General features: G+C 66.2%; 102 protein-coding genes and 4 tRNA genes (2 of these 106 running past the window's edge). 61 read left to right on the forward strand and 45 right to left on the reverse strand.

The genetic code is table 11. From position 1 onward, the window contains the following. The 3 genes from VWP12_RS02865 to VWP12_RS02875 all read right to left on the reverse strand — a co-directional run. Positions 1 to 227: the 5' portion of a DUF692 domain-containing protein gene (locus VWP12_RS02865; protein WP_410474526.1), read on the reverse strand. Its footprint begins 619 nt before the window's first position; the window shows 227 of its 846 coding nt (coding positions 1-227); the start codon lies at positions 225 to 227; the stop codon falls past the left edge of the window. A gap of 136 nt (positions 228 to 363) precedes the next feature. Then, positions 364 to 594 (reverse strand): hypothetical protein, encoded by a 231-nt coding sequence (locus tag VWP12_RS02870; protein WP_410474527.1) that lies wholly within the window; start codon positions 592 to 594, stop codon positions 364 to 366. A 150-nt stretch (positions 595 to 744) separates the two neighbouring features. Continuing rightward, entirely contained in the window at positions 745 to 1356 is a 612-nt protein-coding gene (locus tag VWP12_RS02875; protein ID WP_410474528.1) for a thioredoxin family protein, read from the reverse strand. A gap of 220 nt (positions 1357 to 1576) precedes the next feature. Between VWP12_RS02875 and hemC the strand changes: the two genes are divergently transcribed. Genes hemC through ubiD form a run of 5 tightly spaced genes read left to right on the forward strand, consistent with a single transcriptional unit; the run spans position 1577 to position 7751 of the window. Further along, complete coding sequence (gene hemC, locus VWP12_RS02880) at positions 1577 to 2545, forward strand: hydroxymethylbilane synthase (protein ID WP_410474529.1); 969 nt, start codon at positions 1577 to 1579, stop codon at positions 2543 to 2545. 4 nt (positions 2546 to 2549) lie between these two features. Beyond that, positions 2550 to 3356, forward strand: coding sequence for a uroporphyrinogen-III synthase (locus VWP12_RS02885; protein ID WP_410474530.1), 807 nt, complete (start codon positions 2550 to 2552; stop codon positions 3354 to 3356). Between the two features lie 57 nt (positions 3357 to 3413). Further along, positions 3414 to 4889 carry a uroporphyrinogen-III C-methyltransferase gene (locus VWP12_RS02890; protein WP_410474531.1) on the forward strand — a complete coding sequence of 492 codons (1476 nt, stop codon included), beginning with the start codon at positions 3414 to 3416 and terminating at the stop codon, positions 4887 to 4889. Continuing rightward, positions 4886 to 6208 carry a heme biosynthesis HemY N-terminal domain-containing protein gene (locus VWP12_RS02895; protein WP_410474532.1) on the forward strand — a complete coding sequence of 441 codons (1323 nt, stop codon included), beginning with the start codon at positions 4886 to 4888 and terminating at the stop codon, positions 6206 to 6208. Before VWP12_RS02890 ends, VWP12_RS02895 begins: the two co-directional genes overlap by 4 nt. Continuing rightward, positions 6198 to 7751, forward strand: coding sequence for a 4-hydroxy-3-polyprenylbenzoate decarboxylase (gene ubiD / locus VWP12_RS02900; protein ID WP_410474533.1), 1554 nt, complete (start codon positions 6198 to 6200; stop codon positions 7749 to 7751). Before VWP12_RS02895 ends, ubiD begins: the two co-directional genes overlap by 11 nt. 28 nt (positions 7752 to 7779) lie before the next feature. Here the strand turns inward: ubiD and VWP12_RS02905 are convergent, their stop codons facing one another. From VWP12_RS02905 to VWP12_RS02935, 7 genes are all read right to left on the reverse strand, one after another. After that, positions 7780 to 9192, reverse strand: coding sequence for a diguanylate cyclase (locus VWP12_RS02905; protein WP_410474534.1), 1413 nt, complete (start codon positions 9190 to 9192; stop codon positions 7780 to 7782). Between the two features lie 34 nt (positions 9193 to 9226). Beyond that, the gene (locus tag VWP12_RS02910; protein WP_410474535.1) at positions 9227 to 10066 is read right to left on the reverse strand and encodes an endonuclease/exonuclease/phosphatase family protein; all 840 of its coding nucleotides are present in this window, start codon (positions 10064 to 10066) and stop codon (positions 9227 to 9229) included. Continuing rightward, positions 10063 to 11730, reverse strand: coding sequence for an acetolactate synthase large subunit (locus VWP12_RS02915; RefSeq protein WP_410474536.1), 1668 nt, complete (start codon positions 11728 to 11730; stop codon positions 10063 to 10065). The genes VWP12_RS02910 and VWP12_RS02915 overlap by 4 nt, the downstream gene beginning before the upstream one ends. After that, positions 11714 to 12346, reverse strand: coding sequence for a thiol:disulfide interchange protein DsbA/DsbL (locus tag VWP12_RS02920; RefSeq protein WP_410474537.1), 633 nt, complete (start codon positions 12344 to 12346; stop codon positions 11714 to 11716). The genes VWP12_RS02915 and VWP12_RS02920 overlap by 17 nt, the downstream gene beginning before the upstream one ends. A gap of 136 nt (positions 12347 to 12482) precedes the next feature. Beyond that, complete coding sequence (gene ccsB / locus VWP12_RS02925; protein ID WP_410474538.1) at positions 12483 to 13691, reverse strand: c-type cytochrome biogenesis protein CcsB; 1209 nt, start codon at positions 13689 to 13691, stop codon at positions 12483 to 12485. Positions 13692 to 13726: 35 nt separating this feature from the next. Next, complete coding sequence (locus VWP12_RS02930) at positions 13727 to 15796, reverse strand: cytochrome c biogenesis protein ResB (RefSeq protein ID WP_410474539.1); 2070 nt, start codon at positions 15794 to 15796, stop codon at positions 13727 to 13729. Between the two features lie 139 nt (positions 15797 to 15935). Next, on the reverse strand, positions 15936 to 16571 hold the full coding sequence (locus VWP12_RS02935; RefSeq protein WP_410474540.1) for a c-type cytochrome: 636 nt from the start codon (positions 16569 to 16571) through the stop codon (positions 15936 to 15938). Between the two features lie 342 nt (positions 16572 to 16913). On the opposite strand from VWP12_RS02935, the gene yihA reads away from it, so the two are divergent. Beyond that, positions 16914 to 17552 carry a ribosome biogenesis GTP-binding protein YihA/YsxC gene (gene yihA / locus VWP12_RS02940; RefSeq protein ID WP_125199068.1) on the forward strand — a complete coding sequence of 213 codons (639 nt, stop codon included), beginning with the start codon at positions 16914 to 16916 and terminating at the stop codon, positions 17550 to 17552. A gap of 42 nt (positions 17553 to 17594) precedes the next feature. On the opposite strand, the gene VWP12_RS02945 is transcribed toward yihA, so the two are convergent. The 4 genes from VWP12_RS02945 to VWP12_RS02960 all read right to left on the reverse strand — a co-directional run bounded on the left by VWP12_RS02945 (position 17595) and on the right by VWP12_RS02960 (position 22113). After that, positions 17595 to 18329, reverse strand: a complete 735-nt coding sequence (locus VWP12_RS02945) for an endonuclease/exonuclease/phosphatase family protein (RefSeq protein ID WP_410474541.1) — start codon at positions 18327 to 18329, stop codon at positions 17595 to 17597. Beyond that, the gene (locus tag VWP12_RS02950) at positions 18326 to 20476 is read right to left on the reverse strand and encodes a VTT domain-containing protein (protein ID WP_410474542.1); all 2151 of its coding nucleotides are present in this window, start codon (positions 20474 to 20476) and stop codon (positions 18326 to 18328) included. The genes VWP12_RS02945 and VWP12_RS02950 overlap by 4 nt, the downstream gene beginning before the upstream one ends. Positions 20477 to 20558: 82 nt before the next feature. Then, positions 20559 to 21173: a DUF6064 family protein gene (locus tag VWP12_RS02955; protein ID WP_410474543.1), complete on the reverse strand. Its 615-nt coding sequence runs from the start codon at positions 21171 to 21173 to the stop codon at positions 20559 to 20561. 7 nt (positions 21174 to 21180) lie between these two features. Beyond that, a complete protein-coding gene (locus tag VWP12_RS02960; protein WP_410474544.1) occupies positions 21181 to 22113 on the reverse strand; it encodes an aldo/keto reductase in 933 nt (310 codons plus the stop codon). 418 nt (positions 22114 to 22531) lie between these two features. Between VWP12_RS02960 and VWP12_RS02965 the strand changes: the two genes are divergently transcribed. After that, entirely contained in the window at positions 22532 to 25111 is a 2580-nt protein-coding gene (locus VWP12_RS02965) for a diguanylate cyclase (RefSeq protein WP_410474545.1), read from the forward strand. Here the strand turns inward: VWP12_RS02965 and VWP12_RS02970 are convergent. From VWP12_RS02970 to VWP12_RS02995, 6 genes are all read right to left on the reverse strand, one after another. Beyond that, a complete protein-coding gene (locus tag VWP12_RS02970) occupies positions 25086 to 26012 on the reverse strand; it encodes a LysR family transcriptional regulator (protein ID WP_410474546.1) in 927 nt (308 codons plus the stop codon). The two genes, VWP12_RS02965 and VWP12_RS02970, sit on opposite strands and share 26 nt — an antisense overlap. 84 nt (positions 26013 to 26096) lie before the next feature. Then, positions 26097 to 27464, reverse strand: a complete 1368-nt coding sequence (gene gorA, locus VWP12_RS02975) for a glutathione-disulfide reductase (protein ID WP_410474547.1) — start codon at positions 27462 to 27464, stop codon at positions 26097 to 26099. A gap of 163 nt (positions 27465 to 27627) precedes the next feature. Continuing rightward, positions 27628 to 28368 carry a glutathione peroxidase gene (locus VWP12_RS02980; protein ID WP_410474548.1) on the reverse strand — a complete coding sequence of 247 codons (741 nt, stop codon included), beginning with the start codon at positions 28366 to 28368 and terminating at the stop codon, positions 27628 to 27630. 307 nt (positions 28369 to 28675) lie between these two features. Then, complete coding sequence (gene lysA / locus VWP12_RS02985; RefSeq protein ID WP_410474549.1) at positions 28676 to 29965, reverse strand: diaminopimelate decarboxylase; 1290 nt, start codon at positions 29963 to 29965, stop codon at positions 28676 to 28678. Between the two features lie 15 nt (positions 29966 to 29980). Beyond that, complete coding sequence (lptM, locus tag VWP12_RS02990; protein WP_410474550.1) at positions 29981 to 30160, reverse strand: LPS translocon maturation chaperone LptM; 180 nt, start codon at positions 30158 to 30160, stop codon at positions 29981 to 29983. Between the two features lie 84 nt (positions 30161 to 30244). Beyond that, positions 30245 to 31588, reverse strand: coding sequence for an RsmB/NOP family class I SAM-dependent RNA methyltransferase (locus VWP12_RS02995; RefSeq protein ID WP_410474551.1), 1344 nt, complete (start codon positions 31586 to 31588; stop codon positions 30245 to 30247). Positions 31589 to 31689: 101 nt separating this feature from the next. Here VWP12_RS02995 and VWP12_RS03000 point away from each other — a divergent pair, with 101 nt between their 5' ends. From VWP12_RS03000 to secF, 6 genes are all read left to right on the forward strand, one after another. Next, positions 31690 to 32532, forward strand: a complete 843-nt coding sequence (locus VWP12_RS03000; RefSeq protein WP_410474552.1) for an alpha/beta fold hydrolase — start codon at positions 31690 to 31692, stop codon at positions 32530 to 32532. An 898-nt stretch (positions 32533 to 33430) separates the two neighbouring features. Continuing rightward, positions 33431 to 34510 carry a tRNA preQ1(34) S-adenosylmethionine ribosyltransferase-isomerase QueA gene (gene queA, locus VWP12_RS03005; RefSeq protein ID WP_410474553.1) on the forward strand — a complete coding sequence of 360 codons (1080 nt, stop codon included), beginning with the start codon at positions 33431 to 33433 and terminating at the stop codon, positions 34508 to 34510. Then, positions 34507 to 35652 carry a tRNA guanosine(34) transglycosylase Tgt gene (gene tgt, locus VWP12_RS03010; protein ID WP_410474554.1) on the forward strand — a complete coding sequence of 382 codons (1146 nt, stop codon included), beginning with the start codon at positions 34507 to 34509 and terminating at the stop codon, positions 35650 to 35652. The genes queA and tgt overlap by 4 nt, the downstream gene beginning before the upstream one ends. A 99-nt stretch (positions 35653 to 35751) precedes the next feature. Beyond that, complete coding sequence (yajC, locus tag VWP12_RS03015; RefSeq protein ID WP_125199082.1) at positions 35752 to 36087, forward strand: preprotein translocase subunit YajC; 336 nt, start codon at positions 35752 to 35754, stop codon at positions 36085 to 36087. A 125-nt stretch (positions 36088 to 36212) separates the two neighbouring features. Beyond that, positions 36213 to 38078 carry a protein translocase subunit SecD gene (gene secD, locus VWP12_RS03020; RefSeq protein WP_410474555.1) on the forward strand — a complete coding sequence of 622 codons (1866 nt, stop codon included), beginning with the start codon at positions 36213 to 36215 and terminating at the stop codon, positions 38076 to 38078. Positions 38079 to 38118: 40 nt separating this feature from the next. Next, positions 38119 to 39060 carry a protein translocase subunit SecF gene (gene secF, locus VWP12_RS03025; RefSeq protein WP_125199084.1) on the forward strand — a complete coding sequence of 314 codons (942 nt, stop codon included), beginning with the start codon at positions 38119 to 38121 and terminating at the stop codon, positions 39058 to 39060. Between the two features lie 114 nt (positions 39061 to 39174). On the opposite strand, the gene VWP12_RS03030 is transcribed toward secF, so the two are convergent. Next, positions 39175 to 39993 carry an inositol monophosphatase family protein gene (locus VWP12_RS03030; protein ID WP_240031451.1) on the reverse strand — a complete coding sequence of 273 codons (819 nt, stop codon included), beginning with the start codon at positions 39991 to 39993 and terminating at the stop codon, positions 39175 to 39177. A 165-nt stretch (positions 39994 to 40158) separates the two neighbouring features. Between VWP12_RS03030 and VWP12_RS03035 the strand changes: the two genes are divergently transcribed. The 12 genes from VWP12_RS03035 to der all read left to right on the forward strand — a co-directional run bounded on the left by VWP12_RS03035 (position 40159) and on the right by der (position 51984). Beyond that, positions 40159 to 40998: an RNA methyltransferase gene (locus VWP12_RS03035; protein WP_410474556.1), complete on the forward strand. Its 840-nt coding sequence runs from the start codon at positions 40159 to 40161 to the stop codon at positions 40996 to 40998. Positions 40999 to 41021: 23 nt separating this feature from the next. Then, a complete protein-coding gene (gene cysE / locus VWP12_RS03040; RefSeq protein WP_410474557.1) occupies positions 41022 to 41834 on the forward strand; it encodes a serine O-acetyltransferase in 813 nt (270 codons plus the stop codon). Between the two features lie 126 nt (positions 41835 to 41960). Beyond that, entirely contained in the window at positions 41961 to 42461 is a 501-nt protein-coding gene (locus VWP12_RS03045) for a Fe-S cluster assembly transcription factor (RefSeq protein WP_396580558.1), read from the forward strand. Between the two features lie 447 nt (positions 42462 to 42908). Continuing rightward, positions 42909 to 43334, forward strand: a complete 426-nt coding sequence (ndk, locus tag VWP12_RS03050) for a nucleoside-diphosphate kinase (RefSeq protein ID WP_125199087.1) — start codon at positions 42909 to 42911, stop codon at positions 43332 to 43334. A 41-nt stretch (positions 43335 to 43375) separates the two neighbouring features. Then, positions 43376 to 44506 carry a 23S rRNA (adenine(2503)-C(2))-methyltransferase RlmN gene (gene rlmN / locus VWP12_RS03055; protein WP_125199088.1) on the forward strand — a complete coding sequence of 377 codons (1131 nt, stop codon included), beginning with the start codon at positions 43376 to 43378 and terminating at the stop codon, positions 44504 to 44506. Then, positions 44503 to 45282 carry a type IV pilus biogenesis/stability protein PilW gene (gene pilW, locus VWP12_RS03060; protein WP_410474558.1) on the forward strand — a complete coding sequence of 260 codons (780 nt, stop codon included), beginning with the start codon at positions 44503 to 44505 and terminating at the stop codon, positions 45280 to 45282. Before rlmN ends, pilW begins: the two co-directional genes overlap by 4 nt. Continuing rightward, positions 45279 to 46358, forward strand: a complete 1080-nt coding sequence (locus VWP12_RS03065; RefSeq protein ID WP_410474559.1) for a helix-turn-helix domain-containing protein — start codon at positions 45279 to 45281, stop codon at positions 46356 to 46358. Before pilW ends, VWP12_RS03065 begins: the two co-directional genes overlap by 4 nt. Continuing rightward, entirely contained in the window at positions 46355 to 47476 is a 1122-nt protein-coding gene (ispG, locus tag VWP12_RS03070; RefSeq protein WP_410474560.1) for a flavodoxin-dependent (E)-4-hydroxy-3-methylbut-2-enyl-diphosphate synthase, read from the forward strand. The genes VWP12_RS03065 and ispG overlap by 4 nt, the downstream gene beginning before the upstream one ends. A 12-nt stretch (positions 47477 to 47488) precedes the next feature. Continuing rightward, entirely contained in the window at positions 47489 to 48739 is a 1251-nt protein-coding gene (hisS, locus tag VWP12_RS03075) for a histidine--tRNA ligase (RefSeq protein WP_410474561.1), read from the forward strand. A gap of 18 nt (positions 48740 to 48757) precedes the next feature. Next, positions 48758 to 49381: a YfgM family protein gene (locus tag VWP12_RS03080; RefSeq protein ID WP_410474562.1), complete on the forward strand. Its 624-nt coding sequence runs from the start codon at positions 48758 to 48760 to the stop codon at positions 49379 to 49381. Beyond that, positions 49378 to 50529, forward strand: coding sequence for an outer membrane protein assembly factor BamB (bamB, locus tag VWP12_RS03085; protein ID WP_410474563.1), 1152 nt, complete (start codon positions 49378 to 49380; stop codon positions 50527 to 50529). The genes VWP12_RS03080 and bamB overlap by 4 nt, the downstream gene beginning before the upstream one ends. A gap of 36 nt (positions 50530 to 50565) precedes the next feature. Then, positions 50566 to 51984: a ribosome biogenesis GTPase Der gene (der, locus tag VWP12_RS03090; protein WP_410474564.1), complete on the forward strand. Its 1419-nt coding sequence runs from the start codon at positions 50566 to 50568 to the stop codon at positions 51982 to 51984. Positions 51985 to 52213: 229 nt separating this feature from the next. On the opposite strand, the gene cysZ is transcribed toward der, so the two are convergent. Genes cysZ through queF form a run of 3 tightly spaced genes read right to left on the reverse strand, consistent with a single transcriptional unit; the run spans position 52214 to position 54622 of the window. After that, complete coding sequence (cysZ, locus tag VWP12_RS03095) at positions 52214 to 52969, reverse strand: sulfate transporter CysZ (protein WP_410474565.1); 756 nt, start codon at positions 52967 to 52969, stop codon at positions 52214 to 52216. After that, complete coding sequence (locus tag VWP12_RS03100) at positions 52966 to 54228, reverse strand: FGGY-family carbohydrate kinase (protein ID WP_410474566.1); 1263 nt, start codon at positions 54226 to 54228, stop codon at positions 52966 to 52968. Before VWP12_RS03100 ends, cysZ begins: the two co-directional genes overlap by 4 nt. Before the next feature lie 4 nt (positions 54229 to 54232). Beyond that, positions 54233 to 54622, reverse strand: a complete 390-nt coding sequence (queF, locus tag VWP12_RS03105; RefSeq protein WP_410474567.1) for a preQ(1) synthase — start codon at positions 54620 to 54622, stop codon at positions 54233 to 54235. A 188-nt stretch (positions 54623 to 54810) separates the two neighbouring features. Between queF and VWP12_RS03110 the strand changes: the two genes are divergently transcribed. From VWP12_RS03110 to VWP12_RS03140, 7 genes are all read left to right on the forward strand, one after another. Further along, on the forward strand, positions 54811 to 58284 hold the full coding sequence (locus VWP12_RS03110) for an AAA family ATPase (protein ID WP_410474568.1): 3474 nt from the start codon (positions 54811 to 54813) through the stop codon (positions 58282 to 58284). Positions 58285 to 58408: 124 nt separating this feature from the next. Then, complete coding sequence (locus VWP12_RS03115; RefSeq protein ID WP_410474569.1) at positions 58409 to 59476, forward strand: cell division protein ZipA C-terminal FtsZ-binding domain-containing protein; 1068 nt, start codon at positions 58409 to 58411, stop codon at positions 59474 to 59476. A gap of 7 nt (positions 59477 to 59483) precedes the next feature. Continuing rightward, positions 59484 to 61745 (forward strand): NAD-dependent DNA ligase LigA, encoded by a 2262-nt coding sequence (gene ligA, locus VWP12_RS03120; protein WP_410474570.1) that lies wholly within the window; start codon positions 59484 to 59486, stop codon positions 61743 to 61745. A 129-nt stretch (positions 61746 to 61874) separates the two neighbouring features. After that, positions 61875 to 63005: a glycosyltransferase family 4 protein gene (locus VWP12_RS03125; protein ID WP_410474571.1), complete on the forward strand. Its 1131-nt coding sequence runs from the start codon at positions 61875 to 61877 to the stop codon at positions 63003 to 63005. Continuing rightward, complete coding sequence (locus VWP12_RS03130; protein WP_410474572.1) at positions 63002 to 63565, forward strand: phosphatase PAP2 family protein; 564 nt, start codon at positions 63002 to 63004, stop codon at positions 63563 to 63565. Before VWP12_RS03125 ends, VWP12_RS03130 begins: the two co-directional genes overlap by 4 nt. A gap of 315 nt (positions 63566 to 63880) precedes the next feature. Then, on the forward strand, positions 63881 to 64234 hold the full coding sequence (locus VWP12_RS03135) for a c-type cytochrome (protein ID WP_158611804.1): 354 nt from the start codon (positions 63881 to 63883) through the stop codon (positions 64232 to 64234). Between the two features lie 41 nt (positions 64235 to 64275). Next, positions 64276 to 65562 carry an FCSD flavin-binding domain-containing protein gene (locus tag VWP12_RS03140; RefSeq protein WP_410474573.1) on the forward strand — a complete coding sequence of 429 codons (1287 nt, stop codon included), beginning with the start codon at positions 64276 to 64278 and terminating at the stop codon, positions 65560 to 65562. A 401-nt stretch (positions 65563 to 65963) separates the two neighbouring features. On the opposite strand, the gene VWP12_RS03145 is transcribed toward VWP12_RS03140, so the two are convergent. Beyond that, complete coding sequence (locus VWP12_RS03145) at positions 65964 to 66785, reverse strand: inositol monophosphatase family protein (RefSeq protein WP_410474574.1); 822 nt, start codon at positions 66783 to 66785, stop codon at positions 65964 to 65966. Positions 66786 to 67002: 217 nt separating this feature from the next. Here VWP12_RS03145 and VWP12_RS03150 point away from each other — a divergent pair, with 217 nt between their 5' ends. From VWP12_RS03150 to ispH, 11 genes are all read left to right on the forward strand, one after another. After that, entirely contained in the window at positions 67003 to 67554 is a 552-nt protein-coding gene (locus VWP12_RS03150; RefSeq protein ID WP_410474575.1) for a GspH/FimT family pseudopilin, read from the forward strand. 2 nt (positions 67555 to 67556) lie between these two features. Continuing rightward, positions 67557 to 68030, forward strand: a complete 474-nt coding sequence (pilV, locus tag VWP12_RS03155) for a type IV pilus modification protein PilV (RefSeq protein ID WP_410474576.1) — start codon at positions 67557 to 67559, stop codon at positions 68028 to 68030. Positions 68031 to 68065: 35 nt separating this feature from the next. Continuing rightward, on the forward strand, positions 68066 to 69067 hold the full coding sequence (locus VWP12_RS03160) for a PilW family protein (RefSeq protein WP_410474577.1): 1002 nt from the start codon (positions 68066 to 68068) through the stop codon (positions 69065 to 69067). Next, positions 69064 to 69621 (forward strand): PilX N-terminal domain-containing pilus assembly protein, encoded by a 558-nt coding sequence (locus VWP12_RS03165; protein WP_410474578.1) that lies wholly within the window; start codon positions 69064 to 69066, stop codon positions 69619 to 69621. The genes VWP12_RS03160 and VWP12_RS03165 overlap by 4 nt, the downstream gene beginning before the upstream one ends. 11 nt (positions 69622 to 69632) lie before the next feature. Next, on the forward strand, positions 69633 to 73346 hold the full coding sequence (locus VWP12_RS03170; protein ID WP_410474579.1) for a pilus assembly protein: 3714 nt from the start codon (positions 69633 to 69635) through the stop codon (positions 73344 to 73346). 15 nt (positions 73347 to 73361) lie between these two features. Next, positions 73362 to 73838, forward strand: a complete 477-nt coding sequence (locus tag VWP12_RS03175; protein WP_410474580.1) for a type IV pilin protein — start codon at positions 73362 to 73364, stop codon at positions 73836 to 73838. Between the two features lie 158 nt (positions 73839 to 73996). Further along, a complete protein-coding gene (locus VWP12_RS03180) occupies positions 73997 to 74554 on the forward strand; it encodes a GspH/FimT family pseudopilin (protein ID WP_410474581.1) in 558 nt (185 codons plus the stop codon). Positions 74555 to 74669: 115 nt separating this feature from the next. Continuing rightward, positions 74670 to 77501 carry an isoleucine--tRNA ligase gene (gene ileS, locus VWP12_RS03185; RefSeq protein ID WP_410474582.1) on the forward strand — a complete coding sequence of 944 codons (2832 nt, stop codon included), beginning with the start codon at positions 74670 to 74672 and terminating at the stop codon, positions 77499 to 77501. Between the two features lie 237 nt (positions 77502 to 77738). Beyond that, the gene (gene lspA / locus VWP12_RS03190) at positions 77739 to 78236 is read left to right on the forward strand and encodes a signal peptidase II (protein ID WP_410474583.1); all 498 of its coding nucleotides are present in this window, start codon (positions 77739 to 77741) and stop codon (positions 78234 to 78236) included. Continuing rightward, positions 78229 to 78729, forward strand: a complete 501-nt coding sequence (locus tag VWP12_RS03195; RefSeq protein ID WP_125199113.1) for a peptidylprolyl isomerase — start codon at positions 78229 to 78231, stop codon at positions 78727 to 78729. Before lspA ends, VWP12_RS03195 begins: the two co-directional genes overlap by 8 nt. Continuing rightward, positions 78726 to 79664, forward strand: a complete 939-nt coding sequence (gene ispH, locus VWP12_RS03200; RefSeq protein WP_410474584.1) for a 4-hydroxy-3-methylbut-2-enyl diphosphate reductase — start codon at positions 78726 to 78728, stop codon at positions 79662 to 79664. Before VWP12_RS03195 ends, ispH begins: the two co-directional genes overlap by 4 nt. Positions 79665 to 79720: 56 nt before the next feature. Here ispH and VWP12_RS03205 read toward each other — a convergent pair whose 3' ends face one another. Both VWP12_RS03205 and VWP12_RS03210 read right to left on the reverse strand, forming a co-directional pair. Beyond that, positions 79721 to 80032 (reverse strand): DUF3817 domain-containing protein, encoded by a 312-nt coding sequence (locus tag VWP12_RS03205; protein WP_410474585.1) that lies wholly within the window; start codon positions 80030 to 80032, stop codon positions 79721 to 79723. Between the two features lie 157 nt (positions 80033 to 80189). Continuing rightward, positions 80190 to 80528 (reverse strand): metalloregulator ArsR/SmtB family transcription factor, encoded by a 339-nt coding sequence (locus VWP12_RS03210; protein ID WP_410474586.1) that lies wholly within the window; start codon positions 80526 to 80528, stop codon positions 80190 to 80192. A 152-nt stretch (positions 80529 to 80680) separates the two neighbouring features. On the opposite strand from VWP12_RS03210, the gene VWP12_RS03215 reads away from it, so the two are divergent. Beyond that, positions 80681 to 80914, forward strand: coding sequence for a CsbD family protein (locus VWP12_RS03215; RefSeq protein WP_158611836.1), 234 nt, complete (start codon positions 80681 to 80683; stop codon positions 80912 to 80914). A 115-nt stretch (positions 80915 to 81029) separates the two neighbouring features. Here VWP12_RS03215 and glnA read toward each other — a convergent pair whose 3' ends face one another. The 15 genes from glnA to hisB form a co-directional block, all read right to left on the reverse strand. Beyond that, a complete protein-coding gene (glnA, locus tag VWP12_RS03220) occupies positions 81030 to 82421 on the reverse strand; it encodes a glutamate--ammonia ligase (RefSeq protein WP_410474934.1) in 1392 nt (463 codons plus the stop codon). Positions 82422 to 82779: 358 nt separating this feature from the next. Next, positions 82780 to 83103: a hypothetical protein gene (locus VWP12_RS03225; protein WP_410474587.1), complete on the reverse strand. Its 324-nt coding sequence runs from the start codon at positions 83101 to 83103 to the stop codon at positions 82780 to 82782. A gap of 192 nt (positions 83104 to 83295) precedes the next feature. Then, positions 83296 to 83994, reverse strand: coding sequence for an SDR family oxidoreductase (locus VWP12_RS03230; protein WP_410474588.1), 699 nt, complete (start codon positions 83992 to 83994; stop codon positions 83296 to 83298). Between the two features lie 37 nt (positions 83995 to 84031). Beyond that, positions 84032 to 84790 (reverse strand): hypothetical protein, encoded by a 759-nt coding sequence (locus VWP12_RS03235; RefSeq protein WP_410474589.1) that lies wholly within the window; start codon positions 84788 to 84790, stop codon positions 84032 to 84034. A gap of 74 nt (positions 84791 to 84864) precedes the next feature. After that, positions 84865 to 86154: a porin gene (locus VWP12_RS03240; protein WP_410474590.1), complete on the reverse strand. Its 1290-nt coding sequence runs from the start codon at positions 86152 to 86154 to the stop codon at positions 84865 to 84867. Positions 86155 to 86359: 205 nt separating this feature from the next. Further along, the gene (gpmI, locus tag VWP12_RS03245) at positions 86360 to 87895 is read right to left on the reverse strand and encodes a 2,3-bisphosphoglycerate-independent phosphoglycerate mutase (RefSeq protein ID WP_410474591.1); all 1536 of its coding nucleotides are present in this window, start codon (positions 87893 to 87895) and stop codon (positions 86360 to 86362) included. Between the two features lie 157 nt (positions 87896 to 88052). Next, positions 88053 to 89174 (reverse strand): twin-arginine translocase subunit TatC, encoded by a 1122-nt coding sequence (tatC, locus tag VWP12_RS03250; RefSeq protein WP_410474592.1) that lies wholly within the window; start codon positions 89172 to 89174, stop codon positions 88053 to 88055. Further along, positions 89143 to 89739, reverse strand: a complete 597-nt coding sequence (gene tatB / locus VWP12_RS03255) for a Sec-independent protein translocase protein TatB (protein ID WP_410474593.1) — start codon at positions 89737 to 89739, stop codon at positions 89143 to 89145. The genes tatC and tatB overlap by 32 nt, the downstream gene beginning before the upstream one ends. Positions 89740 to 89765: 26 nt before the next feature. Continuing rightward, a complete protein-coding gene (gene tatA / locus VWP12_RS03260) occupies positions 89766 to 90056 on the reverse strand; it encodes a Sec-independent protein translocase subunit TatA (RefSeq protein ID WP_125199481.1) in 291 nt (96 codons plus the stop codon). Between the two features lie 26 nt (positions 90057 to 90082). Beyond that, positions 90083 to 90424 (reverse strand): phosphoribosyl-ATP diphosphatase, encoded by a 342-nt coding sequence (locus VWP12_RS03265; RefSeq protein ID WP_410474594.1) that lies wholly within the window; start codon positions 90422 to 90424, stop codon positions 90083 to 90085. Next, complete coding sequence (gene hisI, locus VWP12_RS03270) at positions 90411 to 90839, reverse strand: phosphoribosyl-AMP cyclohydrolase (protein ID WP_410474595.1); 429 nt, start codon at positions 90837 to 90839, stop codon at positions 90411 to 90413. The genes VWP12_RS03265 and hisI overlap by 14 nt, the downstream gene beginning before the upstream one ends. A 98-nt stretch (positions 90840 to 90937) precedes the next feature. Then, the gene (gene hisF, locus VWP12_RS03275; protein WP_410474596.1) at positions 90938 to 91711 is read right to left on the reverse strand and encodes an imidazole glycerol phosphate synthase subunit HisF; all 774 of its coding nucleotides are present in this window, start codon (positions 91709 to 91711) and stop codon (positions 90938 to 90940) included. Positions 91712 to 91714: 3 nt separating this feature from the next. Next, complete coding sequence (gene hisA / locus VWP12_RS03280) at positions 91715 to 92470, reverse strand: 1-(5-phosphoribosyl)-5-[(5-phosphoribosylamino)methylideneamino]imidazole-4-carboxamide isomerase (protein ID WP_410474597.1); 756 nt, start codon at positions 92468 to 92470, stop codon at positions 91715 to 91717. Positions 92471 to 92513: 43 nt separating this feature from the next. After that, positions 92514 to 93146 (reverse strand): imidazole glycerol phosphate synthase subunit HisH, encoded by a 633-nt coding sequence (hisH, locus tag VWP12_RS03285; protein ID WP_125199476.1) that lies wholly within the window; start codon positions 93144 to 93146, stop codon positions 92514 to 92516. A 166-nt stretch (positions 93147 to 93312) separates the two neighbouring features. Then, complete coding sequence (gene hisB, locus VWP12_RS03290; protein ID WP_410474598.1) at positions 93313 to 93906, reverse strand: imidazoleglycerol-phosphate dehydratase HisB; 594 nt, start codon at positions 93904 to 93906, stop codon at positions 93313 to 93315. A gap of 242 nt (positions 93907 to 94148) precedes the next feature. Between hisB and VWP12_RS03295 the strand changes: the two genes are divergently transcribed. The 5 genes from VWP12_RS03295 (at position 94149) to VWP12_RS03315 (ending at position 98850) form a co-directional block, all read left to right on the forward strand. Beyond that, positions 94149 to 94224: transfer RNA gene (locus VWP12_RS03295), tRNA-Phe, on the forward strand. Between the two features lie 134 nt (positions 94225 to 94358). After that, a complete protein-coding gene (locus VWP12_RS03300) occupies positions 94359 to 95996 on the forward strand; it encodes a PAS domain S-box protein (RefSeq protein ID WP_410474599.1) in 1638 nt (545 codons plus the stop codon). Positions 95997 to 96010: 14 nt separating this feature from the next. Then, positions 96011 to 97090 (forward strand): DNA polymerase IV, encoded by a 1080-nt coding sequence (dinB, locus tag VWP12_RS03305; protein ID WP_410474600.1) that lies wholly within the window; start codon positions 96011 to 96013, stop codon positions 97088 to 97090. A 268-nt stretch (positions 97091 to 97358) separates the two neighbouring features. Then, positions 97359 to 97889, forward strand: coding sequence for a ZIP family metal transporter (locus VWP12_RS03310; RefSeq protein WP_410474935.1), 531 nt, complete (start codon positions 97359 to 97361; stop codon positions 97887 to 97889). A gap of 202 nt (positions 97890 to 98091) precedes the next feature. Then, positions 98092 to 98850, forward strand: a complete 759-nt coding sequence (locus tag VWP12_RS03315; protein WP_125199471.1) for a tetratricopeptide repeat protein — start codon at positions 98092 to 98094, stop codon at positions 98848 to 98850. A 106-nt stretch (positions 98851 to 98956) separates the two neighbouring features. Here the strand turns inward: VWP12_RS03315 and cls are convergent, their stop codons facing one another. Continuing rightward, positions 98957 to 100387, reverse strand: a complete 1431-nt coding sequence (gene cls / locus VWP12_RS03320) for a cardiolipin synthase (protein ID WP_410474601.1) — start codon at positions 100385 to 100387, stop codon at positions 98957 to 98959. After that, a complete protein-coding gene (locus VWP12_RS03325; RefSeq protein ID WP_410474602.1) occupies positions 100387 to 101247 on the reverse strand; it encodes an SDR family NAD(P)-dependent oxidoreductase in 861 nt (286 codons plus the stop codon). The genes cls and VWP12_RS03325 overlap by 1 nt, the downstream gene beginning before the upstream one ends. A 109-nt stretch (positions 101248 to 101356) precedes the next feature. Here VWP12_RS03325 and VWP12_RS03330 point away from each other — a divergent pair, with 109 nt between their 5' ends. From VWP12_RS03330 to VWP12_RS03385, 12 genes are all read left to right on the forward strand, one after another. Continuing rightward, positions 101357 to 102025 (forward strand): Bax inhibitor-1/YccA family protein, encoded by a 669-nt coding sequence (locus VWP12_RS03330; RefSeq protein ID WP_410474603.1) that lies wholly within the window; start codon positions 101357 to 101359, stop codon positions 102023 to 102025. Between the two features lie 140 nt (positions 102026 to 102165). Continuing rightward, positions 102166 to 102354: a hypothetical protein gene (locus VWP12_RS03335; RefSeq protein ID WP_125199467.1), complete on the forward strand. Its 189-nt coding sequence runs from the start codon at positions 102166 to 102168 to the stop codon at positions 102352 to 102354. A 148-nt stretch (positions 102355 to 102502) separates the two neighbouring features. Beyond that, the gene (locus VWP12_RS03340) at positions 102503 to 104512 is read left to right on the forward strand and encodes a methyl-accepting chemotaxis protein (RefSeq protein WP_410474604.1); all 2010 of its coding nucleotides are present in this window, start codon (positions 102503 to 102505) and stop codon (positions 104510 to 104512) included. Between the two features lie 153 nt (positions 104513 to 104665). Next, positions 104666 to 105154 carry a DUF3429 domain-containing protein gene (locus tag VWP12_RS03345; protein ID WP_410474605.1) on the forward strand — a complete coding sequence of 163 codons (489 nt, stop codon included), beginning with the start codon at positions 104666 to 104668 and terminating at the stop codon, positions 105152 to 105154. A 14-nt stretch (positions 105155 to 105168) separates the two neighbouring features. Next, positions 105169 to 105885 carry a DUF502 domain-containing protein gene (locus VWP12_RS03350; protein ID WP_410474936.1) on the forward strand — a complete coding sequence of 239 codons (717 nt, stop codon included), beginning with the start codon at positions 105169 to 105171 and terminating at the stop codon, positions 105883 to 105885. 83 nt (positions 105886 to 105968) lie between these two features. Further along, positions 105969 to 107762, forward strand: a complete 1794-nt coding sequence (aspS, locus tag VWP12_RS03355; RefSeq protein WP_410474937.1) for an aspartate--tRNA ligase — start codon at positions 105969 to 105971, stop codon at positions 107760 to 107762. A gap of 111 nt (positions 107763 to 107873) precedes the next feature. Then, complete coding sequence (nadA, locus tag VWP12_RS03360) at positions 107874 to 108980, forward strand: quinolinate synthase NadA (RefSeq protein ID WP_410474606.1); 1107 nt, start codon at positions 107874 to 107876, stop codon at positions 108978 to 108980. Positions 108981 to 109224: 244 nt separating this feature from the next. Next, on the forward strand, positions 109225 to 109671 hold the full coding sequence (locus VWP12_RS03365) for a DsrE family protein (RefSeq protein WP_410474607.1): 447 nt from the start codon (positions 109225 to 109227) through the stop codon (positions 109669 to 109671). 499 nt (positions 109672 to 110170) lie between these two features. Continuing rightward, entirely contained in the window at positions 110171 to 112042 is a 1872-nt protein-coding gene (locus VWP12_RS03370; protein ID WP_410474608.1) for a cation:proton antiporter, read from the forward strand. Between the two features lie 197 nt (positions 112043 to 112239). Then, positions 112240 to 112315, forward strand: a tRNA-Gly gene (locus tag VWP12_RS03375). 2 nt (positions 112316 to 112317) lie between these two features. Then, positions 112318 to 112393, forward strand: a tRNA-Val gene (locus tag VWP12_RS03380). A gap of 12 nt (positions 112394 to 112405) precedes the next feature. Continuing rightward, positions 112406 to 112482: transfer RNA gene (locus tag VWP12_RS03385), tRNA-Asp, on the forward strand. 121 nt (positions 112483 to 112603) lie between these two features. Here VWP12_RS03385 and VWP12_RS03390 read toward each other — a convergent pair. Then, positions 112604 to 112708, reverse strand: partial view of a hypothetical protein gene (locus VWP12_RS03390; protein WP_410474609.1) — the final stretch only. Its footprint extends 654 nt past the window's final position; the window shows 105 of its 759 coding nt (coding positions 655-759); the start codon falls outside the window, past its right edge — the gene reads right to left on this strand; it ends in the stop codon at positions 112604 to 112606.

Consider the following 112708-nt stretch of genomic DNA (forward strand, 5'->3'; position numbering starts at 1 on the left):
GGCGCGGGGCCGCCGATCGAGAGCGACAGGCCGTGCGTGTAGAGCGGATAGTCTTCGAGCAGGGCCTGGAAGCGCTCCTTGACCGGCCCGCCGAAGCGCAACCAGTTCTCGGGCGCGACCTCGAGGAAATCCACGTTCGGCCGCTGCTCCTCGATTTCGCGCATGAGCGGACCACGGCGCAGGCCGATGCCGACGGGGACGGGCTGGCTGGCGGATTGGGGGCTCATGGCAGGCCTCCCGGAGCGCTGGATGGTCGACGGCGGGGAGCCCGCCGGCCGGGATTGTTTGTGGGCCGACGGCAGCGTGCCGGCGACCTTCAGTCGAGGCGACGGCCCAAGTGGGCCGGTGCCGTCAGGGCGCGGTTCAGGACTTGTCCTTGTCGTCACCCTTGTCATCGTCGCCCTTCTCTTCATCCATGCTGCTGCCGCACTGGCCGGCGCCGCAGGCCATTTCGGCCGTCTGGAAGGTGCCTGCGTGGGTGGACTCGGAGGCGAACGGATTGCCGTTGCCCGCGGCCAGGGCCGAGGAGCCGGCGATGGCAGTGGCAAGGGCGGTCGAGCCGATCAGCAGGTGCTTCTTGGATTGGGCTTTCATCTCGTCAGAACCTCTCGTTGGGGATTCACGCGGGTGAACCGCGTTGAGTTTCGACAGCCATCGAGGCTACCGGTTTCCTGATGATGCCCAAGGGTAGTCGGCAATACCAGAGTTAGTCGCTGGGATTTGTTAGCCCAGTCAACTAGTTGGTCAGTCCGTGCGGGTCAGGTCGCGTCGTGGCTGATCGATGCCGTCGGTACAGACATCGAGTGTCGGGTCTTCGATGCAGCGTTCGGCGGCGCGCAGGCGCTGGTCGAGGTACTGCGGGTAGAAGTCCGGCACGGTCACGCCCTTGAGCTCGTCGACCACCTGCTTGCCGTCTGGGGCGAAGTAGATCACCTCGGGGACCAGCTGCACGCCTTGCAGGCGGGCGAACTCGACCGGCGTGTAGGAGGTGCCCTGCCATTCGATTTCCGGCAGATCGGAGTCGATTTCCACCCGTCGGATGATCAGTCGGCCCTCGTAGTCCGGGTCATTGGCCATGGTCTGCAGGAATTCGTCGTCGACCGTCTGGCAATAAGTGCAGTAGGTGGCGTGGAAGAACATCAGCATCGGGATCTGGTGTTCCTGCATGTGGTCGAGGTCGGCCTGGACGTTCTCCAGGTCGCTCATCAAGGGCACCTTGTCGCGCTCCGTGCTGGCGGCCGACTCGTCGGCCTGACCGGGCGGGGTCGCCATGCCCATGAGCATGAGGCCGGCCAGGGGTGCCAGCGCGGCCAGGGCGAGACGGGTGACGGGGCGCGTTGGGATGATTGCAGGCAAGGTTTGTCTCCCGAAAGGTGTGGCTGCCGGGCTGACCCGAGGTCTGGCCGAGGTTCTCGCCAGTGTCGTTGCCCGGATTGTATTCGGTTTGGACTATGTCGGGGTGGCCGGGTTCCCCGGACCTCGTGTCCCAGTGCGGCATCCGGGTTACCATGACGGCTATTTCGCGACGGTCCCGGCCGGGACCCGGACCGTCCGGTTGCCAGAATGAGGATGACAGATGAGCAAGGCATTTTCCGAGGGCCGCGTGCTGCGGATCGCCACCCGAGCCAGCCTGCTGGCGCTTTGGCAGGCGGAGTTCGTCGCCGCGGAGCTGAAAAAGCGCAACCCGGGCCTCGAGGTCGAGCTGGTCAAGATGACCACCCGGGGTGACCAACTGCTCGACAGCCCACTGTCGAAGATCGGCGGCAAGGCCCTGTTCGTCAAGGAGCTGGAGGTCGCCATGCTCGAGGATCGTGCCGACATCGCGGTGCACTCGATGAAGGACGTGCCGATGCAGTTCCCGGACGGCCTGGAGCTGATCGCCATCCTCGAGGGCGACGACCCGCACGACGCCTTCGTCTCCAACAAGTACGGCAACCTCGACGAGATGCCGGCCGGCAGTGTGGTGGGTACCTCCAGCCTGCGTCGCGAGACCCAGGTGCGCGAGCGTTTCCCGGACCTCGAGGTCAAGACCCTGCGCGGCAACATCCACACCCGCCTGCGCAAGCTCGACGACGGCGAGTACGACGCCATCATCCTGGCCGCCTCGGGGCTCAAGCGCGCCGAGCTGGCCGACCGCATCACGCACCGCCTGTCGGCCGAGGAGTCCCTGCCGGCGATGGGCCAGGGGGCGCTGGGTATCGAGGCGCGCAGTGACGATGCCGACGTGCATGCGCTGATCGATCCGCTGATCGATCGTGACACCACCACCCGGGTGACCGCCGAGCGGGCCTTCAACACGCGTCTGAACGGCGGCTGCCAGGTGCCGATCGGCGGGTACGCCCTGCTGGTCGAGGACGACCAGCTGTGGCTGCGCGGCCTGGTGGGGCGCCCGGACGGCTCCGAGACCCTGCGTGACGAGATCACCGGGCCGCGCTCCGAAGCCGAGGCACTGGGCATCGAGCTGGCCGAGCGCGTGCTGCGTGCGGGTGCCGACAAGATCCTCGCCGAGGTGGGCATCGAGACCGAGGCCCCCGGTCAGGGCTGATCCCGTGACCGACCACCGCTTGCCGCCGATCCGCGAGGTCGTGCTGACGCGACCGGCCGGGAGCAATGCCGGCCTGCGCGAGGCGCTGGTGGCCGCCCGGCCCGCCGGGATGCCCGAGCCAGTCCTGATCACGCAGCCGCTGCTGGCCATCCAGCCGCTGGCCGATGGTGGCGACCTGCCCGACGCGCTGGCGGCTATGACCGCCGCGGATCTCGTGGTCTTCGTCAGCCCGCGCGCCGTGGAGGTTGCCGACGCCGTGCGTTCGCTGGTCGACTGGCCGGCGCGCGAGTTTGCCGCGGTGGGGGCGGCCACCGGCCGGGCCCTGGCGCACGTCGGTCGACCCGCCACCTTCCTGCCCGATTCGTCCGAGGACAGCGAGGGGTTGCTTGAGTGTCTGCGCGATGTGCCCATGAGCGGCCGGCGCGTGTGGATCATCCGGGGCGAGACCGGGCGTGAACTGCTGGCCGACTCCCTGGCCGCACGGGGTGCCGAGCCCCGTTTCGTCGCTGTCTACCGGCGCGAATGCCCAGCGTCGAAGCCACCCGTGCCGGTGGGTCCCGCCTGCCTCTGGATCATCACCGCCCCGCAGGCCCTCGACTGTTTCGCCCAGCTGGCCGGCGAGACGGATGGGAGCGAGCCCGGGCTGCTAGACTCCAACTTGCTGGTCATCAATGAGCGCGCGCGTGAGCGGGCGCGGGCACTGGGAATTCGCGGCCCGATTCTCCTGGCCGGCGGGCCGGGCGCCGAGACACTGGCCCGCGCGGCGTGGGAGTTGATCGCCGAGCGGCAATCATCGCCGCCGAGGCACTGACCGGGCGGTCGCGCGCCCGACCGCTTTTATCCGATCGCATCCATACTGGGGATGAGCATGGACAAGAAAGACAACGACAAGCAGGCCGAGGAGACCAAGGCCGGGGCATCTGCCCAGACGGACAAGGCCTCCGAGTCGTCTGCCGCTTCGCCATCGGCCGACAATGCCCAGACTGACAAGGGTCAGGCCAACATGGGCGGTGCAGGCAAGCCCAGCACCAAGGCCGGGCAGAAGACGAGCGGCAAGCCCGCCGCCTCGGGCGCGAAGGTCACGGGCGGAAAGCCATCGGACGACCCGGATGCCAAATCTGCCGGGTCGAGTGCCGAGGATTCGTCCGCCGATGCCAAGGCAGCGAACCCCAAGGGGGGGGATGACAAGATCGCCGGTGCCAAGACGACCGCCTCGGCATCGTCTGCGCGCCCGCCCCGTCGGTCGGCCACGCCCTGGCTGGTCATCGGCGTCCTGATCCTGTTCGCGTTGGCCGCGGTGGGCGGCTGGCAGTTGTGGCAGCTCCAGCAGGCCCAGCAGCAGGCGTTGGCCTCTCAGGCCGGCGAGCGTGAGGCGCTGGATGAGAAGTTGAACCAGGAAATCGAGCGCCTCGATGAGCAGCTGGGCTCGACGCGCTCGAGCGTGTCGGCGCTGGAAGATCGTGGTGAGGCGATCCGCGAGGAGGTCGAATCCGGCCTGCAGGCCCAGCAGGACGAACTGGCCGAGCGACAGAATCATCTCGATGAACGCATGGCCCGCATCGACGACCGGCTTTCGCGCGGCGAGATCGCCTGGAAGACCGCGGAGATCGGCTTCTTGCTGACGCGCGCCCAGGAACGCCTGACCATTTCGCGTGATCCCGACGGCGCGATGCTGGCCCTGCAGCTGGCCGATCAGCGGGTTGCCGCCCTGTCGCGGCCGCACTGGCTGCCGCTGCGCTCGGCGATCAGTGATGCCATCGCCGAAATCGAGGCGGCCGGCGAGGGTGACCGGGTCGGCCAGGCGCTGGCACTGCGTCGGCTGACTGACCGTGTCGAGGACTGGCCGCTGGCCGACGCGGGCGACGGCGGCAAAGGCGACCAGACCGAGGCGCCCGCCGATACAGCCGATACCGACGAATCGCTGCCGGACGATGCCGCCTGGTACGAGAAGGCCTGGGCGGCTACCAGCGGCTGGGTCGCCGGGCAGGTCACCGTGACCCGGTCGGATACACCCACTCGACTGCGCGAGCGCGTGGCCACGGATCGCGAGATGCGTCTGTGGCTGATCGCCGTGCGGGAATCCCTGCTCTCGCGGGACCACGACGCGCTCTCGACCACGGTCGACGAGGCGCGCGACTGGCTCGAGTCGCATTACGCTACCGACGCCGACGGACCGGACAAGGCCCTCGAGGCGCTCGAGCGTACGCAAGAGCGTTTCGCCAGCCGCGAATTCCCGTCGATCGACGCGGTGCTCGATGCCTGGGAGCGGGCCAATGCCCGCGAAAAGGCGCGTGCCGAGCCGGCCGAAGCGCCCGCTGAGACCGTCAAGGGGGACCCGTCATGAAGCGCCTGATCGTCTGGATCGTCCTGCTGGCGGCGGCCGTGGCCGCGGCCATCTATTTCCTGCCGGGGGCCGGCGTGGCGATGATCGAATTCGCCGGATGGCGGCTCGAAACCACCGCGGTCGGCCTGGTGCTGATCGTGCTGGCCGTGCTGATTGGCCTGCAACTGATCGGGCGGTTGATCGCCGGGGTGGTGCACTTGCCGGCTCGCTTCGGTCGCCGCTCGGCCGAACAGCGCCGCCGGGCGGCCGACGAGAAGCTCCTGCGCGCCTGGGCCGAGCGCCAGCGTCGCCAGACTGATCTGGCCCAGCGCTACGCCCTGGCCGGGGTGGAGGACGGCAGCCTGCCGCCCATGCACTTCCAGGTGGCGATTGACGCCCTGCTCGATGGGCTCGATCCGTCCCGTCAGGGGGTGGCGATGCATGGCCGGGACGAGACCCGCCAGGAGATCAGTGACCTGTTCGAGACGGTCGGGCGCCGCTTTCCCAAGTTCGCCGAGTTCCTGCGCCTGCATATCGTCCAGCGGCTGATCGCGCTGAACGAGATCGAGTGGGCGCAGACGATGGTTGAGCCGCTGGTCGAGACCCACCCGCGCGACGAGGCCATTCTGCTGATCCGGGCGCAATTGCTCGAACTGGCCGGCGAGTTCGACGCGCTGGCGCGACTGCTGCCGACCCTGCGTCGCATCAAGGACAAGCGCCTGACCGCCGACGAGCTGCTGCGCATCGAACGCGTGGTGCTGCTCGGCCGAATCGAGGCCGCCTCCCGGGCGCGTGATCTGGATCTCCTGTCGCGGCTCTGGTCGGAGGCCGGGCGCAACGTGGTCGACAGTCCGGCCGTGACGATCGCCTACGCCGAGGCACTGGCCCGTGGTGGCGCGGAAACGGGCGCCGCCCGCGTGCTGGAAAAGCGCCTCGGCCGCTCGTTGGAGGCCCAGACGCTGCATGCCTGGGCCGAACTGCGCCACGAGGACCCGGCCGATGCGCGCAAGCGCCTGCTCAAGCTGGTGCCGGACGACTGGAGCGAGCCGGCCAATGCCCCCGACGTCGGGCGTGCCCGCGAGCGCGCCGCATTCGCCTACGCGATGGCACGCCTCGCGCTGGCCGAATCCGACCCCAGCTCGGCACAGATGTGGGTGGGGCGTCTGGGTCCGCTCGACCAAGAACTGCGTTATCTGGCGGTCGCCGCGCGCGTGCACGCCCGCCTGCGCGACAGCAGCGAGGCGGCCCTGCTCTACGAGCGTGCCCTGGCACGGGCCGGCCTGGAAACGGCCGCCGCCCCGCAACCGGTGAAACCGTCCGCGACCGACGATGGCCGCTGATCGGGCGGCGTTGGCCGACCTGCGGCGCTTTCTCGACCAGCTCGAGCGACAGGGTGAGCTGGTGCGGGTGACCGAGCCGGTCGACCCCAAGCAGGAGATGACCGTGCTGGCCGACCGCGTGCTGCGCGCCGGTGGGCCGGCGCTGCTGATCGAGAACCCGGTCGGCTTCGACACCCCCGTGCTGCTCAACCTGTTCGGCACGCCCGAGCGCGTGGCGCAGGGCATGGGCGGGCAGACGCTTGCCGACCTGCGCGAGATCGGTCGGTTGCTGGCCTTCCTCAAGGAGCCCGACCCGCCGGCGGGCCTCAAGGAGGCCTGGCGGAGCCTGCCGATCTTCAAGAAGGTGCTCGACATGGCGCCGCGGCGGGTGAAGAAGGCGCCGGTGCAGGAGGTGGTGATCGAGGGCGAGGAGGTGGATCTCGCCAAGTGGCCGATCCAGACCTGCTGGCCGGAAGACGCCGCGCCGCTGATCACTTGGGGGCTGACCACCACGCGCGGCCGACCGCGCAAGGGCGGCGGGCTCGAGTCCAACCCCGAGGATGCCGCGGCCGCCGGCCGCGAGCGCCTGAACATGGGTATCTATCGCCAGCAGGTGATCGGCCGCAACCGGGTCATCATGCGCTGGCTGGCCCATCGCGGCGGGGCGCTGGATTTCGCGAACTGGCAGGAGACCCACCCCGGCGAGCCGTTTCCCATCGCCGTGACGCTGGGCGCCGACCCGGCCACCATCCTGGGCGCGGTCACGCCGGTGCCGGATACCCTCTCCGAGTACGCCTTTGCCGGCCTGCTCCGCGGTGAGCGCACCCGGCTGGTCGAATGCCGGTCGCACGACCTGCTGGTGCCGGCGAATGCCGAGATGGTGCTCGAGGGCTTCATCTACCCCAACGACACGGCCGTCGAGGGCCCGTACGGGGATCACACCGGCTACTACAACGAGACCGAGACCTTCCCGGTGATGACCATCGAGCGCATCACCCATCGCAAGAATCCGATCTACCACAGCACCCATACCGGCCGACCGCCGGACGAGCCCGCCATCCTCGGTGTGGCCCTGAACGAGGTGTTCGTGCCGCTGATCCAGAAGCCGTTCCCGGAGATTGTCGACTTCTACCTGCCGCCGGAGGGCTGCTCCTACCGCATGGCGGTGGTGTCGATGAAAAAGCAGTACCCGGGCCACGCCAAGCGCGTGATGATGGGGGTGTGGAGCTTTCTGCGGCAGTTCATGTACACAAAGTTCGTCATCGTGGTGGACGACGACGTCGACCCGCGTTCCTGGGAGGACGTGATCTGGGCGATGACCACGCGCATGGACCCGGTGCGCGACACGCACCTGGTCGAGAATACCCCGATCGACTACCTCGACTTCGCCTCGCCGGTTTCCGGGCTGGGCGGCAAGATGGGGCTGGATGCGACCACGAAGTGGCCGGGCGAGACCGACCGCGAATGGGGCCGGCCGATCCGCGCCGACCGCCAGGCCGAGCAGGCGATGGCCTCGGTCTTCGAGTCGGTGATGGCGCGCGCCGAGGCCGCGCAGAAGGACTGAATTCTCGGTTCAGCCCGGGCCCGCGCGGTCAGTCGACCGTGTCGGCCGAGAGCACGCAGCGATTGCGGCCCTGCTCCTTGGCCTGGTAAAGCGCGTCGTCGGCGCGCGCGAAGACCGTTTCCATCTCCTCGCCGGGCGTGAATTCGGCCAGTCCACAGGAGGCGGTGACGCCGATTTCGCGGCCGCGGTAGCGCAGCTTGGTACGTGCCAGCTTCTCGCGGATGCGCTCGACTACCTTCAGGGCGTCCTCGCCGGCGGCGGCCGGCAGCAACATCACGAACTCCTCGCCGCCAAATCGCGCGATCATGTCGACGTCGCGGATCAGGTTCATGAAGGTCTTGGCGACGATGATCAGGGTCTTGTCGCCGGCCTGGTGACCGAGTTGGTCGTTGATCTCCTTGAAGCGGTCGAGATCCCAGATCGCCAGAGTAAGCGGCGTCTCGTCGCGGCGCATGCGCGCCATTTCCAGGCGCACGCGGTGATCGAAGGCCAGCCGGTTGGGCAGCCCGGTGAGGTTGTCGCGGAACAGCTTCGCCTCGCTCTGCTTGAGCTGCTCCTCGAGCATGCGGGTCTGGTCCTCGAGGCGTGCCAGTCGTTGCCGCAACTGTTCGTTGTCCGCCTCGACGTCTTCCTGGCGGCGCTCCTCGCCTTGTTGGAAGGCCTGCACCTGCTGGCGGATGCGGTTGATCCGTTCGCGGACCACGAGCTTGAGGCCATCGAGATCGTCGGCCGATTCCACCTGCGCGTCGATGTCGTCGACCTGCTGACGCAGCGAGTCGTCGAGCTTGAGGCGGGCGTCTCGCTGCACGAGCAGGTCGTCGCTCTGTGCCTGGCTGAACTGGTCGATGTCGGCCAGTGCGTCGGTGACCTGCTCGAGAAAGCGGGTGAGCTCGCCCTTCTCCTTCTCGATCGCCTGGCGCATGTCATTGATCAACGTGGCGCTGCGGTCGATCAGGATGCTGGGCAAGGTGCGGTCGTTGGGGTCGTCGATGGCCGCGATCAGTCGCGCGCGGCGACCTTCCATCGCATCGACGAACGCGATGCGGTCGAGCAGCAGGGGCAGCACTTCACGGACATGTGAGGCCGAGCCGTTGTGCGTGCCATGGCTGGCCGGGGCGGACTCCGGCCGGGGTGTGTCGTCGGGCTGGCTGGCCTCGAGTTCACGGATGCGCCGCGCCAGCTCTTCGAGCTCCCCCTTGAGCCGGCCGACTTCGAAGGCATGCTCGTCCTGCTTGCGGGCCTTGTCGCGGATGCGGGCGGCGGCGTCGGCCAGCTCCGGGTAGGCCTTGTCGACGGCGAACAGCACCCGCGTGAGGATGATCTTGAGCAGCCCGCCCAGTTCCTGGTCGTGGTCCTCCAGTCGGCCGAGCTCACCTAGCAGCTGTTCGTAACGCTCCCGGTAGTCGTCGTTTTCCGTCGACGCGTTCGGTGCCTCGGCCATTGTTGCGATCTCTCCCTGAAATGAGGTCCAAAGACTAGTTCGGTTTATGCGGCAATGGTAGCGCGATGCTCATTGCCACCGGGATGTGGTCCGAACCGCCGATCGGGCGGGCCTCGGTGCCGCGGATATCGAGCGACTGGCTTACCGCGATGTGATCAATCGCCCGTTGCGGTTGCCAGCGCGGGTAGGTCAGCGGGGGGCGCTTGGGCAGCTTCAGGCCGTTCTCGATGCACCACTGCTGCATGCCGGGGTCGTCAGGTTCGCAGTTGAAATCGGCCATCACCACCACGTAGCCCGGGACGTCGGCCAGCTCGCCCAGCTGGTCGAACTGCATCTGGCGGGCGCGGCGGCTCAGGGCCAGATGGGTGTCGATCACGCGCAGCGGGTGACCGTCCCAGAGGAAATCCGCTACCAGTGCCCCGCGGCCGGGCATGCGACCGGGCAGCGGACACTGGGTGATCTCCCGTGGCTGGATGCGGCTGATCAGGCCCAGCGCGTGCTTACCGAACTGGCCGAGATCGCGGTTGACGCGCACCGCCCAGTGGGAGAGTTCGGCCAGTTCGGCCAGGTGCTCGGCCTGGTTGAGAAAGTGGCTGCGGATCGAGCCGGCATCGGCCTCCTGCAGGCCGATGATGTCGAAGTGCGACAGGGTCGGGGCGATCGCGGCCAGGCTGCGGGCACGGTCGGCACTGGGCAGTAGGTGCTTCCAGCCGCCGGTGAGATAGTCGCGGTAGCGATGGGTGGCGATGCCGACCTGGATGTTGTGCGACAGGAGCCGCAGCGGTTGATGGCCCCGCACGGCAATGAAATCGTCGGGCCCGCCGGTGGCCGTGCTGCAGCTCAGGCCGCGTTGGCTGGCCGCCCGGCGGGTCATCCGCCCACCAGGGTCTCGCCGAGTCGACGCGTGAGCTGCTCGTTCTCACGGTAGTCCACGGGCACGTCGATCACGCAGACCGACTCGCTTGCCATCGCCTCCTTGAGGATTGGCAGCAGCCCGTCGCCGGATTCGACCCGGTAGCCCTTCGCGCCGAAGCTCTCGGCCAACTGGACGAAGTCGGGGTTGCCGAAGTGCACGCCGGTGCTGCGTCCGAATCCGCGGCGCTGCTTCATGTCGATCAGGCCGTAGCCGCCGTCATTCCAGATCAGCACGATGATCGGCGTGTTGCAGCGCACGGCCGTTTCCAGTTCCTGCACGTTCATCAGGAAGCCGGCGTCGCCGGTGGCGGCGACGATGTGGCGCTCCGGGTAGAGCAGTTTGGCGGCGATCGCCCCGGGCAGGGCGATCCCCATGCTGGCAAAGCCGTTGGAGATGATGCAGCTATTGGGCTGCTCGGAGCGGTACATGCGCGCGAGCCACATCTTGTGGGCGCCGACGTCCGAGATGACGATGTCCTGGCTGGAGAGTGCGGTGCGCAGGTCCCAGATCAGCTTCTGCGGCTTGATCGGCATGCAGTCGTCGTCGGCGTGCCGGTTCATGTCCTCGATCAGCGCCTCGCGCAGGTTGCGGAAGGCAGGTCCGTCACGCGGGGTGGTCATGTCGCCGAGACGGTTCATGGCGGTGTTGATGTCACCGACGATGCTGGTCGCTACCGGGTAGTAGGCATCCACCTCGGCGGCCTCGGTATCCACGTGGATGATGTGGCGATCGCGGGTGGGGTGCCAGAGCTGGGGGTGGTATTCCACCAGGTCGTAGCCGATGCAGACGATCACGTCGGCCTGGTCGAAACCGACGTTGACGTAGTCCTTCGACTGCAGGCCCACCGAGCCTAGCGCCATCGGGTGGCGGAAGGGGATCACGCCCTTGGCCATGAAGGTGTTGGCCACGGGGATGTTGAGGCGCTCGGCAAGGTTCGCCAGTGCCTCGCTGGCCTCGGCGCGGACCACGCCATGGCCGGCGAGGATGATCGGGTGCCGGGCCTCGCTCAATAGCCGAGCCGCCTGTTTGAGGCTCGATTCGCGCGGTTCGCTCGCCCCGTTGGCGGTCACCCGCAGCGGCTCGGCGTAGCCCGACTCCACAGGCATGGCGGCGACGTCTTCGGGCAGCTCGATGAAGCTCGCTCCGCCCTTGCCGGCCTCAGCGAACTTGGTCGCCCGACGAATGGTCTCGGGGATCGCCGACGGGGTGACGATCCGCGAGGCATAGCGGGTGATCGGTTCGAACATCCGCACCAGGTCGAGCACCTGGTGCGATTCCTTGTGCAGCCGGTCGATACCGGCCTGCCCGGCGATGGCGATCAGCGGGGCGTGGTCCATGTTGGCGTCGGCCACGCCGGTGACCAGATTGGTCGCGCCGGGACCGAGCGTGGAAAAGCACACCCCCGGCTTGCCGGTGAGCCGACCGACGAGATCGGCCATGAACGCCGCGCCCTGTTCATGGCGCGTGACGATCAGCTCGATCGACGACTCGTTGAGTGCATCGACGAAATCGAGGTTTTCCTCGCCCGGGATGCCGAAGACGTACTTGACGCCTTCGTTCTCGAGACAGCGCAGCAGCAGTTGGGCGCCGGTGGTCACGGGGCGATCAGTCGCGTTCGTCACGGATCTGTTCGATCAGGGCGTCGACGACCTCCAGCATCTCGACGTTGCCGCCGGCCAGCCGCCCGGTGACGAGGTAACGGCCATCGACCAGCAGGGACGGTACGCCCTGAACGCCGGCGCCCTGGGCGATTTGCCCGGTCTGGCGGATGGCGTTCTGGGTGCCGAAGCCCTCAAAGGCCTCGAGAAACGCCTCGCGGTCGACGCCCTGCTCGGCGTAGAAGTCGGCGATCGAGTCGGTGTCCGTCAGACGGGTGCCTTCCTCGTGGATGGCGTGGAATACCTTGGCGTGCGTCTCGTCGACCACGTCGAGCTGGTCGGCGGCGTAGAAGGCGCGTGTCAGCGGCACCCAGTGCTGGCCGAGTGCCACGGCGCGGCGCTCGAAGACCACGTCCTCGTCCAGTTCCTCGAGCCACGGCTGGAGTTCACCCTCGAGGTAGTAGCAGTGCGGGCAGCCGTACCAGAAGAACTCCTGGACCAGGACCTTGCCCTCCGGCGAGGTGACATCGGTTTGCACCTCCTTGTAGCCAGATCCTGCGGCCATCGCGGGGGCGGCCAGGGCCAGGGCGGTGGTGGCGAGCAGCGCGGTGACGAATGACTTGAGGCGATTGACGAGCATGGAATGTCTCCGAGATTCGATCAGGTGGGGCGTTCAGTGCGGGGCCGAGTCGGCCGGTGCCCCTGAACGAAGTATGGGGCAAGCCCGCTGTCCTTGCAGCCGGCCGCCCCATGCGTGTTCATTCGGTTTGGGCGGATCAGAGTTCGCCGTAGGAGTGCAGCCCCGAAAGGAACATGTTCACCCCGAGGAAGGCGAAACTGGTGATGAACAGGCCGCCGATGCTCCACCAGGCCATGACCGGACCGCGCCAGCCCTTGGTCAGGCGCATGTGCAGCCAGGCGGCGTAGTTCAACCAGACGATCAGCGCCCAGGTCTCCTTCGGGTCCCAGCTCCAGTAGCCGCCCCAGGCCTCGGCCGCCCACATGGCGCCGAGGATGGTGGCGATGGTGAAGAAGGCGAAGCCCAGCGCGATGGCCTTGTACTGGATGTCGTCCATCACGGCCAGCGACGGCAGACGATCGTCTGGCCCGTCACCGCCCATCTTCTGCTTGATCAGGTAGGCGATGCCGACCATGGCGGCGATGGCGAAGGTGCCGTAGCCGACGAAGTTCGCGGGCACGTGGATCTTCATCCACCAGCTGTTGAGCGCGGGGACCAGCGGCTCGATCACGTGGGCCTCACGGTCGAACTGGTACCAGAGCAGGAAGGCCAGCGAGATGCCGATGATCAGCATCACGAAGCCGCCCAGGCTGCGGTTGTTGTAACGCTTCTCGTAGTAGAGATAGAGCAGCGCGGTGAACACGGCGAATACGATGAATACCTCGTAGAGGTTGCTCACCGGGATGTGGCCGTAGTCGAGGTTGATCAGGTAACCCTCGCGCCAGCGGGTGAAAAAGGCGACAAAGCCCATCACCGAGCCGGTCCAGACCAGCGCCGAGCCGACCTTCAGCCCGTAGTTCGAGCGCGCCAGGGTGGCGATGAAGTAGGTGGGGATCGCCAGAAAATAGAGGGCGACCATCCACATCGTCGCCGCGGTGCTCGAGAGGAAGTACGTGAACAGGAAGTTCGTTTCCTGGAATTCCGCCAGCGCGGCGCGGCCGATGGCCCCGTCGGCACCCAGGATGTTGTACTGCCAGACGGCGAAGGTGGAGATGATGGCCACGACCCCCACCAGCCAACGGGTGGCCGGCCAGACCCAGCCTAGAAAGCCCAGCCCCAGGGCGGTACCGAACAGCGTGCCGGTGGCATAGAAATCGAGAGATTCGCTGTACTGCACGTAGCCGATGCCGGCGATGACCAGCATCGCCACCGTCCACAGCACGTCAATCAGGCCGACGTGCCGTGGTGCCGGCAGGTTCGAAGTGGGTTGATAGCCGTTGACCATCTGTTCGTTCGGGACAGACATCGTCGTTTTCTCCTGCGCGGATTAGTCCGGCGCCTCTAGCCCTTGCCGGGCGTCGTGGACGCGTCATTTTGGTCGTTGGACCCGGTCTGACGCATGAGCTCATCGCTGAACTGGGCGAAGGCCTGGTCGAAGTCGATGTTCTTGCGGGCATCCGTGCCGGCCACCACTACACGGTGGCGCGTTGACTCCCCATCATCGTTCACGTCGGCCGGTTTGATCAACACCCAGAGCCGACGGTAATGAATGTAGAACAGCATGAAGATGCCCAAGGTCAGCATCAGCGAGCCCAGGTACACCCAGAACATGCCCGGCGCCCGGGTGATCTCCAGCCCGGTCGACTGGATGTGGTTGAAGCCGGTGGGCGCGACGAAGATCGGCGAGCCATAGTTGGGAATGACCGTGACCACGTCGAGTGCCTTCTCGAAGAAGTCCTCGTCGCGATCGCCGAATTCCTCGACCCCCTGATCCTGCAAGGTCTCCATGTAGGCGCGCATGAGCACCGACTGAACCACTCGGAACGAGGATTCGCGCGCCTGCTCGGCCATTTCAGGCGGCATGTCGCGCTCGGCCATCTGCTGGTCGACCTGCTCGGTCAGCGCGGAGAAGCCCTGCTCGACGAAGGTCTCGACCATGCCGGCGATTGAGCGGGCAGCCGAACTCTGGGCCGCGCCACCCTGACCACCCTGCGGGGTCTGCGCGACCAGGTCGGCGGCAATGCGGGTGATTTCGTCGCGGTCCTTGAGCGTGGCGTAGAACGCCATGAAGGTTTCGATCGAATCGTTGCGATCGGCCGGAATGAACAGGAACTGCTGCTGGGCACCGACCTCCGGGGTCACGCCGCTGAGGAAGTACTTGGTGCCGTCGAACTCGACCGGCTGGAAATAGTTTTCGTACTCGATCGCCTCGCCGGCGGCGTCACGCAGGCGGAAGGTGACCGACGGGCCGAAGTTGGTGTTCTCGCGGCTGCCGTCCGGGCCCTCGGTGGGGTTGACGTTGAACAACGAGAAATCGCGGAATTCGAGCTTGTACTTCTCGCCGTTGAACTCGAAGGTTCGTTCCTGATTGACGGTGCCCTCGAGCGCTTGCTTGGTGCCAGCCTTGCCGAACAGCTGCCAGGCATCGAACTCTAGTTCCGTCCCACCGTCGCCGAAGCTCGACTGGAAGATGTTGTAACCCTTGTAGCGCAGCGGGTGATTGACGCGGATGGTCTCGTCGATCGATTCGCCGGTTTCCTTGTCGGTGAGTGTGATCTTGGAGTTGAAGGACTTGGGCATGCCGGTGTCGTAGAACTCGACGAAAAAGTCCTCTATCTCGATCTTGAACGGCAGGTTCTGCACCACGTAGCCGTCCTTCAGACCGATGAAGGCCACGTCGCCCCACTTGCCCTCGGGGATGTTCACCGAGCCGCGAAAGCCGGCCAGTGAACCCGGCGGCAGGTGAGATTCCTGGGGCACCTGGCTGACCGGCAGGTCGCGGGTCTCGACCTCGACCACGCCCAGCATGTTGAGCGTCTTGAGGTACATCTTGCTGTCGATCAGTCCGCCGACCAGGATCACCACCATCCCTAAGTGGGTAAGCACGTAGCCGATGCGGTTCATGCCGCCCTTGCGCGCGGCCACCAGGGTTTCGCCCTCGCGTTCCTTGACCCGCGCCTTGTAGCCCAGTTGGGCAAACAGCCCCTGGGTGCGCTCGACGATGGTCGTGGCGGGGAGATCGCTCTCGTACTGGCGGGAGTGACGGAAGGCACGCAGCGACTTGTCCTGCGCGTTGAGGCGGAAGCTCTTGATGTCGCGCATGAAGCCCGGCGTGTTGCGGATCAGGCAGGCGCTGGTCGAGGCGAGCAGGAACAGCAAGATGGTGACGAACCAGCCGGCCGAGTAGACGTCGTAGAGCTTGAGGGCATTGAAGGCCTCGTACCAGAACGGGCCGAACTCGATCAGGTAGTCGTTGACCGGCTGGTTCTGCTGCAACACGGTGCCGATCACCGAGGCGATCGCCAGGATCGAGAGCAGCGCGATCGCCAGGTTCATCGACGTGAGCCAGGTGTACAGGCGCGAGCTCAGGCTGCGGCGGCGTTTGCGGGCGGTTTGGGCCTGGGAGGTCATCGGCTAGCCTTCGCGGGATCGGATAGGTTCATGGCGACTGTCGGCATCGGGATGCGTTCGCCAACGTATTCAGGCGTCTCGCCGCCGCCCGGGTGCCCCGACAAGCGGCGGCCCGGGCGGTACGGTGACGTGTTGGCGCTCAGTCGAGGCTGGCGATGTGTGCGGCCAGTGCGTCGATTTCGTCGCCGGTCAGCTCGGCGGCCAGCGGGGCCATCAGGGTGGCCTGGCCATGGGCGCGCGCGCCGCTGCGGTAGTCCTTGAGCGACTGGGCGACGTAGCCGGCAGTCAGCCCGCGCAGGGCCGGGAAGCCGGCCGGCTGGTTGCCGAGCGCTTCGCTGTGGTGACAGGCGGCACAGGCGGCGACGTTTTCGCGACCCTGATGGTACAGGTCCGCGCCCAACGCCGAACCCTCGTCGGCGGGGCTTGCCACCTTGCGCTCCTGGGCGGCGTAGTAGGCGGCGATGTCCTGGATCTGCTGGTCGCTGAGACCGGAGGCCTGTCCATTCATGATGGCGTTCTCGCGCTTGCCGTCACGATAGGCGGTCAGTTGCGAGGCGACGTACTTGGCCGGCTGGCCGGCAAGCGACGGGAAGGCCGGGTTGTTGCTGTTGCCCTTGTCGCCGTGACAGGCGGCGCAGGACTGGGCTGCCTCGCGGCCGGCCTTGATCGAGCCGGCCTCGCTGGCCTGTGCGGCGCCGGCGAGAAAGGAAAGCCCCATCAGCATGCCGGCGGCGAAACGGCCGCGACGCGGCATCGGGTGAACTGCTGTCATCATCGCTAACAATCTCGTTGTGGTTCGCGTTCGGCCGGCCCTGGCCTTCATAAAAGGTGTTTCGGAGCGCCCCGATTATAGGAATTCAGTCGAGCAATTCACTGCGGTATTCCCAGATTGGGTCGGGGCGTCGCCAAAACGACCCGTAATCAAACCGCATAAGTCACTCGCTTGCAACCTCCCGGCGTGGCAGGATGCTTCGGGAAGTTCTGCTTGAACCGGATGCTTCACGGCATGCCCTGCAGCCCAGGGTGGTATCGGATTCGTGCCGACCTTCGCTAAGGGAAAACACGGGCTTGGGTCCGTTGATTTTTCCTCCTCCCCTTCAATGCCTGGTTGAACCGCATGACCGACGACGCCACTCGACACCAACGCCGCCTGTTCGACGCCGCCTCCTTCATCAAGAGCGCCCCGCGCCTAACCGACATCGGCGAGGATATCGGTGCCGAGGTCGCCTTCGCCGGACGCTCGAATGCCGGCAAGTCCACCGCGCTCAATGCCCTGGTCGGCCAGAAGGCGCTGGCACGCACCTCGCGCACGCCGGGACGCACCCAGATGATCAACCTGTTCGGTCTCGGCGGGGAGACGGAGGGCGCCCGCCGCCGGCTGGTCGACCTGCCCGGCTACGGCTATGCCAAGGTGCCCGAGCGGGTGCGCCGCGCCTGGGGCGATGCGATGGCGCAGTACTTCGCCGAGCGCCAGTCGCTGGTCGGCGTGGTGGTGATCATGGACATTCGCCACCCGCTCAAGGCGCTCGACCAGCAGATGATCGAGTACGCGACGGCGCGCGGTCTGCCGGTACTCGCCTTGCTGACCAAGGCCGACAAGCTCAGCTTCGGCCAGGCCAAGCAGACGGTGGCACGACTGGCGCGCGAGCATCCCCTGCCCGATGGCCAGTGGATGGCCTTTTCCGGCACCAAGGGCACCCACGTGCGCGAGGTCCGCGACGTGATCAGCGAGTGGCTGGACCGGGCGCCTGACTGAATCGGTGCTGCCAGAGGGCGGCCGGCACGAATCCGGTGCCGCTCAGCGCGTCTCGATCGTCAGGTCGGCGACCAGCGGTAGGTGGTCGGAGATGCGCGGTACGATCGGATCGCGGATCGCCTTGAGTGCGTGGGCGTGCAGCGGGCCGCGAATCCAGATCTGATCGAGCGGCAGCAGCGGGCGCCCGGCGGGGAAGGTGCGTCGCACCGGCAGGCGGGTCAGCTCGCGGTGAAGTACCCGCAGGCTCCTGGCCCGCGGCAACCATTCATTGAAATCACCGGCCAGCACCAGCGGCTCGTCAGGCGACAGCTCGGCGAGTGCCTCGGCCAGTCGTCGCCCCTGCTCGCGACGCTCGACCAGGCCCAGCCCGAGGTGCACCACCCAGCAGTGCAGCGTGCTTTCGGGCAGGTCGATGCGCGCTCTGAGGGCCTGACGGGGCTCGCGGTCGACGTGCGAGAGCTCCAGCGGGGTCTCGGGGTGAATCGGCCAGCGCGAGGCGATCAGGTTGCCAAATCCGGTCACCTCGCCAGGGCGATGCTGGCAGCCACGCTCGTGGGTCGGGGCGAACAGCCAGTGCGGCAGTATCGGCTCAATTGCCCGCAGCAGGCGGTCATCGGCCGGGTCGCTGGCGAGGTTGGCTTCCTGTAACGCCACCACGTCCGGCGCGAGCAGGCGCAACACCCGCGCGGTGCGCTCCGGGGTGTAGCGGCCGCGGTGGTCGATGCAGCTGTGGATGTTCCAGGTCACGACACGCAGCCGACGCCCGGCGTCCGTCATGATGCCCCCGAGGCCTGCTCGCGCAGGGCCAGCCACCGTGACAGCCCCCAACCGATGCCGATGAATGCCGCGGTGATCAGTACCAGCACGCCGATCGTGGCCGGCGAGGGATCGAGCAGCGTGCGCAGCAGCTGGTCGGAGAAGATCGTCAGCGCCACGGTGCCCGGAACGAGCCCGGCCAGGCTGCCGATCAGGAAATCGCGGAAACGAATCCGGCTGGCGCCAGCGACCAGGTTGACCACCGCGAAGGGGGCCAGCGGCACCAAGCGCAACGAGAACACGGTCAGGATGCCGCGGCGGGCCAGGGTGCGAGACAACCGATCGAGCCGTTTGCCTGCCAGCCGGCGCAGCGCCTCGGCACCGAGGAACTGGCCGACGAGAAACCCGGTCAGTGCGGCGGTCACCAGCGCGCCGTAGGCCAGGCCGAAACCGGCCCAGGCCCCGAACAGCAACCCGGCGGCCACCACCACCGGCGTCGCCGGCACGCCCAGCAGCAGTCCGATCACGGCCAGCCCGAGGAAGGCCCAGGTGCCGCCGGGGGCGTCGCGGAGATCGGCCAGTCGATCGATCAGTTCCCCGGGGGCCAGCGCCTCGCCCAGCGGGGTGAATTTGAGCATGGCGGCGATCACCACGAACAGCGCGATCAACAGGGCAAAGGCGGCCGCCTTGCGTCGCACCGGCCCACGCGACTTCTTCTCGATGAACATGTCGATCAGTTCCTCTGGTGGGCGGGCACGTTCGGGGTCGATGACCGCGGCATCGGGCACCTGGCGGTCGATGGCCGGGTCGAGCGTGATGGTCAACGGTTCGAGCCAGCGCTCGGTCCCGGGGCGGTTGAGCGCGTCGATCGCCGCGGCGACCGAGCCGTGTTCGTCCTCGGCGGCCGCGACTGCCGCCGGCGTGGTGCCTAGATGCTCGGCGAGCAACTCGCGGCGCATGGCGGCGATGGCCGCGCGGCTTTCCTCGCGATCGCCCAGCACGGAGAGGTTCAATTCGCTGTCAAAGCCCATGGAGCGATTCGAGGTGTTGGCCGAGCCGAGGTTGATCTCGTGGTCGTCGCCGATCACCAGCTTGGAGTGCAGGCTCACCATGGCGGGCTCCAGGCCGGCCACGGCCGGGTAATAGATCCGCAGGCGGTCGTGCCGATCGGCGGTGCGCAGGCGCTCGATCAGGCGGGCGCGCAGCACGTCCATGGTCACGCGTTCGAGCCAACCGTCCTTTTCCCGCGGCAGCAACAGGATCACCTCAGGGCCGGACTCTTCCTCCAGCCGTGCGATCAGCGCCTCCCCGATCCGGTGGCTGGTGAAGTACTGGTTCTCGATGTAGATACAGTCGCGTGCCTCGCCGATCAGTCGGCATAGCCGGGTCTCGATCTCGCGTACCTCGGTCTGATCACGCCAGGCGGGCAGTGTGCGTGCAATGCCTACCCGGGCATCGTCGAGGACGACGGCGACGTGCTCGGCCGGCCAAGGTGCGGGGTGATCGGTCTCGCTGGGCGGGTCGAGGTGCTCTCCGGTGGCCCGCTGCCAGCGCGCGCGCGTCAGCTCGCCGAGATCGCGGCAGATCGGCCCGGTTACCGCGAAGGCCAGGTCATGGAACGGCGGGTACGGCTGGCCGTCGGGATCGCGGCGCAGTGACTCGTCCGCGGCGTGGGCGCGCCGGTCCCAGCGCCACTTGGACGGGTCGAAACCGCCGATCAGCGCTGCCCGGTCGTCGATGACCAGCATTTTCTGGTGCTGCGAGGCGCCCATGGGGTGTTCGCCGTCGTATTGCACCTTGAGGCGCGGATGGCGGGCCATCGGGCGCGAGAATAGCGGCAGCCATTCGCGCTCGAAGGCGTAGATCATGGCGAAGTCCCAGGGGAGCAGGTGGATCGTCAGCCCCGGGTTGCTCTTCAATGCCTGGTGCAGCACGGCGGTCAGGTGACACGGGGCCTGATCCGCCTCGCAGGGGCGGTGCATCTCGACCCGGCTGTCGATGTCCCAGCAGAGGATGATGGCCTGGTGGCGGGCCTGCGCGAGCATGTCGGCAAACGCCGGGAACCAGTGCTCGCCATCGATCACCAGGCCGAGGCGATCGGCCCGGCCGGTACGCCAGAAGCCCTCATCTGTCGGGGCAACCTCATCGTTGGTGTCGGTGGTCGTCATGCAGGCGCTTTCGCCTCCGCTGCGGGTGTCGGGTTAGATCGTAGTTCAATCGGCGATAGTCGCCCGGCGGCGGCCGGAATTGTCAGGCGGTCAGTAGCGCCCACCAGGTCAGTGCCGAGATCGAGAGCCAGGTCACCGGCAGGGCGAGCAGGATTCCGCGTAGCGGCAGGCACCCGCACCGGGGCACGCGGGCCATCAGCAACAGACCGATGGTGGCAATGGCCGTGGGATCGGGCGCGACGGCAAAGAGTTCCGTTCCCGCCAGCGGGCGTCCACCGGCAAGCCAGGCGATCGGGTGGAGCACCAGCCCCCAGAGGGCAAGTCCCAGCCCGACCCAATGACGGGCCTGTCGCGGGCGGGCAAGGGCGAGCCCCGATCCGAACGCGGCCAGCGCCAGCAGCATGACGGCTTGGCCTGCGAACAGGGCGGCAAACCAGGGCGCGGCCAGGTTGATCTGTGCGTACAGCCCGAAAAAGCGCCATGCCACCCAGCCCCAGGCGATGGCAAGCAGCCCGGCTGCCAGCCGGTGAGCGACGTGGGTGCGTGAACCGGCCAGTACCAGCATCGCCACGCTCAGGGCGGCGAGCAGCAGATGGCCGGGCCAAAGGGCGTCGTTCACCCGCTCGAACAGCCGGGCATAGATGGCCGGCGAGAACATCAGCAGGTCCGAGAGGCGGTAGCTGAGCCAGGTTTCCATGGGCTTCCTAGAGCGAGCGCAATTGTTCGATCATGCGACGCCGCAGTGCCTGGTCGGGGAGTGGTCCGCGCAGTGCAGCCATGTTTTCCCGCATGTGCTCGACCCGGCTGGTGGCGGGGATCGCGCAGGTCACGGCTGGGTGGGCGATCAGGAACTTGAGCAGGTAGTCGGCCCAGTTCGCCAGCCCCGCCTCTCGCGCCCAGTCGGGGAACGGGTGGCGCTTGACCCGATCGATCAGGCGTCCGCCCTGGAAGGGGCGGTTGGCGATGAAGGCGATGTCCCGCTCCTCGGCCAATGGCAGCAGGCGGTCTTCGGCCTCGCGGTTGGCCAGGCTGTAGCTGGCCTGGACGAAATCGATCGGCCACTCGCGCATGATCCGCTCGATGTCGGCGTGCCGCCGCCCATGCGAGGTGGTGATGCCGACGAAGCGCAGCCGGCCTTGCTCGCGCATCTCCAGGAGGTGCTCGAGATGGGGCTCCCAGGCGACCAGGTTGTGCACCTGCATCAGCTCCATGCGCTCGAGGCCCCAGCGACGCTCCGACTGGGCGACCTGCTCGGTGGTGGCGTCCCCGTCCGGGGTCCAGACCTTGGAGGCGGAAAACACGGGCGGCTTGCCGCCGATCTCGGCCAGCGCGTGACCGACGACCGCCTCGGCCGAGCCGTACATGGGCGAGGAGTCGACCAGTGCGCCACCGGCCTCGAGGAAGGTGCGCAGCACCTCCGTGCGTCCGGCCCGGGCCTCGGGGTCCGAGCCGACGTTGAAGGTGATCCAGGTGCCCATGCCGATCGCCGGCAGGTCGTGGCCGTCCGGCAGGCGCCGGGTGATGATGTCCCTGCCTTTCGGCTTGTCCTGGCCGAACGTGACGGGCAGCCAGCCGCCCCCCAGGCCGGCGGCGGCCAGTTGCAGCATGCGCCGTCGAGACAGGTCGGGGTCTGACATGGCCGGGCCTCCCGTGTGCGTCGAGGCTCCCCCGATGACAGCGGGGGGACTGGTTTGACCATAGTCGCCACGTGAGCGAGGGGCCAATGGTTTTCCCTCGGTGTTGAGTAAGCCATCACGACCGGTTTAATGCGCCGTTGGTGGAAATGGCCGCGTTATTGAAAACAGAATATTCAAATATTTGATAATGCTGGCTTTAAGTCTGATTTCAGTCGCTGCTTTGACGGCGTTATGCTGACCGGCCAATAATGACCACACCGGTTTTGTGGTCTTGTCGCGGTGGACCACGGAGCGTACTTCATCAACAGCCGAGCGGTTGGCGGCTTTCTCGACCAGGGATGGGTAAAAGCCAATGGGGAACAACGGGCAGTTGTCGGGGCAATCATCGGGGCGAAAGGCGGCAGGCCCTCTCGCTCATGTGATCGGCTGGTTCCGATCCCTGCGCGCGCTGATGCTGGTCGTGGCGTTGGTGGTCTCGGTGGCGGTCACCGCGGCGGTCTACCTGGCCACCGAGGCGGTCTTCACCCAGGCGGTGCAGCGCGCGTCCGTGCAGAATGCCCGGGTGCTGGCCGACGGCACCTTCAATGCCATGTACCAGATCATGCGCCAGGGCTGGACGCGTGATCAGCTCAACGAGTTTCTCGACTCCCTCAACCAGCGCGCCGACCCCGGTGCGGTGATCAACGTCTATCGCGGCTCGCGGGTCAACGAGCTGTTCGGGCGCCTCGAGCAGCCCGCCCCGGACAAGACCGCCATGGCCGCCTTCGACACCCGCCGAACCCACGTCGAGGCCGGCGACCAGATGGTGCGTTACGACCGCCCCCTGGTCGCCAATGCCGAATGCCTGCAATGCCACGCCAACGCCAATGCCGGTGACGTGCTGGGCGTACTCTCGATCCGCCAGCCGGTCGGTCCGATGATCGAGCAGGCGCACGACGAACTGGTCGACCGGTTGATGCTGATCGTCCCGGCGCCGCTGCTCGCCGCTCTGCTGATCGCGGGGCTGCTCAGCTGGCGGCTGGGCCGCTCGGTCAAGCGTCTCAACCGCTCGATCGAGCAGGTCAACCGGGTCGAGGATCTGGCCGACCTGCGTTTCGCGGGCGCCTCGACCGGCTTTACCGAGTTCGACGACGTGCTCTCCCGGGTCGATGCGCTGACCGACAAGGTCCGCTATGTGGCAATCGACCGCAACCTGCTGGAGTTCGAGATCGGCCTGCTCGAGCATTTCGTCATTACCTCGGACGTGGTGCGCGACTGGCGCCGTTACGTGCGCGACCTGCTCGAGGAGATCAACAAGCAATTCACCGTGCACGGCGTGTTCACCGCCTTCTCGATTGCCGATCGGCCCATCGGCGTGGACGTGTTCTGGCATGGCGAGGTCGACGAGGTGGTCGCCGCCCGTCTCGACCACGAGGTCAGCCGACGGGTGGGCGAAGGCTTCGGTAACCAGTCGCACGAGATCACGCCGCGTCAGCACCCCGGCCGGGAGGGTCCGCCGGTAACCGATGCCGGCCGCCTCGACCTGCACACAAAGACCCTCTCGATGGACCTGCCGCCGATGCGCGGGATGGTGGGACTGATCGTGCCGATGGGCGAGGCGCGCGTGCCGGTGAAAAAGCTGGTGATCGAGTCGATCCTCTCGACCCTGATCAACGTGGTCGGCTCGGTGCGCGCGATCGAGCGCCACACCGAGGACCTCGAGTACTTCGCCACCCGCGACCCGCTCACCCGTCTGTACAACCAGCGCATGTTCTGGTCGCTACTCGACTACGAGATCGGCCGCGCCCAGCGCCACGAGTACCGCTTCGGCCTGATGGTGATCGACCTCGATGACTTCAAGCGGGTCAACGATCGCTATGGCCACGGCTTCGGCGACGACTACCTGCGTCGCGTCGCCGATCTGTTGACCACCAGCCTGCGTGACGGCGATATCGTCGCCCGGTACGGCGGCGACGAGTTCGTCGCCATCCTGCCGGACGCCGACGATGACACCGCCGAGCAGGTGGCCGGCCGCCTGCTCGCCCGGGCCCAGCAGACGGTGGTCGCCGCCCCCGACGGCGAATCGCTCGTCCTGTCGCTGTCGATCGGTCTGGCCGTCGGGCCCGTGGATGCGGCCGATCCTGCCTCGGCGCAGGCGCTGTTCTCGCTGGCCGATCAGGCGATGTACCGCGCCAAGGCCGCCGGCAAGAACCGGCTGGCGGTGGCCAATCGTGACGAGGTGCGGGCCGTCGAGCAGACCGAGGGCGCCTCGGCGGAGGCGATCACCGCGATCGATCCGGACACGGTGTCGGTGGTCTACCAGTCGATCCGGCAGGCGGATGGCGAGGTGGTCGGCGCCGAGGTGTTCGCCCGTGCCCGCGTCGGCGAGCGCTTGGTGCCGGCCGCCGACTTCGTGCGTGCGCTGGGGCGTGACCAGTTGATCGATCGCGTCGACCGGCAGGTGGTCGAACGCGTGCTGGGTGATCCGGCGAACCGCGGTTTCGCCGGCCGACTGTTCTTCAATATCGCCCCCACCAGCCTGATGGAGGCGCGGTTCGTCGACTTCCTGCTGACCGCGGTCGAGCGCTCGACGCTGGCGGCCGGGCAGGTGGTGATCGAGATCAGCGAGAGTCCGCTGGCCGGCGAGATCGGCGCGCTGGCCGGGCCGCTGGCCGACCTGCGCGCCGCCGGGCTGCGCCTGGCGATCGACCATGCCGGCTCCGGGCGCGAGACGCTCAGTTACCTGCGCCGGTTCGAGGTCGACTACGTCAAGATCGAGGCCGACTGGCTGTGCGATCGCAAGGTCAGTCGCCGTGACCGGGCCTTCATCGACGGGCTGCTGACCATCGCCGAGACCCTGGGCGTGACCGTGATCGCCCACAACGTCGAGACCGACGCGCAGGTGGAGTTGATCCGCGGGCTGGCGATCGATCTGATGCAGGGCTATCGCTTCGCCCGCGAGAGTGCCGCCCTGCCGACCGTGCCGACGACGGTCAGCGACCGGGGCGGGCCAGCGTGATGTCGCCGAGCCGCTCGCCGGCCTGTTCGCGCGCCAGGCGCAGGAAGGCGTCCAGGTAGGCGAGCCGGTGCTCGTCGCGGCGCACCGCCAGGTGCATGGTCGCGGTCAGGCCATCGCCCAGCGGACGGGCGACGACCGTGCCCCGGGTGAGCTCCTCGCTGATGGCCCACTTGGGCAGGGCGGCGACGCCATGACCGCTGGCGACCCACTGGGCAATCATCGCGGTGAGCTCCGAGCGGCGTGATCCGGCCGGCTCGACCCCGGCGGGATCGAGAAAGCGGCGGTAGATGTCGAGCCGGTCACGCTCGACCGGGTAACCGATCACCGTCTGGTCGGCGAGCATCTCCGGGGTGATGCGTGTCTCGGCGGCCAGCGGATGGCCGGGGGCGAGCACCAGCACCACCGGGTAATGGAACAGCGGTTCGAAATGCAGCTCCGGGTCGTCGACCGGATCGGAGCTGATCACCCCGTCGAGCTGGCCACGGCGCAGGGCGTCGATGGCATCGAAGCTGAACGACATCGACAGGTCGGTCTCGATCGAGGGCCACTGCGCGCGGTAGTGCTCGAGGGTCGGGATCAGCCAGGTGAAGCAGGAGTGGCACTCCAGTGCCAGGAACAGCCGCCCGGTCGCCCCGCCGGCGATCTGGCGCAGGTCGCGGTCGAGCCGATCCACCTCGGGCAGCACGGTGTCGGCCGCGGCCAGCAGGCGCCGCCCGGCCTCGGTAAGCCGCATCGGGCGCGAGCTGCGCGAGAACAGCGGCGTCTCGTAGTACGACTCCAGCGCCCGGATCTGGTGCGACAGCGCCGACTGCGTCAGGTGCAGGCGTTCGGCCGCCGCGGCCAGCGAGCCGGTCTGCTCGATCGCGCGGATGGTCTTGAGGTGGCGCAGTTCCAGGAACATGGGTGTTGCCTTCGCTCAAAAAAATTGGCCGACCGGGTTGTCCCGCGCCGGCCAATGGGGTTGCGTGGCGAGTGCCTGTCGCGGTCAGTCCGCGCGGGGCGTCTTGAGCGTGACCAGTTCCTCGGCCGAAGTCGGGTGCAGGGCGACGGTGTCGTCGAACTGGCCCTTGGTCAGGCCGGCCTTCACCGCCACGGCAAAGCCCTGCAGCATCTCGTCGGCGCCGTCACCCACCAGGTGCAGACCGGCGACGCGCTCCTCCTTACCGACGCAGACGAGCTTCATCGCCGTCTTGAAGCCGTGCGAGGAGAGCGCGTAGCGCATCGGCGTGAAGGTGGTCTCGTAGATCGTCACCTGCTTCTTGCCGAAGCGCTCGACGGCCTGTGGCTCGGTCAGGCCGACCGTGCCCAGCGCCGGGTGGGCGAAGACCACCGTCGGGATGGTCTCGTACTCGAGATGCGCGTCGTTCTGGCCGTCGAACAGGCGGTCGGACAGGCGCCGCCCGGCGGCGATGGCCACCGGGGTGAGCGGGTACTTGCCGATGATGTCGCCGATGGCGTAGATGCCTTCCACATTGGTGTTCTGGTAGGCATCGACCGGGATCATGCCGTTCTTCTCCACCGCGACGCCGGCCTTGTCCAGGCCGATATCGTCGGTATTCGGCTTGCGGCCGACGGCCCAGATCACCTGGTCGAACGGGCCGAGTTTCTCGCCGTCCGCACCGTGGATGATCGTGCCCTCTTGGGTCTTCTCCAGCTTCGAGACCTTGTACGGCAGGTGGGTCTCGATGCCCATCTGGTGCAGGTTCTCGGTGGCCGTCTCGCGGATCAGCGGATCGAACGGCGCGAGCACGGTGTCGAGCATGTCTAGCAGCGTTACCTCGCTGCCCAGCGAGCGCAACACGCCGGCCAGCTCCACGCCGATGTAGCCGCCGCCGATGACGGCGGCCTTCTTCGGCAACTCGTCGAGCTCGAAGAAGCCGTCGGAGGTGATGCCGTGCTCGGCACCCGGTACCGGCGGGACCAGCGGGCGACCGCCGGTGGAGATCACGATGTGGTCGGCGGTGTAGGTGGTGCCGTCGACATCGACCTTGTCGCCGCCGGCCAGGCGGCCGTAGCCGTCGATGACCTCGAGCTTGAGGTCCTTGGCGTAGCCGTCCCAGAAGCGATTGATGCCGGCGATGAACTCGCGGCGCTTCCTGGTCAGCGTGCCGAAGTCCACCGCGCCCGGCGCCTCGGGAAAGCCCCAGTCGACGGCGTCCGCCCGGTCGTGGGCGAGGTTGGCGGCGTACCACATGACCTTCTTCGGCACGCAGCCGACGTTGACGCAGGTGCCGCCGAGCGCGGTCGGCTCGACCACGGCGACCCGCTTGCCGTACTGGGACGCGCGCTCGGCGACCGCAAGACCGCCGGAGCCGCCGCCAAGGACGATCATGTCGAAATGCTTGCCACTCATGGATGCCTCCAGAAAGGGGTGTCAGAAAACAGGGTCGGGCGTCATGACCAGTCTGGCAGGCCCGCACCCGGATGGAAGTAAAGCGGCTTTCGTCTGCCTTGCCCTGCGTGGCAGGCGAAAGCCGGCCCGGAAACCCGGGCCGTGTCTCGGCAACCTGGGGCGATCAGTAGCCGTTCTGCTTGAGCCAGGTTTCCACTTCTTCGCTGCCACCGATGCGCTGACCGTCGATGTAGACCTGCGGGACGGTCTCGGTCTGGGCGACGGCACGCAGGGCGCGCAGGTTGACGTCGTCGCCGACGACGATCTCGTCGAACTCCAGCTCCGCGTCGTGCAGCATGCCCTTGGCGCGGGCGCAGAACGGGCAGCCCTTGCGGGAGAACATCATGATCGAGTGCGGCTTCTTGGCGTTCGGCGCCAGCCAGTCGAGCATGGTGTCGGCGTCGGAGACCTCGTAGGGGTCGCCCGGCTTCTCCGGCTCGATGAACATCTTCTCGATGGTGCCGTCCTTGACCAGCATGGAGTAGCGCCAGGAGCGCTTGCCGAAGCCGAGGTCGTCCTTGTCGACCAGCAGGCCCATGCCGTCGGTGAAGTCGCCGTTGCCGTCCGGGATGAAGCGGATGCGGTCGGCATCCTGGTCCAGGGCCCACTCGTTCATGACGAAGGCATCGTTGACCGAGATGCAGACGATCTCGTCGACGCCGTGCTTCTTGAATACCGGCGCCAGCTCGTTGAAGCGCGGCACGTGGCTCGAGGAGCAGGTCGGGGTGAACGCGCCCGGCAGGGAGAAGACGGCGACGGTCTTGCCCTTGAAGATCTCGTCGGTGGTCACGTTGACCCAGTCATGGTTCTGACGGGTGCGGAAGGTGACGTTGGGTACCTTCTGGCCTTCACGATTCTCCAGCATGCAAAAGTCTCCTATTTGTCTGAGGGTAAAAACATGGGGACGAAAAAACCGGACCGGGTGGCAGCGATTCGCGCTGGCATCCCGGTGCACGGAAAATCTGGGGTCGAAACCCGCAAATGCAATGCCCCGGGGTGGCCCCGGGGAACATGCCCCACAGGCATGATCCGCCAGCATTGCTTTGAATGGGTTTCAGCTTAGTCGAGGGTTTCGATCAGGGGAAATTGAATTTCCCGATCTTTTCGATAGCGGCAAACTATCGAAAAGTCGTCGGCCAATGGATAGGCGGACAAGCGATCGCTCCGACAGGTCAGTCGGTGGCGGGCAGTTGCTCCAGCGCCCAGAGGGAGTCGAGCGGTTCGCGGCGGCGGATTTCGTAGCAGGTGTCGCCGTCGACCAGCACCTCGGCGGCGCGAGGCCGGGTGTTGTAGTTCGAGGCCATGGAAAAGCCGTAGGCGCCCGCGCCCAGCACGGCCAGCACGTCGCCCTCGGCCAGTTCCAGCTCGCGCTCGTGGCCGAGGAAGTCCCCGGTCTCGCAGATCGGGCCGACGATCTCCCAGGTGCCCGGGCGGCGATCGCCGGCAACCTGGCCGGCGGGGACGATCGCCATGTCGCTGCCGTAGAGCGCCGGGCGCATCAGGTCGTTCATGGCCGCGTCGACGATGGCAAACGACTTGTGCTCACCGGGCTTTAAGTACTCGACCCGGGTGAGCAGGGCACCGGCCGGTCCGGCGATGAAGCGGCCCGGCTCGATCCAGATCGGCAGCTCGCGGGCCAGCGGGTCGGCGTCGACCACCGAACGGATCGCCTCGATCCAGTCGGCGGCCGCCGGTGGGGTCTCGTCGGTGTAGCGGATGCCGAGCCCGCCGCCGAGATCGAGGTGCTGGAGGGTGATGCCTCGCTCGGCCAGACGGTGGGCGAGCTTCATCACCCGCTCGGCGGCATCGCGAAACGGGCTGACGTCGGTCAGTTGCGAGCCGATGTGGCAGTCGATGCCGGTGACCTCGAGTGCCGGGTGGGCGTGGGCCCACTCGTAGAGCGGCAGCGCCTCGTCGATCGCGACGCCGAACTTGTTGTCCTTGAGCCCGGTGGAGATGTAGGGGTGCGTGCGGGCGTCGACGTCCGGGTTGACGCGCAAGGAAATCGGCGCGACTTGCTGCATTTCGGCGGCAATATCGGCAATACGCTGCAATTCCGCCTCCGACTCGACGTTCAGGCAGCCGATCCCGGCCTCGAGCGCGCCGCGGATCTCGTCGGCCGACTTGCCCACGCCGGAGAAAACCGTCTTGCCCGGGTCGCCGCCGGCAGCCATCACGCGGGCCAACTCGCCGTAGGAGACGATGTCGAAGCCGGCCCCCAGTCGCGCAAGCACGTTGAGGATGCCGATGTTGCTATTGGCCTTGACCGCGTAGCAGATGCGGTGGGCCCGATCGCCGAAGGCGGCGGTCAGGGCGTTGAAGGCCGATTCGATCGCGGCGCGCGAGTAGACATAAGTGGGTGAGTCGAAACGCTCGACGATCTCGCCGGCGCTGACCTGCTCGATCAGGAGATCGCCGGCATCGTTGCGGGAGAAGAAGGGGGGCAGTTCGCTCTGGGGCACGTGAAGGCTCCGGGGTCAGTCCTGGTTGGTGGTGTCTGCCGCTGGCGCGGTGTCATCGTCGGTTGCGGCGGCCGGCTCGTCCTCGGGGAGGTAGAGCGGTCCCTTCTGGCCACAGCCGGCCAGCAAAAGGGTGGCCAGTAGCAGCCCGGCACCGAGGCGGCGGGACGATGATGGGGTCGGCGAAGAGCGTTGCATGCGGACTCCGGGGCCCGGCGGGCCGTTGGTACAGCGGTGTTCAAATGGAATCGGGAGCCCCCGATTATGCCTCAAGATGATGGCTCAGGCTGTCGGCTGGCCGCCCAGCGGGCCGGTCGGGGCCTGCAGGCAGGCGATGAAAAAGCCATCGCAGCCGTGGCGATCGGGCCGCAGGCGGATCCACTCGTCCGCGGTGAAGGCGTCTTCGGACAGGCCGTCGAGCGATGGGCGGATCACGCTCCAGCCGGGGTGACGCGCGAGAAAGGCCTCGACGATGGCCTCGTTCTCGGTCGGCCACAGGCTGCAGGTGGCGTAGACCAGCCGCCCGCCGGGGCGCGTGGCCTGGCTGCCCTGTTCGAGTAGTCGACCCTGCGTCTCGGCGAGCGCGTCCCAGTCGATGGCGGCCCAGCGCAACTCCGGGTGGCGTCGCCAGGTCCCCGATCCGCTGCAGGGGGCGTCGATCAGCACCCGGTCGAAGCCGGCCAGATCCGCAGGGAGTGGCTGGGTGGCATCCAGCGCGCGAAGGTCGAGTTCCCTATCGCCATGACGCTGCGCGCGCGTGCGCAGCCGATCCAGACGCTCGGGGTGAAGGTCGCAGGCGGTCAGGCGCAACTGGCCGCGGGCCTCGTCGAGCAGTCCGAGGGTCTTGCCGCCGGCGCCGGCACAGAGATCGAGCACCCGCTCGCCCGGCCGGGCCTCGAGGGCGCGCACCACCCATTGGCTGCCGGCGTCCTGGACCTCGAAGCCGCCTGCCTCGAAGGCGGGCAGGCGGGTCAGGCGTGCGGGTCGCTCGAGTCGGATGCCCAGTGGCAAGCCGGCGATGGGTGTGGCGTCGATGTCGGCCTCGGCCAGCTCGTCGATCAGCGCGTCGCGCTTGCCGTGACGTGGGTTGGTGTGCAGGTCGACGGCCGCGCGGGCATCCAGCGCCTGGGCCAGCATCTCCGGGGCGTCGGGTTGCCAGGCCTGCCATTGCTCGGCGGCGGCCGGGGCCAGGTTGAAACGAACGGTCCGGGGCAGGGAGTCGAACCGCTCGGCGCGGCGCCGCGACAGGGCATCAGCGGTTTTGGGTGTCAATCCGGCCGCCTCGGCGAGCACCGGGTCGAGCGCATCGGCCAGAGACAGGGCGGCGGCGACCCGCGCGGCCATGCTCGGCGTGCTGTCATCGAGCAGCCAGTCGAGCACCCGGCGCTGACGCAACACGAACAGGGTCAGTTCGCGCACCCGTTCGCGATCCCGCCGACCCATCTTGCGTCGCGCGGCCAGTTCGCGTTGCAGGCTGCGGTCGGCGGGCAGGCCCTGTTCGGTGATGCGCTCGAGCAGTTCGGCGGCCAGCTGCAACTGGGCCGGGAAGGTGCGCCCGCGGGGCAGGTCGGGGGCGGGCCAGTCGTCACCGGGTGTCGGGTGTTGGGGCGGGATCGAGTCGGTCATGGGGTGCTCGGCGGTCAGTGAGGCTGGCGTTTGGTAGTATCTCACGATCTCGCATGCCCCTGATCGGGGGGCGATTCCATTAATAGGACCATGTCATTTCAATGAGTACGCAAGCAAACGAGGCGACTCGGGGCGCGGCAAACGCGGCGGTCGATCTGCACTTCGAGGAGCGCGGCGGCGGTCTGCCGGTGATCATCATGCACGGGTTGTTCGGGTCGCTGTCCAACTGGCGCGGTATCGCCCAGTCGTTGAGCGCGAACTACCGCGTCATCAACGTCGACCTGCGCAATCATGGCCGTTCACCCCACGCCCCGGGACTTTCCTACGAGGCGATGGCCAACGACATCCTGGCGGTGATGGATCGGCTCGGGGTCGAGCGCGCCCATCTGATCGGGCATTCACTGGGCGGCAAGCTCGGCATGGTGCTGGCCGACCGCCACCCCGAGCGGGTCGCCCGGCTGGCCGTGGTCGATATTGCGCCGAAGTGGTATCCGCCCTGGCACAAGGATGTCTTCGCCGCGCTGGATGCCGTTGACCTCGAGACGCTTGAGTCGCGGGAGCAGGCGCGCCAGCAGATGGCCGCGCACGTGTTCGAGCCCGAGGTGCGGTCTTTCCTCGCGGCCAACCTCGAGCAGGTCGACGGCCAGTGGCGCTGGCGCTTCAACCTGCCCGAGCTCAAGGCGGCGTACGAGCAGACCTCGGACATGCCCGCGCTGTCGGGCTTCTACCTCGGGCCGGCGTTGTTCATTCGCGGGGCCCAGTCGGCCTACATCGAAGCGGGAGACGAGGAGCGCATCGCCCGCGACTTCCCGCAAAGCTGCATCGTCACCCTGGAGCAGGCGCGTCACTGGCCGCACATCGAGGACACGGCCGGATTCCTCGATGCGGTCACCCGCTTTTTCGCCCACGGTTGCCACGATTTTCCGGAGCAATCGATCGGCTAATCGCTCCGTGTAGGAAAATTCCTACAAAAGAAATCGAAAAATCCTACGAAACTTTAGGCGATTTCGTCTGTTCAGCCGGCGTCGAGGCGCGCATCATGCACCCGTGCTTGGATGCACAGGGCAGGAAGCCCACCCGGCCAGGAGGCCGAGGGATCGTACGGCGGACAGGATGTCCGCGCAGGATGCACCGGCAGAGGATCTGCCAATTCGGGTAGTCGGGTTCGCCCGACGCGCGCACGGCGCTCTTTTAAGGAAGCGCACCGTAAACAACCGGACCTCAGGATAGAGTCCAGGTTTTTTGCGGGCCGCCAGGAAGGCCGCGGCGCGTTCGGCAAGGATGCCGGGCCCGGGTAACGGATCTTAGCCAAGCGCCCAGGACGGGTGCTGCCACGGACGGCAAGGGACGATTCCGCGCAGGACGCGCGCTCGATGCAGGATGGCATCGCTGAAAAGAACGGTGGTAGACGCCGGCAACAACAAGAAACCGCAGGAACGGTCAGCGGCGAGACAAGAATCAACAGGATCGGCAGCGGATACTGCCTCTGTCTTAAGGAAAAGCACTCGCCACACCGGACCCAGGGATTGGGACCCACGATTCCGCGCAGGGACAACGCGCCGGATCCATGCCGCAGGGCAGGATCGCTTCCCGGCCAGGAAGGCCCTCCTCCTTTTTCGCGACAGACGACCCAGAACCACCCTCTGAGTGACTCAGAATCGGGTGTTTTTTTGCGTGTGTGTTTCGGCATCCCTGCCCGTCACCCTCCGTGGTGACTCGTAACCGTGCTTGGTTGGTGTCGCCTGCCCGGGGTGCTCCCTGTAACCGTTGGTGGCCGTGCGGCGGCCGTGGTCGATGTTCCTGGTGGCCTGTCCCCGCGCGGCGGGGTAGACTGCGCCCGCCATGAAACTCGACGCCTTCGATTATCACCTGCCCCCCGAACGGATCGCCGCCCGCCCGGCCGAGCCGCGCGAATCGGCGCGCCTGCTGGTGTTGCCGGCGGTGGGCGAGTTCGATCATCGCCAAATCGGCGATCTTCCCGACCTGATCGCGCCGGGTGACCTCCTGATCCTGAACGATACCCGCGTGATTCCCGCTCGTGCCTTCGGGCGCAAGGTCTCCGGCGGCAAGGTGGAGTTTCTGCTCGAGCGCCTGCTTGATACCGACCGAGCCCTGTGCCATCTGCGCAGCAGCCGCTCGCCACGGGTCGGCGCCGAGTTGATCATGGAAGGCGGTGCTCGACTCGAGGTGATTGGTCGGGACGGGGCGCTGTTCGAGGTGAATCTGCTCGCCTCCAGCCCCATGGACGGCATGCTGGGCTGGCTGGACGAGCACGGCCACATGCCGCTGCCCACCTATATCGAGCGCCCGGACGACGACCAGGATCGCCACGATTACCAGACGGTGTTTGCCCGCCGCGAGGGGGCGGTCGCTGCCCCTACCGCCGGGCTGCATTTGACCGAGGCGCTGCTCGAGCGTCTGCGCGCCCAGGGTGTCGAGACGGCCTTCGTTACCCTGCACGTGGGTGCCGGCACCTTCCAGCCGGTGCGCAGCGAGACCATCGAGGCCCACGAGATGCATCGCGAATGGACCGAGGTGCCGCAGGCAACGGTCGAGGCGGTCGCCGCGGCCCATCAGCGCGGCAATCGCGTGATCGCGATCGGCACCACGGCGGTCCGTGCGATCGAGACGGCCGCCCGCGCACACCCGGAGCAAGCCGCTCGCGGCGAGATCGGTCCCTTTGTGGGTGACACCCAGCTCTTTCTCTATCCCGGCCAGCCGCTGCACGTCATCGACGCGATGCTGACCAACTTCCATCTGCCGCGCTCGACGCTGCTGATGCTGGTCTCGGCGTTCGCGGGGCGCGAGCGGGTGCTGGCCGCCTATCACGAGGCCATCGAGCACGGCTATCGCTTCTATTCCTTTGGTGATGCGATGTTCATCGAGACCAGTGCCGACGTCGGGGGCGCACAGATCGCATGAAATTCGAACTGCATGACTGCACCCGCGCCAAGGACGATGCCGAGCGCCTCGCCGGCCCGCGCCGGGGCCAGATCCGCTTCGCTCGCGGGGTGATCGACACGCCGGCGTTCATGCCGGTGGGCACCTACGGCACGGTCAAGGCGGTTACCCCGGAAGAATTGATCGACCTGGGCGCGCAGATCGTGCTGGGCAACACCTTCCACCTGATGCTGCGCCCGGGCACGGAAATCATTCGCCTGCACGGTGATCTGCACAATTTCATGCACTGGGAGCGCCCGATCCTGACCGATTCGGGCGGCTTTCAGGTGTTCTCGCTGGCCGACATGCGCAAGATCACCGAGGAAGGCGTGCGTTTTGCCTCGCCGGTCAACGGCGATCGCGTGATGCTCACCCCCGAATCCTCGATGCAGGTGCAGCACGAACTGGGCTCGGACATCCAGATGATCTTCGACGAGTGCACGCCTTATCCGGCCACGCCCGAGGTGGCCGGTGCCTCGATGCGCCTGTCGCTGCGTTGGGCGGCGCGTTCGAAGACGGCTTTCGAGTCGCTCCGACCGGAAGGTTCGGATCGTGCCCTGTTCGGCATCGTCCAGGGTGGTATGCACGAGCCCCTGCGGCGCGAGTCGGCCGCCGGCCTGGTGGACCTGGGCTTCGATGGCTATGCCGTCGGTGGCCTGTCGGTCGGCGAGCCGCTCGAGGAGCGCAACGCGGTGCTGGAGTTCACCCTGCCCGAATTGCCCGCTGACCGGCCGCGCTATCTGATGGGCGTGGGCAAGCCCGAGGACCTGGTCGAGTCGGTCGCCCGCGGCGTGGACATGTTCGATTGCGTCATGCCGACGCGTAACGCGCGCAATGGTCACCTGTTCACCCGCTACGGCGACGTGCGCCTGAAGAATGCCCGCTTCGCCACCGACATCCGGCCGCTCGACGAAGATTGCGATTGCTACACCTGCCGGCACTACTCGCGGGCCTATCTCAAGCATCTGCACCGGGCGCGCGAGGTGTTGGGGGCGCGGCTGTGCACCATCCACAACCTGCATTACTACCAGGTGCTGATGGCCGAGATGCGCGCGGCGATCGAGGGTGATGACTTTGATGGCTTCCGGGCGCGTTTTTACTCCGACCGCGACCGCGGGGTCTAGTCGTTATTTAGGGCGGACAATGTAATCCCCCGGGCTTGTGGCATACTCCGGGGCTGTCTTAAATAACCACGTACGAATAAATCGGGAGCACCAACCACGATGTTCTTTATCAGCGATGCCATGGCCCAGGCGGAAGGGGCCGGTGAGCCGAGCCTGCTGGCGACCTTCCTGCCGCTGCTGCTCATCTTCGCCGTCATGTACTTCCTGCTGATCCGTCCGCAGATCAAGCGTCAGAAGGAACACAAGAAGCTGGTCGAGGCGATCGAGAAGGGTGACGAAGTCGCCACCTCCGGTGGCCTGCTGGGCCGGGTGGTTAACCTGGGCGACACCCTCCTGGTGCTGGAGATCGCCGACGGGACCAACGTGGTCGTGCAGCGATTCGCCGTGACCACGGTCATGCCCAAGGGCACCATCAAGGACGCACGCGAGGCCTGATCCTCGCCATTCCCCAGGGCTCGCCACGGCGGGCCCTCTCGTTTTATCCGCCCGCCGGCCAGGGATGCGTGTCGGCGGGCCGCGTCCCGGTCCACGGGGCGCCTTTCCTCGCGAAGGCCTAGAAGATGAACCGCTATCCCCTGTGGAAGAATCTGATCGTCGTCGTTGTCGTGCTGGTGGGGTTGTTCTATGCCCTGCCGAACTTCTTCGGCGAAGAGCCGGCCCTGCAGATCTCCAAGCGCGACGGCGGCATGGAACAGGCTGCCCTGTCCGAGGCGCAGAGTGCCCTGCGGGCGGCCGGCATCGAGTACAGCCGTGCCGATTTGCAGGACGACTCCGGTCTGATCCGGTTCAACTCCACGGACGATCAGCTCGAGGCGGTCGACGTGGTGCGTGCCGCCCTCGGTGGTGATTACCCCGTTGCCCTCAATCTCGCGCCGGCCGCGCCAACCTGGCTGACCGACCTCGGCGCCTTGCCGATGTACCTGGGCCTGGACCTGCGTGGTGGTGTCCACTTCCTGATGCAGGTGGACATGGGTGCGGCGGTCAATACCGCGCTGGACCGTCGTGTCGATGGCATGCGTGCCGACCTGCGCGGCGAACGCCTGCGTTATGTCTCCGCCGAGGTCACCGACGAGCAGCGCATCCAGGTGCGTTTCCGTGATGCCGAGTCCCGCGACCAGGCCATCGAACAGTTGACGGCCGACTACGAGGATCTCGAGTTCGATTCAGCCGAGATCGACGGCGAGCCGTACCTGACGGCGACGATGACCGAGGAGGGTGTCGAGACCGAGCGCCGCGCCGCCCTCGAGCAGAACATCACCACCCTGCGCAATCGCGTCAACGAGCTGGGCGTGGCCGAGCCGCTGATCCAGCAGCAGGGCGACAGCCGCATCGTGGTGGAGCTGCCGGGCATCCAGGACACCGTGCGCGCCAAGGAAATCCTCGGCGCGACGGCCACGCTGGAATTCCGCCTGGTCCACGGCTCGCCGGCTGACTGGGTCGACGCCGACGAGTCCGGTAGCGTGCCGCCGCAGGCGCGACTCTATAAGCGCCGCGACGGTGGCCCGGTGCTCTTGAAGCGCCAGGTGATCGTCACGGGCGACCGCGTCACCGGGGCGTCCTCGGGCTTCGATCAGGACTCCGGCTCGCCGGCGGTGTTCGTCAATCTCGACAGCCAGGGCGCGCGCCGCATGGCCGACATCACCGGCGACAACATCGGTCAACAGATGGGCGTGGTGTTCATCGAGAACCGCATCGACACCAAGGTCGACGAGGACGGCAAGCTGAGCGAGGAGAAGAAACTGGTCGAAGAGGTGATCAACGTCGCCACGATTCGTGACCAGCTGGCCAACCGCTTCCAGATCACCGGGCTCGACTCCTCGCAGGAGGCGCGCGACCTCTCGCTGCTGCTGCGTGCCGGCGCCCTGCGTGCCCCAATGGATATCGTCGAGGAGCGCACCGTCGGCCCGAGCCTGGGCGCCGAGAACATCCAGGCCGGCGTGAACGCCGCCATCCTGGGCTTCGTGCTGGTCTCGATCTTCATGATGATCTACTACCGCGTGTTCGGCGTGATTGCCGTGGTCGCGCTGGTGACCAACCTGATCCTGATCGTCGCGGTACTCTCGATGCTGCAGGCGACCCTGACCCTGCCGGGCATTGCCGGGATCGTGCTGACCGTGGGCATGGCGGTGGATGCCAACGTGCTGATCTTCGAGCGCATCCGCGAAGAGCTCAGGAACGGCATGACGCCGCACGCGGCGATGAAGGCCGGCTACGAGCGGGCCTTCGGCACCATCCTGGACGCGAACATCACCACCCTGCTGGCGGCCCTCGCGCTGTTTGCCTTCGGCACTGGGCCGGTCAAGGGCTTCGCCGTGACGCTGTCGATCGGCATCCTCGCCTCGGTGTTCACCGCGGTGATGCTGTCGCGCGCACTGGCCAATCTGGTCTACGGCCGCCAGGCGCGCCTGAAGGGACTTTCCATCTGAGCCGGCCAGGTGCCGACAATCGAATCAGACGAGTGACACCATGAACGTATTTCCAGCCGACGCGCGATTCGACTTCTTCGGCAAGCGCTATTTCGCCTACGCCCTGTCGGCGGCCCTGCTGCTGGTCGCGGTGGGTTCGCTGGCGACCAAGGGGCTCAACCTGGGCCTGGACTTTACCGGCGGGGTGGTGATCGAGCTGGGCTACCCCGGTGGGGCGGACATCGATGCCGTGCGTGAAACGCTCGATGCCCAGGGCTTCGACCAGGCCGTCGCGCAGCTGTTCGGCTCGTCGGAGTCGGTGATGATCCGCCTGCCGCCGACCGACGACAGTCACGGCCGGCTGGCGGACGAGCTGCTGATTGCAATGCAGTCCGAGACCGACGACGTGGAGATGCGCCGGGTCGAGTACGTCGGCCCGGCCGTGGGCAAGGAGCTGTTCAATGCCGGCGGGCTCGCGCTCCTGGTGGTGCTGGCCGGCATCCTCGTCTACGTGGGCTTTCGCTTCCAGGTGCGCCTGGCCGGCGGCGCGATCCTGGCGTTGGCGCACGACCTGGTGGTGGTGCTGGGCATCGTCAGCCTGCTGGGGCTGCGCTTCGACCTGACCGTGCTGGCCGCCTTCCTGGCGCTGGCGGGTTACTCGATCAACGACACCATCGTGGTGTTCGACCGTATCCGCGAGAACTTCCAGAAGATGCGCAAGGGCACCGAGAAGGAAGTGATGAACGCCTCGGTCAACCAGACCATGTCGCGCACGGTCATCACGTCGGGCACCACCTTCCTCACCGCGTTGGCGCTGTTCGTCTTCGGCGGCGAGGCGCTTTACGGCTTCTCGCTGACCCTGCTGCTGGGTATCGCGATCGGTACGTTCTCCTCGATCTACGTCGCCTCGGCGGTGTCGCTGGATATGGGGCTAAAGCGTCAGGACCTGCTCAAGATCGATGACAAGGAGCGGCTCAAGCAGGCCGAGGACAGCGCGCCCTGATCGCTGACCGGCCGTCCCGGCAACCCTGCCCGATCTCGTTACCGGGCGGATGCCGGAAAGAAGAAAGCCCGCATTGAATGCGGGCTTTTTCGTGTCCGGGGTTGTCGCGGCGCGTTATTCGGGGCGGGACACCGAGCGCCATGCCTTTTCGCCCTTGCTGATCGCCTGCAGCATGGCGTGGACCAGCTTGGGGTTGGCGCAGATGACGTTGCCACTGCCGAGATAGTCGTCGCCGCCCTGGTTGTCGATCACCACACCGCCGGCCTCGCGGACCAACAGCACGCCGGCCGCCATGTCCCAGGGCTTGAGGCCGAATTCCCAGAAGCCGTCGAAACGGCCCGCGGCCACGTAGGCCAGGTCCAGCGCGGCCGAACCGGGACGGCGGATGCCGGCGATCGGGCCGTGCAGCGCCCGCAGGGTCGCGATATAGCGCTCGAGGTTCTGGTCGTCGCGAAACGGGATGCCGGTTCCCAGTAACGCGCCGTCCAGCCCCTTGCGCGGGGCGACGCGGATGCGGCGGTTGTCGAGGAAGGCACCGCCGCCGCGCTCGGCGGTGAACAGCTCCTGGTTGACCGGGTTGTAGATCACGCCCAGTTCCAGTCGGCCCTGGCGTTCCAGCGCGATGGACACCGCGTAGTGGCCGATGCCGTGCAGGAAGTTGGTCGTGCCGTCGAGCGGATCGATGATCCATCGAAATTCGGCGCCATCCTGCCCGGCGGCGCCGGACTCCTCGGCGAGGATGCCGTGGTCGGGGTAGGCGCGCAGCAGGGTGTCGATGATCGCCGCCTCGGCCTGGTGATCGACCTCGCTGACGAAGTCGTTGCGCTTTTTCGACTCGATGGTGAGATCGTTGACGCGATCACGACTGCGGGAGATGACACTGCCGGCGGCGCGGGCGGCGCGCACGGCGATATTGAGCATGGGGTGCGGCATAATGGTCTGGTCGGCTCGACGAGCGAATGGTGGATGACGTGCCGTGACACGCGGTTTGCCCGCTGCCAGAGGCGCGTCCGGGCCGGTCGATCGGACCGTGATGCCCGGTCGGGGCGCTGATGTGCCCCGTTCCTCGGATCCGGAATTATACGCGTAAACGCCCCTATGTCAGCCATGCCGCATTCCTCCTCTTCCGTCACCAGCCCATCCGCCGCCACCGGCTCCACTCAGGCCCTTGCGCGGATCGAGATCGTGCTTTGCCAGACATCGATGGCCGAGAACATCGGCGCCGCCGCGCGGGCGATGAAGACCATGGGCCTCTCGCGGCTGGTGCTGGTCGCGCCCCGAGTTGATCGGGCGGCAATTGACGACAAGGCCCGCGCGGTGGCAACGCACGCTGCCGACCTGCTGAATGTCGCGCGGGTGGTCGAGTCGGTCGACGAGGCGGTCGCCGACTCGGTGGCCGTGTGGGCGACCACGGCGCGGACGCGCAGCTTGGCCCTGCCCTTGCTCGACGGACGGGCGGCGGCGGCCGAGGTCATGCGGCAGGTCAGCTTGCTGCCGACCGACTCCCCCGGCCGGGTCAGCATCCTGTTCGGCGCCGAACGCACCGGGCTGACCAACGAGGAGTTGGGCGTGGCGGATCATCTGCTTGCGCTGCACGCCAATCCCGACTACCCCGTGCTCAACCTTGCCCAGGCGGTCCAGCTGGTGGCCTACGAGCTGTTCCACGCCTCGCGCCAGCCGGAACCGCTGGAGTCCGGCGGCGAGCCGCCGGCCCGCAAGGCCGAGCTTGCTACACTCTGCGCTCGTCTCGAGGCGGCGCTGGCCGAGCGCGACTACTTCCCCGGCGATGGCGTGGCGGAGACCGAGCGACACGCCCGTCGCCTGATGCAGCGCCTGCGCGTGATGCTCAACCGGGCCGCGCCGCGCCGCGACGAACTGCAGATCCTGCAGGGCATGCTGACCGCGCTTTCCCGGGAGCGGCGTGGCGGGACGGATTGATCGATAGATTGCGGAGCAAGTGCATGGGTTGGTGGAAAACGATTCTCGATGACGTCGACAGCGTGTTCGACCGCGACCCGGCCGCGCGCAGCCGCTGGGAGATCGCGCTGACCTACCCGGGTCTGCACGCCGTCTGGTGGCATCGCGTCGCCCACGCCCTCTGGCGGCGCAACTGGCGCCTGCTCGCCCGGCTGATATCCAACGTCAGCCGCTGGCTGACCGGGATCGAGATCCATCCCGGTGCCGAGATCGGACGGCGCTTCTTCATCGACCACGGCATGGGTGTGGTGATCGGCGAGACCGCCGAGATTGGTGACGACTGCACCCTGTATCACGGCGTAACGCTGGGCGGGACGACCTGGCGGGAGGGCAAGCGTCACCCGACGCTGGGCGCCGGCGTGGTGGTCGGGGCCGGGGCGAAGATCCTCGGGCCGATCACCCTCGGCGAGGGCGTGCGGGTCGGCTCGAACGCCGTGGTGCTCAGGGATGCGCCCGACGGCGCGACCCTGGTGGGCATCCCCGCGCGCATGGTCGAGCAGCGCGCCGAGCAGAACGAGACCAAGCGTCGCGTGGCCCAGCGCCTGGGGTTCGATGCCTACGGGGTGGCCCGCGACATGCCTGATCCGGTGGCGACGGTGGTCGATCGCCTTTTGGACCACGTCCAGACGGTCGACGGCCAGCTCGACGAGATGGCCGACGCCCTGCGCTCGCTGGGGGTGGATGTCTCCCGACCGAGTCGTCCCAGCCTGGATGGCTGCCACCTCGACGAGGAAGACGGGCTGGTCAATTGCGGTCGCGACGAGCCGGTCGACGAGATCTCGGATCGGCGCGACTGATCCGGGCGGCGTCCGCCCATGTACAGCGTGGTGTCGCCGGACTATGATGGGGCGACTATCCCCGAGAATCCCGCTCGGGATTGACCCGTTTGGGCGGCCCCGACAGGGGCTGCCGGGAGGTTTGCAATGAGGCTGACGACCAAGGGCCGCTACGCCGTCACGGCCATGCTGGACCTGGCCATCCATGACCGCGGCCAGCCGACGGCACTGGCCGACATCGCGGAACGACAGTCATTGTCGCTCTCCTACCTCGAGCAGTTGTTCGCCCAATTGCGTCGCGGGCAACTGGTCAGCAGCGTGCGCGGGCCGGGCGGAGGCTACCAGCTGGCGCGTGAGCCGGCGCGGATCAACATCGCCGAGATCGTCCACGCGGTCGACGAGGTGGTCGACGTCACCCGCTGCGGTGGCCGCGGCAACTGCCAGGATGGCGGCAAGTGCCTTGCTCATGACCTGTGGATGGGGCTGTCGGCCCAGATCCAGGGGTTCCTCGAATCCATTTCGCTGGCCGACCTGGTGGAGCAGCCCGACGTGCTCGACGTCTCCGCTCGCCAGGATGATCAGCTGCAGCAGACGCGCGACGAGCGTTCCGAGGCCGTCGCGGCCGGCATGCGGGGCATCGGCCCCTGATCCTCTGCACCCGATCTGACGCGGGCGGCATCGCGCGCGCATGGATTGTTTTCCGGTGAATCGTCAAGGAACCTCTGCACGAATAGCCAACGCCTCTGCGGGTCGCCAGGTGCCCAGATGCAAGGCGTAGCGCGCCGCTCAATGGCCGTAGTCATTGGCAAGCGCTGCAACACCGCAGGTGGGTGCCTGGCGCCCGCCCTCCGGGACTTGCCGGCTTGCCCGCCCTCGGTGTTGCCGATTCTCGGCGGGCAACGAGCCCGACTTCGAATCGGCGCCTTGATAGCGAACAAGCCGGTAAGCCAGAGGCATTGGCTATTCGTGCAGAGGTTCCTTAAACTATCGCGCTTTGCTGTCGCTCGCCTCCGGTGAGCGACAGCTTCCTGTTTCCGTTTTCTTTTTCACGTTTCACCGGGGCGGATTGATCCCGCCCGATCAGGAGATAATTTCATGGCCGTAGAACGCACCCTTTCGATCATCAAGCCCGACGCCGTTGCCAAGAACGTGATCGGCCAGATCATCTCGCGCTTCGAAGACGCCGGTCTGTCGGTGGTCGGTGCGCGCATGCTGCAACTGACCCGCGAGCAGGCCGAAGGCTTCTACGCGGTCCACAAGGAGCGCCCGTTCTTCGGTGAACTGGTCGGCTTCATGATCTCCGGCCCGGTCTTCGTCCAGGTGCTCGAGGGCGAGGATGCCATTGTCAAGAACCGTGATCTGATGGGCGCGACCAACCCGAAGGAAGCCGAGCCGGGCACCATCCGCGCCGACTTCGCCGAGTCGATCGACGCCAACGCGGTCCACGGTTCGGACAGCGCCGAGAACGCTCGCACCGAGATCGATTTCTTCTTCAAGCCCGACGAGTTGACCAGCCGCTAAGACCGCTGGCACCTTTTCGGGTCGACATACGGGTGGCCTGAATGACTTCGACCGACGAACGCATCAACCTGCTGGGCTTGGCGCCCAGCCGCCTGCGTGCCTGGTTCGCGGAGATGGGTGAGAAGCCCTTCCGTGCCAACCAGGTGCTCAAGTGGGTGCACCAGCGCCGGGTCGAGGACTTCGACGCGATGACCGATCTCGCCAAGAGCCTGCGCGAAAAGCTCAAGGAGATCGCCTGCATCCAGGCCCCCGAGATCCTGCTCGACCAGGAATCGAAGGACGGGACGCGCAAGTTTCTCGTCGATACGGGCGGCGGCAACTCCGTGGAGATGGTCTACATCCCCGAGGACGACCGCGCGACCCTCTGTATTTCCTCGCAGGTGGGCTGTTCGCTCACCTGTACCTTCTGTTCGACCGGCCGCCAGGGCTTCAATCGCAACCTGTCGACCGCGGAGATCGTCGGTCAGCTCTGGCTGGCCGAACGATTGATCGAACGTCGCTTGCCGACCGGCAAGGCGATCAGCAACGTGGTCTTCATGGGCATGGGCGAGCCGCTCTTGAACGAGCAGGCGGTGGTCGATGCCGCCGAGCTGATGCTCGACGATCACGCCTACGGTTTGTCCAAGCGCCGGGTGACCATCTCGACCTCCGGCATCGTCCCGGCGATCGACCGGCTGGGCGAGCGCCTGCCGATCTCGCTGGCGATCTCCTTGCACGCGCCCAACGACGCGTTGCGCAACGAGCTGGTGCCGATCAACGAGAAGTACCCGCTCGACCAGCTGATGGCCGCCTGCGATCGCTACGCCGAAGTCGTGCCCCACGGCGCGATCATCTACGAGTACGTGATGATCCAGGGCGTCAACGACACCCCCGAGCATGCCGATGAGCTGATCGAGCTGCTCGGCCCGCGCAAGGAGGCGGTCAAGATCAACCTGATTCCGTTCAACCCCTTCGAGGGCTCCGGCTACGAGCGCTCCTCGCGCAACCGCATCGAGCGGTTCCGGGCGCGGCTCAAGGCCGTGGGAATCAACACCGTGCCGCGCAAGACGCGCGGCGACGACATCGATGCCGCCTGCGGCCAGCTCGCGGGCAAGGTGGCCGATCGCTCGCGGCGGCAGGATCGCCTGGCGCAGATGGGCCTCGGCCAGGGCGTCGTGGAGGTGACTCGATGACACACCGTCTCCTGACCCTGTGCGCACTGGTCCTGCTCGGTTTGACCGGCTGCGCGACGACCGGCCTGGAGGGCGACCGTGGCTCGATCGAGCGCCACGTCGGCGAGAATCGCCAGGCCGCCGAGATCAACACCGAGCTGGCCGCCGGCTACATGCGCGAGGGCGAGCTCAAGGTCGCCATGGAGAAGATCCGGCGCGCGATCCGGTTCGACAGTGGCTACGCCCCGGCCCACCACGTCCACGCCCTGTTGCTCCAGCGCCTGGGTGAGGACGAGAAGGCTGGCGATGCCTTTGCCCGTGCCGTGCGTCTCGATGGCGAGAATTCGGACATGGCCAACAACTACGGCGGTTTTCTCTGCTCGCAGGGCGATTACGAGCGCGCCCAGGCGATGTTCCGCCGCGCCTACAGCGATCCCCTCTACGAGACCCCCGAGTACGCCTTGGTCAATTCCGGTCGCTGCTACCAGCAGGCCGGCGATCAGGCCCAGGCCCTGGCCCAGTTCCGCCGGGCGCTGGACGAGGGCGCGCGCCAGCCGGGCGCGCTGCTGGGTGTCGCTCAGGCGTTGCTGGAAACCGGCGAGGCGGACGAGGCAGCCGAGGCGATGCGGCGATACGAATCGCGTCATCGGCACACCTCGCGGTCGCTGGGGATTGCGATTGCGATCGACCGCGCGGTGGGTGACGAGCAGGCATTGAAGAACCACCGCCTGATCCTGCGTGGCCGATTCCCGGACTCGCCGGAGGCCCAGGCACTGGAACAGGGAGGCAGTCGATGAGCGAGCAGGAGCGGCGTGAGCCCGCGGTCGGAGCAACGGCCCGCGAGCCGGGCGAGGCGATCACCCTTGGGCAGGAGGCAGCCGGCCCCAGCGTCGGCGAAAGGATCCGGGGCGGCCGCGAAGCCGCCGGTCTGAGCGCCGCCGACCTGGCCCAGCCGCTCAACCTTGATCTGAAGGTGATCGAGTGCATCGAGCGCGACGAGCTCGATGCTGTGCCAGGCCGTCCATACATCCTTGCCTACCTGCGCGCCTGGGCCGGACAACTGGGCCTCGACGGCGATGAGCTGATCGCGCAGTACAACGCCCAGCGGGCCCCGGACAACGGCGCGGTGCAGGGTGGCATTCACCCCACACTGGATGTCATGGAGCCCCGCGGTGGCGGCTCTGGTCGCCGCTTGCTGGGGTGGCTCGGTATCCTGATCGTGATTGCGATTGTGGTGCTCGCCCTCTCTCGCCTGGACGCCGATCGCGTGCAGGCATGGTGGTCCGACTTGCAGGGTGAGACGACCGAGCCTTCGACCAACTCGGACTCGGTGCCCGTGGACGAGGAGCGTTCGGGGGACGAGCGTCCCGCCATTGAAGGGGCGCTCGACGAGCCCCCGGCACCGCCGACCGAGGCCCCTTCGTCGACCGAGGGTGCGGCTGACGAGACTAGCGCGGGGGCGGCCGAGGGCATCTCGCTGGCACTGCCCGCAGAGCGTCTGGCTGCGATCGGTGCCACGACCGAAGAGCGGGAGCCCGTCGAGAGCGGGTCCGGCCCAACCGTCGGTGAGGGCGAGAACGAATCCAACGCCGATGAATCAACGTCGTCGGCCGCCGACAAGCCGCCGGCCCTGCTGCTGCGTGCCACGGGGGCCGACAGCTGGGTCGAGGTGCGCGACGGCAATGGCGAGCGGTTGATGTACGACGTGCTGGCCGCCGGCGAGGAACGCGAGTTTGCCGATGCCACCGGGCCGTTCTCGCTGGTATTGGGGCAGCCCGAGGGGCTCGAGGTCGAATACCAGGGCGAGCCGGTGGAACTGGGTGAGTCGAGCGGGGATACCGGCGTGCTGCGAACCACCGTGGGGAATTCATGAGTTTTCAACCGGTTCCGGTGACGCGTCGCCTGTCCCGTCGGATCCAGGTCGGGTCCGTGGGCGTGGGGGGCGATGCGCCTATCTCCGTCCAGTCGATGACCAACACCGACACCTGCGATGTCGAGGCGACGGTCGCGCAGATCGAACGCCTCGCCGCCGCGGGTGCAGACCTCGTGCGCGTTTCCGTGCCCAACATGGATGCGGCTGAGGCCTTCGGCAAGATCAAGCAGCGGGTCTCCATCCCGCTGATCACCGACATCCACTTCGACTATCGCATCGCCCTGCGCGTCGCCGATCTCGGCGCCGACTGCCTGCGCATCAACCCGGGCAATATCGGCCGCGAGGATCGTGTGCGCCAGGTGATCGATTCGGCGCGTGACCACGGTATCCCGCTGCGCATCGGCGTCAATGCCGGTTCGCTCGAAAAGGACCTGCAGCAGAAGTACGGCGAGCCCACGCCGGACGCGCTGGTCGAGTCCGCCCTGCGGCACATCGACATCCTCGACCGGCTCGACTACCCCGAATTCAAGGTCTCGCTGAAGGCCTCCGACGTCTGGATGACGCTGGGCGCCTACCGCAAGCTGGCCGACCAGATCGAGCAGCCGCTGCATCTCGGCATCACCGAGGCGGGCGGCCCGCGCGCCGGGGCGGTCAAGTCGGCCGTTGGCCTGGGCATGCTGCTGGCCGAGGGCATCGGTGACACCCTGCGCGTGTCGCTGGCCGCCGACCCGGTCGAGGAGGTCAAGGTCGGCTGGGACATCCTCAAGTCGCTGAAACTGCGCAGCCGCGGCGTCAACTTGATCGCCTGCCCGTCCTGCGCCCGCCAGGAGTTCGACGTGATCAAGACCGTCAACGCCCTGGAAGAGCGCATCGAGGACATCGACCTGCCGATGGACGTCGCCGTGATCGGCTGCGTGGTCAACGGGCCCGGCGAGGCCCGCGAGGCGTCCATCGGCCTGACCGGAGGCCAGCCCAATCTCCTCTACGTCGACGGCAAGCCCTCGCGCAAGCTGACCGAGGAAGAGTTGGTCGACCAGATCGAACACACCATTCGCGAGCGCGTTGCCCGGGACAAGGCCGCCCATGAGGCAGCCCACGATTCCAGCGATGACCGATAACCTGATCCCACGATGAGCAAGACGCCCAAGAGCATCCGGGGCATGCACGACGTGCTGCCCGACGACACCCCCGCCTGGCAACGACTGGAGACGACGCTGCGCGAGACCGCCGCGGCCTTCGGTTACGAAGAGATCCGCATGCCCATCGTCGAGCAGACCGCGCTGTTTGCCCGGTCGATCGGCGAGGTGACCGACATCGTCGAGAAGGAGATGTATACCTTCGACGACCGCAACGGCGATTCGCTCACCCTGCGCCCCGAGGGCACGGCCGGCTGCGTGCGTGCCTGCCTGCAGCACGGCATCATCCACAACCAGCAGCGTCGCCTCTGGTACACCGGGCCAATGTTTCGCCACGAGCGCCCGCAGAAGGGCCGCTATCGCCAGTTCCACCAGTTCGGTGTCGAGACCTTTGGTGTGGCTGGCCCGGAACTCGAGGTCGAGCTGATCCAGATGGCCGCCTCGCTGTGGGAACGGCTCGGCATTCAGGACGTGCGCCTGGAGATCAATACCCTCGGCCAGCCGGAGGCCCGGGCCCGCCACCGCGAGGTGCTGGTCGAGTACCTCGAGGGTCACGCCGATCAGCTCGACGAGGAGGCACGCCGACGCCTGCACGAGAACCCGCTGCGGGTGCTCGACAGCAAGAACCCGGCGATCCAGGAGATTCTCGAGGCGGCCCCGAAGCTGGCCGACTATCTCGACGAGGATTCAGCCGCCGATTTCCAGCGGACCTGCGAGCTTCTCGACGCGCTGGGCATCGAGTATCGGGTCAACTCGCGACTGGTGCGCGGGCTGGACTACTACAACAAGCTGGTGTTCGAGTGGGTGACCGAGTCGCTTGGCGCCCAGGGCACCATCTGCGCCGGCGGGCGCTACGACGGGCTGGTGGAACAGCTCGGCGGCCGGGCCACCCCGGCGGCTGGGTTTGCCATCGGCATCGAGCGACTGCTGTCGCTGGCCGAGACGCCGGCGGATGCCGGTCGGGCCGACATCTACGTGATCGTGCCGGAAGTGGCCCGCCAGGGGGCGGGGCTGCGGCTTGCCGACCGGCTGCGTCGCACCTTGGTTGGCCGACGGGTGCAGTGTAATCTCGACGGCGGCAGCCTCAAGGCACAGTTCAAGCGCGCGGATCGCAGTGGCGCCGCGACCGCGCTGATCGTCGAGGACGAGGCCGGCGAGCAGATCTCGGTCAAGCCGCTGCGCGGCGACGGCGAGCAGCAGACCGTCGCCGCGGACGCCCTCGACGGCCTCCTGGCCACTAACTAACGTATTTCGGGAACCCCTATGGTCGCCTCAGACGAAGAACAGATTGAACGCATCCGCGATTGGTGGTCGGAGCACGGCAAGACGGTGATCGCCGGGGTCGTGCTGGGTATTGCCGGCCTGGTTGGCTGGCAGGGCTGGCAGGGCTGGCAGGACAACCGCGTCGCCTCGGCCTCCGCGGCTTTTGCCAATCTCGAGCAGATGGCGGCAAGCGGTGACGGTGACGTGGTCGAGCGGGCGCGTGAAGTTGCCACCAGTCACGACGGCACCAGCTACACCTCGCTGGCTTGGCTGATCGGCGCCGGTGCTGCCGTCGAGAACAACGACCTCGAAACGGCCACGTCCTATCTCGAGCGGGCACGCGAGAGCGCCGATCGGGCCCAGCTGGTCGCGACGGTCGACCTGCGGCTCGCCCGCGTGCTCTGGGCTCAGGACGAGCATGACGCTGCGCTCGAGCGACTGGCCAATCCGCCGGCCGGGTTCGACGGGCTGTTCGCCGAACTGCGCGGCGACATCCTCGCCGAGCGCGGCGACTTGATCGCCGCCCGCGAGGCCTACGCAACCGCCGTCGAGTCGGATGCCGCCAATGGCCTGCTGCAGATGAAGCTCGACAGCCTGCCGGCGAATGTAGAGGAGGCGTCATGATCACCACGCAATACAACCGTTGGACCCTGCCGCTGGTCGCCGGTCTTGTCATCGCTCTGGCCGGTTGCTCGGCACCGCGCGAGCTGGTCAAGCCCACGCCGCTGCAGGAAATCGAGAACGAGAACCCGCCCCAGGTCGCCTGGAGTGCCTCCTCCGGCGGCGATCAGGAGAATCACCTGACCGCCATCGCGCCGGTCGAGGACGAGGGCCGTGTCTTCGTGGCCGGCCCGAAGGGCGACGTGTTCGCCTACGATCTCGAGTCGGGCAAGCGGCTGTGGTCGGTCGATCTCGATGCCGATCTGAGTGTCGGTGGTGGGGCTGGCGAAGGAATCGTCGTCTTCGGCAGCGAGGACGGTCGTGTCTTCGCGCTGGCCGCCGACAGTGGCGAGCGCCGCTGGGATGCCTCGATCCGCAGCTCCGTGGATGCCGCGCCGTCGGTCGGCTTCGGTGACGTGGCCGTGCGTGGCCGTGACGGCACGCTGGCCGTGCTGGACGCCGAGAGTGGAGATGTGCGCTGGCGCCAGTCGAAGAATCCGCCTGCCCTGACCCTGCAGGGGCAGGGCCGCGTGCTGATGTTCCCCGACGCCCTGGCCGCCGGTTTCGATGACGGCACGATCGCCGTTTTCGCCCGCGAGGATGGCCGTGAGCTGTGGAGCCAGGCCGTGGCGCTGCCGACCGGGCGCACCGACGTCGATCGCATGGTCGACGTCGATGCCACACCGGTGTTCGCCGATGGCGTCTTCTACGCCGCGACGTACCAGGGCAAGCTGGCCGCCATGGCCGCCCAGGGTGGCCGCGAGCTGTGGTCACGCGACTTCTCCAACACCAACAACATCGCTGCCGGCGGTCGCGCACTCTACCTGAGCGACGCCGACGGCGTGATCTGGGCCATCGATCGCCGCAGCGGCGATGCACTCTGGCGGCAATCGGATCTCAAGCACCGCGGCCTGACCGGTCCGGCCCTGATCAACGGTTACCTGATCGTCGGTGATCGTGAGGGCTACGTGCACGTGCTCTCGACCACTAGCGGCGCGCTGGTCGGCCGGGCCGATTGGGGCGATCCGTTGATCGACCCGATCCAGCAGGTCGACGGCCAGGGCCTGGCGGTTACCCGCGACGGCAAACTGCGGGCGTTCTCGCTTGACTAATTCTGGCTTTCGCCACCCTACGAGTCCTTTGACGCGATGAAACCCGTTATCGCCCTGGTCGGCCGTCCCAACGTGGGCAAGTCGACCCTTTTCAACCAGCTCACTCGCAGCCGCGATGCGCTGGTGGCCGATTTCGCCGGCCTGACCCGCGATCGCCAGTACGGTGCGGCTCGCCACGAGGAGCGTGACTGGCTGGTGATCGATACCGGCGGGCTGACCGGCGAGCGGGGTGGCATCGAGGCCTTGATGGAGGACCAGGCTTGGTTGGCCGTCGAGGAGGCCGACCTGATCGCGTTTCTCGTCGATGGGCGTGCCGGCCTGACCGCCGCCGACGAGCAGATCGCCGCGGAGTTGCGCCGCGCCGGCAAGCCGGTGCTGCTGGTAGTCAACAAGACCGACGGCGTCGACGAGCACGAGGTGCAGGCCGAGTTCTGGGCGCTGGGCATGGGCGAGCCGGAGTACATCGCCGCCTCGCACGGGCGCGGTATCGGCGGGCTGTGGGAGCGGCTCGAGACCATGCTGCCGCCGGAACTCGCCGAGGAGCCGGCCGAGGAGCCCGAGGGACGAGGCATCACCGTCGCGCTGGTCGGCCGTCCCAACGTGGGCAAGTCCACCCTGACCAACCGGTTGCTGGGCGAATCGCGCGTACTCGCCTTCGACGAGCCGGGCACCACCCGCGACTCGATCAAGATTCCCTTCGAGCGTGACGACAAGCCCTACACGCTGATCGACACTGCCGGGGTGCGGCGTAAGTCGCGCGTTGGCGAGGCGATCGAGAAGTTCAGCATCGTCAAGACCCTGCAGGCGATCGACGCGGCCAACGTCGTGATCCTGGTGCTCGATGCGCACACCGGCATCACCGAGCAGGACCAGCACCTGCTGGGCTTTATCAACGAGCGCGGCCGGGCGTTGGTGATCGCGGTCAACAAGTGGGACGGGCTGGAGTCGGACATGCGCGAACGCGTGGCCTCGGAGATCGAGCGCAAGCTCGGTTTCATCAACTACGCCGAGATCCACCGCATTTCCGCCCTGCACGGCACCGGCGTGGGCCATCTGTTCGAGAGCGTCGATCAGGCCTATGAGGCCGCGATGCGCTCGATCTCGACCAACGCGCTGACCCGCACCCTGAGCGCCGCCGTGGAGCAGCACCAGCCGCCGCTGGTGCATGGCCGGCGCATCCGCCTGCGCTATGCCCACCAGGGCGGCAGCAACCCGCCGATCATTGTCATTCACGGCAAACAGACCAAGCGCCTGCCGGGGCATTACCACCGCTACCTCGAGTCCTACTTCCGCCGCGAACACGACCTGATGGGCACCCCGATCCGGATCGAATTCCGCACCGACTCGAACCCCTACGAGGGCAAGGTTGACCGCCGCACCCCGCTGCAGAAGGTCAAGCAGAAGAAGGCCGAGGCTCGCCGTCGCTCAAAGGGGCGTGAGCCGCGCAAGGGCTGAGTGCGGTGTGGCCCCGCAGGGGCTGCTCCGTCAATAGCCCGGTCCGTCGAGGTTGGCTGCCAGGTCGGCGTGGGACACGCGCCCGCGGCACGTTTCCCCTGCAGGCAAGCTCCCACAGTAAGGTGCTGCCAAGCGCTTGCGGGGACCCCATTGTGGGTGCGTACCCCGCGCGCGAAGGCCGCCCCAGCGGCCGCCCCGGCCACGGTACGACAGGCTGAGCTTCCAGCGCTCAGCCCTCTCGTCTGACCGCCTTCCCCTCGAACCCCTCGACCCACATCCGGGTCGCCCCGCAGACGCCCACCGGCATGGCGAGGAAGTTCGCCACCGGCACCATGGTCATCAGCGTCATCAGGCTGCCGAACCCGAGCGTCAGCGCCGGACGTTGGCGCAGGCGGCGGCGTTGTTCGGCGAACGACAGGCCGTGATTGCCGGCCGCGTTATCCACATATTCCAGGCTCATCATCCAGGCCGAGAAGACGAACCAGGCGAACGGCGCCAGCAGGTTCAGGCCCGGGATGAACCACAGGATCACCAGCGGGATCGCCCAGGCCGCCAGATAGAGCAACCGGCCGACCTCGCCGGCCACTGCGCCAACCGCCCCGGCAAGCACGCCCTGGCCGTCTTCGGGCGGTGGCTCACCGGTCAGGTGGGCCTCGACCCGAGCGGCCAGCACCGCGTTGAACGGCGCGGCGATCAGGTTGGCCACCAGGGTGAAGGTAAAGAAGGTCGCCAGCAGCAGGCCGAGCACCACGATCGGCATGAGCAGCCAGTAGAGGAAGTCCAGCCAGTCCGGCAGCAGGCCCTCGACCCAGTCACCCGCCAGGCTCAAGAGCAGCCAGCCGGCCAGTCCGAACAGCAGGGTGTTGATCAACAGCGGGATCAGGGTGAAGCGGCGCAGGCCCGGTTGCCACATCAGGCGCAGCCCGGCCAGCCAGTAACCTAGCCCGCCCATCTCGCGCGCCACCTGTGTGAGTGGTTGGGTCATGCTCCCTCCCCTTTTGACAATGCCGCGAGGCGTGCCGCACCCACGGCCGCCTCGGTGTGTGTCGCCAGCGTCACCGGCACGCCCAGGGCCCGTTCTCGGATGCGGGCGAACACTGGGTTGTGCGCCCCGCCGCCGGAGGAGAGCACTCGCCGCACGGCCGAGCCACCCAACGCGGCGAAGCGCCGATAGCCCAGTGCCTCGATCCGGGCGATCCCGCGCAGCATCCCGCCGAGAAATAGGGCCGGGTCGGCCGGACGCGGCGTCAGGCGCGGCCCCATCGCCGGGGCGACCACCGGGAACCGCTCGCCCCGGCCGGCCAGCGGCCAGTAACCGAGGGTGTCGGGTGCGTCCGGGTCGATCGACTCGCTCAGCCGGGCCAGCTCCTCGTTGTCGAAGAACGTGGCCAGCACGCGACCGCCGGTATTGGAGGCCCCGGAGACGGCGAAACGTTCGCCGAAGCGGTGGCTGTAGACCCCACTGGCCGCATCGCTTACCGGACGGGTGCTGATCAGTTTCAAGGCCAGCGTCGAGCCCAGGCTGGTCACGCCGTCGCCTTCCTCGGCCGCCCCGCTGGCCCAGAGGGCGGCCATCGAGTCGGTGGTGCCGGTGGCCACGATCACGCCCTTCGGCAGGCCCCAGCGTTGGGCCAGCGCGGGCGTGACGGGGGCGACGGCCGTGCCGGGGCGATGCACCGCGGGCAGTCGGTCGCCGAATCGTTCTTGAAGGGCGGCCGGCCATTGCTCGGCCACCGCATCGAAGCCCCACTTGAGCGTGTTGTTGCTGTCGCTGACATGCTGGCCGGTCAGGCGGGTGACGAACCAGTCGGCCTGGCTGACCGGCCGCCCGCTCTGTCCGCGTTCCTCAGCCAGGAATCGCCAGCGGGCCAGCGCGGACAACTGGGCGTCGGGATCGAGTTCGAGTTGGCGCAACGCAGCGAGCTGCTCGCGCCCCTGAGGGTCGTCGTACATCAGCGCCGGCCCTTCCGGCTGGCCATCGGCGCCGATGGTCAGCGCCGTGCCCGAGGTGCCGGCAAAGGCCAGCGAGTCGACGTCGGCCAGCCGACCCTCTTCGCCCAGCTGACGCATCAGCTCATCGAACGCCGCCCACCAGTCAGCCGGGTTCTGCTCGTGACCGTCTGGTGTCGGTGGCACCGGCCAGTTCGCCTTTTCCAACCAGAGACAGTCGCCCGCAGCATCCAGGGCGGCGAGGCGCAGCCCCGAGGTGCCGACGTCGACGCCGAGATGCCGGGCGGTCGTCATGGAATCAGGGCAGCTCGACCTTCGGTGCCGGCGCCCAACCGTCCTGGCGGTGTTCGACCACCACGTTGGTCCAGATGCCGCCTCGGACGTTCCAGCGGCCGGTCAGGCGCAGGAAGCGCGGGTTGATCGCGGCGACGATGTCGTCGGCGATGCGGTTGGTCATCGCCTCGTGAAAGCCGCCTTCCTCGCGGAACGACCACATGTACATCTTCAGCGACTTGAGCTCGACGCACCGCTGGTCCGGCACGAAGTCGATCAGGATGGTGGCGAAGTCCGGCTGGCCGGTCTTGGGGCACAGGCAGGTGAACTCGGGCACCTCCATGTGAATGGTATAGTCCCGTTCCGGATGCGGGTTGGGGAAGGTTTCGAGTGTCTTGCTGGGTTGCGTCGACATGGATGACTGTCCTGCGGTATGTGACGAGGTTCTGTTGAATCGGGGGCGGAAGTATAAGTCCCCGACCCGGGCCTTGCCGACCGTAGCGGCTGATTACGGTTTCACCCTGCCTCGTGGGAGCTTGCCCGGCAAGCGCGTGGTTCCGCTTCGGCCTGCCGCCTCGTTCGCACCGGGGGTGTGTTGATTCCATGCGCCTGACCCGCCTGTACTTGGCCGGCTTCAAGTCCTTCGCCTCGCCCACCGAGATCCGGCTGCCCGCGAACACGCTGGCGATCGTCGGCCCCAACGGCTGCGGCAAGTCCAACCTGATCGACGCCCTGCGCTGGGTGATGGGCGAGTCGTCGGCCCGCCACCTGCGCGGCCAGGCCCTCGACGACCTGATCTTCGCCGGCAGCGGCGAGCGGGCCGCCGCCAGTCGGGCCGTGGTCGAACTGACGCTCGACAACCGCGAGCGGCGCATCCACGGCCCCTTCGCCGCCTACAACGAACTCACCGTCCGGCGCAGCCTCGACCGCGACGGCCAGTCCCGCTACGAGATCAACAACACCCGCGTGCGCCGCCGCGACGTCGTCGACCTGTTCCTCGGCACCGGGGTGGGCGCGCGCTCCTACTCGGTGATCGAGCAGGGGCAGGTCAATCGCATCGTCGATGCCAAGCCCGACGAGCTGCGCGGGTATCTCGAGGAGGCCGCCGGTATCTCGGTCTACCGCGAGCGCCGCCGCGAGACGGCCAATCGCATTGGCCACACCGAGGAAAACCTGTCGCGGCTGAATGACATCGCCGCCGAACTGGAGCGTCAGGAGGCCACGCTGGCCCGCCAGGCGCGGGCAGCACGGCGATACCGTGAGCTCTCGGCGGTGCGCCGCCGCCGCCAGGTCGAGGCCGCGGCCGTTGCCTTGATCGAGGCCCGCGAGGAGCGGCAGCAACTCGATCGGATCGTTGCCGCTACTGGCGAGACCGAGGCGGCCTGCGAGTCGCGCCTTGCCGCGGCCGAGGCGGCCCAGGACGAGGCCGAGCGCGCCGTCCAGACCGCCGGCGAGCGGCTGGCCGAGCTGTCGGCCGAGAAGTATCGGCTGGCCAATGACCTCAATGCCGTCACCACCCGCCAGGCCGAGCTCGACGCCCGGATCGAGGGGCTCGATCGGCAGGCGCACCACGATCGGGAGACGGCCGAGCGCCGCGAGGGCGAACGTGGCGACGCCGAGACCCGCCGCGAGCGGCTGACCGCCGAGCAGCACGACACCCGCGCCTCTCTGGAGGAGCTCGCCGCTGCCCATGAGCGTGCCCGCGATGCACGCTCGAGCGCGGAGGCCGAACTCGATGCGCTGCGCCGCGAGGCGATGACCGCCGCCGAGGCGCGTATCGGTCCGCAGCGTGAACAGGCGCGGCTCGGCGAGCGTCTCGATGCCGTGGCGCGCGAATGTCGACGACTCGAATCCGCCCCGGCCGCCGCCGAGCTGGCCCGCGCCCGCGAGGAACGGGCCGAGCTGGAGCGCGAGCATCAGCAGCATGGCGGCCAGATCGCCACGGCCGAGGCGGCCCTCGAGGTGGTCGAGCGCGATCATGACGAAGCGGTGGCGACCGCCGAGGCCAGTGAGGCCGTCCTGCACGATCACGAGGAGGCCCGGCGCCAGGCGCGCCACGTACATGACGGGCTCACCGCCGAGCAGCAGGCCCTCGATCGGCTGATCGCCGCGCATGCGCCGCAGGCTTCCGATGACCGCTCGGGGCCGCGACTGGTCGAGCGGCTGGTCGAGGCAGATATCCGCGAGCCCTGGGTGGGCCACGCACTGGGCGAGGCACTGGAGGCCGAGCTGGTCGACGACCTGGACGCGATGGTGGCCGCCGAGATCGATCGGTTCAACCAGACGGAAGGCGCCGGGGGCTGGTGGCTCGAGGCGCAGGCGGATCGAGATGCCGACTGGCTCGCCGAGCGGGTGCGCGACTTTCCGGGACGGCCGGTCGAGGATCTGGATACCGCGTTGGCCCGTCGTCCGTCCCTGGCGGCCGGCGAGTTCCTGATCACCCCGGCCGGATGGTGGGTCGGGCGGCACTGGGTGGGGCGCAGCGGCAACGCGGGCGCCGCGACCCACCTTGCCCACCTGGCCCGGCGCCGCGAGCTCGAACAGGAGGTCAACCAGGCCGAGGCCGCGGTGGAACGGGCCGAGACGGCGCTGGGCGAGAGCCGGCGGCGGTTCGAGGCCGACCGCAAGGCCGTCGAGGCCATACGCCAGGAACGCGACAAGCAGGTACGCGCGCTCGAGTCGGCACGACTGGCGGGCCGGCACCTCGGCGAGCGCCTCGAGCGCCTGGCGCAGACCGTCGAGACGCTCGAGGCCCGCGCGGGCGCCGAGTCCGAGGAGCTGGAGGTCGCCCGCCGGGAGCAGGCACGCCTCGAGGCCGAGCGCGATGCGGCGGCGGATGCCGTGGCCCAGGCCGATCAGCGCCGCAACCAGGCCGTCGAGCGACAGGAGTCGGCTCGCGAGGCACTGGAGGCCGCCCGCGAGACCGCGCGCGTGGCGGCCGACCGCTTTCATCGTGCCCGCCGCGAGATCGAGCAGCGCGACGAAAGCATCGCGCGCCTCGGCGATGAGATCCGCCGGCTGGATCACGAGCGCGAGGCGATCGCCCGTCGTCTGGATGAGCAGGCCCGCGAGCGCGAGCGGGCCCAGGCCGAGCGCGAGGGGCTGTTGACCGAACGGCGCCGTCAGGAGGAGCGCCTCGCCGAGGCGGAGGCGGCCGAGGTACGGGCGCGCGAGGATCAGCGGGTGGCCACCGAGGCCCAGGCCGCGGCGCGTCAGGCGGTCGCCGAGTTGCGTGGCGAGCGCGATGCGGCGCGGGCGAAGAGCGAGCAGGCCCGCATCGATCGCGCCCAGGGCGAGACCCGCGAACAGCATGCCCGCGTCCGCCTGGCCGAGGCTCGCGAGCAGTTGGCCGACGACGAGGAAGAGCCCGAGGCCGAGGCGATCGAGCGACTTGCCGCCCAGCCGGGGGTGGCCGAGCGACTGGCCGCGGAGCTTGCCGATCTTGAGGCCCAGATTCGTCGGCTGGGCGCGGTCAATCTCTCGGCGATCGAGGATCACCGCGAGGTTGAGCAGCGTCGCGAGGAATTGGCCGGCCAGATCGAGGACGTCGAGTCGGCGTTGGCGCAACTGGCCGAGGCGATCGAGACCATGGATCGCCAGACCCGTGAGCGCTTTCGCGAGACCTTCCATGCGGTCAACCAGCGCCTGGGGCCACGCTTCGAATCGCTGTTCGGTGGCGGCGAGGCCCGCCTGGAACTGACCGGCGACGATCCCCTCGATGCCGGGGTGGCCCTGATGGCCCGTCCGCCCGGCAAGCGCATCAGTCATCTCTCGTTGCTGTCGGGCGGCGAGCGGGCACTCACGGCCACCGCACTGATCTTCGCGATCTTCGAGCTCAACCCCGCGCCGTTTTGCATTCTCGACGAGGTCGACGCCCCGCTGGACGAGGCTAACGTGGGGCGGTTCTGTGCTATGGTTTCGGCCATGTCCGACCGGGTGCAGTTCATGTACATCACCCATAACAAGACCACCATGGCGAGCGCCTCCGCGCTGGTCGGCGTCACCATGCGCGAGGCCGGTGTCTCGCGGATCGTGTCCGTCGATATCGACGCCGCGGTGGGCCTGGTCGAGACCTGACACGAATGCCCTTGGAATTTGTCGTGAGCGGACCAGTGAGCCAGCAGACGTATCGAACCGACGGACCCGTCATGAGTCTCTGGACGACGGGCGGCGACGCACCGGTTTTCGGGGAGTAGACGGTATGGAATGGTTGCGCTGGATTGTTCTGTTGGTGGGGCTGCTGGTGATTGGCGGCATCGTCTGGATGTATCGCCGGCACCGCAGTGAGCAGGCCGTCGACCTCGGCGGCGGTCAACCGCATCGGGGTGATTATCACGACCCGATCGATGCGAGCGTGGGTGCCCGGGCGGATGCGGAAGATGGGGACTCCGGTCGCGGCGAGCGGCGCGAACCGCAACTCGAACTCGCGGGCGACAGTGGGGACGATGGTTGGTCGCCGCCCGACGCCGATGGCTTCATTGATGGGGCATCCGCCGGTCGAGTGGTCTGGCGCGCCCCGGACGCGGACGACGAGCCCGAGTGGCCGACGCCGGCGGCCGCGCGCAAGGAGCCGGCCCTCGAGCCAGAGCCGGACCGCGAGCTCGCATCGAAGCAGGCGGAGCCGGCAGTCGAGTCCCCGGCCCGCGAGGAGTCGCCGGTCGGGGAGGACGCCCCGGCTCGAGACGAATCCACCTCCCGTCCACAACCCGGCTTTTCCAGTCTGTTCACCCGCCAGGGGCAGACGAGCCGGCGCACCGAGCCACAGGCGTCGGCCGACGAACCCGCCGAGCCGGCGCCTGCCGGTGGCCCGAGCGATGCCGAGACCATCGCGGAAGACGAATCGGTGGATGCCGAGGCGTCGCCCAGCGGGGCCGTCATCTCGATGATGATCGTCGATCGGGAACAGGCCGCAATGCCGCCCGAACGGGTGCGTCGTGCCATCGAGGATTCGGGGTTTGAGTTCGGCGAGTTCGCGATCTACCACTTCCAGGATATCGACGGGGCCGACTGGTTCTCGCTGATGAATGCTGTCTCCCCGGGACAGTTCAACCCCGACGACCTGTCCTCCTTCGAAACCCCCGCGCTGGCGTTGTTCATGCAGTTGCCAGTGCGTGGCGGCGCCGATCCGTCGCTGGTCTTCGAGCGCATGCACCAGGTGGCCACCTCGCTGGCCGAATCGCTGGATGCCATGCTGATCGACGATCGCCGCGAGCCGCTGGACAGCGAATCGATCGACCGGTATCGCGAGTTGATTGACCAGCACGGGTGATGGCGGCATGAGTGAGGCCGACGAACGCAAGCGCCTTGCGGCCCTGCGCGCCGAGATCAACCAGCATAACTTCCGCTACTACGTCCTCGATCGCCCCACGGTGCCGGACGCCGAGTACGACGCGCTGATGCGCGAGCTCGAGGCGATCGAGGCGAAGCATCCCGACTGGATTACCCCCGACTCGCCCACCCAGACGGTGGGTGCCCCGCCGAGTCACGCCTTCGAGACCGTCGAGCACCAGCTGCCGATGCTGTCGCTCGACAACGCCTTCGATGCAGACGAGTTCACCGCCTTCGACCGCCGCGTGCGCGAGCGCCTTGGCCGCGACGAGCCGATCACCTACCTGGCCGAGCCCAAGTTCGACGGCCTGGCCATCAGCCTGACCTACGAGGGCGGCGTGCTCGCCCGGGCGGCGACCCGTGGCGACGGGCGACGTGGTGAGGACGTCACCGACAACGTCCGCACCATCGAGACCGTGCCGTATTCGATCGACCTGCCGGTCGACAGCCGCATCGAGATCCGCGGCGAGGTGGTGATGACCCACGAGTCGTTTGCCGAGATCAACCGGCGCGCTGAACGACGCGGCGAGAAGGTATTCGCCAACCCGCGCAACGCTGCGGCCGGCTCGCTGCGCCAGAAGGACCCCCGGGTCACGGCCAGCCGGCCGCTGCATTTCTTCGCCTACGGTATCGGGGCGGCCGAGGGCATCGAGGCGCCCGAGACCCAGTCGGGCTGGCTCGACTGGTTCGAGCGATTGGGGTTTGCCGTCGCGGAGCATCGCGACCGCGTCGAGGGACTGGAGGCCGCGCAGGCCTACCACGAGTCGCTCGGCGAGAAGCGCGCGGGGCTTGCCTTCGATATCGATGGGGTGGTCTACAAGGTGGACTCGCTGGCTGACCAGCAGCGTCTCGGGTTCGTCGCCCGCGCGCCGCGCTGGGCGATCGCCTGGAAGTTCCCGGCCGAGGAAAAGCTCACCCAGGTGCGCGACGTCGAGTTCCAGGTGGGGCGCACCGGCGCGCTGACCCCCGTCGCCCGCGTCGAGCCGGTGGCCGTGGGCGGGGTGACCGTCGCCAATATCACCCTGCACAACATGGACGAGATCGAGCGCAAGGACGTGCGCATCGGCGACTGGGTGCGCGTGCGCCGCGCCGGTGACGTAATCCCCGAGATCATCGAGGTGCTCCCCGAGAAGCGACCCGACGATGCCCGCCAGATCGAGTTGCCGGCCACCTGCCCGGAGTGTGGCTCCGAGGTGCTGCGCGACGAGGAGCAGGCGGTCGCGCGCTGCACCGGGGGGCTGTTCTGCCCCGCGCAACGCCGCGAAGCGATTCGCCACTTTGCCAGTCGCAAGGCGATGGACATCGACGGGCTGGGCGAGAAGTGGATCACCCTGTTTCTCGAACGTAATCTCGTCGAGCACGTCGACGACCTGTTCCGCCTGAACCGGGACGACGTGGTCGCCCTGCCGCGCATGGGGGCGAAATCCGCGGACAACCTGCTCGAATCACTCGAGAAGGCCAAGGAGACCACGCTCGACCGATTCCTCTTTGCACTGGGTATCCCCTTGGTCGGCAGCGAAACGGCCAACGAATTGGCCAAACACTTCCGCGACCTTCGGGCACTGCGCCAGGCGAGGTTCGAGGATTTCATCGAGCAGAAGGGGGTGGCCGGCATCGGTCCCAAGCGCGCCGAGTCGCTCCAGGACTGGTTGGCGGGGCACAAGGCGGACGGGGCGACCACCGTTCGTGACGCCTTTGCCGAGGACCGGCCGGCGGGCGTGGATGACAAGACCCTGGCGCGCCTGGAGGAGGCGTTCCCCACGCTGGCCGACATGCAACGCGCCGCCGAGAAGGGCCAGCTGCAGAACGAGACGATCACCAAGGTGCCGGGCATCGGGCCGGAGATCGCGAAATCGATCGTGGCGTTCTTCAAGCAGGAACACAACAACGAGGTGATCGACGGCCTGCTCGAGGCTGGCATCCACTGGCCGACGCCAGAAGCTCCCGCCGAGAACGCGCCGCTCGCCGACAAGACCTTTGTCATCACCGGTACCCTGCCGGACATGACCCGCGACGAGGCCTCCGATCGGTTGACCGCGCTCGGGGCCAAGGTCACCAGCTCGGTCTCCAAGAAAACCACCGCGCTGATCGCCGGCGAGGCCGGGGGCAGCAAGCTCGACAAGGCGAAGAAGCTGGGCGTGCCCGTGCTCGATGCCGAGGCCTTTGCCCGCCTGCTGGACGATCCGTCCACGGTCGCGTCAGACCTCTGACCTCTTCCCCTCCTGTCGCCAAATCGTCAAGACGGCGACACGCCGCTGTCATCCAGTCGGCCTAGCGTCTGACTCGTGGGGCACTCTCGCCCCGGAGTCAGACCGAGGTGCCGATTGGACATCCGACTGGTGACGGAAACCTTTCCGCCCGACATCAACGGGGTGGCGACCACCTTGGGTTGCCTGGTCGCGGGCCTGCGTGCGCGCGGTCATCGCGTGGTGGTGACCTGCCCGAAGGCGGCCGTGGCGCGCGACCTGGGCGACGGGGCGGAGGTGCCGGGCGTCGCGCTGCCGTTCTACCGCGAGGTGCGGTTCGGTCTCCCGCGCCGGCGTGCCTTTCTCGCCGACTGGCGTGACGATCCGCCGGACGTGGTGCACATCGCCACCGAGGGCCCGCTGGGTGGCTCGGCGCTGGCGGCCGCGCGCGCCTTGGGGCTGCCGGTCACTACGTCATTGCACACCAATTTCCACGCCTACGCGCGCGACTATCGGCTGGGCTGGCTGGCCAGCCCGGTGATGCGCTACCTGCGGCGATTCCACAACCGGTCGGCGCACACCTTCATCCCCACGGCGATGCAGGCCGATGAGCTCTCGGCACAGGGTTTCGAGCGCCTGGTGGTGCTGGGGCGGGGCGTCGACACCGAGCTGTTCAACCCCGATCGTCGCGACCCGGCCCTGCGCGCCCTGTGGGGCGCTGATGAGACCACGCCGGTGCTGCTGCATGTCGGACGCCTTGCCGCCGAGAAGAACCTCGACCTGCTCTGGGAAAGCTGGTCGCGGGCGCGCGAGGTCGAACCGGAAACCTGCCTCGTGATTGTCGGAGACGGGCCCGAGCGGACCCGTCTCGAACGTCGGCTGCCGGGCGCCGTCTTTGCCGGGGTCTTGCGGGGCGAGGCTCTGGCGCGGCATTACGCCTCGGCTGACGCCTTCCTCTTTCCCAGCCTGACCGAGACCTTCGGCATCGTACTGCTGGAGGCCATGGCCAGCGGGCTCGACTGCCTGGGTTTCGACTACGCCGCGGGGCGGTTGCTGATCGAGCCGGGCGCCAACGGATTGCTGGCCCCCACCGATACCCGTGAGGCCTTTCTCGACCAGGTGCCGGCATTGCTGGCCGGCGGTGCGGGCGATCGTCGGCGCCGCGCCCGCGAGACGGCGCTGAGGTACGGCTGGTCTGCGATCATCGATGCCTTCGAGCAGCACCTGCTGGACGTGATCGATGCCACCGAGCGGCAAGCACAACGGCGGGCGGAGCGGGCATGAGTCTGTTGCGTCCACGGTTCGTCGAGCCGGCGCGGTTGTCGCGGCACCTGGGTGCCTATCTGGCCTGGGAGGCGCTGGTGACCGAGCGCTGCAATCGCATTCATCGCCGGCGCGTCCCGCGGGCGGTGTTCGCACTGGCCTCGCGGCTTGGGGATGGTGTCGGCTGGTACGTGCTTGCCCTGATGGTGCTGGCCGTTCACGGTGGGGTGGCAGTCGAGCCGATGCTGGTCATGCTGTTCTCCGGTGGTGTCGGTGTGCTGGTGTACCTGACCATCAAGCGGCGTACCGGCCGGTTGCGGCCGCTTCATCGGAACGTGCGGATTGAGGTGAGTGTCGCGCCGCTCGACCAATACAGTTTCCCCTCCGGCCATACCCTCCATGCGACGAACTTCGGTATCCAGCTCCTTGCCTTCGAGCCCTCGCTCGCGCCGCTGATCGTGCCGTTCGCCCTGCTGGTCGCGAGCTCCCGCATGGTGCTCGGTCTTCACTATCTCTCCGATGTGCTGGTCGGCGCCGCTATTGGCGGTGTGATCGCCTCTCTCAGCCTTTCCCTGTTGTGAATCGCCATGTCGGGAGGTGCCGGCGTCCTCGGGATTGTGGCTAGTTTCGTATATTAGGAAAACAGTAAAAACGGTAATGGTGGGGTGACTATTGTCCGTGGGTGCTTTAATGGCCAGAAAATGCGATTGACTGTCCCGTAACCGACTGTTGTTGCGTGGTTGTAATCCTGCGCCCCGTGGGTTCTATCAATGAGGGCAAAAGGATAGTCTATATATGAATTGCAAAATAACATGGCGCAGCGGTAAGGTTGCTGGGTCCGGGCAAGGACGGCTAGTGCATGTCTGGACGACATGAAACATCGAGGAGGAACGGGGATGTCACAGAATCGAGAAGCGGCGATCGGCCGTCGACTGTCGACCGCGTCCCTTGCGGCGATCGGGCTGGGCTTGATGCTGGCAGCCGGCATGTCGCAGGCGGAAAGCGATACGGAAAGGATGGAGATGAGCACCGGATCGATCATCGGGGCGACCTGCATGGGTTGCCACGGCTTCCAGGGCCAGGGCAGTGGTGATATTCCCCGCCTGGCTGGTGTGGCCAAGGAGGCCACGGCGGGCAAGCTGCTGGAATACAAGTCGGGAGCCCTCGAGGGGACGGTGATGAATCGGATCGCCAAGGGCTACACGGATGACGAGATTCAGGCCGTGGCCGAGTTCTTCGCCAAACAGTGAGCGGCCCCGCTCAAGCACAAGGAACACGAGAGGTAACCGCTATGAGTCTTTCCCGACGCGGATTTCTGAAATTGAGCGCGGCGATGGCCGGTGCCGGGGCCATCGGCGCGACAGCAGGCTGCCAGGGTGATGGCGCCAAGGCCGACGCCAAGCGCGTGGTCGTCATTGGCGGCGGCTTCGGCGGCGCGACCGCGGCCAAGTACGTCAAGCTGTTCGACCCTACGGTCGAGGTGACCATGATCGACGGCCAGGCTAGCCACACCACCTGCCCGTTCTCTAACCTGGTCATCGGCGGTCTCAAGGAGATCGACGAGATCAAACACGACTTCACCGCGCTGGAAAAGCGTGGCGTGAACGTGGTCAAGGGTTGGGTCACCGGAATCGACGCGGAGGCGCGGGCGGTCTCCCTGGAGGATGGTCGGACCTACGAGTACGACCGGCTGGTCGTCTCGCCGGGAATCGACTTCAACTACGACGCGATCGAGGGCTACTCCGAGGAAGTCGCTAACACCAGAATGCCGCATGCCTGGCAGGCGGGTGAGCAAACCTTGCTGCTGCGCAAGCAGCTCGAGGAAATGGAGGATGGCGGACGGTTCATCATGGTCGCGCCGCCGAACCCATTCCGCTGCCCGCCGGGGCCGTACGAGCGGGTTTCCCTGGTCGCAAACTACTTCAGGGAAAACAAGCCCAACTCGACGATCCTGGTGCTTGATCCGAAGGCGAACTTCTCCAAGGAAGGTCTGTTCCGCGAAGGATGGGAAGCCGAGTACGGGGGCATGATCGAGTGGATCGGTCCCGACTTCGGTGGTGGCGTGGACAAGGTCGATGCCGACCGCATGGTGGTTACCGCCGGGGGCACGGAATACGACGGCGATGTGATCAACGTCATCCCGCCTCAGAAGGCCGGCTGGATCGCGCACGAGGCCGGCCTGGTCGACGATTCCGGCTGGTGCCCGATCAACACCGGCACCTACGAGTCGACCATGCATGCCGGGGTTCACGTCGTGGGGGATGCCTGCATCGGCTCGCCATTGCCCAAGTCCGGCTTTGCCGCGAATTCGCAGGCCAAGAACTGCGCGGCGGCGATCGTGGCCATGTTCCACAACGAGAACCCGCCGGAGCCGAGCTGGGTGAACACCTGCTATAGCCTCATCGCCCCGGACTACGGCATCTCAGTGGCGGCGGTCTACCGCGTCGAGGATGGCAAGACCGTCTCCGTCGAGGGCGCCGGTGGTGTTTCACCGCTGGGCGGCAAGAACGCCGAGAAGGAAGCCGGTTACGCCCACGACTGGTATGCCTCGATCACCGAGGATATCTGGGGCAGTTGACCGTTTTCCGTGCCGCCCACGTGGCGGCCGACGCCAGAAGGCCCGTCATCGCGAGATGGCGGGCCTTTAATCGTTATCAAGGCATTATGACGCCGGTCCCGTATGCGTGCGGGCCTTGCCCGCGAGTGGCGCCAGCCGCCGTCCCCGTTCGAGCGTGGCAACGAGCTGAGGCCGGGACTCGCTTCCGCCGGCGCGAGGCAAGCTCCCGCAAAGGCATGCGATAACCGTAGGAGCGCCTTCAGGCGCGATACGTCGACGTGGCGCCAGTAGGCATCGCGGCTAAAGCCGCTCCTACGGGATGTGGGTACGTCCCACCGTGCAAGCGGGGCTTGCCCGCGCAGGCCGCCGCCGGTGGCCGTTCCGGCTTGATTTGTCCGTGCCGGCGCAACGTCGTGAAGCTCTCAGCTCTCAGCTCTCAGCTCTGCCAGCCAATCCTCCAGCAACTCCACATGCGTCGCCGCCACCGCCGAGCGCGGCAGCGGTTCGAGCGGCCGATCGAGATAATCGATCTCGCCCTCGAGATCCGCTGAAGCGCCGCCGGCCTCGTGCAGGATCAACTGACCGGCAGCGTAATCCCACAACTTCTGCTTTCCATGCACATACACCTGCACCCGATGCGCCGCCACCCAGCACCAGTCCAGTGCCACCGAACCGATTGAACGCTGCGAGGCGTAGGGCGGGTCACAGGCCAAGTGCGCCGCTACGCCGCGCGGCAGACGCTTGAAATCCACCGTGGCAAGACAGCTCTTCAGCTCCTGCTTGGGTTCGTCGGCAAGCGACAACCGCTCCCCGTTCAACCAGGCCCCGCCACCACGTGAGGCATGAAAGCACTCGTCCCGGCTGGGATCAAAGACCACGCCGAATATCGTCTTTCCGCCCACCAGCAGGGCGACCGTCACCGAAAACACCGGAAAACCCACGCGAAAGTTGCTCGTGCCATCGAGCGGGTCGACCACCCAGGTCGGCCGCCCGTCTAGGCACTCTCGCCAGGCCCCTTCCTGCTCGGCGACTGACATCTCCTCGCCGAGAAAGCCATGTTCAGGGAATCGTTCAGCAAGCCCAGCTTGCAGATCCGCCTGCATCGCGTGGTCGGTCGCGGTGACCCAGCTGCCGTCGGTCTTGCGGTCGGCGGCCTGGGTGCCTACGCCCAGCAGGTGCCGGTGGGCGGTCTTGCGGACGAGATTGATTGCCGATGACTGGTCGGAAGGATTGAGCGAGAGCATGGTAAAAACCTTTGGTCGGATACTGGAGGCGTCTCTTGATGACGACACGCCGATAGCGGTGACCCATCGGATGGCAGGGTTGATTATGTCGCGATTCTACGTGACTTGGATCACCCATTGACCGTTCATCGGTCACGACCCGCCTTTCGTCCTGAGGCCTCTGGCAGCGGTCGCTTATGCATGATTGGATCCATATGTGAAAAAGGAATCGAACCGCATGACACGAATACGCGCTCCACAACGACGGTTTAGTCGATCTTCAGGCTTCAGCTTGATCGAGCTGATGGTCACGATTGCCGTGGCAGCCGTGCTTTTGACGATCGCGATCCCGAGCTTTCGCAACCTGATCCTTTCCAACGAATTGACCACGGTGACGAACGAATGGGTGACGGCCGTGAATATGGCTCGCTCGGAGGCGATCAAGCGGAATGCGGGTGTCGTCGTTTGTGGTGAGAACGCGAATGACGGCACGGCACTGACGAACAACTGCGGGAATCGGCTGGGTGAAGTGCGTGCGTACCAGTCGGGAACCACGACCGTCACCGTCGTAAGAGCCGCGTTGGAAATTCCGGATAGTGTGAGTCTTGGCGGTTCGCAGACTCTGCGCTTCGGTGCCAGCGGTATCGGGAGATTGGCGAATGGCAACTCCCCGGTCACCGGGCTTGTGGCGGACATCAGCGCGCCGGACTTGCCGGGCGAGAATCACCGCTGCGTTCGCATGATTTCTGGTACGACGGTGACATCCCAACCTGACGCGGCATGTAACTAAAAATGAATACGAACATTCATCACAGACGCAGCCAATCCGGTGTCGGTCTCATCGAAATACTGATCGCCGTGTTGGTGCTTTCGATTGGCTTTCTTGGCATGGCGGCCCTTCAAACCAAGGCGTTATCAAACAACAACAGTGCCATGGCGAGGACGCAAGCCACGATTGCGACGTACTCGATTCTTGATGCGATGCGTACAGATCGAGGGAGCGCTCTGACAGGGGACTATGACGGTACGTACACGGTTGGTAGTTGTCCTGCCGCGGGGAGCAGCTTGGCCAGTGGGCAGGTTCACCGCTGGTGTGAAGGTTCGGGGTTAAATCCCCCCGACGGGCTCGCTGCTCTCGGGGATGGGGCTTCCGGCGAGGTCGATTGTGATGGCAACGGCATCTGTGAGATCACCATTGTCTTTGACGATGAGAAGGCTTCGGGCGGCAGTGATGCGCAGGAAGTCGTGACAAGGGCGAGACTATGAAAGGAACACGGGGGCAGGGGCGTCGACTCCACAATATGCGCCAGAAGATCGGTGGGTTCACGCTTGTCGAGCTGATGATCGCCATGGTGCTGGGCCTGGTGATCATCGGTGGGGTGATCAGCGTGTTCATTGCCAACAAGCAGTCTTATCGAACCAATGAAGCGTTGAGCCAGGTCCAGGATCACAGCCGAACGGCGTTCGAATTCCTTGCGCGTGACATCCGAATGGCGGGGTTGACCGGTTGCGGCAATCTCAATCGCATAGCCAACGTGCTGAACAATGGACCGAGTGGAGGGTCCGCGACCGACTGGTTCGCCGATTTCTCCAATTCCATTGTCGGTTACGAAGGCGATGAGACCGACCCGGCGGTAACCACCGGCACAGGCGAGGCCGAGCGCGTTTCCGGCACGGATTCGTTCCAGCTGGTGGGCATCGAGGGCAGTGGATTCAGTGTCGATAGTCATCAACCCACGTCGGCCCAATTCAAGATCAACGAGGCCACCACCAACTTTGATGTCGGTGACATCGTTGTGGTTTGTGACCCAGATCATGCAGCTGTCATGCAGATCACTAACTACAACAGCAGCAACGTGACAGTGGTGCACAACACCGGCACGGGTTCGCCGGGCAATTGCTCGAAGGGTTTGGGCTACCCGACTAGCTGTACCGCCGTGGGCAATAGTTACGAGTTCGGTCAGAACTCTCAAATCGCCAAGCTTTCCTCGACCGCTTGGTATATCGGGAACAACCCGGTGGGAGGGCGATCGCTGTATCGGGTTTCGCTCGAGAATCAGAGCGGCACTCCGACCGGAGTGGCAACCGAAATGGTGCGCAACGTGACAGACATGCAGGTTACCTACCTCAGTGAAGGCGGTAGCACATTCGAAGATGCCGATGCGGTTTCCGATTGGTCACTGGTCGATGCCGCCAGGGTGGCCTTGACCATTCAGAGTGAGATGGAGCGAGCGGGCACGGATCAGCAGGTGCTCACCCGCACCCTGGCAACCACGGTGACGGTGCGGAATCGGGTGGAATGACAAAGATGATCACGCTGAAGAACCAACAATCTGGCATTGCCCTGGTCATCGCACTGGTGCTTTTGCTGGCCATTACGCTCGTCGGCCTGGCGTCAATGCGGGGTACCACGCTGCAAGAAAAGATGTCGAGCAACCTGCAGGATCGGGATATCGCCTTCCAAGCAGCTGAGGCCGCGTTGCGTATTGCCGAGCGGCGCATTGCCGACACGACGGCGGACATATGGCATGACTGCTCTCTCGGTGGCGTGACCTGCGAGGCCATCCCCTCAGGTAACAGCGTCCCGTGGCAAACGGTTTCGGTGGGAACTGGTTCAGATGAGTTTGATGCTGGTTCACTTGCGGCGGCCCAGCCACAGTACGTTGTGGAGAACATGGGGCTCTGGCCGGACCCGACATCGAACACTGGCGTAAACCTCAGTGGTGCGGCCAGCCAATATGGGGCGCAGGGGACGAGCACCACCATCAACTTCTATCGGGTCACCGCGCGCAGCGCCGACCCGTCAGCAGCCCCTGATCGGGCCGTCGTGGTTCTGCAGACTTGGGTTAGGGGCTAGGAGGACATCGCATGAAAATTTCATCGCGCCACCGGGGTGTGTCAAACCCGCTGCGAGCTCATCGACGTGCTGCAAGTGGCTTTATAGCGGCGTGCTTCGTTTCTTGCCTGTCTTGGGGTAGTCAGGCGCTGGGCGTCACTATCGACCAAACACCATTGGTTGTTCAGCAAACGCTGCCGCCCAACGTGATGTTGCTTCTCGATGATTCGGGCTCGATGGCACGCGAATACATGCCGGACGCCGGGTACCTCGGCGATACTTCCGATCAAGGCATGCAGAGTGCCTCAAACAATTACATCTACTACGACGGAAATGTGACCTATAGGCCCCCGCTTAAGGCCGATGGGTCAAGTTACACCGATGTCACGTCTTTCCCGAACCTCCCTCTGGATGGTTTCGATAACTCACCAACTCAGGCTGACATCACCCGTTACTACTCGAGCGGTGGCTACAGTAATGTCGGCTTCCCCTTTTTCCGTGCTTTTTGCCCGGCTAACACTTTCCAAAGCAGTGTCCATCTTGGAACGTGTTACTCCAGCAATTTTTATAATGATGACGACCACGTTCTGCTGTTTCAGGATGGTGGTAACAACAACTATTACTACGAAGCGGATGAGCTGGCCTTCGTGTTTACTACTCCGGATGGTAGCGGCGGATATAACGAGAGTTATGTGGCTACTAGCTGTGGAGACTTGCCGACTGGCGCGCAAGGCAGTTGCGCTGACGATGCAGCGACCAAGCAGAACGTCGGCAACTGGTTCGGCTATTACCGCACACGCATGCTTGCGGCCAAGAGCGGCCTGATGAATGGCTTTGCCGATGTGAGTGAAGAATTCCGTGTCGGGTTCGGTTCAATCAATGGCAATTCGGCCGAGTATATTCGCGGGATCACTTCCGGCCAGTGCGGTGACGTGTTTAGCGCGAGCTGTCGCTACGGTTTCTCGACAGATACGCAGGGCAACAATGAACTTGCCGGGGTCGCGGCTTGGGGCGATGGTTCGGCCGGTACCCGCAAGGCGCAGTTCTGGGAATGGCTGATCGATGCGGAGGGAGACCAAAATACACCCCTGCGCGAGACCCTCGAGGCGGCCGGCGAGTATTACCGCACCGGGCAGCCCTGGTCGAGCCTCGATGGAGACGACGTGTCTCAGGAGTATGCCTGCCGACAGTCGTACACCATCCTGACATCGGATGGTTTCTGGAACGAAGTAGGTGATCCGGACCCGGCCGTCGGCAACGCCGACGGCACTGACGGGCCGACCGTTACGGGTCCTAATGGGCGCGACTATACCTACGACGCCGTGCTCCCTTACAGCGATACGTTCGCAAATACACTCGCCGACGTGGCGATGTACTACTGGAAGAACGACCTCCGCACGGGGGTGGAAAACGAGGTGCCGACCACCGACGAGGACCCGGCCTTCTGGCAGCACATGACCACGTTTTCCGTCGGGTTGGGATACGACGCGCTTGATGCTGGCGGTGATCCGATTGATGCAGATGCGGTGTTCGATTGGGCCAATGGTGGGGATCCGATTAGTGGTTTCGAGTGGCCGCAGCCCAGCTCAGGCAGTGTCAATAATATTGCCGACATGCTGCATGCCGCGGTTAACGGTCACGGTGGTTTCTATTCGACCAAGACACCGCAGGCATTCTCCGCTGCGATTTCCGATGCGGTTGGGCGGACCGCCGAGCGGGTCGGCACCGGGGCGAGCTTGGCGGCGAACTCCACGCGGCTGGAGACAGGGACGGTCACCTATCAAGCAAATTACTTCACCGGCACCTGGGTAGGTGACCTGAAGGCGTATTCGGTGGACCCAAACACCAAGCAGATTGCTTCATCTCCGGATTGGTCGGCGGCCGAGAATCTTCTGGCGGCCCCGGCCGATGCGTGCTCGGCGTCAGCCGGCGAGGTCTGCCCCGACGGGCGCTCGATTTATACCTTCGCTACCGACGACGGGAACCTCGGCAACAACGATCCCCAATATCGTGAATTCTTGGCCAGTGATGTGGGAAGTCTCTCCGGGAGCCAGCAGACAGCGCTGGGTGATTCCGTTGCCGAGCAGGAAGCGATCGTCGATTTCTTGCGTGGGGATACCACTAACGCCGAAGCAAACGGTGGTGGTTATCGAGATCGAAGCACTGCGCTCGGCGACATCGTGAACTCGCAGCCGGTTTATGTAGGGAAGCCGGATCCGAACCTTTACACCGCGCGGTCGTTTGACGGGGTGGCCGATTATCCGGCCTTCGCCGAGGATCCCGAAGGGGATAACGATAACCAGGGGCAGGACCCCGAGGGCGGGGACAATACCCGCGAGCCGGTAGTGTATGTGGCAGCCAATGACGGCATGCTTCATGCATTCGACGCACTGACCGGCACGGAGTTCTATGCCTACTTGCCGGGCGCGGTGATTGAATCGGACATTAAGAAGTTGGCTGACTCGGATTACGGGGCAAATCCGGGTCATCAGTATTTCAATGACGGTGAATTGACGGTAGCGGATGTCTACATTGACCTGCCCTATACGAATGGCACCGATGTGCAGTGGCGGACCGTTCTTGTGGGCACCACGGGGCGTGGTGAAGCAAAAGCGGTGTATGCGCTTGATATCACGGATCCGGCTGATATTCGCTTCCTCTGGGAGCGTTCTGCGGGCGATGGCGGTGCCAATGCGGACTATATCGGTCAGATGATTGGTAAACCGCTAGTCGTCCAGACCGGCAACGGCGAATGGTCGGTGTTGATCGGCAATGGCTACAACAGTGCCAATGACAGTGCGGCATTGTTGCAATTCGATGCGGGAACGGGGGCGCTCGACGTTCACACAACCAATGATGGTGTGATCGGTAATGGTCTGGCGGCGCCCGCGACATTCGATTACACGGACAGCCCGGATGGTATCCAGGATGTTGCCTATGCCGGCGATCTCAACGGTTGGGTTTGGCGATTCGACCTGACCTCCTCCACGAGCAATGGGGAGGCGGTGTATCAGGCCACGAGAGAGGATGGGTCGGCTCAACCGATCACCGCGGGGTTGCTGCTGGGCAAGGATCCGACCACCAGCAACTTGTGGGCCTTCTTTGGCACGGGCAAGTATCTCTCGCAGGCTGACCTTAACGATCAATCGCTCCAGACCTGGTACGGGTTGATCGTGGAGTCAGGCGATGCTGATCTGCCGGTTTCCAGCGGTGATGACCGCTCGGTATTGGTTGAGCGAGACATAGTTGCCGAAGAGATTAGCGGAGATTTCACCGCAAGAGCCTTTAGCCAAGGCACGGCCGACGACATGGACGGAACATCCGGTTGGTATATCGATCTGGTGCCACCGGATGGCCAGTCTGAAGGCGAACGGATGGTTCTGCCCAACCAGTTCCAGGGAGAGGTGCTCGTTGGGACGTCGTTGATTCCCGAGGCGGTGGATGTGTGTAACCCGTCTGGACGCGGTTTCATCATGGGCATCGACCCGTTCGACGGTACGAATGTCGACCAGCCGTTCGTCGATCTGAATGGCGATGGAGTCGTCGATGGCGACGATGTTCTGTCAGTCGACGGCCAGACGTTTGCGGCCGGGGCCCTGGGTTTCAACCGATTGCCCAATGCGCCGATCTTCGTCGGCAACACCATGTTGGTGAGCTTTGATGACGGCAGCACGGCTTCGGTCGAGGCGGCGGGCGGCGGCAGTTCCGGGCAGCGTAGCTCCTGGCGTGAAATCATCTTTGACTAAACCATGGAGAGACGGATGAGCACAGTGAATGGTTCACCGGGATCTGTTTCCGCTCGGCGTGGCCGAGGGTTCACCCTGATCGAGCTGATGATCGTAGTCGCGATCATCGGCATCCTCGCGGCGATCGCCTACCCGGCGTACACACAGCACGTGGTCAAGACCAAACGGGCTGCGGCAGCGGCCTGTCTATCGGAATATGCCAACTTCATGGAGCGGTACTACACCACCAACTTGACGTATATCGGGGCAACATTGCCAGATCTGGATTGTGCCTCTGCGGCCAATACTGGCGATGACTATATCTATTCAGTCGATTCAGTCGATACAGGCGATCCGCCAGCCACTTATCTGTTGAAGGCAAAAGCGGATGGGGCACAAGAGTCACGAGACTCCGATTGTGATCCTCTGGTTTTGAATCAGGCGGGTACTCGAGGAGTGGGGGTCGGCGATGACGGCAGTGTCGACACAGCCAAAGTTGATCAATGCTGGTGATTTGATTACGTAGTTCGAAGCCTCTATTTTTCGACAAAAACGGGCGCATGGAAGCGCCCGTTTAGCATTTCGCTGATTTGGACAAGGAGGTCCTTATGTTCAGGGACGAGCGATGGATCCGTAACTGGGTCCCACATTTCTGTTTTCGCAGTGTTGTTGTGGGCCAGAAAGTGGGCGGTTTCTCGCTGATCGAGCTCATGGTCGCCATCTCGGTCGCCGCGATTCTTCTCGCCATTGCCATTCCTGCATTCTCCTCGATGATCGCTCAGAACCAGCTGGCGGCGTCGACCAATGCCGCTCGCGGCGCATTGATGGCGGCCCGGCAGTCGGCCGTGATGCAGGGGCGCCCCGTTTCGATTTGTGCCGGTACGCCTGATGCGGGTTGTACGGGCGACTGGTCGGCTGGCGAGTGGCTGGTCTTTCGGGATGCCGATCACAGCGGCGACCTCGATGACGACGAGCGGGTCGTTCGTCACGGTCGCGTCCCTGCTGCCGGCGGCGCCGTGAGCCTGGATGGCAACGGGCCGTTTCGGTCGACGCTGGTCTACGTGCCGATGGGTCACGCCGAGCGTGTCAGCGGGGCGTTCGGTGCCGGACGATTGCGGGTTTGCGTGGCGGCGGATCTGTCGCCGAACGCGCGGGAGCTGGTGATTTCGGCGAGTGGTCGGGTGCGGTTGCAGGCGGTCGATTTCGACGGGGCGTGTCCCCGTCTTTGAGTGGTGTCGTCACTCGGTTGTTGCCGGGGCGAGGCCATGAGCGTTCCCGCAGGTTGCGCTGTTACAATCAGGGGTTTGCAGTCTTCCGGCGAAACTGAACCGACGTGGCCCTACCGTGACCGATTACAAATCGACGCTCAACCTCCCCAAGACCGACTTCCCGATGCGCGGCAATCTGCCCAAGCGCGAGCCCGCGATGCTCGAGCAATGGCAACAGCGCGATCTCTATAAGGCCGTGCGCGAGCACGCCGCCGGGCGGACCAAGTTCGTGCTGCACGACGGCCCGCCGTATGCCAACGGCGACATACACATCGGGCATGCCGTCAACAAGATCCTCAAGGACGTCATCAACAAGACGCGCCTGCTGGAAGGTTTCGACACCCCCTACGTGCCGGGCTGGGATTGTCACGGTCTGCCGATCGAGTTGGTGGTTGAGCGCGAGCACGGCAAGCCGGGCGTGAAGCTCGACGAGCGGGCCTTCCGCCAGGCCTGCCGTGACTACGCGGTCAGCCAGATCGAGCGACAGAAGCAGGACTTCATCCGCTTGGGCGTGATGGGCGACTGGGACAACCCCTACCGCTCGATGGACTTCGCCTTCGAGGCCGACACGCTGCGGGCGCTGGCAGGCATCATCGAGCGCGGACACCTGCACCGTGGCGAGAAGCCGGTGCACTGGTGCGTCGACTGCGGTTCGGCGCTGGCCGAGGCCGAGGTGGAATACCAGGACAAGACCAGTGACCAGGTCGACGTGGCCTTCGCGGCGGTCGACTCGGCGGCGGTCAACCGTGCCTTTGGCGTGGAAGACGAGGCACCGGTGGACCTGGTCATCTGGACTACCACCCCTTGGACGCTGCCGGCCAACCAGGCCGTGGCGGTCAACGCCGAGCTGAGCTACCAGTTGATCGACTTTGACGGCCGCCGCATCGTGCTGGCCGAGGGGCTGGCCGAGGACGCGCTGGCCCGGATGGGTGCCGAATCACCGCGGGTGCTGGGCGAATGCACTGGCGCCGGGCTGGAAGGCCAGGAGCTGGCCCACCCGTTCCTTGAGCGCCGCGTGCCGGTGATCCTCGGCGAGCACGTCACGCTGGATGCCGGCACGGGGTTGGTGCACACGGCCCCCGCCCACGGCGAGGAAGACTTCGCGGTCGGCAAGCGCTACCACCTGCCCGTGGACAACCCAGTCGACGGGGAGGGGCGCTTCTTCGCCGATACGCCGTTCGTCGGCGGGATGGATCTCAAGGCGGGTGGCCGCGCCATCCTGGAGCGGCTCGAAGCCGACGGCCGCCTGCTGGCGCACTCGAAGTTCAAGCACAGCTACCCGCACTGCTGGCGGCACAAGACGCCGCTGATCTTCCGCGCCACGCACCAGTGGTTCATCTCGATGACCCAGCAGCACCTGCGTGCGGACGCCATCAAGGCGCTGGATAACGTCGAGTTCACGCCGGACTGGGGTCGGGCGCGCATCGAGGGGATGGTCGAGAACCGCCCGGACTGGTGCATCTCGCGCCAGCGTTTCTGGGGCGTGCCGATTGCGCTGTTCGCCCACAAGCAGACCGGTCACGCCCACCCGGATTCCGCCAACCTGATGCGCCAGGTCGCCGAGCAGGTCGAGCAGCACGGCGTGGACTGGTGGTTCGACCTGGACGCTGCCGAGCTGATCGGCGAGGACGCGGCCGAGTACGAGAAGGTCATCGACACGCTCGATGTCTGGTTCGACTCGGGCGTGACCCACTGGGCCGTGCTCGACCGCCGCGAGGAGCTGACCTGGCCGGCGGATCTGTACCTCGAGGGCTCCGACCAGCACCGCGGCTGGTTCCAGTCCTCCCTGCTCACCGCCACCGCGCTGCGCGAGCAGGCACCCTACCGCGGCGTGCTCACCCACGGCTTCACCGTGGATGCCAAGGGCCGCAAGATGTCCAAGTCGCTGGGCAACGTGATCGCCCCGCAGAAGGTCATCGACAAGATGGGCGCCGACCCGCTGCGGCTGTGGGTGGCCTCCACCGACTATGCCGGCGAGATGACGGTCTCCGACGAGATCCTGCAACGCACCGCCGATGCCTACCGCCGCATCCGCAACACCGCGCGCTTCCTGTTGTCGAACATCGACGGATTCGACCCGAACAGGGATGCCGTGGCCGACGCCGATTTGCTGGCGCTGGATGCCTGGCTGGTCGACCGTGCCGCGCGCCTGAACCGCGAGGTGCGCGAGGGCTTCGAGTCCTACCAGTTCCACCAGACGATCGCGCGCATCCACCACTTCTGCTCGATCGAGCTAGGTGCGTTCTATCTCGACATCGTCAAGGACCGCATCTACACCGGCCAGACCGATGCGTCCATGCGCCGCTCGGCACAGACCGCCATGTGGCGCACGGTCGAGGCGCTGACGCGCTGGATTGCGCCCGTGCTGTCGTTCACCGCCGAGGAGCTTTGGGAGCACCTGCCGGCGCTGGCCGACGGTCGCGAGGAAACGGTCTTCATGGCCACCCACGTGGAAACGCTCGCCCCGCTGCTCGATGACGGTCACGCCGGGCCGAACCAGCGTGGCTTCTGGAATGACGTCATCGCCATCCGCGATGCGGTAAACCGCCACGCCGAGGCCGCGCGCAATAACAAACGCATCAAGGCCAACCTCTCGGCCAATGTCGAGATCTGGGCCGACGACGCCGTCGCCGGGCGCCTGTCCGAGCTGGGTGACGAGCTGCGGTTCCTGCTGATTGTCTCCGAGGTCACGGTGCGGCCGCTGGCCGACAAGCCGGCGGAGGTCGAGGCCGAGTCGATCGAGGGTGTGGGCGAACTGGCCGTGCGCATCGCCCCGGCCGAGGCCGAGAAGTGCGAGCGCTGCTGGCACTTCCGCCCGGACGTGGGCACGCATGAGGCGCATCCCACGCTCTGCGGGCGCTGTATCGAGAACATCGAAGGTGACGGCGAAAGCCGCCGCTTTGTCTGAGCAGGCCATGAGCATCCCTTCACCCAACGGCCCCGTCGTAGGAGCGGCTTTAGCCGCGATGCCCAATGGTGGCCCCTGTGGCGTTTCGCGCCTGAAGGCGCTCCTACGTTTGTCGTTGGGCGTTGTGGGTGCTTATTCGCCAAGCGAAACGCGCCGTCCGGCGCGTGTCCCGGCCTCGGTCTGTTGCCACGCTCGAACGGGTGCGGCGGGTGAGGCCCAGGCCCACGGGGTAGCGGGATGAGCATCGACAAGGCGAACCTGCGCTGGCTCTGGCTGTCCCTCGGGGTGCTGGTCGCCGATCAGCTGACCAAGTGGGCGGCGCTGGCGGGGCTGGTCTACGCCCGTCCCGTCGAGGTGCTGCCGTTCTTCAATTTCACCCTGCTGTACAACACCGGCGCGGCGTTCTCTTTCCTGGCCGATCACGACGGTTGGCAGCGCTGGTTCTTCGTTTTCCTGGCCGTGGTGATCACGGCCGCGTTGCTGGCCTGGCTGGCGTTCGTCGCGATCCGGGACGGGCGCATCAAGGCGGGCATCACCCTGGTGATCGGCGGGGCGGTGGGCAACGTGATCGACCGGGTCCTCTATGGCCACGTGGTCGATTTCCTCGATTTCCATGCCGCCGGCTGGCACTGGCCGGCCTTCAACATCGCCGATGCGGCCATTACCATCGGCGTGGCACTGATTATCTGGGCCGAACTGCGGCCCGCTGGCCGAGAGAGCGTATCCGATGAGTGATGCCGACACGTCCAACCTGCCGACTATCGGCAAGGACTCCGAGGTGACCGTCCACTACGAGATCCGTCTGCCCGACGATCGCGTGGTCGACAGCACCTTCGGCGACGAGCCGTTCACCGTGAAGCTCGGTGCCGGGGCATTCGAGCCGCGCCTCGAGGAGGCGCTGGTGGGGCTGCCGCTGGGCGAGTACACACGCATCCTGCTCACTCCGCAGTACGCCTTCGGCATGCCGGACCCCGGCAACGTGCACACCATGCCGCGCGGCCGTTTCCCGGACGACATGAACCTCGAGCCGCAACTGGTGATCGAGTTCGACCTGCCCAATGGCGAGTCGGTGCCGGGCACTGTGACGGCCCTGACCGAGGATGCGGTGACGGTGGACTTCAATCACCCGCTGGCCGGGCAGAACATCCAGTTGATCGTGCAAGTGCTGGCCGTCGATGGACGCGCCGCACCCGCCGATTCACCCGCATTGCAGGGAGAGGCGCCATGAAGATTCAGCTCGCCAACCCGCGTGGTTTCTGCGCCGGGGTCGACCGCGCGGTGGAAATCGTCGACCGCGCGCTCGATTCCTTCGGCGCGCCCATCTACGTCCGCCACGAGATCGTCCACAACCGCTACATCGTCGACAACCTGCGCGACAAGGGCGCGATCTTCATCGAGGAGCTGGCGGACGTGCCGGACGGCGCGACCCTGATCTTCTCCGCCCACGGCGTTTCCAAGGCGATCCAGGACACGGCCGCCGAGCGTGGTCTGACCGTCTTCGATGCCACCTGTCCGCTCGTTACCAAGGTGCACATGGAGGTCGCCCGCCACGCCCGGGCGGGGCGGGACGTGGTGCTGATCGGCCACGCCGGTCACCCTGAGGTCGAGGGCACCATGGGCCACTTCGATCCGGCTTTCGGTGGGCAGATCCACCTGGTCGAGAAGATCGCGGACGTGGCAAAGCTTTCGGTCGACAATCCCAAGGGGCTGGCCTGGGCGACTCAGACCACGCTCTCGGTCGACGAGACCCGCGCGATCATCGGCGCACTGCAGGATCGCTTCTCCCAGATCGAGGGGCCGCGCAAGGACGACATCTGCTATGCCACGCAGAACCGCCAGGACGCCGTGCGCGAGCTGGCCGAAAGCTGTGACATGGTGTTGGTGGTCGGCTCGAAGACCAGCTCGAACTCCAATCGGCTGCGCGAGCTCGCCGAGCAGTGCGGCACGCCCGCCCACCTGATCGACGATGCGGCCGACATCGACCCGGCCTGGTTCAGCGATTGCAGCCGCGTGGGCGTGACCGCCGGCGCCTCGGCCCCGGAGATCCTCGTCCAGCAGGTGATCGAGCGGCTCAAGCTCGAGTGCAAGGCCACGCTCGAAGAGCGCGAGCCCGCCGTGGTCGAGAACATGGTCTTCCCCATCCCGGTCGAGTTGCGCCGCTAGGAGCCCCGCGGCCCGTCCTTGTTCGTCCGGATCGGTGTTTCCGGTGGTCGTGGCGCTCAGGCCGTGGCCTGGAGGCGCCGACGGACCAGCCGGTGCGAGACCAGCCCGCCGAAGGGAATCAGCGCCGCGACCGCCACCACCGCCCCATGGTGAATAGGCAGCAGTTGGCGGTAGAGCGTGATGGCGAGCACGGCCATCGTCCACAGGAAGAATATCCCGTGGATCGGACCGACGGCGCTGACGGCCTCCGGCAACCCGGCCAGGTACTTGAGCGGCATGGCGATCGCCACCAGGGCGATCAGCGAACCACCCTCCAGCAGCGTCATCAGTCCGAGGTGCCGGAGTGCCGGGTTTGACCCTTGTCTCATCACGATCGCCTTAGGGGTTATTTGGAAATAACCCCAGTCTATCTAAAGGCGAGCATGTTGCTACCCGAAGCTAAGCTAGTCCGGAACCGGTTGTGCAGCGCCTTGTGCTTGCGCCTGGTTCGGTTGAAGCGTGTCGTTCCCGGCGGGGTCAAGGGCATCACGCACGTGAAGGCCGGCCAGCCATCTGCTTGAGGCGGTTAAGGTCCTCGGTGAATGTCTCGCCGCCGGCATTACCATCGAAGGTGTCCTTGAGTACGGCGCGGACCCAGGCGGGCAAGTCCTCGGCGACGCGGTAGAACACCCAGGTGCCATCGCGTCGCACCTGGGTGATGCCGGCATCGCGCAAATGGGCGAGATGGCGGGAAATCTTGGGCTGGCTCAATGCCAGCGCCTCGGTCAACTCGCAGACACACAGTTCGCCCTCTCGGAGCAGTAGCATCAGGCAACGCAGGCGGGTGGTGTCGCCAAGGGCGCGAAACAGGGCCTCGGGTGGCATGGCAGTCTCTCTTGTTCTCAAAATTTAATCGAAAGGAATAATCATTAGCTGGGCTCATTGTATCGCCGACTTAGATTAGCGTCGCATTCAGGTCAGCAGGCCGGCGTCGATTGCCTACAATGAAGAGGGCAAAACTGCACAGGAGTTCCGTAATGAAGTGGGATCACATCGCAGGCAACTGGCGATCGTTCATCGGGCACGCCGAGGAATACTGGGGCAAGATCACGGGTGACGAGTTCGCGGTGCTCGAGGGCAAGAAGGACGAGCTGATCGGCAAGATCCAGGCTCGCTACGGCGTCAGCGAACAAGAGGCTCGCGAGCAGATCCAGGAATTCCAGAAGCGGATGAAGGAAGAGCTGGGTGCCGAGGGCGTCCCCAAGAAGTGACGCGCCTGTGAGAGGTGGCCCCAAAAATCTGCCACCCCACAGACAAAAACGCCCCGCGATGCGGGGCGTTCGTGTTTCCGGTGGCCGGACATTGCGCCCGGCCGGACCACTGGCCTTACAGGCTGTAGTACATGTCGAACTCGACCGGGTGGGTGGTCATCCGCAGCAGCTGGACTTCCTCGCCCTTGAGCTCGATGTAGGCGTCGATCAGGTCGTCGGAAAAGACGTCGCCACGGGTCAGGAACTCGCGGTCCTCATCCAGTGCCTTGAGCGCCTCATCCAGAGAGAAGGCCACCTCGGGGATGTTCTTCTCTTCTTCCGGCGGTAGGTCGTAGAGGTTCTTGCTCGCTGCTTCGCCCGGGTGGATCTTGTTCTGGATGCCGTCGATGCCAGCCATCAGCATCGCCGAAAACGCCAGGTACGGGTTGGCAGTGGAGTCCGGGAAGCGCAGCTCGACGCGACGGGCCTTCGGGTTCGAGACGAACGGGATACGGATGGATGCCGAACGGTTACGGCTGGAGTAGGCCAGCTTGACCGGTGCCTCGAAGCCCGGGACCAGGCGCTTGTAGCTGTTGGTCGACGGGTTGCAGAACGCGTTCAGCGCGCGGGCGTGCTTGATGATGCCGCCGATGTAGTACAGCGCCATCTCGGAGAGGCCTGCGTAGCCGTCGCCGGAGAACAGGTTCTTGCCATCCCGCGTCATCGACTGGTGGACGTGCATGCCGGAACCGTTGTCGCCAACGATCGGCTTGGGCATGAAGGTGGCGGTCTTGCCGTAGGCGTGGGCCACGTTGTGGATCACGTACTTGAGGTCCTGGACCTCGTCGGCCTTCTTCACCAGCGTGTTGAACGCGACACCGATCTCGCACTGGCCGGCGGTCGCGACTTCGTGGTGGTGGACCTCGACGTCCTGGCCCATCTCCTCCAGCACCAGGCACATCGCCTGACGGATGTCGTGCAGGGAGTCGACCGGCGGGACCGGGAAGTAGCCACCCTTGACGCCCGGGCGGTGACCCATGTTGCCGTCCTCGTAGACGCGCTCGGCGTTCCAGGCGGCTTCCTTGGAGTCGATCTTGACGAACGAGCCGGACATGTCCGAGCCCCAGCGCACGTCGTCGAGGATGAAGAATTCGTTTTCCGGGCCGAACAGCGCGGCATCGGCCAGGCCAGAGGACTGGATGTAGGCCTCGGCGCGGCGGGCGACCGAGCGCGGGTCACGGTTGTAGCCCTGCATGGTGTCCGGCTCGATGATGTCGCAGACGACGATCAGGGTCGGCTCTTCGGAGAACGGATCGATGTTGGCGGATTCCGGGTCCGGCATCAGGATCATGTCCGAGGCGTTGATGCCTTTCCAGCCGGCGATCGACGAGCCGTCGAACATCACGCCGTCTTCGAAGGTTTCCTCGTCGATGTGGCTGGCCGGGTAGGTGACGTGCTGCTGCTTGCCCAGCGTGTCGGTAAAGCGGAAGTCGACGAACTTGACGCCGTTTTCTTCCATCAGGGTCATGACTTTGTTGGTCGCGTTGGACATGGAATCCTCCGGTGAACGATGTATCTCGAATGCGGCGGGCGTGAGATCGCGCGGCATGCTGCCGACATGATCCGCTGATGCCCGACTTGGTGCAAGAAAAGCAGAAACCGTGCCTGTTTTTTGTTGACGGATTGCTGCGCGGAGGTGCAGCCAGATGGGGCGGCTGCCGGGTGGCCCGGGTGCGCCTAAGTGACTGTTATCGCGCAAGGCGCGCTGGAGTCGGCGGGTGGTGGCGCCGCCAGTGCATCGGCGGTCGACATCGATGGTGCGGCGCATACGCAGCCCCGAACGCACCACACTGGTGCATTGGGCTGGCCGCTGGCACCATATTGGTTCAAGCGCGTTTCGATTTGGCGGCCGGCAGGCTGTCGAGTGTCGGGATGGGGTGGTGCGAGGGTGCCGGGTAGTAGGGGCAGTCGACCGCCAGGCAGGTCATGCCGTGGCGGCATTCGCGCGCACAGGCGAGCAGCGCCAGTTGCCGGCACAGTGCGGCCTGGCCCGCTGGGCGGCGGTCGAACAGCTCCGCGCTCGAAAGCTTGCCCTCGGCGATGAAACGGTCGAGCTCGGCATAGCGAAACCGGGCGATCTCCCAATCCCCCTCGGGCGAGATGACCACGATCTGGTCGGCCTCTTCCCCACAGTGGTGCAACAGCTGCATGACGGCCTCCCGGCTGGCTGACATGGGCGAGTGCGCTACGTGGAATGCACACGCTTGGAATCGCACCGGAATGATAACGATTCCCGTTTGCGCCAGCAAGCGCGAGGAGGGTGGCCCCGTCCCCCGCATGCCCCGAGGACTGCCGCCATGTTGCTGGGGAGGCGGGTCCTTTATGGCCTTGGCTTGGGGGCCTTACCAGGGAATGGTCGTGCCATCGATGTCGATGAACCGCCCCCGGTCGGCCTCGGTCAGACCGGCCATGTTGCGACGCAGTCCTGCGGCGCTCTGGGCGGTGGTGATCTCGGCGTTGGGGCCGCCCATGTCGGTCAGCACCCAGCCCGGGTGCAGGGCGACCACATTGATGCCGCGTGGTTCGAGGTCGATCGAGGCGCTCTTGATTACCGCGTTGACCGCCGCCTTGCTCGACCGGTAGATGTAGCCGCCACCCGAGCCGTTATCGCCCATCGAGCCGACCTTGCTCGAGAGAATGCCGATCTTCTTCTCCCCGCTGCGCGCCACCTGGTCGGCAAACGCCTGCATGATCAGCATCGGTGCGATGCTGTTGATGCGGAACACCTCCAGCCAGGCCTCGACGTCGTGGACGTTGCCGAAGGCCACGCCTCGCGGGCCGTAGATGCCGGCGTTGTTGATCAGCCAGTCGATCGATTCGTCGGCCAGCTGGTCGGAAAGTGTCCGGATGGACTCGGCATCCGCAACGTCCACGGCATGCAGTTGCAGCGTCTCCGGGTGGGCGAAGGCCAATGCCTTGAGTTCGGCCGATTGCTCCGGATCACGCGCGGTGGCATGCACCCGCCAGCCGTCCTCGAGCAGCTGGCGGGTCAGATCCAGGCCGATGCCTCGATTGGTGCCGGTGATCAGGGCGGTCTTCATGCCAAAGTCTCCTTTCGGTTATCTGGGTGTGCGATTTTCATTCGGCCAGCCGGAATACCAGCTGGCCCTCCTTGACGTCAACGGACTCGACGCCCTCGGCGAGGGATTGCCAGAAGCCCGGCTCGCCACCGAATTCCGCGACCAGGTCGACGCCCTTGAGCCCGCCGATCCAGGTATTCGGCAGCGGCACGCCCCACAGGCTCACGCCGGTGACGACCACCGCCAGCCGGGATCCTTCCGGCGTCGGCACTTGCCGCACTTCGGCGCCCGCGTTCAGGCGTAGCGTCTGCCCGCCCATGACTGGGAAGTCCGGTGGCAGCGGCACCAGTAGCTTGACGCTGACCAGGTCCTCGGACAGGTCGATGGCCAGTCGCCGGGCCATCTCCGGGTCGCGGGCAATGATGGCATTGAGCTCGCGTTCGTCGAACTGCACCTCGCGCGGGGCGTCCTTCTCCCGGTATGGCTCGGGCTTGAGTCGACCCTGGTCATCGAACTCCTCCGGTCGCGAGGAAAACCGATCCCCCGCTCGGGGCGAGGGCTGGTCGGGCTGAACGCCGATGGTGGCAAGCTTGTCGTCGAGTGTCTGTTGCTCGGCCGCGTTCAGTTCGACCGGCTCGAACTGATCCGGGAAAAGAAAGTAGCGTACGGCGATTGCCCCGAGCACCAGGGTGACGATCATCGTGCCCACGATGATCAGGCTCACCCCGAGGCACCCGATGCCGCGACGTGGCTCGTCCGGCCGGGTGATGGGTTCGTCGGTCGGCGGGGTCTGGTTGGGCTGGTTCGGGTCGGTCACGGCAAGTCCTCGCGGCGTGCCGCCCAGGCTGGCGGCTCATCGAGGTTAGCATGCCAGCCGATACCCTGGCCGCGTCAGTGATCGTGACCGTGGTGATGCCCGGCGTGAGGGTCCGAGCGTTGGCCGAGCGAGAAGCGCCACTGGTATTGCAGGTAGAACTGGGTGTAGTGCTCCCGGTCGGTTTCCAGGGCGGCGCTGACCCGTGCGACCTGGGCGCGCAGTCGGCTGGTATCGCTGATCTGCCAGGTGGCGGCCGCCGTCCAGCGGTCGCTCTCATCAAAGTCGATATTCGCAGCGACAAGCGGGCCGCGTTTCTCGTTGGTGAAGCCAACCGCGTCGTAGCGCAGTCCGACCTCCCAGCGCGGGGCGATCCCGTAGGTGGCTTGCACGTACAGGCCGTCCTCGGTGAAGTCTCGCGCCTGGCCGATCACGCTCGGGTCGCTGGCGTGATGTGCCACCTCGAGGTTCTTCTCGGCGATCAGGTATTCGGCCGCCACGCGCCAGTCGCCTTGTCCGTGGGCGCCGTCCGCGTGAAAGGCGTAGGTGGCATCGAGCCCCCAGAGACGGGCCTCGCCGTCCAGGCCGTGCTCATCGAGTTCGTCGTGGTGATGGAATTCCTGGTGACTGCGAAACCAGGCAGCCGAGGCGCCGAGTTGCAGGGCATGGTCGTGGCCGAGCGCTGGCGACCACTTGGCAAATGCCGTGTACAAGCGGGGAGCGTCGTCCCGGCCCGGCAGGTCGTCGGCGTGGTCGGCCTCGGTGCCGAGACGTTCGTTGTTGTCGCCCTGGAAGGCCTCGATGCCAAAGCGCGTGTCGTGGTCCCATGCCGGTTGCCAGGTGAGTTGTGCGCCGATGTCGGACAGGCCGTGTACACCCAGCAGGGTGCGGTAGGGCAGGTTCTGGTCGACGAAATCCCAGTCGTGCGGGTGTCTTTCGTTGGCGTAGCCGATGCCGGAGTAGAACTTGCCGGCCTTGATCCGCAGCCCGGCGGGCAGGTCCGTGGTGGCGAGGAAGGCTTCCTCGACTTCCACATCGCCCCCGTCGTAGATGGCGACGTTCAGCCGTGCATCGAGCAGTTTCTCGATGCCGCCGGTCAGCGAGATTTCCGTGTGGCGGAGATTGAACCCCTGCTCGAGGCCGTGTTCGTGGTCGGCCGCCTCGTGGTCATGGGCATCGAAGATGCCGGCGGTTTCGCCGAGCCGGGCGTCGCCCTCGCCATCGGCATTGTCATCGTAGTAGACCCCGTCCAGAACGACCGTGAGTGTCGGGTCGAGTGGCAGTGCGGCTGCCTGGCCGGTGCCCCAGGGCACTACGCTGGTGGCGGCGAGCAGTGGGGCCAGACGGAGCGGCAAGTGGCGGGGCATGGTTCTTGTTCCTTGGTCAAGGTTGGTCTTAGTGATGTCGCAAACGTTATAACATAACGACAAGGACGGCTAGTCCTCCTCGGGGGAGAAGGTCCTGCGGCTGTCCCTGGCGCCGAACGGTTGTCCGCCTTTCGCCGAAACGAACAAGGCCGCGCGGACCCCAGCGGGGGCCGGCGCGGCCTTGATTGCCGGAGGCCCGGTTCGGTCAGCTGGAGGGTTTTTCCAGCAGCAGCGAGCGCTTCATCTTCTTTGGCAACGGCAGGCCCATCAGCTCGAGCACGGTCGCCGCGATATTGGCAATGCCGCCGCCGGTACGCAGGCGCACCGGGGTCTTGTCGATGACGATGCAGGGCACCGGGTAGGTGGTGTGCTGGGTGTGTGGGTCGCCGGTGACGGGGTCGACCATCTCGTCGCAGTTGCCGTGATCGGCGGTGAGGATGATCGAGTAGCCTTGTTCGCGCGCGGCGTCGACCAGCCGGCCGACCTCGAGATCGACCGTCTCCATGGCCTTGATCACCGCCTCGCGCACGGCGGTGTGGCCCACCATGTCGCCGTTGGCGAAGTTGACCAGCACGAAGCCGTACTGCTCGGCGCGCACCGCGTCGATGGCCGCATCCGCCACCTCGCGCGCGCTCATCTCCGGTTGCAAATCGTAGGTCGCTACCTTGGGCGAGGGCACCATGACGCGGTCCTCGCCGGCGAAGGTCTCTTCCTTGCCGCCGTTGAAGAAGAACGTCACGTGGGCGTACTTCTCGGTCTCGGCGCAGTGGAACTGCTTGATGCCGGCCTGGCTGATCGCCTCGGCCAGCACGTTCTTGGGCCGCTCCGGCGGGAAGCCGATCGGCGACAGGAAGCGTGGGTCGTACTCGGTCAGGCAGGTGACCACGATCGGCTGGTAGTCGCCGCGGTCGAAGCCGGTGAACTCCGCCTGGCCCAGCGCCTCGGTGAGCTGGCGCGGGCGGTCGTTGCGGAAGTTGAAGAAGATCATCGAGTCGTCGGCCGACAGCGGCTCGAAGCCGTCGAGCACCGCGGGGCGGATGAACTCGTCGTGCTGCTCGGCCGCGTAGGACGCGTCGAGCGCGGCACGGGCGTCACGGAAACGCGGGCCGTCTCCACGGACGATGGCGTTGAACGCCTCTTCCGTGCGCTCCCAGCGCTGGTCGCGGTCCATGGCGTAGTAGCGGCCGCTGATGGTGGCGATCGCCCCGCCGGCGTCCTTGAGCTTGGGCTCGAGCTGGTCGAGGTAGCCCAGCGCGGATTTCGGCGCGGTGTCGCGGCCGTCGGTGATCATGTGGATCAGCGGCCGGGCGCCGATCTTCTTCGCCATCTTGATCAAGGCGAGCAGATGACGGACGTGGCTGTGTACGCCGCCGTCGGACACCAGCCCGATCAGGTGGATCGGGCGACCGGCATCCGCGGCCTTCTGCATCGCCTGGTTAAGCGCGGAGTTCTCGTAGAAGCTGCCGTCCTTGATCGCGTCGTCGATGCGCACCAGGTCCTGGCGGTTGATCGCGCCGCAGCCCAGGGTCAGGTGACCGACCTCGGAGTTGCCCATCTGGCCGTCAGGCAGGCCGCATGCCCGCCCGGAGGCCTCGATCACCGTGTGCGGGTGGTGGGCGTACAACTCGTCGAGCCGAGGCGTTTCGGCCAGGCTCACGGCGTTGTGCTTGCGGCTCGGGTTGACGCCGACACCGTCCATGATCACAAGCAGGACGGGGCGTCGCGGGGCGATATTGGACATGGGCTTGCGTTCCTTGTTCGTGTTTCGGTTGGAGTCACCGGAACGAATCGGGTGGCGCGCGCCGTTATCCGCCCGGCGGGGGGGGGCAGCGGGCCATCCGTTTCATTCTGGGTTGGGCGGGCGAAGGTCCCCGCCCGGTTGACGAGGTCGACCGGTATCAGCGCCGGTCGTTGCGCTCGTCGTCGTTCGCGTCGGGCGTGTCGTCTCGACGTGCATCCGAGTCTTTTTGCTCGGATTCGGACGCGGTGGGCGCCTGGTCATACTGCATCTCTTTCCTGGCGCCTTGCGTGGCCTCGTCTTCACGCGCCTCGGCCTCGATCGCCTCGAGAGACTGCTGCTCACGCTCGATCTCCTCGAAGGCGCGATCGAAGTCGAAATCGTCGTCCTTCTCGGTTTCAAAGGCCCGGCCGGGGCCCGTGCCGCTTGCGGTTGCAGGGCTGCCGCCGGCGGGCGAGCCGCCGCCCGTGCCACCGCCGGGCGGGGTGTCATCCGGCTCGGGTTCGTCGTCGGTCGGCAGCACGGGGCCGCCCTGGCGCTTGAGCAGGATGCGGCCGATGACGATACCCAGTTCGTAAAGGAACCAGACCGGTATCGCCATCATGAACTGCGACAGGATGTCCGGCGGGGTGAAGATTGCGCCGAGGATGAACGCGACTAGGATTGCGTAGCGGCGCTTTTCCGCCAGTTGATCGGGCGTGACCACGCCGATCAGGATCAACAGCACGGTCGCCACCGGCACTTCGAAGACGAAGCCGAAGGCGAAGAACATCGTGATGACGAAGCTCAGGTACTCGTTGATGTCGGGCGCGAAGCTGACTTCCGCCGGCCCGGTGCCGGCGAGAAAGCCGAAGACCACCGGAAAGACCGCGAAGTAGGCGAAGGCGGCGCCCAGGTAGAACAGGACGGTGCTGGAGAAGACCAGCGGGATCACCATCTTGCGTTCGTGCTGATACAGCCCCGGCGCAATGAAGGCCCAGAGCTGATAGAGCAGGAACGGGATCGCCAGGAACAGGGCGGTAAAGCCGGCGAGCTTGAGCGGAATGAAGAACGTCGAGGCGACCTGAACGGCGATCATGCTGGCGCCTTCCGGCAGGAACTGCGACAGCGGATCGGAGAGCAGGCGGAACAGGTCGTTTCGGAACGGGAACAGTGCCAGGAAAAGCACGAAGACCACGGCCACCGACTTGATCAGCCGGTTGCGCAGTTCGACCAGATGCGAGACGAAACCCGCCAGACCGGAGGGTTCGTCAGTTGTCGCGTCCGCGTTCCGTTGGCTCATCTTGGTCTTTTGCCGTCGATTCCTGGGTCGTGGCCGGCTCGGCCGGGGTATCGGTGTCGGCCGATTCGAATGGGCGGCGGAAGGTCTCGCCGGTTTCCGATTCCAGTCGGCTCAGCTCGTCCTCGAAGGTGTCGGGCACCTCGTCGTCGAGCGCCTTGAGGCGGCTGCCCTCGGCGCCCGTGTCCGGGGAGTTCTCTGAACCGTCAGCCTGCTTGCCGGCCTTGTCGAGTCGAGCCTTCTCGGCCTCGGCCGAGCTGCGCATGGTCTGTTCGGCATCGGACAGGGCGCTTTTGACGCTCCTCTCGGTGCCCGAGAGGTCGTCGCGGGTCTCCTCGACCATCGCGCGCAGCTTGCTGATCTCGGATTCCTGCGAGTTCAGCAGCTGCTTCATGTCCTGCATGTTGAACTCGCTGTCCATCTCGGCCTTGGCGTTGGCGACGAACTTGCGGACCTTGTAGGTCCATTCGCCCGCCTTGCGCGCTACGCCGGGCAGCCGTTCGGGGCCGATGACCACCAGGGCCACGACCAGAATGAGCGACACTTCCCAGAAGCTGAAGCCGAACACGGATCAATACCGATGCGCGCTTGGGATCAGCTGTCCTTGCGCTCGGTCGACTTCTCGGCGGTGTTTTCCTTGCCCGCCTCGATGGTCTCGCTCTCGATCACCCGGTTGGCGTTGGGCTGCTCGCCCTCCTTGTGTTCCAGGTTCTCGGCGCGTTTTTGCTCTTCCTCGTCCTTCTCCGACTCGTCCTTCACGGCGGACTTGAAGCCCTTGATCGCGCTACCGAGATCGGTGCCGAGGTTCTTCAGACGCTTGGTGCCGAACAGAAGCAGCACGATGGCGAGAATGATCAGCCAGTGCCAGATGCTAAAAGTACCCATGATCGCGATCTCCTACTGATGTCCTGTCAATCTTGTGCGCGCCGTGCCTTTTCTTCAAGGCCCGACAATCCGAATCGGCGTTCGAGCTCGTCGAGCACGTCCGCCGGGGTTAGGTTGGCATCGGCCAGCAGTACCAGGCTGTGGAACCACAGGTCGGCCATCTCGTTGATCAATTCGTCGCGGTCGTCGCCTACCGCGGCAAGCGCGACCTCGACCCCTTCCTCGCCCACCTTCTGGGCGATCTTCGCCCGCCCCTTGTGGTACAGGCTGGCGACATAGGAACTGCCCGCATCCGCGCCCTTGCGTTGCTCGAGCAGGGCGGCGAGCTGTTCCAGCACCTCGGTCGATCGGCGGTCAGCCGTTGCCATAGATCGCTCCCGGGGATTTCTTGACCTCGTCGGTCGCCTGCCAGCGACCGCCCTCGAGACGACGGTAGAAGCAGGACTCGCGGCCGGTGTGGCAGGCGATCCCGCCGTGCTGTTCGATCGACAGCAGCAGCACGTCGCCGTCGCAGTCGAGCCGGATCTCGCGCACCCTCTGGGTGTGGCCGCTCTGCTCGCCCTTGTGCCAGAGTTTCTGGCGCGAGCGCGAGTAGTACACCGCCTCGCCCAACTCGGCGGTCTTCTCGACCGCCTCGCGGTTCATCCAGGCGAACATCAACACCCGGCCGGTCGTGGCGTCCTGCGCGATGGCCGGCACCAGGCCGTGCTCGTCGAAGGCGATCGTCTCGATCCAGTCGCGCGACTCGCGGAATGCCGGGGGTGTTGCCTGAGATTCGGTCACTGTCGGTGTCGTCTTTCAGCGGTGGGCGGGCCGGTGGCCGGCGCGGGAGTATATCAGGGATGGCGAAAAAACCGTCAGCAGTGACAGCGCAGCCGGGTTCAGTCGCGCACCTCGATCCCGGCCTTGGCCATCACGGCCTTGGCCTCACTGATGCTGTAGGTGCCGAAGTGGAAGATGCTGGCGGCGAGCACGGCATCGGCATGGCCCTGCGTGATGCCGTCGACGAGGTGATCGAGGTTGCCCACGCCGCCGGAGGCGATCACCGGGATCGGTACGGCGTCACTTATCGCGCGGGTCAATTCGAGGTCGAAGCCCTGCTGCATGCCGTCGCGGTCCATGCTGGTGACCAGCAGCTCACCGGCGCCCAGCGCGGCCATGTGTTCGGCCCACTCGACGGCATCCAGCCCGGTCGGGTTGCGCCCGCCGTGGGTGAAGATCTCCCAGCGCGGTGGCTCGCCCTCGCCCGAGACGCGCCGGGCGTCGATGGCGACCACGATGCACTGCGAGCCGACCGCGTCGCTCATCTCCTTGATGCGCTCGGGGTGATGCACGGCCGTGGTGTTGATCGAGACCTTGTCGGCCCCGGCGTGCAGCAGCCGGCGCACGTCGGCCAGCGTGCGGATGCCGCCGCCGACCGTCAGCGGGATGAATACCTCGGCGGCGACGGCCTCGACCACGTGCAGCATGGTCTCGCGCCCCTCGTGGGAGGCGGAGATGTCGAGGAAGGTTAGCTCGTCGGCGCCGGCCTGGTTGTAGCGGCGCGCCGCCTCGACCGGGTCGCCGGCGTCACGCAGGCCCTCGAACTGTACGCCCTTGACCACGCGACCCTCGGCCACGTCCAGGCAGGGAATGATGCGCTTGGCAAGCCCCATGGCCTACTCGGAGAACGGCGGGATGCCCGCACGGTCGTCGATGCGTTTCTGGGCTTCCTTCAAGTCGATGGTGCCTTCGTAGAGCGCCCGGCCGATGATCGCGCCGGAGACGCCGTCATCGGCGGCATCGATCAAGAGATCGATGTCGCTCATGTCGGTCACGCCGCCCGAGGCGATGATCGGGATGCGTACCGACTTGGCCAGCTCGCGGGTCGCCTCGATGTTCGCGCCCTGCATCATGCCGTCGCGGGAGATGTCGGTGAACACGATCGCGGCGACGCCGTCGTGCTCGAAGCGCTGGGCCATGTCGTGGATGTCGTGGTGCGAGAGCTTCGACCAGCCGTCGATCGCCACCTTGCCGTCGCGTGCGTCCAGGCCGACGATGATGTGCCCCGGGAAGGCCAGGCAGACATCCTCGACGAAGTGCGGCTCGGAGACCGCCTTGGTGCCGATGATGACGAAATCCACGCCCAGCTCGAGGTACTGCTCGATGGTGGCCTCGTCGCGGATGCCGCCGCCGACCTGGATCGGCAGGTCCGGGTAGGCCTCGCAGATCGCCTTGATGACTTCGCGGTTCTTGGGGCTGCCGGCGAAGGCGCCGTCGAGGTCAACCAGGTGCAGACGGCGCGCGCCGGCCTCCACCCAGCGGCCGGCCACGGCGACCGGGTCGTCGGAAAAGACGGTGTCGTCGTCCATGCGCCCCTGGCGCAGGCGCACGCATTTGCCTTCCTTGAGATCGATGGCGGGGATCAGGAGCATGATTCGGGCGTCCTCGAAATGCGGCTGTCGTGTTGCGATGCGGTCAGGACCAAGGTCCGGACCAGCGGGTGAAATTGGCCAGGAGCTTGAGGCCGTCGTCGGCGCTCTTCTCCGGGTGCGCCTGGATGGCGAAGACGTAGTCATCGGCCAGCGCGGCGCAGTAGGTCAGGTCGTAGTCGGCCGTCGCGACCGGGTGGGCCGGGTTCGTTGGCTCACAGTAATAGCTGTGCACGAAATAGAAGCGCGCGTCCTGACGAATGCCGTCAAACAGCGGGTGATCCTGCGTCTGGTGCAGCTGGTTCCAGCCCATCTGCGGCACCTTGAGCGACTCATCCTCGGGGCGAAAGCGCTTGACCTGGCCGGGAAACCAGCCCAGCAGGTCGACGCCATCGTTCTCCTCCGAGCGCTCCAGCAGCACCTGCATGCCCATGCAGATGCCGAGGAACGGCCGCGTCTGCGCCGCCTCGCGCAGGGCGGCGGGCAGGTTGCGCTCGCGCAGGGCGCTCATGCACTGGGCCGCCGCCCCCTGGCCGGGGAAGACCACCTTCTCGGATTCCAGGATCACCTCGGGGGCGTCGGTGAGCACCACGTGGGCACCATCCGGGGCGACGTGCTCGATGGCCTTGACCACCGAGCGCAGGTTGCCCATCCCGTAATCAACGACGGCGATCTGCATTACGAGGCACCTCGTAAAATCTGCTGCGCCACCCGATTGCTGCGTCGCGTGCTCACTAACGCGAAGCTGGCGTAAGCCCGCTCCTCACCTATCTTGCCGATATGTCTCGTCGCTCGCTCCGCGGCTCCTTGCACTCGTGCACCTCGCGACGATTTTCCGAGGCGCCTCACAGCGAGCCCTTGGTCGACGGGATGGCGTCGGCCTGCCGGTCGTCGGCGCTCAATGCCATCCGCAGCGCCCGGCCGAAGGCCTTGAACATGGTTTCGGCCTGGTGGTGCGCGTTGCGCCCGCGGAGGTTGTCGACGTGCAGCGTCGCGCCGGCGTGGTTGACGAAACCGCGGAAGAACTCCTCGACCAGTTCGGTCTCGAAGCGGCCGATCAGCGACCGGGTGAAATCGCAGTTGAACTCGAGCCCCGGCCGTCCGGACAGGTCGATCACCACCCGCGAGAGCGCCTCGTCCAGTGGCACGTAAGCGTGCCCGTAGCGGACGATGCCACGCTTGTCGCCGACGGCCTTGGCCACCGCCTGGCCGAGGACGATGCCGCAGTCTTCGACGGTGTGGTGATCGTCAATCTCGGTGTCACCGTCGCAGCTCAGCGTGATGTCGATCAGCCCGTGGCGGGCGATCTGGTCGAGCATGTGTTCGAAGAAGGGCACGCCGGTCTCGAGGCGGGCCTTGCCCTCGCCGTCGAGATTGATGTCGATGGCGATGCGGGTTTCGTTGGTCTCGCGGCGGATCTGCGCGGTGCGTGCGGCCATGGTCGGTTCGCGTCTCGGGCGGTTGGAATTTGGTTGAGCGGGAAACCTTCCCGAATCGGGAGCATACAATGCCCGCCGCGGCACGTCAGCCTCTGGTCGGAAAACGGCTTGGGTCGTTCGGCGACGATCCGCCCTCGATCCTCCCGGGGCGGGGTTGACCGCGCGTCGATTTTGCCGTTAAATGCGCAGCCTCGTCGCCCGGCGACGGCGCCTGATGTGCGCCGGCAGCGACAAGCGGACATGGCCAGATAGCTCAGTTGGTAGAGCAGGGGATTGAAAATCCCCGTGTCGGGGGTTCGATTCCCTCTCTGGCCACCACGATTCCCGAAAACCCCCGATCCTCGCATCGGGGGTTTTTTCGTTTCGGGAAATGTGGTCTTGCCTGGCTGTCTTTTGTGCCGGCGCCGCTGGCCGCATACTGGTCATGTCAAAGGCGGAGGCAGAGCGCATCGATGCCGAGAGTTCCCTATCAGGCCTGTTTCGAGCAGTCGCAGGACGTGCTCTTTCTGATCGCCCGGCGAGCGGATCGCGCGTTTGTCTATCGCGAAGTCAACGCCGCCCTGCTGCGCGATACCGGGCTGTCCCGCGAACAGATCGTGGGCAAGACACCGCGCGAGCTCTTGCCTGCCGAACAGGCCGAACATCTCGAGACCGTGTATGCCGAGTGCTTCGCCAGCGGCGAGCCGGCCCTGGTCGAGTCGATTTTCGATGTGCCCAGCGGCAATCGCAGTTGGCAGATCCAGTTGAGCCCGCTGCGCGACGAGCAGGGCGAGGTGGTGGAGTTGTTGGGATCGGCGCGGGATATCACCTGGAGCCGTGACTTCGCCCAGCAGTTGCATACGGTCTCGCGGCAGTTGCCTGGCTTTGTCTACCAGTTGCAGTGGTCGGGCGGAGAGGACTGGCGATTTCTGTTCGTTGGCCAACGGGTCGAGGAGATGTTCGGCGTGAGTCAGGCCGAGGTGCTCGCTGATGCTGAGGCCTTGCTTGGCCGGATTCACGCGGAGGATCGCGATCGCGTGCTGGCCGACAGCATCGAGTCAGGCAGGCGGCTGGAGCCCTGGCAGGCGGAATTCCGCATGTGCCATCGTGATGGCCGCGTACTCTGGGTGGAGGCCAACGATCTGCCGCAACGGCTGCAGGATGGCACGATCATCTGGACCGGCTACGTCAACGACATCTCACGGCGCAAGACGCTAGAGGACGAGCTGCGCATCGGTGAGGCCCGCTATCGACAGCTGGTCGAGAACGCCAACGACATCATCTATACGCTCACGCCCGACGGGGTGTTCAGCTACGTTTCGCCCAACTGGGCCACAACACTGGGCCACCCGGTCGAGACCGTGGTCGGCACCCATATCCGTGACTACCTGCACCCGGCGGACCTGTCTCATTGCCAGGGCTTCCTCGAGCAGGTGCTGACTTCCGGCCAGCCGCAGAGTGGCATCGAGTACCGGGTGCGTCATCAGGACGGCCATTGGCGTTGGCATATCAGCAATGCCGCGGCGTTGCGTGGTGAAAACGGCGAGGTGGTGGCGTTTCTCGGCATCGCCCGCGATATCACCGAGCGGCGTGCCATGGAGGAGCGCATCCGTCAGTTGGCCCAGCACGATGGCTTGACCGGACTGGCCAATCGGGCGTTGTTCTTCGAACATCTCGAGCAGTCATTGCGGCTGGCGGCCCGGCACGGCGAGAAGGTGGCCCTGTTGTTCATCGACCTCGACGAGTTCAAGCCGATCAACGACCGTCTCGGTCACGCCGCCGGGGACGAAGTGCTGGTGACCACCGCCTGGCGGCTGGTCGACGGTCTGCGCGAGTCCGATCTGGTGGGGCGGCTTGGTGGGGACGAGTTCGTCGTCCTCCTGCATACCCCTGCCGGCAGCGAGGAGGCATTGGCGGTCGCCGGGGCGTTGTGTCGATCGTTGGCCGAGCCGTTAACAGTCGAGGGCCAGACCGTGGGGGTGTCGGCGAGTATCGGTGTGGCCCTTTACCCAGACCACGCGGTCGGTGGCGATGACCTGGTGCGGGCGGCCGATCGGGCGATGTATCGCGCCAAGGCGGCGGGGCGCAACCGGGCCGCGTTGGCCGAGTGAGGCCTGCGGCGGGCATGCGCAAGATCATCCATGTCGACATGGACGCCTTCTATGCCTCGGTCGAGCAGCGCGATCGGCCCGAGTTGCGCGGTCGGCCCGTGGTGGTCGGTGGCGATCCGGCTGGCCGCGGCGTGGTCGCGGCGGCGAGCTACGAGGCACGACGGTTCGGCATTCATTCGGCGATGCCGGCCGCCCGCGCTGCCCGTGCCTGCCCCGAGGTGGTCTTCCTGCGCCCCCGGTTCGATGTCTACCGCGCGGTTTCGCGCCAGATTCACGAGGTATTTCGCCGCTACACCGATTGGATCGAACCCCTGTCGCTGGACGAGGCGTACCTCGATGTCAGCGACAGCTCGGCCTGTCGCGGGTCCGCCACCCTGATGGCCCGCGAGATCAAGGCGGCGATTCGCGAGACGACCGGGCTGATCGCCTCGGCCGGCGTGTCCTACAACAAGTTTCTCGCCAAGCTCGCCTCGGACGTGGACAAGCCCGATGGTCTCTACCTGATCGATCCCGAGGCCGCGCCGGCATTTATCGAGACGCTGTCGGTGGGCGATTTCCATGGCGTCGGGCCAGCCACCGAGCGACGCATGAGGGCGCACGGCATTCACACTGGCGGCGATCTGCGCCGACACGAACTGCATGAGCTGGTCGAGTGGTTCGGCAAGGCGGGGCGGCACTACTACCAGATCGCGCGCGGCATCGACGAGCGCCCCGTGCAGAGCCGGCGCGAGCGCAAGTCGCTGGGGCACGAGACCACCTACGCAAGCGACCTGATTGCCCGTAATGAGGTCGAGGCGGCCCTGCCCCCGTTGGTCGAGCGGGTCGCACGGGACCTGGCGGCCCGCGAGCTTGCCGCCCGCACGGTCACCCTGAAGGTCAAGTACGCGGATTTCGTTCAGATCACCCGTCGGCGCACCTTCACGAGGCCGTTGTCGTCGGCCGGCGAGTTGCTGGGCGCCTTGCCGGGGCTGCTCGATGACACCGAGGCGGGGAGCCGGCCGATTCGGCTGCTGGGGGTGACCTGTTCGGGGCTCGAGGCCCGAGCAGGACTGCCGTTGGGGGAACTTGATCTCGGCTGGCCGTCGGCGGGCTGACGGGGCGAGGAGTGACTAAAGTCAGCACCAGTTTCTCGATCGGGGTTCGCCGATGACACTCGAAGTCAGCTTGCTGACCGTCTTTATCGCCGCGTTGATCACGGCGCTGACCACCGGGCTGGGCGCCATCCCGCTCGCCTTCGCCCGGCACGTGGATGACCGCTGGCTGGCGGTGGGTGCCGCCCTGGCCGCGGGCCTGATGCTGGCGGCCAGCCACAGCCTGGTGGCCGAGGGCAGCGCCATCGGTTCATGGCGTGTATTGCTGGGGATGGCCTCGGGCCTGGTCCTGGTCGTGCTCGCCGACCGCTGGCTGGATCGACACGACACCCCGGATGTCAGTGACCTGCAGGGGGCGGATGCGAGAAAGGCCCTGATGATCGTCGGGGTGATGACCATCCATTCCTTCGCCGAGGGTGTGGGAGTCGGGGTCTCCTATGGCGGTGGCGAGGATCTGGGCATGTTCATCACGGCGGCGATTGCCGTGCACAACATCCCCGAGGGGCTGGCCATCGCCCTGGTGCTGGTACCGCGCGGTGTGCCGGTCTGGCAGGCTGCCGGTTGGGCGATCTTCTCCAGCCTGCCGCAGCCATTGATGGCCGTCCCCGCCTACCTGTTCGTGACCGCCTTCGAGCCCTTCCTGCCAATCGGGCTGGGACTGGCCGCCGGGGCGATGATCTGGATGGTATTTGCCGAATTGTTGCCGGACGCCAACCGTCACCTGACAGCGACCAACGTGGGGACCGTGGTGGTGCTGTCCTTCATGGCGATGTTCGCCTTTCAGCTGGCGATCGCGCATTGAATGCGCACATTGATCGGGAGCCCTGCCGTGGTGCGATCCGGCGTGGGTGATGAGGATCACTATGTGCTGATGGGGCAATATTCGTTTCCCGTGATATTTTCCCTTCGAAATCAGTCACTCGGCGTGGTATTTTATAATTGTATTTCCGCCGTTTCGGGGGCATGCTTGTTTCCCGAATCGGAGCAGAACGAGGGCAGGGATCATGAAACGCATCAATACATTAGGCGCCGGCTGCCTGGCGCGGGCGCTGGCATTCTCGCTGGCGGCCGGTGGGCTGGCCCTGCCGCTGTCGGCGCAGGCGGCCGACCTTCCGGCGGCAGTCGCGCAGGATCTCTATGAAAACGGCGGTGTCGAGCACTGGCTGCCCAAGGCCGAAAAGGGCGACATCTTCGCCCAGTACGTCCTGGGGCACATGTACTGCAACGGCAAGAAGGTCGAGAAGAACTACGAACTCGGCATGCGCTGGTACCGAAAGGCGGCCGATGCCGGTTTCGCCCCGAGCCAGCTGGCGGTCGGGACCATGTACTTCCAAGGCCAGGGTGTCGAGCGGGATCGCGACGAGGCACTTGACTGGTTCACCCGGGCTGCCGAGGAAGGTTATGCACGTGCCCAGAGCAACCTGGCCGCGCTCTACCTGGGCGAAAAGGGTGTCGAGCCGGACTACGAGAAGGCCTTGCATTGGTATGGCAAAGCGGCCGCCCAGGGGCACACCGTGGCCCGCTACAACCTCGGCATGATGTACGCCCATGGCCTGGGCCTGGACGAGCCCGACTACGTGGCGGCCTATGGCCTGCTCAGCCCGCTGGTGGAGAACGGTCACCGGGCGGCAGACGAGCTGATGCAGTCGTTCCTCGGTGAAATGGACGAGGAGGAGTTGGTCGCCGCGCGTGAGCTGTCTGAGGAGTTGCAGGCGCAGGACCGAATGTTGGTCGCCTTGGACCAACGGGCGGCCAACCGCTGAGAACCCCGCCAACGGACCGGCCAAACGGTTTGGATTGAACGGCGCCTTCGGGCGCCGTTTTACGTTGGCGCCCGGGATTGTCCGGGATTCCCCGCTGCCGACTGGCTCAGAGCAGGGGCGAGGTCAGGCGGGCTAGATTCTGTGTCAGGATGCGGCCGCGGCCACGTTCGTCCCATTGCTCGCGAGTCAGCAGTGGGCAGACGCGTCGGTAGGCCTCGATCTGGTCGGCCAGTCGGGCGGCGGTTTCGCTGGAGTAGCACAGCAGGCCGAATTCGGCGTTGATCAGCGAGGAACGTACGTCGAGATTGGCGCTACCCACCAGCGAGAGCTGGCCGTCGCAGAGGGTGATCTTGCTGTGCAGCAGTCGGGTCGGGTGGCGCCGGATGATCACGTCGGCCTCGAGCAATTCGTCGAAGTAGGATTCCTGTGCCAGTTGCACCAACGGGTGGTCGAGCGATTCGGGCAGGATGAGCTCGCAATGCACCCCTCGACGGGCGGCGGCCTTGAGCGCATCGAGGGTGGATTCGTCGGGGACGAAATACGGCGTGACGATTTCGACCCGTTCGGTGGCGGCATGCAGCAGCCCGAGCAGCAGTCGTTGGAGCAGCGGCTCGGGGTACTCGGGGCCACTGGGCAGGCCGACGCAGGACTCGTGTCCAGCGGTGACCGGTGTCGGGAAATAGCGTTCGGTGTCGAGCAGGAGGCCCGTCTCCAGGTACCAGTCGCCGGCGAAGATCGCCTGCAGCTCGAGCACGACCGGCCCCTCGATGCGCAACATCAGGTCCTCGTAGGACTGCCCGCGGCGAAATTCCGGGTGCACCAGGTTCATCGAGCCGGCGTAGCCGACCTGTCCGTCGATCACCACCAGCTTGCGGTGGTTGCGCAGATCGAAGCGTGCCGACTTGCGCGGCAGCTTCGAGCGCGGGAACGCCCGGCCAACCGCGATGCCGCGACGGGCGAGTCGCCGCAGATCGCGCATGTTTTCCTTGGAGCCGAAGTCGTCGACGATCAGCCGGACGGTCACGCCCCGCGCCGCCGCCCGTTCCATGGCATCGAATACCGGGCGGGTGGCCCGGTCGATCGCGGCAATGTAGAAGGTCAGGTGCACATGATCCCGGGCCGCGTCGATTTCGCGCACCAGTTCGGCGGCAAAGGCGTCCATCGAATCGATCAGGCCGATGCGGTTGCCGTCGAACAGCGGAAACTGGCGCCAGCGACGCACCATCTGGTCGACCGCGGCGAAGCGTGCCGGCAGGTTGCCGCTGCCTTGTGGCTCCGCTTGGGCGAGCCGGTCGGTGATCGGGCGCAGGGTATGTGTCAGATGGGCGACCTTCTCGGCGCGATCGCGGGAAATCCGGGGCCGGCCCACCAGCAGGTACATCACCAGCCCGACGATCGGCAGGAAGAAGAGCAGCAGCAACCAGGCCGTCGCGGCAGCGGGTGGGCGGCGCAGCGGCACGATGAACAGGGCGGCGAGCCGGATCGTCCACTCGATCAGGACGTAGAGCTGCGCGATGGGCGAGTCGAGCGCGTTCATCAGCGCTTGCCGCCGCCCGAGGCGCGAGCCAGCACGCGGTCCATCGCCCGCGTGGTCAGCAGGCGCTTGAGCACGGCGAACAGGTAGGTCGGCACGGTTACCGGGTAACGCGCCTTCGGTCGGCGTGATTCGATCGCATGGATCACGCGGCGGACCACGGCCTCCGGCGGCAGGGTGAACGGTGCGGCCGGGCCGGGTTTCTTCAGCCGCTCGAGCTGGCGCTCGTATGCCTCGCGGTGCACCGAGCGCTGCCAATCGATGTTCGCCTCGAAGGCCCGCTGAGCATTGGCGCGAAAGCGCGAGGTGATGGGGCCGGGTTCGATCAGGGAGACCTCGATGCCGCTGCCCGCCAGTTCCAGGCGCATCGTGTCGCTGATGCCCTCGAGCGCGAACTTCGAGGCGACATACGCGCCGCGAAATGCCAGCGCGCTCACCCCCAGCACCGAGCTGTTCTGCACGATGCGACCGAAGCCCGCCTCGCGCATCGAGGGGATGAGGTGGTTGGTCAGTTCCACCGTGCCGAGCAGGTTGGTCTCGAGTTGCGCGCGCAGGGTGGCACGGTTCAAATCCTCGACCGCACCCGGCTGTCCATAGGCGCCGTTGTTGAAGAGGGCCTCGATCGGCCCGCCGGCCGCCTCGACCGCCGCGGTATGCCCCGTGCGGATGGACTCGGGGTCATCCAGGTCCAGCTCCACGGCCGGGATGTGGGTATGCGGCCACGCGGTCACGTCGGCCGGGCTGCGCAGACTGGCAACCACCTGATGGCCTCGCGCGGCGAGCATCTCGGCGGCGCGTCGGCCGATGCCGGATGAGCAGCCGGTGATCAGGACGCGACGGGATTGGGTGGCGAGGTCGGACACGAGGGGCTGCTCCTTGGAATCAGGTCGGGCGATTGCGCCTGAGTTCACAGCACTTATACTCCGGGATCAACTCCGAATCACATGAATACCAGAGACGAGGTGAGGTTGCATGGCATTCGAGAATCAGGCCACCGTTCAGACGGGGGTCTCCCAGCTCGAGACCTACAAGGTCATTCGCAACACCTACATGATGCTGTCGCTGACGCTGCTGTTCTCGGCGCTGATGGCGACGGTCTCCCTGCTGGCCGGCGTGCCGGGCTGGACATCGCTGCTCACCCTGGGTGGCGCACTGGTGCTGGTCTGGTTCGTCCTGCCGCGCACGGCCCATTCGGCCACCGGCCTCGGCGTGGTGTTTGCCATCACCGGCCTGCTGGGCTTCGGGCTGGGCCCGATGCTGAGCCACTACCTCGCCCTGCCCAACGGTGGGCAGATCGTCATGACTGCCCTGGGCGGTACCGGCGCGATCTTCCTCGGCCTGTCCGGTTACGCGCTGGTCTCGCGGCGTGACTTCTCCTTCATGGGCGGCTTTCTGGTGGTCGGCCTGGTGGTGGTGCTCGCGGCCATGCTGGGCAACATCTTCCTCGAGATCCCGGCGCTGTCCATGGCGATCTCCGCGGCGGTTGTGCTCCTGATGAGCGGCTTTATCCTCTACGACACCGGCCGGATGGTGAACGGTGGTGAGGACAACTACCTGCTTTTGACCGTCAGTCTGTACCTGAACATCTTCAACCTGTTCGTGCACCTGCTCAGTCTGCTGGGGATGAACCAGAACGACTGACACAAGGGGCGCTTGCCCGACTCGGTCGGCGGCCGGGTCGCGGGCGTCAGCACACCGGACCCCTTGCCTCGTGCAAGGGGTCTTCTTGTACGTGATCACCGGAAATGGGCCCATTGGCGTGGGCCGAGAGGAGTGACGTGATGGATCTCTGGATGAAGATCGGCATGGCCGTGCTGCTCGGTGCGGTCCTGCTCTTCCTGCTGCCCCGGGTCAAGCCGATGATGGCGGCTAGTCGCAAGGGTTCGCGCGAGGAATGGCTGGGAGTGGCATTGATCCTGCTTGCCGTGGCCGGGTTCGTGGCATTCCTGATGAGCCTCGTCGGCAACTGACGGGATCTTGGCGGCGGTCAGGGAAGGTCTGCGCGAAAACACTCGCGGGCATCAAGTTTTTGCCCCGCGGGTCGATAACAACGCTTACCCACAAGAATCGCGCGGGAATCAGCCCGTCCTGATATAGGAACGAGGGCAGGAGGAGCAGATGCTAGGTTGGTTGAATCGTTTCAGTTTGTCGCAGAAGAACCTGCTCGGGTTCGGGTTGATCCTGGCCCTGATGGTCGCGATCGCCGTGCTCACCATGGTGAACATGAACAAGGTGGCCCACGAGGTCGAGGAAGTGGTCGAGCGCGGTCAGCCCGCGGCCTTTGCCGCCGACACCATTCGCATTCAGGTCGAACGCGGGGTCGGGGCGCTGGGTTTCTACCTGCAGAGCCAGCGCGACGAGGACCTCGCCCGCTTCCGCGACGCCCTGGAAAAGGTCGAGGCTGCACGCTCAGAACTGGCGCGTTACCGAGACAACTCGGGCGGCAACCTCGACGATCAGATCGACCGGTTCACCGGCACCGCCGAGAAGATCATCACCATCTCCGGTGACGAGGCGGCCAACAACCCGGGCATGCAGTATGCCAACGAGAACGCCAACCCCTTGCAGCGCGAGATTTCGGGGCTGCTTGGCCAACTGCTTAACGCCGAGGAAAACGCCGATGCCAGCCGTTATTCGCGCCGCCGGTTGGTAATGGACCTCGCTCGCCTGCAGGCCGACTGGGGTAACGTGGTCGCCGGCCTGCGTGGCTTTATCTCCTTCCGCTCGCCGGCCCTGCGCGAGAACTTCAACCTCTACGCCAACCAGGCTCTCGAGCGCACGCAGAAGATCGCCGACGAATACGACTACCTGCTCACCTTCGAGCAGGTGGACGCCGTCGAGCAACTCAACGAGAAAGTGCCGCAATTCATCGAGGCGGCCAACCGCGCCTTCGACATACACGCCTCCGAGAAGTGGCGCATGGACGCCTACCTGGTGCGGACCGAATTGACGCCGGTCTTCAAGGAGATCGAGGAGAGCGTCGAGTCGATCGTCGCGCGCGAGCGGGGCGAGATCGCCGAGCGCTCCAAGAGCCTGATGGCGGCGCTGGAATCGACCAGCAACTGGCAGATCGGCTCGGTGATCGCCGGGATCCTGGTGGTCGGGCTGCTGGCCTGGCTGTCGGTGCTGACTATCTCCCGGCCGCTGCAACACATCGCCGGTCGCATGCGCGATATCGCCGAAGGCGACGGCGACCTGACCCAGCGGCTGCCGGCCGAGGGCAACGACGAGATTGCCCAGGTGGGGGCGGCCTTCAACACCTTCGCCGACACCGCGCAGAACCTGGTGCGCGAGGTGGCCCGCTCGTCGTCGGCCATGTCCGAGGCCTCCGAAAGCCTCGAGCGTGCCTCGCGGCGCGGTCGGGAAGGCGCCAAGCGCGAAGAGGCGGCGATCGATTCGCTGATGACCGGCATGGGCCAGACCCTGGAGGCCGCCGAAGAGGTTGCCCGCGGGGCCGAGGAGGCCAGCTCGGCCGTGCAGCAGGCCAACCGCCAGCTGCATGACGGCCTGGGCCAGGTCAACGGCAGTGCCCGCAACGCCGAGGAACTCGACGAGGTGCTCACCCGCGCCGAGGGCATCGTCGCCAACCTCTCGGATCAGTCGCAGTCGATCGGCAAGGTGCTGGACGTCATCGGCTCAATCGCCGAGCAGACCAACCTGCTGGCGTTGAACGCGGCCATCGAAGCGGCGCGTGCCGGCGAGCAGGGGCGCGGCTTCGCGGTCGTCGCCGAGGAAGTGCGCTCGCTGGCCAATCGCACCCAGGATTCGACCCGCGAAATCACCGATATCATCGCCCGGTTGCGCGAGGGTGCCGGCGAGGCGGTCGAGGCAATGACCAGCGGCCGCGAGGTAAGCAACAAGAGCCTCGAGGCGGTCACCCAGGCCGACCGCATGCTCAACGAGATCGCCTCGGCCTTCGAGCGGCTCGAGGACATGAGCACGCGCATCGCCGCGGCCGCCGAGGAGCAGACGGCCGTCTCCGGCGAGATGAAGACCAGCATCGAGCACATGAGCGAGACCACCAGCGACAACGCCCAGGCCGCTCAGGAAACCGCCGATGCCGGTGAATCGGTGGCTCGCTATGCCCACGAGCTCTCGCGTCAGGTGAGTAAGTTCAATACCGGCTGAGCCGAGCCACGTCTGCTAGCCAGCCATCGCCCGGGCCGCCCCCGGGCGATGTCGTTTCTGGATGGTTGTTCCGGCGGGTGCTTGGCCTAGAATGACAACAAGTTCATTGCGCCGCCCGGCGTAAGTCACGGCCCCGGGGCCAAGGAGATCGGAATGCGCACTACCGCCTATCTGCTCGCGTTCGGCTTGTTGATCCCGTTCTGGGCCCTGGCGGCACTGGCGTGGATGACCACGCCGGCCTGGTCGGCCCATGCGCTCGATGCGCTGTCCGCCTATGCCGCGGTGATGCTCGGCTTTCTCGGTGCAATTCACTGGGGCGTGGTCCTGGCGACCACGCCCGCCGAGCGCGCCCTGCTGGTCGGGGATGCGCGCCATCGCCTGGCCTGGGGCGCGCTGCTGATGCTGGCTGCCTGGGTTGTGGCGATGCTGCCCTGGGCGGTGCTGTCGCTCTCGCTGCTGTTCCTGCTGCTGGTGGTTTCCTGGCAGATCGATCGCCACTGGCTCGATAGCCTGCCGGTCGGCTGGTCGTACCAGCGACTGCGCCAGTGGTTCACGCTGCTTGCCGCGCTGGCGTTACTGGCGGCCATCGCCTCGTGGATGCGGCCATTGTTGCCCATGGCGGGGCCCGCGGGGGGCGCATGAACGAGCAGCCGCAGATGCCGGACGACGAGGACAAGCCCGGCAAGGGTGGGCGATTTGTCACCCTGCGCCGCTGGCTGATTGCCGGCATCCTGGTCTGGGCACCGCTGGCGGTGACCTTTTGGGTGGTCAACGCCCTGATTTCCTTCATGGACAAGAGCATCGTGCTGCTGCCCTCGGCCTATCGGCCGGAGGCCCTGATCGGCTTCGAACTGCCGGGCATGGGGGCGTTCTTCGCCGTGGTGATCGTGCTGCTGACCGGGGCGCTGGTCGCCAACATCCTCGGGCGCAGCCTGATCCATGCCTGGGAGCGACTGCTCAATCGCATCCCGCTGGTGCGCAGCATCTACTCGGCGGTCAAGCAGGTGGTCGAGACCTTCGTCTCGCAGGACTCGCGCTCGTTTCGCGAGGTGGTGCTGGTCGAGTACCCGCGCCGCAACGCCTGGTCGATCGCGTTCGTCTCGGGCGAGCCGATCGGCGAGGTGCAGGACCGCATCGAGGAACACCTGGTGACGCTGTTCGTGCCCACCGCGCCCAACCCCACCTCGGGGTTCGTGATCATGGTGCCGCGCTCGGAGCTGGTCGAGCTCAACATGACCGTCGAGGAGGGCTTTCGCATGGTGGTCTCCCTGGGCGTGGTCCTTCCGCCGCGTCGCGATGGCGATGGGCGTGTGCTCGATACCACGCCGCCTGAGCCGTACCTCGGCCGTACGGATTCGCGCGACAAGGGTTGAGCCGGCCGGCAGCGCTCGAAAAATCCCGCCGCTGGCGCTACCATAGCGGGCTTTTCACCACGACGGATTTGATGACCATGCCGATGCGGACACATACCTGCGGACAAGTCGACCAGGCGCTGCTCGACCAGGAAATCGAGCTGGTCGGATGGGTCAACCGGCGCCGTGACCACGGCGGCGTGATCTTCGTCGACCTGCGCGACCGGGACGGCCTGGTGCAGGTGGTGTTCGATCCGGACGACCCCGAGATGTTCGCGGTCGCCGAGACGCTGCGCAACGAGTTCGTCATCCAGGTGCGCGGCCGGGTGCGCAATCGCCCTGAGGGCACCGAAAACCCCAATATCCGCTCGGGTCAGATCGAGGTCCTCGGTCTGTCGCTGACCGTGCTCAACCGCGCCGAGCCGCTGCCGTTCCAGCTCGACGATGAGCGCGTCTCCGAGGACGTGCGGCTGCGCTACCGCTACCTCGACCTGCGCCGCCCGGAAATGCTCGATCGTCTGCGTCTGCGTCACCGCGTGACCAGCGCCATGCGTCGCTTCCTTGACGACGCCGGCTTCATCGACGTCGAGACCCCGGTGCTCACCAAGGCCACCCCGGAGGGCGCGCGCGATTACCTGGTGCCCTCACGCACCCACCCGGGCGAATTCTTCGCCCTGCCGCAGTCGCCGCAGCTGTTCAAGCAGTTGCTGATGGTCTCGGGGCTCGAGCGCTACTACCAGATCGTCAAGTGCTTCCGCGACGAGGACCTGCGCGCCGATCGCCAGCCCGAGTTCACCCAGCTCGACCTCGAGATGAGCTTCGCCGACGAGGCGACGGTGATGGGCCTGATCGAGAACATGATGCGCCATCTGTTCATCGAGGCGGTCGAGGTCGCCCTGCCCGATCCGCTGCCGCGCCTGACGTGGGCTGATGCCATGCGCCGCTTTGGCTCCGACAAGCCCGACCTGCGTATCCCGCTGGAACTGGTCGACGTGGCCGATCTGGTCAAGGACGTCGACTTCAAGGTCTTCTCCGGCCCGGCCAAGGACCCGCGCGGTCGTGTCGCTGCACTGCACGTGCCGCAGGGCGGCAAGATGCCGCGCAGCCAGATCGACGACTACACCAAGTATGTCTCGATCTTCGGCGCCAAGGGCCTGGCCTACATCAAGGTCAACGACGCGGCCGCCGGGCGCGAGGGTCTGCAGTCGCCAATCCTGAAGTTCCTCACCGACGAGGCGATCGCCGGCATCATGGAGCGCACCAATGCGGCCGACGGCGACCTGATCTTCTTCGGCGCCGACAAGACGAAGATCGTCAACGAGGCACTCGGCGCGCTGCGCGTACGCCTCGGCCATGATCTCGAGATGGTCGAGCACGGCTACAAGGCGCTGTGGGTGGTCGACTTCCCGATGTTCGAGTATGACGAGAAGGACGGCCGTAACTACGCCTTGCACCACCCGTTCACCGCGCCGCACCCGGACGATATCGATAAGCTCGATTCCGAGCCGGAAAACGTCCGTTCGCGGGCCTATGACTTCGTGCTCAACGGCTACGAGCTGGGCGGCGGTTCCGTGCGTATCCACGACCCGGCGATGCAGCAGCGCGTGTTTACCCACCTAGGCATCGACGAGGCCGAGGCGCAGGACAAGTTCGGCTTCCTGCTCGATGCGCTCAAGTACGGCGCGCCGCCGATGGCCGGCGTGGCCTTCGGTCTCGATCGCATCGCCATGCTGATGAGCGGGGCGACCTCCATCCGTGACGTGATCGCCTTCCCGAAGACCCAGTCGGCGGCCTGCCTTTTGACCGACGCGCCCGGCGAGATCGACCCGGCCGCCCTGCGCGAGCTTTCCATCCGCGTGCGCCTGCCGCCCAAGGAAAGCAAGGAAGACAAGGGCTGAGCGCCGCCCGACCTTGCAATCGGTGCTGCTGTCCATAGTCATGGGTGGTAGTCGTGCCCTGTTCGTTGGCCGCCGGCAATCGCCGGCGCGCCGTCCTTCCCGGGAGGCCGTATGACCGCGAATGCCCAATCCGATCGCGCCGCGCGCGAGATCCCCGTCGCCCTCGAGCCCGAGATCGCCCGCATTGCGCTGGCCTCCAAGCCGGCCGCGCCGGTGACCGCCGAGGAGCGCGAGGCCCTGCGCGCCGAGATCAAGGAGTTGCTGGTCGAGCAGAATGCGGTGCTGGTGGTCCACTACTACGTCGATGAGGACCTGCAGATCCTGGCCGACGAGACCGGCGGGCGGGTATCCGACTCGCTCGACATGGCCGCCTTCGGCGCCGAGCACGAGGCGCAGACGCTGGTCGTCTGCGGGGTGCGCTTCATGGGGGAGACGGCCAAGATCCTCAGCCCCGAAAAGCGGGTGCTGATGCCGGAACTGCACGCCGAGTGCTCGCTGGATCTCGGCTGTCCGCCCGAGGAGTTCACCGCCTTCTGCGACGCGCACCCCGACCGCACGGTGGTGGTCTACGCCAACACCTCGGCCGAGGTGAAGGCGCGCGCCGACTGGGTGGTCACGAGCTCGAACGCGCTGGAGATCGTCACGCACCTCAAGGAGCGCGGCGAGAAGATCCTCTGGGCGCCGGACAAGCACCTGGGGCGCTACATCCGCGACAAGACCGGCGCGGACATGCTGCTCTGGGAAGGCTCCTGCGTGGTCCACGACGAGTTCCGCGCCGACGCGTTGGCCGAGCTCAAGGCGAAGCACCCGGAGGCCGCCATCCTGGTCCATCCGGAATCGCCCGAGGCGGTGGTCGAGATGGCCGACCGGGTAGGTTCGACCTCGCAGCTGATCAAGGCGGCCACCGAACTGCCCAACGAGACCCTGATTGTGGCGACCGACCGCGGCATCTTCCACAAGATGGCCGAGGCCGCGCCGGGCAAGACCCTGATCGAGGCGCCCACCGGCGGGCGCTCGGCGACCTGTGTCTCCTGTGCGCACTGCCCGTGGATGGCGATGAACGGGCTGGTGAGCGTGCGGGACGCGCTCAAGCACCCGCAAGACCACGAGATCACGGTCGACCCCGCGATCCGGGTCAAGGCGGTCGAATCGATCCAGCGCATGCTCGACTTCTCGCGCAGCCGGGGCATCGTCACTCAAGGCAACAACGACGCCTGAGTCGTCATTCCCCTGCTTCTGTCTCGAAAGGCCCGTCCCGTGACGGGCCTTTCTCGTTTCCGGGGCGGGCGGCCTGGATGCGGATGTCCGTATCTGGCTGTTCTCTTAAGAAAAGAGTTGCGAATATTCGCAACTGCTTTGATTTATGAATGTGCTCGTTGAATAAAAATATTCGACTTCCACGCTTGGGTATTGGCGGCGTAGGGTGCTCTCACTGGTTTTGATACTGAAGGAGAAGAAAGCCATGAAAAAGCTGATCGCCACCCTTGCCCTGATCATCGCCGCGCCGCTGGCGTTGCAGTCCAACGCCGCCCTGGCCGAGACCGAGAAGACCAAGCAGGTCGTCTATCATGTCAACAAGTCGGACATGAACACCATTAAGGCTGCCCTGCGTAACGTCACGAACCACATCAACTCGCCGTCCGGCCCGGAAACCCAGATCGAGATCGCCGTCCATGGCGGTGGCATTGCTATGCTGACCGAGGCGCGCAACGACCCGCAACTGCAGGCCGCCATCGACAACGTCAAGGCGCATGATGTCGAGATCAAGGTCTGTGCCAACACCCTGCGCGGCAAGAACCTGGACGTGAAGGACGACCTTTACGACACCAAGGAATCCGACGTCGTCCCGTCCGGCGTGGCCCACGTCGCCGATCGCCAGGCCGAAGGCTGGGCCTACATCCATCCGTAAGCCGTCCGCCTGGCCAGGCGCCCCGGTGGGGCGCCACCGGCAACCGAACGTCATCGCAACCCGGGGTCTCCCGGGTTTTTTGCGTGCTGCGCACCCCGTCGCTGGTCGTGCGGGTGTCGGCGGGACGGTGGTCCCGTCGCCCTGTGGCTTCCCCCGACCCGGCGGCGGGGATTCGCTCGCGGGGACGAATAACGTCTATCATGCCGGCTGATTTCCACGGAAGGTCTGCACGAATCCCCAACGCCTCTGCGGGTCGCCAGGCGTCCAGATGCAAGGCGCCGTGCGCAGATCAATGGCCATCGTCATTGGCAAGCGCTGCAACGCAGCAGATGGGCGCCTGGCGGTCCGCCCTTCCGGGGCTTGCCGGCTTGTCCGCCCTCGGTGTTGCCGATCCTCGCCGGGCAATGAGCCCGCCTTCGGATCGGCGCCTTGATGGCGAACAAGCCGGCAAGCCAGAGGCATTGGGGATTCGTGCAGACCTTCCCAAGCGAGCCTCTTGATGCACGACTCGATTCTTCTTTCCCTGACCGCCATCGTGGTGCTGGGCATTGCCGCGCAGTGGCTCGCCTGGCGGGTGAAGGTGCCGGCGATCCTGTTCCTGTTGCTGATCGGCATCGCGCTGGGCCCGATCTTCGGCCTGCTCAACCCCGACGAGCTCTTCGGCGACCTGCTCTTCCCGATCGTCTCGTTGGCCGTCGGCGTGATCCTGTTCGAGGGCAGCCTGACCCTGCGTTTTCGGGAGATACAGGGGGTCTCGTCGACGATCGTCCGCATGGTCTCCCTAGGGGCGGTGATTTCCTGGGGGGTGGCGGCCACCGCGGCACACTGGTTTGTTGGCCTGGACTGGCCGATCGCGTTCCTGTTCGGTGCGCTGGTGGTCGTGACGGGGCCAACGGTGATCGCGCCCCTGCTGCGCATCGTTCGCCCCAGCCCGCGGGTCAGCAAGATCCTGCGTTGGGAAGCGATCATCATCGATCCGATCGGCGCGCTGCTAGCCGTACTTGTTTACGAGTTCATCGTCACCCAGTCGCAGACCGGGGCGGCAGGGCTCGAGGGGGTGGTGCTGCCGTTCCTCGAGCTGGTCGGCCTTGGCACCGTGCTGGGTGTCGCGGGTGGCTGGCTGCTCGGCCAGTTGCTGGTGCGCCATGCCCTGCCGGATTACCTGATCAACGTGACCGTGCTGGCCGCGGTGCTGGCCGTCTTCACCGCATCCAACGTACTGGCCGAGGAGTCCGGGTTGCTGGCGGTGACCGTGATGGGTATCTGGCTGGCCAACATGCGTGGCGTGCCGCTTGACGACATCCTGCATTTCAAGGAAACCCTGAGCATCCTGTTCATCTCCGGGCTGTTCATTCTGCTTGCCGCCCGCATCGATCCGGCCACCCTGAGTCAGGTGGGCTTCGGGGCGTTGCTGGTACTTGCGGCGATCGTGTTTGTCGCCCAGCCGTTGAAGGTCTGGCTGTCGGCGATCGGCAGTGGACTGAACTGGCGCGAGAAGACGATGATTGCCTGGATCGGGCCACGGGGTATCGTCGCAGCAGCCGTCTCGGGCCTGTTCGCGCTCAAGCTGGTCGAGCAGGGGCTTGAGGGTGCCGAGGTGATCGTGCCGCTGACCTTCATCATCATTGTCGGCACCGTGGTGTTGGCCTCGCTGACCGCCCGGCCGCTGGCCAGGGCCCTGGACATTGCCCTGCCCGAGGATCACGGCGTGCTGATCGTCGGCGCCAATCGCGTCACGCGCGAGATTGCCAAGGTGCTGAACAAGCATGGCTTTCGCGTGGTGATGGCCGACGGCAACTACAGCGAGATCCGCCAGGCGCGCATGGACGGGCTGGAGACCTATTACGGCAACCCTGTCTCCGAGGCGGCCGACCGCAAGCTGGACCTGGTCGGCATCGGCCAGATGTTCGCCATGTCGGCGCAGTCGGAGATCAACAACCTCGCCGCGGTCCGCTATCGCCACGAGTTTGGCCAGTCGAACGTGTTCGTGCTGCAGACCCCGCAGGAGGTGGCCGGTTCGGACAACCAGCGCATCACCACCCAGTTCAACGCCCGCGGCCTGTTCCGCGAGGATGTGTCGCTGGGTCATCTGTTTCGCCTGGTCGAGGCCGGTGCGGAACTGTTCAGCACCCGCCTGACCGAGAGCTTTGGCTACAGCGAGTACCTCGCCCATTACGAGGGGCGCGGCGAGTTGCTGTTCGGCATCACCCCCAACGGCAACCTGCGGCCCTTGAGTGACGAACTCAGCCAGCGCCCGGGGCCGGGTTGGATCCTGATTGGCCTGTATCAGCCGTCCGCCGACGCCGATAGACCTGCGGCCCGGGAAGGGGCGGGTGCGCCATCCAGCGGTGGGGAGCGCCTGCCGGGGTGAGGTAAACAGTTTTTCGCAGCAAGCGTGGCGTCTTTGGGGGCGGATTTGTCGCCTGCGATCAATGAGATGGCTGGTCCGGTGAGTGGGGCGCTGAAATTTTTTCGTCATCCGCGTTCCCAAGGGGTTGCGTCACGAATCCGGGTTTGTATAATGCGCGCTCTAGCAAACGCGGTCGAGCGATCGGTCGCGAGAGATGCGCGGGAATAGCTCAGCTGGTAGAGCACAACCTTGCCAAGGTTGGGGTCGCCGGTTCGAATCCGGTTTCCCGCTCCATCGGGTGGTTAGCTCAGTTGGTAGAGCGGAGCCCTTACAAGGCTTAGGTCGGGAGTTCGAGCCTCTCACCACCCACCATCATCTCTATAAGCAGCGGTAGTTCAGTTGGTTAGAATACCGGCCTGTCACGCCGGGGGTCGCGGGTTCGAGTCCCGTCCGCTGCGCCACATCCCGAAAGGCCCGCCTTCCATGGCGGGCCTTTCTTCGTCTGTGCCCCGCCGCTATTGCTTTCTGGGCGATCCTTTCTCGGCGCGTTCCTCTTGCGGCGGTCGTGGTCGTCTGCCTCGCCTACTTCCGCTGACCCCGGAGCGGTTGCAGCCATTGCCATGCCTGCCCCTGAGCGCGTCGCAGTGGCGCGCTTTCTCGGGTGAGTCGTCGCAAGCCGTTTTCCAG

It is taken from the genome of Guyparkeria sp. TX1 (assembly GCF_046523965.1).
Classification (GTDB): Bacteria; Pseudomonadota; Gammaproteobacteria; order Halothiobacillales; family Halothiobacillaceae; genus Guyparkeria.

What these genes read in the sequence shown, in the direction of transcription:
- VWP12_RS02870 (WP_410474527.1), bottom strand. Translation starts at nt 594, where the DNA reads ATGAAAGCCCAATCCAAGAAGCACCTGCTGATCGGCTCGACCGCCCTT.
- hemC (WP_410474529.1), top strand. Translation starts at nt 1,577, where the DNA reads ATGAGCAAGGCATTTTCCGAGGGCCGCGTGCTGCGGATCGCCACCCGA.
- VWP12_RS02890 (WP_410474531.1), top strand. Translation starts at nt 3,414, where the DNA reads ATGGACAAGAAAGACAACGACAAGCAGGCCGAGGAGACCAAGGCCGGG.
- VWP12_RS02895 (WP_410474532.1), top strand. Translation starts at nt 4,886, where the DNA reads ATGAAGCGCCTGATCGTCTGGATCGTCCTGCTGGCGGCGGCCGTGGCC.
- ubiD (WP_410474533.1), top strand. Translation starts at nt 6,198, where the DNA reads ATGGCCGCTGATCGGGCGGCGTTGGCCGACCTGCGGCGCTTTCTCGAC.
- VWP12_RS02905 (WP_410474534.1), bottom strand. Translation starts at nt 9,192, where the DNA reads ATGGCCGAGGCACCGAACGCGTCGACGGAAAACGACGACTACCGGGAG.
- VWP12_RS02910 (WP_410474535.1), bottom strand. Translation starts at nt 10,066, where the DNA reads ATGACCCGCCGGGCGGCCAGCCAACGCGGCCTGAGCTGCAGCACGGCC.
- VWP12_RS02920 (WP_410474537.1), bottom strand. Translation starts at nt 12,346, where the DNA reads ATGCTCGTCAATCGCCTCAAGTCATTCGTCACCGCGCTGCTCGCCACC.
- ccsB (WP_410474538.1), bottom strand. Translation starts at nt 13,691, where the DNA reads ATGTCTGTCCCGAACGAACAGATGGTCAACGGCTATCAACCCACTTCG.
- VWP12_RS02930 (WP_410474539.1), bottom strand. Translation starts at nt 15,796, where the DNA reads ATGACCTCCCAGGCCCAAACCGCCCGCAAACGCCGCCGCAGCCTGAGC.
- VWP12_RS02935 (WP_410474540.1), bottom strand. Translation starts at nt 16,571, where the DNA reads ATGATGACAGCAGTTCACCCGATGCCGCGTCGCGGCCGTTTCGCCGCC.
- yihA (WP_125199068.1), top strand. Translation starts at nt 16,914, where the DNA reads ATGACCGACGACGCCACTCGACACCAACGCCGCCTGTTCGACGCCGCC.
- VWP12_RS02945 (WP_410474541.1), bottom strand. Translation starts at nt 18,329, where the DNA reads ATGACGGACGCCGGGCGTCGGCTGCGTGTCGTGACCTGGAACATCCAC.
- VWP12_RS02950 (WP_410474542.1), bottom strand. Translation starts at nt 20,476, where the DNA reads ATGACGACCACCGACACCAACGATGAGGTTGCCCCGACAGATGAGGGC.
- VWP12_RS02955 (WP_410474543.1), bottom strand. Translation starts at nt 21,173, where the DNA reads ATGGAAACCTGGCTCAGCTACCGCCTCTCGGACCTGCTGATGTTCTCG.
- VWP12_RS02960 (WP_410474544.1), bottom strand. Translation starts at nt 22,113, where the DNA reads ATGTCAGACCCCGACCTGTCTCGACGGCGCATGCTGCAACTGGCCGCC.
- VWP12_RS02970 (WP_410474546.1), bottom strand. Translation starts at nt 26,012, where the DNA reads ATGTTCCTGGAACTGCGCCACCTCAAGACCATCCGCGCGATCGAGCAG.
- gorA (WP_410474547.1), bottom strand. Translation starts at nt 27,464, where the DNA reads ATGAGTGGCAAGCATTTCGACATGATCGTCCTTGGCGGCGGCTCCGGC.
- VWP12_RS02980 (WP_410474548.1), bottom strand. Translation starts at nt 28,368, where the DNA reads ATGCTGGAGAATCGTGAAGGCCAGAAGGTACCCAACGTCACCTTCCGC.
- lptM (WP_410474550.1), bottom strand. Translation starts at nt 30,160, where the DNA reads ATGCAACGCTCTTCGCCGACCCCATCATCGTCCCGCCGCCTCGGTGCC.
- VWP12_RS02995 (WP_410474551.1), bottom strand. Translation starts at nt 31,588, where the DNA reads ATGACCGACTCGATCCCGCCCCAACACCCGACACCCGGTGACGACTGG.
- VWP12_RS03000 (WP_410474552.1), top strand. Translation starts at nt 31,690, where the DNA reads ATGAGTACGCAAGCAAACGAGGCGACTCGGGGCGCGGCAAACGCGGCG.
- queA (WP_410474553.1), top strand. Translation starts at nt 33,431, where the DNA reads ATGAAACTCGACGCCTTCGATTATCACCTGCCCCCCGAACGGATCGCC.
- tgt (WP_410474554.1), top strand. Translation starts at nt 34,507, where the DNA reads ATGAAATTCGAACTGCATGACTGCACCCGCGCCAAGGACGATGCCGAG.
- yajC (WP_125199082.1), top strand. Translation starts at nt 35,752, where the DNA reads ATGTTCTTTATCAGCGATGCCATGGCCCAGGCGGAAGGGGCCGGTGAG.
- secD (WP_410474555.1), top strand. Translation starts at nt 36,213, where the DNA reads ATGAACCGCTATCCCCTGTGGAAGAATCTGATCGTCGTCGTTGTCGTG.
- secF (WP_125199084.1), top strand. Translation starts at nt 38,119, where the DNA reads ATGAACGTATTTCCAGCCGACGCGCGATTCGACTTCTTCGGCAAGCGC.
- VWP12_RS03030 (WP_240031451.1), bottom strand. Translation starts at nt 39,993, where the DNA reads ATGCCGCACCCCATGCTCAATATCGCCGTGCGCGCCGCCCGCGCCGCC.
- VWP12_RS03035 (WP_410474556.1), top strand. Translation starts at nt 40,159, where the DNA reads ATGTCAGCCATGCCGCATTCCTCCTCTTCCGTCACCAGCCCATCCGCC.
- cysE (WP_410474557.1), top strand. Translation starts at nt 41,022, where the DNA reads ATGGGTTGGTGGAAAACGATTCTCGATGACGTCGACAGCGTGTTCGAC.
- VWP12_RS03045 (WP_396580558.1), top strand. Translation starts at nt 41,961, where the DNA reads ATGAGGCTGACGACCAAGGGCCGCTACGCCGTCACGGCCATGCTGGAC.
- ndk (WP_125199087.1), top strand. Translation starts at nt 42,909, where the DNA reads ATGGCCGTAGAACGCACCCTTTCGATCATCAAGCCCGACGCCGTTGCC.
- rlmN (WP_125199088.1), top strand. Translation starts at nt 43,376, where the DNA reads ATGACTTCGACCGACGAACGCATCAACCTGCTGGGCTTGGCGCCCAGC.
- pilW (WP_410474558.1), top strand. Translation starts at nt 44,503, where the DNA reads ATGACACACCGTCTCCTGACCCTGTGCGCACTGGTCCTGCTCGGTTTG.
- VWP12_RS03065 (WP_410474559.1), top strand. Translation starts at nt 45,279, where the DNA reads ATGAGCGAGCAGGAGCGGCGTGAGCCCGCGGTCGGAGCAACGGCCCGC.
- ispG (WP_410474560.1), top strand. Translation starts at nt 46,355, where the DNA reads ATGAGTTTTCAACCGGTTCCGGTGACGCGTCGCCTGTCCCGTCGGATC.
- hisS (WP_410474561.1), top strand. Translation starts at nt 47,489, where the DNA reads ATGAGCAAGACGCCCAAGAGCATCCGGGGCATGCACGACGTGCTGCCC.
- VWP12_RS03080 (WP_410474562.1), top strand. Translation starts at nt 48,758, where the DNA reads ATGGTCGCCTCAGACGAAGAACAGATTGAACGCATCCGCGATTGGTGG.
- bamB (WP_410474563.1), top strand. Translation starts at nt 49,378, where the DNA reads ATGATCACCACGCAATACAACCGTTGGACCCTGCCGCTGGTCGCCGGT.
- der (WP_410474564.1), top strand. Translation starts at nt 50,566, where the DNA reads ATGAAACCCGTTATCGCCCTGGTCGGCCGTCCCAACGTGGGCAAGTCG.
- cysZ (WP_410474565.1), bottom strand. Translation starts at nt 52,969, where the DNA reads ATGACCCAACCACTCACACAGGTGGCGCGCGAGATGGGCGGGCTAGGT.
- VWP12_RS03100 (WP_410474566.1), bottom strand. Translation starts at nt 54,228, where the DNA reads ATGACGACCGCCCGGCATCTCGGCGTCGACGTCGGCACCTCGGGGCTG.
- queF (WP_410474567.1), bottom strand. Translation starts at nt 54,622, where the DNA reads ATGTCGACGCAACCCAGCAAGACACTCGAAACCTTCCCCAACCCGCAT.
- VWP12_RS03110 (WP_410474568.1), top strand. Translation starts at nt 54,811, where the DNA reads ATGCGCCTGACCCGCCTGTACTTGGCCGGCTTCAAGTCCTTCGCCTCG.
- VWP12_RS03115 (WP_410474569.1), top strand. Translation starts at nt 58,409, where the DNA reads ATGGAATGGTTGCGCTGGATTGTTCTGTTGGTGGGGCTGCTGGTGATT.
- ligA (WP_410474570.1), top strand. Translation starts at nt 59,484, where the DNA reads ATGAGTGAGGCCGACGAACGCAAGCGCCTTGCGGCCCTGCGCGCCGAG.
- VWP12_RS03130 (WP_410474572.1), top strand. Translation starts at nt 63,002, where the DNA reads ATGAGTCTGTTGCGTCCACGGTTCGTCGAGCCGGCGCGGTTGTCGCGG.
- VWP12_RS03135 (WP_158611804.1), top strand. Translation starts at nt 63,881, where the DNA reads ATGTCACAGAATCGAGAAGCGGCGATCGGCCGTCGACTGTCGACCGCG.
- VWP12_RS03140 (WP_410474573.1), top strand. Translation starts at nt 64,276, where the DNA reads ATGAGTCTTTCCCGACGCGGATTTCTGAAATTGAGCGCGGCGATGGCC.
- VWP12_RS03145 (WP_410474574.1), bottom strand. Translation starts at nt 66,785, where the DNA reads ATGCTCTCGCTCAATCCTTCCGACCAGTCATCGGCAATCAATCTCGTC.
- VWP12_RS03150 (WP_410474575.1), top strand. Translation starts at nt 67,003, where the DNA reads ATGACACGAATACGCGCTCCACAACGACGGTTTAGTCGATCTTCAGGC.
- pilV (WP_410474576.1), top strand. Translation starts at nt 67,557, where the DNA reads ATGAATACGAACATTCATCACAGACGCAGCCAATCCGGTGTCGGTCTC.
- VWP12_RS03160 (WP_410474577.1), top strand. Translation starts at nt 68,066, where the DNA reads ATGCGCCAGAAGATCGGTGGGTTCACGCTTGTCGAGCTGATGATCGCC.
- VWP12_RS03165 (WP_410474578.1), top strand. Translation starts at nt 69,064, where the DNA reads ATGACAAAGATGATCACGCTGAAGAACCAACAATCTGGCATTGCCCTG.
- VWP12_RS03170 (WP_410474579.1), top strand. Translation starts at nt 69,633, where the DNA reads ATGAAAATTTCATCGCGCCACCGGGGTGTGTCAAACCCGCTGCGAGCT.
- VWP12_RS03175 (WP_410474580.1), top strand. Translation starts at nt 73,362, where the DNA reads ATGAGCACAGTGAATGGTTCACCGGGATCTGTTTCCGCTCGGCGTGGC.
- lspA (WP_410474583.1), top strand. Translation starts at nt 77,739, where the DNA reads ATGAGCATCGACAAGGCGAACCTGCGCTGGCTCTGGCTGTCCCTCGGG.
- VWP12_RS03195 (WP_125199113.1), top strand. Translation starts at nt 78,229, where the DNA reads ATGAGTGATGCCGACACGTCCAACCTGCCGACTATCGGCAAGGACTCC.
- ispH (WP_410474584.1), top strand. Translation starts at nt 78,726, where the DNA reads ATGAAGATTCAGCTCGCCAACCCGCGTGGTTTCTGCGCCGGGGTCGAC.
- VWP12_RS03205 (WP_410474585.1), bottom strand. Translation starts at nt 80,032, where the DNA reads ATGAGACAAGGGTCAAACCCGGCACTCCGGCACCTCGGACTGATGACG.
- VWP12_RS03210 (WP_410474586.1), bottom strand. Translation starts at nt 80,528, where the DNA reads ATGCCACCCGAGGCCCTGTTTCGCGCCCTTGGCGACACCACCCGCCTG.
- VWP12_RS03215 (WP_158611836.1), top strand. Translation starts at nt 80,681, where the DNA reads ATGAAGTGGGATCACATCGCAGGCAACTGGCGATCGTTCATCGGGCAC.
- glnA (WP_410474934.1), bottom strand. Translation starts at nt 82,421, where the DNA reads ATGACCCTGATGGAAGAAAACGGCGTCAAGTTCGTCGACTTCCGCTTT.
- VWP12_RS03225 (WP_410474587.1), bottom strand. Translation starts at nt 83,103, where the DNA reads ATGCAGCTGTTGCACCACTGTGGGGAAGAGGCCGACCAGATCGTGGTC.
- VWP12_RS03230 (WP_410474588.1), bottom strand. Translation starts at nt 83,994, where the DNA reads ATGAAGACCGCCCTGATCACCGGCACCAATCGAGGCATCGGCCTGGAT.
- VWP12_RS03240 (WP_410474590.1), bottom strand. Translation starts at nt 86,154, where the DNA reads ATGCCCCGCCACTTGCCGCTCCGTCTGGCCCCACTGCTCGCCGCCACC.
- gpmI (WP_410474591.1), bottom strand. Translation starts at nt 87,895, where the DNA reads ATGTCCAATATCGCCCCGCGACGCCCCGTCCTGCTTGTGATCATGGAC.
- tatC (WP_410474592.1), bottom strand. Translation starts at nt 89,174, where the DNA reads ATGAGCCAACGGAACGCGGACGCGACAACTGACGAACCCTCCGGTCTG.
- tatA (WP_125199481.1), bottom strand. Translation starts at nt 90,056, where the DNA reads ATGGGTACTTTTAGCATCTGGCACTGGCTGATCATTCTCGCCATCGTG.
- VWP12_RS03265 (WP_410474594.1), bottom strand. Translation starts at nt 90,424, where the DNA reads ATGGCAACGGCTGACCGCCGATCGACCGAGGTGCTGGAACAGCTCGCC.
- hisF (WP_410474596.1), bottom strand. Translation starts at nt 91,711, where the DNA reads ATGGGGCTTGCCAAGCGCATCATTCCCTGCCTGGACGTGGCCGAGGGT.
- hisA (WP_410474597.1), bottom strand. Translation starts at nt 92,470, where the DNA reads ATGCTCCTGATCCCCGCCATCGATCTCAAGGAAGGCAAATGCGTGCGC.
- hisH (WP_125199476.1), bottom strand. Translation starts at nt 93,146, where the DNA reads ATGCAGATCGCCGTCGTTGATTACGGGATGGGCAACCTGCGCTCGGTG.
- hisB (WP_410474598.1), bottom strand. Translation starts at nt 93,906, where the DNA reads ATGGCCGCACGCACCGCGCAGATCCGCCGCGAGACCAACGAAACCCGC.
- VWP12_RS03300 (WP_410474599.1), top strand. Translation starts at nt 94,359, where the DNA reads ATGCCGAGAGTTCCCTATCAGGCCTGTTTCGAGCAGTCGCAGGACGTG.
- dinB (WP_410474600.1), top strand. Translation starts at nt 96,011, where the DNA reads ATGCGCAAGATCATCCATGTCGACATGGACGCCTTCTATGCCTCGGTC.
- VWP12_RS03310 (WP_410474935.1), top strand. Translation starts at nt 97,359, where the DNA reads ATGGCCTCGGGCCTGGTCCTGGTCGTGCTCGCCGACCGCTGGCTGGAT.
- VWP12_RS03315 (WP_125199471.1), top strand. Translation starts at nt 98,092, where the DNA reads ATGAAACGCATCAATACATTAGGCGCCGGCTGCCTGGCGCGGGCGCTG.
- cls (WP_410474601.1), bottom strand. Translation starts at nt 100,387, where the DNA reads ATGAACGCGCTCGACTCGCCCATCGCGCAGCTCTACGTCCTGATCGAG.
- VWP12_RS03330 (WP_410474603.1), top strand. Translation starts at nt 101,357, where the DNA reads ATGGCATTCGAGAATCAGGCCACCGTTCAGACGGGGGTCTCCCAGCTC.
- VWP12_RS03335 (WP_125199467.1), top strand. Translation starts at nt 102,166, where the DNA reads ATGGATCTCTGGATGAAGATCGGCATGGCCGTGCTGCTCGGTGCGGTC.
- VWP12_RS03340 (WP_410474604.1), top strand. Translation starts at nt 102,503, where the DNA reads ATGCTAGGTTGGTTGAATCGTTTCAGTTTGTCGCAGAAGAACCTGCTC.
- VWP12_RS03345 (WP_410474605.1), top strand. Translation starts at nt 104,666, where the DNA reads ATGCGCACTACCGCCTATCTGCTCGCGTTCGGCTTGTTGATCCCGTTC.
- VWP12_RS03350 (WP_410474936.1), top strand. Translation starts at nt 105,169, where the DNA reads ATGCCGGACGACGAGGACAAGCCCGGCAAGGGTGGGCGATTTGTCACC.
- aspS (WP_410474937.1), top strand. Translation starts at nt 105,969, where the DNA reads ATGCGGACACATACCTGCGGACAAGTCGACCAGGCGCTGCTCGACCAG.
- nadA (WP_410474606.1), top strand. Translation starts at nt 107,874, where the DNA reads ATGACCGCGAATGCCCAATCCGATCGCGCCGCGCGCGAGATCCCCGTC.
- VWP12_RS03365 (WP_410474607.1), top strand. Translation starts at nt 109,225, where the DNA reads ATGAAAAAGCTGATCGCCACCCTTGCCCTGATCATCGCCGCGCCGCTG.
- VWP12_RS03370 (WP_410474608.1), top strand. Translation starts at nt 110,171, where the DNA reads ATGCACGACTCGATTCTTCTTTCCCTGACCGCCATCGTGGTGCTGGGC.